This window comes from Lysinibacillus sp. UBA6686 (assembly GCF_002455205.1).
Lineage (GTDB): Bacteria > Bacillota > Bacilli > Bacillales_A > Planococcaceae > Lysinibacillus > Lysinibacillus pakistanensis.
Genome location: NZ_DKJS01000076.1, coordinates 1 through 85,670, shown reverse-complemented (window position 1 = coordinate 85,670; position 85,670 = coordinate 1). Strand labels below are relative to the sequence as shown.

General features: G+C 35.1%; 77 protein-coding genes and 1 pseudogene. 59 read left to right on the top strand and 19 right to left on the bottom strand.

Annotated elements, in window-relative coordinates:
- The 4 genes from B2R82_RS20725 to B2R82_RS20710 all read left to right on the top strand — a co-directional run.
- Positions 1–444: AAA family ATPase (locus tag B2R82_RS20725; protein ID WP_286926809.1), on the top strand; the 444-nt coding region annotated here is incomplete at its 5' end.
- Positions 441–1,664 carry a GNAT family N-acetyltransferase gene (locus B2R82_RS20720; protein WP_286926808.1) on the top strand — a complete coding sequence of 408 codons (1,224 nt, stop codon included), beginning with the start codon at positions 441–443 and terminating at the stop codon, positions 1,662–1,664. The genes B2R82_RS20725 and B2R82_RS20720, both read left to right, overlap by 4 nt.
- Positions 1,665–1,768: 104 nt before the next feature.
- On the top strand, positions 1,769–2,083 hold the full coding sequence (locus B2R82_RS20715) for a TIGR04104 family putative zinc finger protein (protein ID WP_286926807.1): 315 nt from the start codon (positions 1,769–1,771) through the stop codon (positions 2,081–2,083).
- 153 nt (positions 2,084–2,236) lie between these two features.
- The gene (locus B2R82_RS20710; RefSeq protein ID WP_286926806.1) at positions 2,237–2,557 is read left to right on the top strand and encodes a hypothetical protein; all 321 of its coding nucleotides are present in this window, start codon (positions 2,237–2,239) and stop codon (positions 2,555–2,557) included.
- A gap of 214 nt (positions 2,558–2,771) precedes the next feature.
- On the opposite strand, the gene B2R82_RS20705 is transcribed toward B2R82_RS20710, so the two are convergent.
- Positions 2,772–4,154: a PLP-dependent aminotransferase family protein gene (locus B2R82_RS20705; protein WP_286926804.1), complete on the bottom strand. Its 1,383-nt coding sequence runs from the start codon at positions 4,152–4,154 to the stop codon at positions 2,772–2,774.
- A 111-nt stretch (positions 4,155–4,265) separates the two neighbouring features.
- Between B2R82_RS20705 and B2R82_RS20700 the strand changes: the two genes are divergently transcribed.
- The 9 genes from B2R82_RS20700 to B2R82_RS20660 all read left to right on the top strand — a co-directional run bounded on the left by B2R82_RS20700 (position 4,266) and on the right by B2R82_RS20660 (position 9,436).
- Entirely contained in the window at positions 4,266–4,706 is a 441-nt protein-coding gene (locus B2R82_RS20700) for a GNAT family N-acetyltransferase (RefSeq protein ID WP_286926803.1), read from the top strand.
- A gap of 387 nt (positions 4,707–5,093) precedes the next feature.
- The gene (locus B2R82_RS20695; protein ID WP_286926802.1) at positions 5,094–5,702 is read left to right on the top strand and encodes a CPBP family intramembrane glutamic endopeptidase; all 609 of its coding nucleotides are present in this window, start codon (positions 5,094–5,096) and stop codon (positions 5,700–5,702) included.
- 207 nt (positions 5,703–5,909) lie between these two features.
- Positions 5,910–6,410 (top strand): GNAT family N-acetyltransferase, encoded by a 501-nt coding sequence (locus B2R82_RS20690; protein WP_286926800.1) that lies wholly within the window; start codon positions 5,910–5,912, stop codon positions 6,408–6,410.
- 332 nt (positions 6,411–6,742) lie between these two features.
- On the top strand, positions 6,743–6,952 hold the full coding sequence (locus B2R82_RS20685) for a hypothetical protein (RefSeq protein WP_286926799.1): 210 nt from the start codon (positions 6,743–6,745) through the stop codon (positions 6,950–6,952).
- Positions 6,953–7,138, top strand: a complete 186-nt coding sequence (locus B2R82_RS20680) for a hypothetical protein (RefSeq protein ID WP_286926797.1) — start codon at positions 6,953–6,955, stop codon at positions 7,136–7,138.
- Positions 7,131–7,298: a hypothetical protein gene (locus B2R82_RS20675; protein WP_286926795.1), complete on the top strand. Its 168-nt coding sequence runs from the start codon at positions 7,131–7,133 to the stop codon at positions 7,296–7,298. The genes B2R82_RS20680 and B2R82_RS20675 overlap by 8 nt, the downstream gene beginning before the upstream one ends.
- A gap of 9 nt (positions 7,299–7,307) precedes the next feature.
- Positions 7,308–7,931: a hypothetical protein gene (locus B2R82_RS20670; RefSeq protein ID WP_286926793.1), complete on the top strand. Its 624-nt coding sequence runs from the start codon at positions 7,308–7,310 to the stop codon at positions 7,929–7,931.
- Positions 7,932–8,091: 160 nt separating this feature from the next.
- Positions 8,092–8,610, top strand: coding sequence for an RNA polymerase sigma factor (locus tag B2R82_RS20665; protein ID WP_286926792.1), 519 nt, complete (start codon positions 8,092–8,094; stop codon positions 8,608–8,610).
- Positions 8,576–9,436, top strand: a complete 861-nt coding sequence (locus tag B2R82_RS20660; protein ID WP_286926791.1) for a hypothetical protein — start codon at positions 8,576–8,578, stop codon at positions 9,434–9,436. Before B2R82_RS20665 ends, B2R82_RS20660 begins: the two co-directional genes overlap by 35 nt.
- A 70-nt stretch (positions 9,437–9,506) precedes the next feature.
- On the opposite strand, the gene B2R82_RS20655 is transcribed toward B2R82_RS20660, so the two are convergent.
- Positions 9,507–10,004 (bottom strand): DUF1648 domain-containing protein, encoded by a 498-nt coding sequence (locus B2R82_RS20655; RefSeq protein WP_286926790.1) that lies wholly within the window; start codon positions 10,002–10,004, stop codon positions 9,507–9,509.
- 90 nt (positions 10,005–10,094) lie between these two features.
- On the opposite strand from B2R82_RS20655, the gene B2R82_RS20650 reads away from it, so the two are divergent.
- The 4 genes from B2R82_RS20650 to B2R82_RS20635 all read left to right on the top strand — a co-directional run bounded on the left by B2R82_RS20650 (position 10,095) and on the right by B2R82_RS20635 (position 13,616).
- Positions 10,095–10,835 carry a sulfite exporter TauE/SafE family protein gene (locus B2R82_RS20650; protein ID WP_286926789.1) on the top strand — a complete coding sequence of 247 codons (741 nt, stop codon included), beginning with the start codon at positions 10,095–10,097 and terminating at the stop codon, positions 10,833–10,835.
- 13 nt (positions 10,836–10,848) lie between these two features.
- On the top strand, positions 10,849–11,784 hold the full coding sequence (locus B2R82_RS20645) for a PD-(D/E)XK nuclease family protein (protein ID WP_286926788.1): 936 nt from the start codon (positions 10,849–10,851) through the stop codon (positions 11,782–11,784).
- Positions 11,785–12,534: 750 nt separating this feature from the next.
- Entirely contained in the window at positions 12,535–12,831 is a 297-nt protein-coding gene (locus B2R82_RS20640; RefSeq protein WP_283872140.1) for a CD3324 family protein, read from the top strand.
- Positions 12,832–13,076: 245 nt separating this feature from the next.
- Complete coding sequence (locus B2R82_RS20635; RefSeq protein WP_283872141.1) at positions 13,077–13,616, top strand: GNAT family N-acetyltransferase; 540 nt, start codon at positions 13,077–13,079, stop codon at positions 13,614–13,616.
- A gap of 268 nt (positions 13,617–13,884) precedes the next feature.
- On the opposite strand, the pseudogene B2R82_RS20630 reads toward B2R82_RS20635, so the two are convergent.
- Positions 13,885–14,326 (bottom strand): annotated as a pseudogene (locus tag B2R82_RS20630) (transposase); the annotation flags it as partial.
- A gap of 411 nt (positions 14,327–14,737) precedes the next feature.
- Here B2R82_RS20630 and B2R82_RS20625 point away from each other — a divergent pair.
- From B2R82_RS20625 to B2R82_RS20610, 4 genes are all read left to right on the top strand, one after another.
- Positions 14,738–15,157, top strand: coding sequence for a GNAT family N-acetyltransferase (locus B2R82_RS20625; RefSeq protein ID WP_286926787.1), 420 nt, complete (start codon positions 14,738–14,740; stop codon positions 15,155–15,157).
- 219 nt (positions 15,158–15,376) lie between these two features.
- The gene (locus B2R82_RS20620; RefSeq protein ID WP_286926786.1) at positions 15,377–16,156 is read left to right on the top strand and encodes a hypothetical protein; all 780 of its coding nucleotides are present in this window, start codon (positions 15,377–15,379) and stop codon (positions 16,154–16,156) included.
- Positions 16,157–16,677: 521 nt separating this feature from the next.
- Positions 16,678–16,821: a hypothetical protein gene (locus B2R82_RS20615; protein WP_286926785.1), complete on the top strand. Its 144-nt coding sequence runs from the start codon at positions 16,678–16,680 to the stop codon at positions 16,819–16,821.
- Positions 16,822–17,078: 257 nt separating this feature from the next.
- Positions 17,079–18,242: an MFS transporter gene (locus B2R82_RS20610; RefSeq protein WP_286926784.1), complete on the top strand. Its 1,164-nt coding sequence runs from the start codon at positions 17,079–17,081 to the stop codon at positions 18,240–18,242.
- An 89-nt stretch (positions 18,243–18,331) separates the two neighbouring features.
- On the opposite strand, the gene B2R82_RS20605 is transcribed toward B2R82_RS20610, so the two are convergent.
- The 6 genes from B2R82_RS20605 to B2R82_RS20580 all read right to left on the bottom strand — a co-directional run bounded on the left by B2R82_RS20605 (position 18,332) and on the right by B2R82_RS20580 (position 25,875).
- Positions 18,332–19,348, bottom strand: coding sequence for a linear amide C-N hydrolase (locus B2R82_RS20605; RefSeq protein ID WP_286926783.1), 1,017 nt, complete (start codon positions 19,346–19,348; stop codon positions 18,332–18,334).
- A gap of 269 nt (positions 19,349–19,617) precedes the next feature.
- Positions 19,618–21,369 (bottom strand): ABC transporter ATP-binding protein, encoded by a 1,752-nt coding sequence (locus tag B2R82_RS20600; RefSeq protein ID WP_286926782.1) that lies wholly within the window; start codon positions 21,367–21,369, stop codon positions 19,618–19,620.
- Complete coding sequence (locus tag B2R82_RS20595) at positions 21,362–23,155, bottom strand: ABC transporter ATP-binding protein (protein ID WP_286926781.1); 1,794 nt, start codon at positions 23,153–23,155, stop codon at positions 21,362–21,364. Before B2R82_RS20595 ends, B2R82_RS20600 begins: the two co-directional genes overlap by 8 nt.
- Positions 23,156–23,159: 4 nt before the next feature.
- Positions 23,160–24,584 carry an energy-coupling factor ABC transporter ATP-binding protein gene (locus B2R82_RS20590; protein WP_286926780.1) on the bottom strand — a complete coding sequence of 475 codons (1,425 nt, stop codon included), beginning with the start codon at positions 24,582–24,584 and terminating at the stop codon, positions 23,160–23,162.
- Positions 24,581–25,288: an energy-coupling factor transporter transmembrane component T gene (locus B2R82_RS20585; RefSeq protein WP_286926779.1), complete on the bottom strand. Its 708-nt coding sequence runs from the start codon at positions 25,286–25,288 to the stop codon at positions 24,581–24,583. The genes B2R82_RS20590 and B2R82_RS20585 overlap by 4 nt, the downstream gene beginning before the upstream one ends.
- Positions 25,288–25,875 carry an MptD family putative ECF transporter S component gene (locus B2R82_RS20580; RefSeq protein WP_286926778.1) on the bottom strand — a complete coding sequence of 196 codons (588 nt, stop codon included), beginning with the start codon at positions 25,873–25,875 and terminating at the stop codon, positions 25,288–25,290. The genes B2R82_RS20585 and B2R82_RS20580 overlap by 1 nt, the downstream gene beginning before the upstream one ends.
- 282 nt (positions 25,876–26,157) lie before the next feature.
- Here B2R82_RS20580 and B2R82_RS20575 point away from each other — a divergent pair, with 282 nt between their 5' ends.
- The 10 genes from B2R82_RS20575 to B2R82_RS20530 all read left to right on the top strand — a co-directional run bounded on the left by B2R82_RS20575 (position 26,158) and on the right by B2R82_RS20530 (position 48,654).
- Positions 26,158–26,856 carry a VOC family protein gene (locus B2R82_RS20575; protein WP_286926776.1) on the top strand — a complete coding sequence of 233 codons (699 nt, stop codon included), beginning with the start codon at positions 26,158–26,160 and terminating at the stop codon, positions 26,854–26,856.
- A gap of 39 nt (positions 26,857–26,895) precedes the next feature.
- Positions 26,896–31,209 carry an amino acid adenylation domain-containing protein gene (locus tag B2R82_RS20570; protein WP_286926775.1) on the top strand — a complete coding sequence of 1,438 codons (4,314 nt, stop codon included), beginning with the start codon at positions 26,896–26,898 and terminating at the stop codon, positions 31,207–31,209.
- Positions 31,202–32,284: a saccharopine dehydrogenase NADP-binding domain-containing protein gene (locus B2R82_RS20565; protein WP_286926773.1), complete on the top strand. Its 1,083-nt coding sequence runs from the start codon at positions 31,202–31,204 to the stop codon at positions 32,282–32,284. The genes B2R82_RS20570 and B2R82_RS20565 overlap by 8 nt, the downstream gene beginning before the upstream one ends.
- Before the next feature lies 1 nt (position 32,285).
- A complete protein-coding gene (locus B2R82_RS20560) occupies positions 32,286–33,341 on the top strand; it encodes a methyltransferase (protein WP_286926771.1) in 1,056 nt (351 codons plus the stop codon).
- Positions 33,289–34,908: a (2,3-dihydroxybenzoyl)adenylate synthase gene (locus B2R82_RS20555; protein ID WP_286926769.1), complete on the top strand. Its 1,620-nt coding sequence runs from the start codon at positions 33,289–33,291 to the stop codon at positions 34,906–34,908. The genes B2R82_RS20560 and B2R82_RS20555 overlap by 53 nt, the downstream gene beginning before the upstream one ends.
- 11 nt (positions 34,909–34,919) lie before the next feature.
- The gene (locus B2R82_RS20550) at positions 34,920–43,808 is read left to right on the top strand and encodes a non-ribosomal peptide synthetase (RefSeq protein ID WP_286926768.1); all 8,889 of its coding nucleotides are present in this window, start codon (positions 34,920–34,922) and stop codon (positions 43,806–43,808) included.
- Positions 43,809–43,952: 144 nt separating this feature from the next.
- The gene (locus B2R82_RS20545; protein ID WP_286926766.1) at positions 43,953–46,148 is read left to right on the top strand and encodes a bifunctional Gfo/Idh/MocA family oxidoreductase/class I SAM-dependent methyltransferase; all 2,196 of its coding nucleotides are present in this window, start codon (positions 43,953–43,955) and stop codon (positions 46,146–46,148) included.
- Position 46,149: 1 nt separating this feature from the next.
- Positions 46,150–46,902 (top strand): thioesterase II family protein, encoded by a 753-nt coding sequence (locus B2R82_RS20540; RefSeq protein WP_286926764.1) that lies wholly within the window; start codon positions 46,150–46,152, stop codon positions 46,900–46,902.
- A complete protein-coding gene (locus B2R82_RS20535; RefSeq protein WP_286926762.1) occupies positions 46,899–47,498 on the top strand; it encodes a 4'-phosphopantetheinyl transferase family protein in 600 nt (199 codons plus the stop codon). The genes B2R82_RS20540 and B2R82_RS20535 overlap by 4 nt, the downstream gene beginning before the upstream one ends.
- 13 nt (positions 47,499–47,511) lie before the next feature.
- Positions 47,512–48,654, top strand: coding sequence for an isochorismate synthase (locus B2R82_RS20530; RefSeq protein WP_286926760.1), 1,143 nt, complete (start codon positions 47,512–47,514; stop codon positions 48,652–48,654).
- 178 nt (positions 48,655–48,832) lie between these two features.
- Here the strand turns inward: B2R82_RS20530 and B2R82_RS20525 are convergent, their stop codons facing one another.
- From B2R82_RS20525 to B2R82_RS20515, 3 genes are all read right to left on the bottom strand, one after another.
- Positions 48,833–49,891, bottom strand: coding sequence for a hypothetical protein (locus B2R82_RS20525; protein ID WP_286926759.1), 1,059 nt, complete (start codon positions 49,889–49,891; stop codon positions 48,833–48,835).
- Positions 49,892–50,160: 269 nt separating this feature from the next.
- Positions 50,161–50,466: a hypothetical protein gene (locus B2R82_RS20520; protein ID WP_286926757.1), complete on the bottom strand. Its 306-nt coding sequence runs from the start codon at positions 50,464–50,466 to the stop codon at positions 50,161–50,163.
- Positions 50,467–50,531: 65 nt separating this feature from the next.
- Positions 50,532–51,686, bottom strand: coding sequence for a hypothetical protein (locus tag B2R82_RS20515; protein ID WP_286926755.1), 1,155 nt, complete (start codon positions 51,684–51,686; stop codon positions 50,532–50,534).
- A 183-nt stretch (positions 51,687–51,869) separates the two neighbouring features.
- Between B2R82_RS20515 and B2R82_RS20510 the strand changes: the two genes are divergently transcribed.
- Positions 51,870–52,058, top strand: coding sequence for a transmembrane Fragile-X-F protein (locus B2R82_RS20510; RefSeq protein ID WP_054772020.1), 189 nt, complete (start codon positions 51,870–51,872; stop codon positions 52,056–52,058).
- A 102-nt stretch (positions 52,059–52,160) separates the two neighbouring features.
- On the opposite strand, the gene B2R82_RS20505 is transcribed toward B2R82_RS20510, so the two are convergent.
- Complete coding sequence (locus tag B2R82_RS20505; protein ID WP_286926752.1) at positions 52,161–52,736, bottom strand: TIGR00730 family Rossman fold protein; 576 nt, start codon at positions 52,734–52,736, stop codon at positions 52,161–52,163.
- A 183-nt stretch (positions 52,737–52,919) separates the two neighbouring features.
- Here B2R82_RS20505 and B2R82_RS20500 point away from each other — a divergent pair, with 183 nt between their 5' ends.
- The 4 genes from B2R82_RS20500 (at position 52,920) to B2R82_RS20490 (ending at position 54,965) form a co-directional block, all read left to right on the top strand.
- Positions 52,920–53,237 (top strand): MazG-like family protein, encoded by a 318-nt coding sequence (locus B2R82_RS20500; RefSeq protein ID WP_286926750.1) that lies wholly within the window; start codon positions 52,920–52,922, stop codon positions 53,235–53,237.
- 13 nt (positions 53,238–53,250) lie between these two features.
- Positions 53,251–53,694, top strand: a complete 444-nt coding sequence (locus B2R82_RS20495) for a GNAT family N-acetyltransferase (protein ID WP_286926749.1) — start codon at positions 53,251–53,253, stop codon at positions 53,692–53,694.
- 89 nt (positions 53,695–53,783) lie between these two features.
- On the top strand, positions 53,784–54,362 hold the full coding sequence (locus tag B2R82_RS24120; protein WP_376781205.1) for a VanZ family protein: 579 nt from the start codon (positions 53,784–53,786) through the stop codon (positions 54,360–54,362).
- A 105-nt stretch (positions 54,363–54,467) separates the two neighbouring features.
- Positions 54,468–54,965, top strand: a complete 498-nt coding sequence (locus B2R82_RS20490; protein ID WP_286926747.1) for a hypothetical protein — start codon at positions 54,468–54,470, stop codon at positions 54,963–54,965.
- A 74-nt stretch (positions 54,966–55,039) separates the two neighbouring features.
- On the opposite strand, the gene B2R82_RS20485 is transcribed toward B2R82_RS20490, so the two are convergent.
- Entirely contained in the window at positions 55,040–56,212 is a 1,173-nt protein-coding gene (locus B2R82_RS20485; RefSeq protein WP_286926745.1) for a multidrug effflux MFS transporter, read from the bottom strand.
- 217 nt (positions 56,213–56,429) lie between these two features.
- Between B2R82_RS20485 and B2R82_RS20480 the strand changes: the two genes are divergently transcribed.
- From B2R82_RS20480 to B2R82_RS20470, 3 genes are all read left to right on the top strand, one after another.
- Positions 56,430–56,975: a GNAT family N-acetyltransferase gene (locus tag B2R82_RS20480; protein WP_286926743.1), complete on the top strand. Its 546-nt coding sequence runs from the start codon at positions 56,430–56,432 to the stop codon at positions 56,973–56,975.
- 126 nt (positions 56,976–57,101) lie between these two features.
- A complete protein-coding gene (locus tag B2R82_RS20475; RefSeq protein WP_286926741.1) occupies positions 57,102–57,323 on the top strand; it encodes a hypothetical protein in 222 nt (73 codons plus the stop codon).
- A 174-nt stretch (positions 57,324–57,497) separates the two neighbouring features.
- Positions 57,498–58,274 carry a class I SAM-dependent methyltransferase gene (locus B2R82_RS20470; protein ID WP_286926739.1) on the top strand — a complete coding sequence of 259 codons (777 nt, stop codon included), beginning with the start codon at positions 57,498–57,500 and terminating at the stop codon, positions 58,272–58,274.
- 115 nt (positions 58,275–58,389) lie between these two features.
- On the opposite strand, the gene B2R82_RS20465 is transcribed toward B2R82_RS20470, so the two are convergent.
- Positions 58,390–58,788 carry a glucosamine 6-phosphate synthetase gene (locus B2R82_RS20465; RefSeq protein ID WP_286926737.1) on the bottom strand — a complete coding sequence of 133 codons (399 nt, stop codon included), beginning with the start codon at positions 58,786–58,788 and terminating at the stop codon, positions 58,390–58,392.
- A 454-nt stretch (positions 58,789–59,242) separates the two neighbouring features.
- Here B2R82_RS20465 and B2R82_RS20460 point away from each other — a divergent pair, with 454 nt between their 5' ends.
- The 3 genes from B2R82_RS20460 (at position 59,243) to B2R82_RS20450 (ending at position 61,945) form a co-directional block, all read left to right on the top strand.
- The gene (locus B2R82_RS20460; RefSeq protein ID WP_286926735.1) at positions 59,243–59,566 is read left to right on the top strand and encodes a hypothetical protein; all 324 of its coding nucleotides are present in this window, start codon (positions 59,243–59,245) and stop codon (positions 59,564–59,566) included.
- A 182-nt stretch (positions 59,567–59,748) separates the two neighbouring features.
- Positions 59,749–60,870, top strand: coding sequence for a glycerol dehydrogenase (locus tag B2R82_RS20455; RefSeq protein ID WP_286926734.1), 1,122 nt, complete (start codon positions 59,749–59,751; stop codon positions 60,868–60,870).
- A 247-nt stretch (positions 60,871–61,117) separates the two neighbouring features.
- Positions 61,118–61,945: a hypothetical protein gene (locus B2R82_RS20450; RefSeq protein ID WP_286926732.1), complete on the top strand. Its 828-nt coding sequence runs from the start codon at positions 61,118–61,120 to the stop codon at positions 61,943–61,945.
- A 222-nt stretch (positions 61,946–62,167) separates the two neighbouring features.
- On the opposite strand, the gene B2R82_RS20445 is transcribed toward B2R82_RS20450, so the two are convergent.
- The gene (locus B2R82_RS20445; protein ID WP_286926730.1) at positions 62,168–62,386 is read right to left on the bottom strand and encodes a hypothetical protein; all 219 of its coding nucleotides are present in this window, start codon (positions 62,384–62,386) and stop codon (positions 62,168–62,170) included.
- A gap of 942 nt (positions 62,387–63,328) precedes the next feature.
- Here B2R82_RS20445 and B2R82_RS20440 point away from each other — a divergent pair.
- The gene (locus B2R82_RS20440; protein ID WP_286926728.1) at positions 63,329–63,811 is read left to right on the top strand and encodes a hypothetical protein; all 483 of its coding nucleotides are present in this window, start codon (positions 63,329–63,331) and stop codon (positions 63,809–63,811) included.
- Positions 63,812–64,032: 221 nt separating this feature from the next.
- On the opposite strand, the gene B2R82_RS20435 is transcribed toward B2R82_RS20440, so the two are convergent.
- Positions 64,033–64,191: a hypothetical protein gene (locus tag B2R82_RS20435; protein ID WP_286926727.1), complete on the bottom strand. Its 159-nt coding sequence runs from the start codon at positions 64,189–64,191 to the stop codon at positions 64,033–64,035.
- Between the two features lie 496 nt (positions 64,192–64,687).
- Between B2R82_RS20435 and B2R82_RS20430 the strand changes: the two genes are divergently transcribed.
- The 10 genes from B2R82_RS20430 to B2R82_RS20385 all read left to right on the top strand — a co-directional run bounded on the left by B2R82_RS20430 (position 64,688) and on the right by B2R82_RS20385 (position 75,092).
- The gene (locus B2R82_RS20430; protein ID WP_286926726.1) at positions 64,688–65,044 is read left to right on the top strand and encodes a hypothetical protein; all 357 of its coding nucleotides are present in this window, start codon (positions 64,688–64,690) and stop codon (positions 65,042–65,044) included.
- Between the two features lie 342 nt (positions 65,045–65,386).
- On the top strand, positions 65,387–65,548 hold the full coding sequence (gene comX / locus B2R82_RS20425; protein WP_286926725.1) for a competence pheromone ComX: 162 nt from the start codon (positions 65,387–65,389) through the stop codon (positions 65,546–65,548).
- Positions 65,521–67,887 carry a histidine kinase gene (locus B2R82_RS20420; RefSeq protein ID WP_286926724.1) on the top strand — a complete coding sequence of 789 codons (2,367 nt, stop codon included), beginning with the start codon at positions 65,521–65,523 and terminating at the stop codon, positions 67,885–67,887. Before comX ends, B2R82_RS20420 begins: the two co-directional genes overlap by 28 nt.
- Positions 67,888–68,462: 575 nt before the next feature.
- Positions 68,463–69,008, top strand: a complete 546-nt coding sequence (locus tag B2R82_RS20415) for a helix-turn-helix domain-containing protein (RefSeq protein ID WP_286926723.1) — start codon at positions 68,463–68,465, stop codon at positions 69,006–69,008.
- Between the two features lie 156 nt (positions 69,009–69,164).
- Positions 69,165–70,163 carry an ABC transporter ATP-binding protein gene (locus B2R82_RS20410; RefSeq protein WP_286926722.1) on the top strand — a complete coding sequence of 333 codons (999 nt, stop codon included), beginning with the start codon at positions 69,165–69,167 and terminating at the stop codon, positions 70,161–70,163.
- On the top strand, positions 70,150–71,154 hold the full coding sequence (locus B2R82_RS20405) for an ABC transporter ATP-binding protein (protein ID WP_286926721.1): 1,005 nt from the start codon (positions 70,150–70,152) through the stop codon (positions 71,152–71,154). Before B2R82_RS20410 ends, B2R82_RS20405 begins: the two co-directional genes overlap by 14 nt.
- Before the next feature lie 32 nt (positions 71,155–71,186).
- Positions 71,187–72,785, top strand: a complete 1,599-nt coding sequence (locus B2R82_RS20400) for an ABC transporter substrate-binding protein (RefSeq protein WP_286926720.1) — start codon at positions 71,187–71,189, stop codon at positions 72,783–72,785.
- 106 nt (positions 72,786–72,891) lie between these two features.
- The gene (locus tag B2R82_RS20395) at positions 72,892–73,905 is read left to right on the top strand and encodes an ABC transporter permease (protein ID WP_286926719.1); all 1,014 of its coding nucleotides are present in this window, start codon (positions 72,892–72,894) and stop codon (positions 73,903–73,905) included.
- Positions 73,905–74,738 (top strand): ABC transporter permease, encoded by an 834-nt coding sequence (locus tag B2R82_RS20390; RefSeq protein WP_054771727.1) that lies wholly within the window; start codon positions 73,905–73,907, stop codon positions 74,736–74,738. Before B2R82_RS20395 ends, B2R82_RS20390 begins: the two co-directional genes overlap by 1 nt.
- A gap of 12 nt (positions 74,739–74,750) precedes the next feature.
- On the top strand, positions 74,751–75,092 hold the full coding sequence (locus B2R82_RS20385; protein ID WP_286926718.1) for a cupin domain-containing protein: 342 nt from the start codon (positions 74,751–74,753) through the stop codon (positions 75,090–75,092).
- A gap of 138 nt (positions 75,093–75,230) precedes the next feature.
- Here the strand turns inward: B2R82_RS20385 and B2R82_RS20380 are convergent, their stop codons facing one another.
- Positions 75,231–77,405: a DNA topoisomerase III gene (locus B2R82_RS20380; protein WP_286926717.1), complete on the bottom strand. Its 2,175-nt coding sequence runs from the start codon at positions 77,403–77,405 to the stop codon at positions 75,231–75,233.
- Between the two features lie 347 nt (positions 77,406–77,752).
- Between B2R82_RS20380 and B2R82_RS20375 the strand changes: the two genes are divergently transcribed.
- The 6 genes from B2R82_RS20375 (at position 77,753) to B2R82_RS20350 (ending at position 85,219) form a co-directional block, all read left to right on the top strand.
- Positions 77,753–78,472: an ABC transporter ATP-binding protein gene (locus tag B2R82_RS20375; RefSeq protein WP_286926716.1), complete on the top strand. Its 720-nt coding sequence runs from the start codon at positions 77,753–77,755 to the stop codon at positions 78,470–78,472.
- Entirely contained in the window at positions 78,441–80,897 is a 2,457-nt protein-coding gene (locus tag B2R82_RS20370) for an ABC transporter permease (protein WP_286926715.1), read from the top strand. Before B2R82_RS20375 ends, B2R82_RS20370 begins: the two co-directional genes overlap by 32 nt.
- A 443-nt stretch (positions 80,898–81,340) precedes the next feature.
- Positions 81,341–81,730, top strand: a complete 390-nt coding sequence (locus B2R82_RS20365) for a MerR family transcriptional regulator (RefSeq protein WP_286926714.1) — start codon at positions 81,341–81,343, stop codon at positions 81,728–81,730.
- A complete protein-coding gene (locus B2R82_RS20360; RefSeq protein WP_286926713.1) occupies positions 81,727–82,896 on the top strand; it encodes an MFS transporter in 1,170 nt (389 codons plus the stop codon). Before B2R82_RS20365 ends, B2R82_RS20360 begins: the two co-directional genes overlap by 4 nt.
- A 473-nt stretch (positions 82,897–83,369) precedes the next feature.
- The gene (locus B2R82_RS20355; protein WP_286926712.1) at positions 83,370–83,591 is read left to right on the top strand and encodes a hypothetical protein; all 222 of its coding nucleotides are present in this window, start codon (positions 83,370–83,372) and stop codon (positions 83,589–83,591) included.
- 803 nt (positions 83,592–84,394) lie between these two features.
- A complete protein-coding gene (locus tag B2R82_RS20350) occupies positions 84,395–85,219 on the top strand; it encodes a DNA alkylation repair protein (protein ID WP_286926711.1) in 825 nt (274 codons plus the stop codon).
- 271 nt (positions 85,220–85,490) lie between these two features.
- Here B2R82_RS20350 and B2R82_RS20345 read toward each other — a convergent pair.
- The coding region (locus B2R82_RS20345) for a hypothetical protein (RefSeq protein ID WP_286926710.1) at positions 85,491–85,670 on the bottom strand (180 nt) is incomplete at its 5' end.

The following is an 85,670-nucleotide window of genomic DNA, read 5'->3' as shown; positions in this document are numbered from 1 at the left end:
AATGGCTTTTTCCTACGTTCTGAAACATTTTATCAATTTGCAAGTCATATTGATTTGTTAGAGCATCCATACAAATATGCAGCTTACGGTGGCAAATCATTACATCATCAATCACATGGAGAATCATTTTTATCATTATTTATACATCGCTTTAAAGGTAAAGCCATTTATTTATTGGATGAGCCTGAAGCAGCACTATCGCCAACAAGGCAACTCAGTCTCCTTAAGATTATGAAGGATTTAGAGCATGAGGCACAGTTTATTATCGCTACACATTCACCAATTTTACTTGGCTATCCAAATGCAACAATTTACAGTTTTGATGGTGAGGAAATAAAGTCTATTCGTTATGAGGAGACCATACATTACATTGTTACGAAGCGCTTTTTAAATGCACCAGAAACCATTTTTTCAGAGTTATTTGATGAGGAGAGGGAATCATGAATCAACGAAAAGGCTTAATCATGCGAGAAATTCGATTAGATGAAATGGCACAATCCATAGATTTACTCAATTACGTGTTTCAAATGTCCATGTCTATCCATAAGGATCGCCGCTTTGTCAATGCAAAGAGTAAGCAATTCGATGAAGGACATGCAATAGGATGGTTTGATGGTACACAGCTTGTCTCACAAATTTTAAGCCTACCTTTTGAGGTAAACGTACATGGTCGGATTTACGAAATGGGTGGTATAACGGCTGTGGGAACATATCCAGAATATTCAAGACATGGTTTAATGGAGAGCCTGATTATGGAATGTCTGCAGCGCATGCGAAATGAGGGGCAATATATATCCTATTTATTCCCATATTCGATCCCGTATTATCGAAAAAAGGGCTGGGAAATTATGAGTGATATTGTGGAATTTCAGGTCAAGGATACACAGCTACCCCATTATGCAGGACTAAATGGAAAGATACGTCGAGTTGATCCAAAGCATGAGGATGTTGTAGCGATTTATGCAAGCTATGCCCAAAAAACGCATGGTGTGATGGTACGCAATAGCATTGCCTGGAATGAGAAGTTTCAGGAAGACTTTTGGGAAGAAAAGTTTATTGATAGCGATGTTAATCTTCAGGCAGCTGTTTATTATGATGAGGATGATGTGCCACAGGGCTATATGTTTTATCGTATTATGGAGGAAAATTATTACATTGATGAAATTGTCTATCTACAGGAAGAGGCACGTAAAGGCTTATGGAATTTTGTCTCTGCTCACAGCTCAATGATTTATAATGCTTATGGCAAAACGACTGGCAATGAAGCAGTTGCCTTTTTACTGGAGGATAGTGAGATTATACAAAAGGTTTCTCCTTATTTTATGGCACGTATCGTGGATGTCAAAGAATTTTTATTACGTTATCCATTTGTGGGAAATGATTTTCAGTTACGACTGGCTGTTAGTGACCGTATTGTAGCGTGGAATAATGGCACATTTGTGATTACGGTAAAGGAAGAAAAGGTTAGTGTTGATAAGATTAGTGATACACTGTCCGAAAATGCTGTTCATCTAACAGTGCAAACATTAGCCACAATGCTATTAGGCTATAAACGACCAAGCTATTTGGAAAAAATCGAACGCTTACAGGGCAATGCCATTGAAATTGCATTACTTGAGACAGTGCTCCCTGTCGGTATTCCAACATTTATCGATTATTTTTAACCTTCTTAGGGAATTTGTACAGGGTTTAACTTGTGCAAATTCCTTTTTATATGTTTATGGAATGATAATTATGGCATAATTAGTGAATGGAGGGGATAGATGATATGCCAAAATGTATTACATGTAAGGAAAAATGGTCGTGGAAGCAGTCAATGCGATCAATAGTATCGTTTTCTCGCTTTATTGGCTGTCCATACTGTGGGAAAAAACAAATGCTAACTTCTATGACACGCATTTCCATTTTATTATTAGTCTTTGTACCATATGTAACAATGCCTTATGTGATTGATGAAGAGGTAAAAAGCTCTGCAGTAGCAATTGGTATCGCGATTTACTTATTTGCCTTAGTCTTAATGATGCCATTTTTAATGGACGTACGTGAAATCCCAAAGCATCTGCAAAAGTATGTCCCAAAATAATACATAGCAAGAGGATGACCTTCACCTTTTTTGAGTGTGAAGGTTTTATTTTGTAGAAAAGTACTAGGTTTTAAAGCTATATTTGCTCGGTGTGAGAAGAATAGTGCTCAGATTAATCTAAAATTTACTCAGGTTCAATAGAAAAGTGCTCCTGTGATCTTTAAAATTGCTCGGTTTGAGAAAAAAAGCGCTCGGTTCAACCCCAAAGTCGCTCGGGTTGAAAAGAAAAGCGCTCGGTTGAACCTCAAAGTCGCTCAGGTTGAAAAGAAAAGTGCTCGGTTCAACCGCAAAGTAGCTCGGGTTGAAAAGAAAAGTGCTCGGTTTAACCCAAAAATCGCTCGGGTTGAAAAGAAAAGTGCTCGGTTGAACCTCAAAGTCGCTCGGGTTGAAAAGGAAAGTGCTCGGTTCAACCTCAAAGTCGCTCGGGTTGAAAAGAAGAGCGCTCGGTTGAACCTCAAAGTCGCTCAGAGTTGAAAAGAAAAGCGCTCGGTTGAACCTCAAAGTCGCTCGGTTTGAAAAGGAAAGAGCTCAGTTCAACCCCAAAGTCGCTCGGTTTTATTAATAAATCGCTCCGTCCTAAAAACAATACTTTGTTTTTGAACAAACGCCACCTTTTTTGGATAATAAATTAAAACTAGGAAACAAATCCACCCTTATTTCGGTATTGTTTAAAATGGGGGGATATCTATTAAGTTAACCAAGCTTTTTTTAATAGTTGTACTCCTAAAACAATTTCATCTAGTTGCAATTTGCTAAAGCCTAGTTGAATGATAGGCTCAGTGCTTGTTTGCCTTAGGAAAAAGGGGCTGGTTGGATATACCTTAACGCCATACTGTGCAGCATTTTCTATGAGTTGCTGCTCAGAAAGCTGCATATGTACTTTCACTAAAATATAAAGACCTGATTGTGCTCCTAATACTGTAATCTTGTCTCCAAATTGTTGTTGTAGCTCCTGTACTAGACGATTGATCTTTAGTTTATAGGTAATCCGCATTCGTTTAATATGCCTTGTCCATTCGCCCTTTTCCATAAATGCTGCCATTGTTAATTGATGGAGAGAGGAAGCATTATGCTCAAAATATTGAAAGCGTTCTTTATATTTAGAGACAAATGTTTTGGGCAGTACTATATAGCTTAAGCGAACTGCTGGTAAAAAGGATTTAGAAAATGTGCCACTATAGATAACACGCGATTTATCAATAGAGGCAAGGGCAGGGAATGGCTGCTGTGTATAGCGGAATTCGCTATCATAGTCATCCTCTAGAATATAGCCATCCACTTGTTTAGCCCACTGAATCAAGGCTTGTCGTTGCTGGATGCTCATCGAAACGCCATAGGGAAAATGATGGGAAGGTGTAATATAAATTAAACGTGCATGTAAATGTGCTAAGTGATGAAGCTGTGCCCCGTTTTCCAAAACAGGCAATGACTCTATCTTGAAGTTATGTAATTTAAAGGCTTCACGCGCTCCATTATAACCTGGATCCTCCAAAATAATACTGTCAAAATCCTCTTTTAATAAAAAGCCTAAATAAATTAACTGTTGCTGTGTGCTGCTGCCAATAAAAATGTCCTCAGTATCAACATGAACACCGCGAGCTTGTAATAAATAACCCACAAGCTGTTCCTTTAAACGAGGTTCACCAAACGGGTCCCCATATGTATAGCATTCTTCCCCGTGTAATATTTGATTGGCCATTTGTCGCCAAATCTTTAACGGAAAATACTGTTGATCGACAGCACCTGCTCGAAAATCAATGGTGATATTTCCAGTGATTTGCTTTTTATTGGGAATGCTTGGTCCTGGCTCCTCATGTAAAAATACCTGCTCAAATTCATTGACAAAATATCCTTTTCTTCCTTCTCCACGTATATATCCCTCTGCGACAAGTTGCTCGTAGGCAGTTAAGGTCGTGTTGCGACTCACCTGTAGTGTATCTGCTAGCCTACGAATAGAGGGAAGCGTATCATTTGTTTTTAAGCTACCTTGCTCGATTAAAGTTCTGATTTGCTGATAAATTTGCTTATATTTTGCCTCTTTATCTGTAAAGAAAAAAATAAAATCATTCATAAGGCTCCTTTCTGACATGTTGAAATATTTATTTTTGTCACTTTTTATATGTCAGAATGTTTTTTATTATCATACAAGAAAGACTGATAAAAAGAAATGGAGAGATTTACAATGGAAATGAAAAAAGTAACACTTGCAACAGTAAAAGAGGTAGTCCCATTATTTAATGCCTATCGAGAGTTTTATAACCAACCTTCAGATTTAGAGCAAGCTGAGCAATTTTTAAAGGAGCGTTTGCAGAAGGAGGAATCCATTATTTTCCTTGCGTATTTAGATGCTCAGCCAGTAGGTTTTGTCCAGCTTTTCCCTATTTTTTCATCAGTTGCGATGAAAAAAGCCTTTCTATTAAATGATCTATTTGTGGCAGAACATGCGAGAAAGCAAGGTGTGGCAATGCGTTTAATTGAAGAATGTTATGCATACTGTAAAAATGAGGATGCACGATATATAACCTTAGAAACAGCGACTAATAATAAACAAGCTCAAAAGCTATATGAAAAGCTTGGAATGAAAATAGATCAGGATGTTTTTCATTTTATTAAATATTGGTAGTAGTTACATTAAATATGCATGTTAAAACCTCACACACTAAAATGGTAGTGTATTACATCAATACTGGAAAGAAGAGGTCTATCCATCGTTGATATGGCTGATAAAGTGGGTAGTGAGCGTCGTCAGATTATCTAGCAAGAAATGCAAAAATGGCGAGTTAAGGGTCCATGAACGAGCATCAGTATTTTACATGGGTTTATTAAAACCGAATAAACAAAGACAGCGACTAGTAGATTCTAGTCGCATTTTTTATGATTAACATTCATTATTTAATTATTTAAATTAATTATTTAATGTTTATCATTAAAATTATATTGATTTCCTCTCAATTGTTTTATATGCTTAACATGAAGAAATGACCAAGAAAACGAAGCAGGAGGAAAAATTATGATTATAAACAGTGCTATCAGTGCCATTATTCAAGTTATTTTATTTTCAGCAATACCATTTTGTTGGTGGTTTTTCACAGCAAGAAAGAAACAATCATTTTTATCATGGCTCGGTATTAAAAAGCCTGTTATCAAAAATAAAGGAAATTATACTGTATGGTTTTTACTCACGATTTTTTTATTATTTGTACCGTCTAGCCTAATCGTCTTTTTTTATATAGACAGCTCACTTTTAGCGTCAAATCGTTTTGCAGGACTTGGCTTTACTGCGATTATCCCCGTGCTTCTTTACGCAATTATTCAAACGGGCTTGTCAGAGGAACTGTTTTTTAGGGGCTTTTTATTAAAAAGAATTGCACATACATTTGGCTTTCAGATAGGAAATACTCTGCAAAGCTTACTTTTTGGTAGTATTCATGGATTGATGCTATTTTCTGCCATTCCTTTTGGAGTTGTAGTGTTAGTTGTGATTGTAACGGGATTAGCAGGTTATTTAATGGGGTGGATAAACGAAAAAAAATCCAATGGCTCCATAATCACGAGCTGGTGTATACACAGCTTTTGCAATCTGATTGTTTCCTTCTTCGCTATGATTAATGTTTTTTAATACAACAATGAAAAATAGTTCATACAAGATAGGTTTAAAAACATTCTAGTAAGAAATCCAGAAAGGTTATGAAGCAAAGATGTCGAACTAGAATTAATGAGGAGCAGTTTTGAAAACGACGTTAGGGTGGAAAAGTGTAACGTTTATTCTATGTTTAGCAAATTTAAAAAAATACATACAGGTGTAGAAAAATAGGGAGGGATATGTTTGTTTTTAAAATCTGACATTTTATCATTAAGAAAAACAGAATTAAGAGATTTAGATTTTGTTTGTAGCTTAGAATCAAATGAAGAAAATGCAAAATTTATTATCCCGTGGTCTAAAGAAAAGCATGAAAAGGCAATTGAAAACACAGATATATTGCATTTGATTGTAGAAGATAATCATCCAGTAGGATATATAATTATTGCTGGATTAGAGAATCCCAATTTAAGCCTTGAGTTGGTAAGGATTACAATTGGGGAAAAAGGAAAGGGCTATGGGAAGGAATCATTTAGGCTTATCAAAAATTGGGTATTTACGAAACATAATGCTAATCGTCTATGGTTAGATGTAAAGGTAAACAACATGCGTGCTTTTCATCTTTATAAAAAACAGGGATTTGTGGTTGAGGGAACATTAAGGGAATGCCTAAAAAATGAAAAAGGTTTCGAATCTTTACATATTATGTCTATATTAAGAAGTGAATATGAAAATCAAGACCATTAAATACAATCAAACTTTTCTATCAATATATTCAACCAAATCGTCTATATGCTTATACCATCCGGGAATGGCTGCATAGCAATAGCGCCCCCTAAAAAATGGTGAGGCGCTTTTAACTTTTTAAATTACATTTTAGGAAATGAAAAATCGCCTTTCTGTTCTTTTGAAATTTGGATATGATAAGAAAATAAAACATATACTCCTTTCATCTTTTTTAGCATTTACTGATAGTTACATCTCAATTGATTGATCTACTTTATAAAGCAAGCAAATAGCATATTGGCTAATTTGCATTTCATCCTTTTCAATTGCATAATAGCTTAGAGGTGTTAGAAGTGAAATTTATCGAACAACTAGTAAAGGCTTGCTTAATTATTGGTTTAGTTTTAATGGGAGGACGTATTCTTACGGTAATACTCCATTACTTTCAAATAGCGTTTACTTCTTTTTTTGTTGATTATCATGTTGCATCCATCGTTATACTATTGATAGGAATTATAGGTACAGAGATATTTAACAGTCGAAAAAGGAAGGGGCGAGCATAAATGACAGAATGGCCAAAGGGTGTAGCGAAGCCTGCTATACGAGCATTAAATGCAGCCGGATATACTCAATTAGAGCAATTGCAAAAGGTGGATTTATCAACGTTAAAGCATTTACATGGTATGGGTCCGAAAGCACTTGCGGCAATTGAAGCGGCATTGAAAGAGAGTAGGATGCAAAATGAATAAGTTGACTTTATTTTTGCTGGCGATGATCGTTTATTATATTTTGGTGGTTTTCATCATTAGCAAATTATTTATCATTCCAATCATGAAGTTTATGGCACTTGTATTCTTCATTGGAGCGGGCTATATTTTTTCTCGAAAAATGCGAAGGAAACTACAGTAGGAGGATTATATGAGGCTTGTAAAACTTACCCTTTTTTATTTGGTTATTATTATACTAGCAATGATGCTATCACTAGCAGGCGTTCGTCTATCAATCTCACTTGCTATATTTGCGCTTATTGTACTAGCAATAATATATAGACATATACATATTTTATTTCGAACAAATAATATGCAGTCGGTAGATAAGCTTGTGAAAGATCGCAAAAAAGAGCCATTTTTTGCTTATCTTTATGCAGTAGCTTATGAAACAAAGGAAGAACAGTTACAGTCATTAGATGTGGTTATTAAGAAGTATAAGCAGCCAGCAGTGAAGTACAATTATATATTTATAAAAGCTATCATGGAAGAGAATTTAGAGGAAGCAAAGGATGCAGCAGATAAAATAAATAAAGAGCCATTAGCAAGCTATGCAAAATGTTATATCGCTGCTCTTGAAGGACGAACAGCAGATATGCGGAGTGCTAAGCTTACACAGCCATGGATGCAGCCAGCGATTGAAGCGATTTATGCTTATACCATAAAAAATGAAGACGCATTTCAGCAGTATCAGACAGAAAGCATTAATCTGGCACGCGGTGTACAAAAATATGCATTAACCCATTCATTTAAAGAGATGCAAAAGAAAATGTAAAAAAGAATCTAAGCTACTTGACGCTAATTGGCATCAGGTAGCTTATTTTTCTTGCAATAAAAAAATTTATACAAATTATGCTGTCTGCTTCGTCTATTATAGTGAAGCTTAAAAAATGTAGTAGAAATCGCCAGTTGAACGGTGTAAGAGAGGTGAAAAGATGGAATTTGATGAATTATATGAACGATATTTTCAACGTATTTATCAATTTATTTATTATATGGTTTCAGATCCTAGTTTAGCAGAGGATTTAACACAGGAAACATTTCTAAGGGTTTATAAAGGACAATTTCGAAATGAGGCAGCTTTAGGTACTTATATCAGAAAAATCGCACGAAATATTGTCTATGATTCGTATAGAAAAAAAGCGTTAATTAAATGGCTGCCATTTCAAAAAAGTCATGAGGATCGAGAGACACATTATGTGCCACATGAATGGATTATCCAGTCTGAGGATCGTCGACTGCTCTATGAAGCCATCCAATTATTAAAGCCAGCGTATCGTGAAGTAGTGATATACAGAAAAATTGAAGAACTGACATTGGCTGAAACCTGTGAAATTTTAGGGTGGTCTACAGTAAAAGTAGCAAATACACAGCGAAATGCACTAAAAGCATTAGAGAAAATATTGGGAGGTGACGAATATGGATTTGCACAATCGACTAAAGAAACTCAATAAATTACCAGAGGATCAGGCTGTAAAGTCGCGTATTTATGAGCGTATTCAGCACAAGAAGAAAAAGGGGTTAACAATCTGGAAGGAAGGTGTTTTACTATTTACAACGGCTATGATTGCTTTATTTTTAATCCTATTACCACAAAATTCCACATTACCACAGAGCGCCAATCAATCTATTCAAACGATTTATAAATATTTTGGAGGAGAAGAAGGGAAATTCTTTGCACGAGGTTCAGACTTGTATACATCTGTGGAAAGGGTTAACGATAGAAAAATCTATAACTTTTTTCAAGACCTTACACATTATGTTGAAGAGGGAGATGGTAGGCTAGGTAATTATATTACAGATGTAGTCGTTGTAAGGGATAATCAAGAGGAGCACTACCAGATTTCTGATACAGGCATGCTAAATATTGATAGTGGGCAGTTTTTTGTGGGAACATCAGATATGTATGGCGAAGTATTTCAATTATTATATAGTGTAAATACAAAACCTTGGTTTTTAATCCTGCCTCTTATCGTGGTCGTAGCCAATTTATTTTCAGCCTCCTACTATAAACGGCGTAAATTAGATAATTATAAACCACCTAAATCAAAATGGTGGCTGCTACTATTATTCCTCTCAGTAACTTTCGGTATTTTTGCTTGGGCAACTTGGGTGGGGCCTTTATACAAGCCGTTGATGCTTACGCTCGCCGTTTTCTATGGTGTCATCATTTGGTATAATCTCAAACGAGACATCCAGCATTATGCTATCTATAAAGTAGAAACCATAAAAATCTATATTATTACTGTTGCACTTGTTTTTGTGATTATGAACTATTAATCCTAATAATATCAAAAACACCTTTTGTTGAGTACATCAACAATGAAGGTGTTTTTTCAATGGTAAACTGTTAAATTTTTTTTCCTAGTAAAACACCACGTATGATGCCTACGATGAAAATCACGCTTAATAAAACTAGAAAAAGATAGGCATGCCATTGCTGTAAAATACGATTATGGCCTAATGCAACTGTTAAGTCGTTGAAAAGTGAGTACGTAAAGTATAGTAAGATACTATTTTTAATGAGACAAAACGTTAAAATTCCATTTTGTCTTTGACCATGGGAAAGAGTCGGTTTATTTTTACGTAAAACGGGGTAGGCAGCCCTGACCTCTAAGTAATGTAGTAGCAAAAACAGCATAAGTGCAACAAAAGGTAAATAAAAAATAGCGATTTTTGGACCAAACTGTGCATGTTCACTTGTAAAGCTTTGTAAAACGGGTATTGAACCTGGCAGCTTATGATATTGAATAAGCGTTGCAGTAACACCCGCAAGAAATATAGTGCCGACAATCCATGTTAGTTGCATACAAAAACGTGGCGTAGGTGTTTTTTGTTGCCCGTGCATTGATTCACCTCGCTTTTCGTCATTCAAAATAGCATTCTGTTATACTGTATCATAGAATGACAACCTGTGTGGTACAGAAAGAAGGATTACATGGAATACTTATTATTTTTAAGCATTGGAATTGCTGGTAATGTTATTGGCACATTGGTCGGAGGTGGAGGATTGATAACCCTACCAACCATGATGCTAATGGGAGTGCCCGTCCATTCAGCGATTGGCGCTAATAAGGTGTCTAATATGGTAAGTGCTTTTTCCAGCTTTTATACAATTTATAGAAGAAAAGAATTGGCGTGGTCAGAAATGCGCTCCGTTTTACTGGTATCGCTGATTGGAGGGACACTTGGTGGCTTATTTGCATCATTAATGGACAGTCAGGCATTGACGCTTATCGCCATTATTTTATTAGGGTTTGCCTTAATTATGTCATTTATCGGCGGGGCTGACTTTGGCGATAGGGAGCACTTTATTATGAATCGTAAAAATGGTCCGATTCTACTGGGTGTTGGTTTTTATGATGGAATGTTTGGTCCAGGGAGTAGTACGCTGGCACTTTATACATATGCCCATGAGAAATTATCTTATATAAAAGCGGTAGGGCTATCACGTGTTGGCGTTTTTGCCATGTGCTCTGGTGCAGCGATAACGTATATTGCCACAGGAAAAATTGAATGGCCACTAACACTTATTTTAATGATCGGTTCAACGATTGGCGCCCAGATTGGTATTGTCCTTGCTCGAAAGGTCAATGCCAAACAAGTAAAGCTGTTGCTGCGTATTGTAACCATTGTATTAATATTACAGCTTGTCTATGATTTTATGAAACAGCTCTAAGGAGGCGATTCAAATGTTTGACATTACACCATACCCAACCTTTTCGTGGTCACTTTCTCGTCATAAAACGTTAACCAGTTGTGCACGAAAATATGGCTATGAATATTACTTTTCACATAATGGTTGGCTAAGCTACAATGTAGAGCCTTTTCATCAACATGTCTATCGCCTAAAAAAGCTACAATCCATGCCGATTTTATTTGGGCAAATTGTCCACCGGTATATCGAGCAGGCAATTAATGATTATTTACAAACAGGAAAAGCGCCAACTGTAGAGGAGCTGATACATTGGGCACGGGGCCAGCTTAATGCTGCTTTTGTTGACTCTACACGCCATTTTGAATTATGGAGACAAAAGCCCACAAAGTATTATATGATGCAGGAAATCTACTATACTGGGAAGCTTAAACCTGAACTTATTCAGGACTATAAAGAACGTTTAAGGCTTGTCTTTAACCATTTTCTGATGAGTGAAACATTCCGGCAAATTACGGCACAAAAGGGCTCTCTACGTATTGGTGAGCCTGAACAATTTCGCTCCATGAAAATAGACGATATCCAAGTATTTGTCGTAATGGATTTCCATTACTATGATGAGCTTACGGATAAGTGGGTGATTGTCGATTGGAAGACGGGGAGTGAGTCTGACGATGACCGTCAGCAATTAGCGCTCTATGCCTATTATGTACAGCAAAAATACCGTGTATCACTTGAGCAAATCGAGGTATATAACGAATACTTATTAACAGGAAAACGCAAGAAATATGTATTTACTAACATCGATATGGATAATATTTTGTATATATTTCAGCGTAGTGTCTTGGAAATGAAAAAGTACCAAGCTGATATTTTTTTAAATGAGCCTCTAGACATTGAAGACTTTGAACAAACGCTTGAAAAATGGCATTGTCGTGGGTGTAATTTTAGGGAATTATGTGAGCAGATATGAAATGAAAAATTGAGCAAGTGACTAATTAATTTAAATCATCGAAATGGTCGCTTGCATCATTTTTATCCTTTTGGTTAAATGACTATATGGTTGATTGTATTTTTATATCAGAGTGACCTAGTTGCTCCGGATGATCTTAAAATTTACATTCCGACTGACCATAAATTTGTAAAGATAAAATTTAAGGGAGTTCCATCATCATCTTTTATCGGATTTCAAGGTCAATCTGATAGTAAAGCTGTAAGGCGTACTAAATTGAAGCCTAGTAAAACATCACATTATAGAAGAAACACCATATAAAAACGTCAGTATCTTTCTATAACCGGTTAAAAGAAGGCATACACAATCAACAGTGTATGGTGAATCATCGTAAGATAATTGGCTGAATGGTTAATGAAATTTAATAAAGGTTAGCCATTAAAAAATAGAGAGAAATTTTTATATTTAATAGCATATTTTTGTAAATCTACTCTATATTAGGGTTAACACATAAAAATATCTAAAAGCTTACTATTTCATTCATAATGGTACATATTGTTATAATAGATAATTAAAAGGAGGAGTTTAGACATGAAAAATCATTTAAGATTATCTGGAACAAATTCTCACACTCATGCAAAGCTAATTATTAGAAGAGCGATACTTTGCATGGGGTTAAATATTTAGTTTTATCGCCATACAAACTAAACTGAACTAATATTTTGGCTTTGCACCTTATTTATTCTAATTTAAAATAGGGAGCGAGCAAGATTGAAATATGTAAATGCCTCAAAAGTTTTACCTGAGAAGTTATTACTAGAAATACAACAGTATGTCCAAGGAGAAAATCTGTACATACCTAAACAAGAAACAAACTATCAAAAATGGGGAACTGTAAGTGGTGGAAAGCAGCTCATTGACCACCGAAACAGTAATATCAAAGCGTCTTTTAACAATGGAATAAGTATTCAACAATTAGCTGTTGAATATTGTCTCTCAATTGAAACCATAAAAAAAATTGTTTACTCAAAAAAGATTGATCGAGGAAATGATGAAAATCTTGATTAAACTTACCCATCAAAATAAAAAATAATTCTTAATGGTCGTCAAGAATTGTCTTCCCTTCTGGAGCATTGTTACATCAATGTTCTAGTTTTTTTTTTCAGTTCAAGTTAAATGGCAACTAAATAGCGAATTTTTTTTAGTAGGTATAAAACATTTATTAATTGTTTTAGGCATATCGAAGCATTACAAGATTAATGTAATATGGAAGTAGGAATCAATACTAAATAATAATTTGAGGAGAATTTAATATGAACTTAGAAAGTAAAAGAATTTATTTGCGCACCCTTCAAGAATTAGATGCACCTGTTATACTTGGAATTACTACAGAAGAAGAAATTCGATATATGACAGGAACGAAACCTAACTTTACATTAGATCAGATTAAAGCCCATATTAAAAAGATAAATAATGATTCATCACGTTATGATTTTGCAATCTGTTTAAAAGAAAATGACCAGATGATAGGTGAACTATCTATTTTAGATATTGAAGAAGACAATAAAAAAGCAGGATTTAGAATTTCTATGAGCTCGATTGAGCTAACTGGCAAAGGATATGGATCAGAGGCTATTAAGATTGTATTACAATTTGTTTTTGAGGAACTACATTTAAATCGTCTTCAGTTAGAAGTATTTGACCATAATTTGCGAGGAATAAGAGCCTATGAGAAGGTTGGCTTTGTAAAAGAAGGCGTCTTGCGTGAATCGTTATATTACAATGGCAATTATTCGGATGAAATTATTATGGCAATACTTAAAACTAACTATAAAAATACATTATTGCAATAATATTGTTCTTTGAAATTCTGTGAAATGATTTCTAATAAAGATTGAACATTAAATAAACCCAACTAATAATTCCAGTGTACACCTTTGTTAATAACTCTTCAAACGTTGCTTAAATAATGTGTACTAATAAACTAAACCAGCTAATAGTTTGTCAATAATTTTCTGTTAAAAGTTTAATAGGAGAGTGCTATACTAAAAAGTGCTTGACAAATAACCTTCCTAAAGTTTGTTTTTGGAAGGTTTTGTTCGATTTAGCTGTACTTACTTATCAAGCTAAATCTTGGTACGCAGATTTGTTTTTTAATAAGGCAAAAATCCAATGTAATAGTTTATTAATACAAGCTAATCATTGCTACTTTGAAAGGTTTTCCTTCGTCACGTTTTTTATCGTAAAATTCACGTAATTTCTTGTTTCGAGGAATGATTGTATCGTCTGTTTTAGTTTTCCTGCAATCTTGTATTGCACAACGAACAACCATGAACAAGGCATGACGAAGTCTGCTTGAACCTCGTTTTGCAATTCGATTTTTGGTCGCTGAAAATTTACCTGATTCGAAAACACTTGGGTCAACTCCAGCGAAAGCCACAAGCTTTTTAGGGGTGTTAAATCAATCTATTTCACCAATCTCAGAAATAATCGTTGCAGCGATTTTTTCACCGATACCTGGGATAGATTTGATAATACTATATTCTTCAATTTCTTTAGCGAGGGGGGGCAAGCCCCACGTGCAGATACGTTCTACCCTGGCTACTGCTATAATAAAACTATATAAAAAATGGTCAACCAGAAATATCTGGCTGACCTTATAATACGAACGGTGCAGAATAGTTGTTTAAGAAATTTATTAAATCAAGTGTGATAAAAGAAAAAATGATTTAGAGGGGATAATTTACGAAAGGTAGAAGTAAGTTCGTACTATGAGAAATGGATTCCAATGTTTATGTAAGAGGTTGAAGAACTGAATCTTATTTTTGGGAATAAAATCATAGATATATATCATTTAGGTAGTACCTCTGTTCCAAGGTTTAGTGAAAGAAATAAAATTCTGATTTCAATTTTAAAAAAATAGGTTGATAGATGGAGTTTATGTTATATTTTAATAGAATTGGAGGATTATATGATGAATATTAGAGAAGCAAGTGAATTAGATTATCCTGATTTAAGGCGCATTTATCTGGAATCACGCCGCAAAAACTTCCATTGGGAAAATGCAGAGGAATTGACATTAGAAGATTTTGATAATGATACAACTGAAGATTATGTAATTTTAGTTGAGGAAGACGGTAAAATTCTAGGGTTTGCGGCACTATACTTAGCAGATAACTTTATACATTGTCTTTTTGTTGACCCTACTTGCTCTGGTAAGGGTGTTGGTGGTTTATTATTGAATGCCTCCATCAATAAAATGAATACACCATTAAGTTTGAAATGTGTGTCAGAAAATTATAAGGCACTCAAATTCTATGAAAATAAGGGTTGGAGGAAAGTTGTTGAAGAAGGGAAACCTGGAGAAAAGTATTGGGTTTTGGAATACAAATAATTAATGAATACTTGATTTATTAATTGATTCAAAACTAATAGATACTATAAAGAACGAGTGGTTAGTTGTATTTGTTTTAGCTTGGTGAGGACAAGAAGTGAGGGAAAATTATATTAAATACTCTGAAATTATTGATTTACATCGCTATATGTCCATTAAAATCAGTAGTATATTCAGAAATTAATTTTTCTAAAATTAAACCTGAGTAGGGGGAGGATAATGAAAAAATCATTTATTGTGTTACTAGCAGCATTTTTATTTGCAGTAGTAAGTCCAACAAATTCAGAAGCAAAAGTGATGTATGATGGAGCAGAAGTTGTGAAAGGTCAAACCGGAAAAATGACCTTTAAAAAAGACATCAAGGTATACAAGAAAAATCCAGATGGCACATTTGATTCGTTGATGGTTAAGCGCAATAATTTCTTTAAAACGTATGATATTGAGAAATATGATGGCAAAACATTTTATCAAATGGGGCAATATCGGGTACAAGCAACGGATTTGGTAGTTTTCAAAGAAGTACCAATCGATATTCGTACATCTTTCTATAACAATCCGGCATTGGTCATGATTAATCATCTTGGTGTTGAAAATCCTGGATATCCATATTCCTACATCAAATATGGTGAGTATTTAAAAGTTGGAAAACGTGAAGAGGTTTGTATTCCAGCATCATTACTAGTTTCTATTGAGAAGGGCAAATTATATCGCCATTATTGTGCAGGAGATATTGAAGGAGGACCTGTAATTAATACCGGTATTCTTGATAGCACTGATATTCGAATTTTTGAAAAGATAACAAGAAATGAAGGCTCCTATATATTAACAGAAGATACAGAGCTATATAATGGTCCAATGATTACAAGATACTCTAGAAAAGAGTTGAAGGGAGCTGTCTTTTATTCATCAGGAATTGAAATCAATGGTTATTTGATGGTGGGAGATAAGAATTTTGATTTTATTCCAGCAAATCTATTAAAGCCAGTTGTAGATAAGTGATAGATTATGAAATATATATAGCTCTCTTATTTTTGATAAGGGGGCTATTTTTATGTTTGGTTGACATACAGATAGGATAAATGCTTATTGGAGTACCCTGGTTATATAAATCGTAATAATGGCATTTCTTCTTTATTTAACTTCTTTCAGCAGAAGTCTCCCACCTCTATAGGTGGTGAGATGAATGCGAATTTAAGCTACTTTTCGGAGGGTGTCCAAACACCCGCTGAAAGAAGTTAAAGCCTCCGGCGGATGTCACGGAATCGGAAAGGAGTTCTTTGTATAAGCTCAAAGCCGATTCCGGACGCAATTATGCCAAGGCATAATTGATCTTGAAACAATGTGAAAGTATTTTTTAGTATTAATTCATTCCAATGAGTCAACAAACTTGGAATACTTTAAAACCTCGAAAATGACATGTAGAGGCAATAAATATTGAAAGAAGAATTTGCTTTTTTCATCAACTTGTATTAAATTATACTAATACTATTAATTGATAATGAGAGAGGAGGCAAAAAGTCATGGAAACTGTTTTCAGAAGAATTGCAACAGAAGTAAAAACATATTTACAACTTGATGATTTACTGTCAAAGGGACCAGTCTGTACTTTTTTAAGTAAACTTCATATAGAAAATAGCCGGAAGCTTTTTGCCTTTGTAGTATAAAAATTAGAACTTTTATTGTTTGTGCAGGATACAAAGCAATTATTAGACGCCGGATTTAATGGCGTCTTTTTTGTATTTTACAGAAAAAATCAATGATGAGTCGCTTGTCAAAATAGTCAAAGATTATTGTAATCCCTCAATATAACAGTGTTAGAAAGGGTGAGACTTGTTGTTTAAAAAACTTAGACAATTTAGGAATGTTTCAGTGTGCGATATGCTTCTAATTTAGAAAATAATTAGAAGCGAGGACACAAACTATGAAAAAGCAAAAAATTTTTACACCATCATTTCTTTTTTTATTTATAAGTAATTTTTTAATCTTTATAGGCTTTGAAATGTTATTACCAATTTTACCAGCCTATTTATTAAGCATAAATGCCTCTTCTATTCAAGTAGGCTTGGTAACAACTATATTTACGATAGGTGCAATTTTAATCAGACCTTTTGTAGGTTACTATTTGATTGATAATAAAGGAAAAAGTCTTGCAATCGGAGCAGGTATGACTTTATTGATCGTTACTATGCTGTATCCTTTTCTTAACATTATTTGGCTTTTCCTATTGTTACGGTTTTTCCATGGAGCGGCATGGGGGGTATCAACTACAGCCAATAGTACAATGGCTGTCGATTTAATTCCTAAAGCTAGATTAGGAGAGGGAATGGGGTATTTCTCTATTTCAACAACAGTTGGCGCTATTATTGCACCGAGTATAGGTATTCTTATCTATAATACCTTTTCCTTCCAAATATTAATTTATTCATCAGTAATACTTAGTCTGTTAGCGATAGTAGCACTTCAATTTGTCTCTTCATCTACTCCTGTTAAATATGAGAAGCAGCCATTTCGATTTGTAGAAGCGATTTTTGAAAAGGATGTAAGGTTCCAAGCATTATTGACCGTTATTACGACACTTGGCTTTGGAGCGATTATAACCTTCTTAGTACTTTATGGGGAACAAAAGGATATAAAACATATTTTCTTATTCTTTCTTATCAATGCGACTGTTTCCACTTTATTACGACCATTTACAGGAAAATGGTTTGATAAAAATGGACCATGGTCTATTATCATTGTGTCAGCCATATTAGGATTTTTATCACTTGTCGTGTTATCCTATACCACAAATAATTTAATGCTGATCATTGCAGCGATTTTATTCGGAGCAGGTTATGGAACAATGATGCCATGCCTACAAACATGGACTGTTCAAAAAGTAGATGAAGCAAAAAGTGGGGCAGCCAATGCAACTTTCCTTTCTAGTTTTGATGTAGGTGTTGGCATTAGCGCCTTTGTATTAGGAATTTTAGCAGAATGGATGAGCTTAGAGATGATTTTCCGTCTTGTTAGCCTAAGCTTTATAATAGTTGGTATTCTAGTTTTCACCGATTTTATAAGTAATAAGAAAAACAAATTTGAATAAGTTTACAGTAACTAATCCAATCAAAAGGACCAGGTACTCCATTCAGATGGAGTCTGGTCCTTTACCTGTTTTATAGAACGAAAGAGTAATTAGCTTTTAACATTAACTTTGTTGAGTTGCTTTATATCCTGTGCACGTTCCCATTCAAAGGTAATTAATGTTGAGCTATCTAAATTCTCATCCATTAAAGAAACAGAAGAAATTCTACTATTATCATAGAGCTTAAAGTAATAGTTTTTACTTTGTGAGCACATTGCTGACGTATAAATTGTATAATCCGTATTTCCTTCCTTTGTGAGCACAACACCCTTTGGAATATTAACAGAAGAAAGGATATGGAATAGGTTTGTTACGCCCTCCACTTCATTTTTCGCTTCTTCCGTATACTTCTTCCAGTAAGCAACACGTAGGAAACGAGCTGATGGGGTGAAATCGCCTGGAAGACCTAATGCACCTGCACCTTGTCCAAATGGTGTTAGCTCTAAATCACTCATCGTAATATCATTTGGTGGGTAAGGATTAACACCAATATAAGCCCGCAGATTCGTTTGATGCCATTCATAGCCAGGGCTATTTGTCATTACACCAATTGTCTTACGGTGGACGGTAATTCCTGTTTTATCTGGCTCAATTACAATTGTTTCACCTGAGGCATCTGTGAAAGTAAAGTGCAGAGGAGGAGCGAATCCAAGAATGGCATTGGCTTCATTAATAAGTGTAAATGCCTCTAATCTTGTCAGCACATCATCAATGGTTACACAGTTACCTAAAATTTGTGATACTACATAAACCGGATTTATGCCTCTTTTACCTTCCTCAAGCTCCTCTGCATACGTTGCAAATGTTGCATAGTATAGCATTGCTCCCATTAAGCCCTTTTCATTAACACCATCGTATAGAACAGGGGATGAAATATCAGTGCTACCCATCCCAATGAATGCATATTGATTATTTAGAACAACATCTTCCTTTTCAAGCAGTCGTATTCCATAATTACGTGGCACAATGATAACTTTACTATCTGGTTCCATTGTGAAATCCATTGTTCGAGCAAATAGATTTTTCTGATCTGTTGTGTGAATCGCTAAACTACTACAACCTAACATGAACACCACTCCTTTGAAATTATCCCTCAAGGCTTTCATTAATGAAAATCCTTTTATAGGAATTTTTGTAGGTTTTACCCTATTTATAGAGTAGCATAATTTATTGGTAATTCAAACACAAATGTTAAAACTTAACAATATTTACAAACTTGTTAATAGAAGAATAAAATATTTGCTAGAAAATAAGGGGAGGGCCAATAGTAGATTTTAAAAAAGTAGTACAACCATTTATTCATAGTCTGTACTACTTTTTGTTTTTTGGTATTTTTTCAAGTAGTAAGATTCCAGTTTTCTGCGTCCTGTCGAATTTCAATAAAGCGACGATATACACCTTTTTCTTTCATTAATGAGTGATGTGTTCCCTGTTGAATTATTTGACCATCTTCTAAAACAATAATTTGATTGGCATTCTGTATTGTTGCTAATCGATGGGCAATGATGATGGTTGTTTTTCCCTGAATTAATTTTTCTAATGCAGCCTGAATAAGTGTTTCGTTTTCTGGGTCAAGACTTGCAGTTGCTTCATCTAATATAATAATGGGTGCATTTTTCAAAATAGCGCGGGCAATCGAGATTCGTTGCTTTTCCCCGCCAGATAAAGAGGAACCACCATCACTAAGAACCGTATCATAGCCATATTCCAGCGACATAATAAAGTCATGGCATTGTGCCTTTTTTGCTGCTTCTATAACATCATCTCTAGAAGCGTTCGGATTCCCAAAAAGAATATTATTATAAATGGTTTCATTAAATAAATAGACGTTTTGAAATACCATACTAATCGATGATAATAAACTGTTTAACTGCATAGAGCGAATGTTAGTGCCACCAATAGAGATTGCTCCAGAATCAACATCATAGAATCGGGCAATCAAATTGCAAAGGGTTGTTTTTCCAGAGCCAGATGGTCCAACAATCGCTGTAGTTGTACCTTCCTTAACGGTAAAGGATACATCCTGAATGATAGGTCTTTCATCATAGGCAAAGGAAACCTGGTCAAAGTGGATCGCATATTGCGTTAGCTCGGTATCTTGACCCTCTTCGTCAATAAATGTGGTATTTTCAACGGCTTCAAGTTTATTGAGCGTATGATTAATCGTTTCCAACACATGTGTTGCATCGCTAATGGGCTCTATACTATCAAACATGACAAATGAAAATAACGTAATAAGGAACATATCCGCAAGTGTCATTTCTCCATTCATCACTAAATAACAAGCAACAAATACAAGTAATATAGAAGCCAACTTTAAGGCTAGTCGATGTCCGACATTGAAAACACCGAAACCTTTCTGAATAGTTATATTAACTTGCTTGCTATTGCAAAAGGCATCCTGTATATTACGGGAAGCAATACCTTCCTGATTAAAGTTCTTAATAACAGACATGCCACGTAAGTACTCTAAAGTAGCACTAACAAGCTGGTGCTGACTTTGCTGATGGAAGGTAGCATTTCTACGACTATGTCTTTGTAATAGTCGTAGGAACATAGACGATACAACAATACCACTAATTGCTACGAGAGCCATAATTGGCTGATAGAGTGATAAAAATAAAATCATTGTACCTGTTAGAATATAGCCATTGATAACGACATCAATCATTTTTATCCCCATCATTTCAAAGAAGGACAAATCTGTGGTAACAGTACTATTAATATCACCTATCCGATGCTGCTGAAAAAATCCAAGTGAGACCCTTTTCAAGGTATGTCCCATTTTGATCCGATGATCTGCTGTTATTTCATAGCCAATGCTCTCCTGATAACGTGCCTTTAAATAGGCAAAGATAAAACGACCGAAAATGGTGAGCAATAATAACAGTAACAGCAACCAGATTACATCTATCTCTAAAGCGTTTTTTCCATAATAGTCATCAAGCATCATTTGCAAACCATGTGCAGTTATAACAATCGGAAGGGCAATACAAATAGACTGCAAAAACGACAGTATAAATCCAAGGTATAAACGTTTTTTGTATGGGCCAATCCACTGGATAATTCTCATTATTATTTTAATCATTTAAAGATACCTCCTGAGATGGATTCGTATCAGAGAGGAGTCCATGTTCTTTTGAACCAATATGAGCCTTCCATAATGTTTGATAAAGTTCATTCGTTGCGAGCAATTCATTATGGGTGCCAATTTTATGAATACTGCCATCCTTTAACACGACAATTTGATCAGCATGTTTAATCGTGGATAATCTATGAGCAATGACAATGAGCGTTTTATCTTTTGCTAGCTCGTTAAAAGCTTTTTGTATTTCTGCTTCATTCTCTGGATCAGTAAACGCTGTTGCTTCATCCAGTATTATAATTGGAGCGTTTTTTAAGATAGCACGTGCTATGGCGATACGTTGCTTTTCCCCACCAGATAGCTTGTTGCCTGCTTCACCAGAATCAGTATCATAGCCGTTCTCTAGTCGGGCAATAAACGGATCACATCTTGCTAAACGTGCGGCACGATAGACTTCCTCATCACTAGCGTGTGGATTTCCCATTCTAATGTTTTCAATAAGACTAGTTTTAAATAAAAAATTATCCTGTGCTACATAGCTAATCTTTTTTGCCAGCTCATTAGGATGAATATCTTGAATATTGGTATGTCCAATCGTAATGGAGCCGTCAGTAACATCCCAAAAACGTGCTAATAGCTTCGCAATTGTTGATTTTCCACTTCCAGAAGGGCCAACAAGTGCTGTATAGCTTTTTTCAGGAATGGTTAAAGAAAGTTGGTGAAGTACATTCTGCTCATCATTGTAGCTAAACGAAATATCATTTAAGACAATATCATAATGCTCCAAAGCTATTATTTCTTCTGTAATAGGAAGTGATTCCAAATTTAAGTATGCTTTTGTATCAGCAATGGCATATTCAATCGCCTTGAAATCATTGACAAAAACAGTAAATTTCATAAGTGGATAAATAAGCCCCATGGATAAAATAAGGCAAATAATTAATTGTGCAGGATTAATAGCACCCTGATAATATAGCCATAAACCGATGGGCAGAGTACCGACAAGGGTAGATGGTAAAATAGCATTGCCTAATGTCATCCATGGCCATGTGCCACGAAACCATTGCATTGTATAATTTTTAAAATCTGTAATAGCATTTGTGAATTTTTCATAGGAAGCATTTGTTTGATTAAAGGTTTTAATGACCTCAATACCCTCCACATATTCTACGATAACACTATTTACATGATTGCTTGCCTCCATATAGTGTTGATACTGGGTGTTGAAATTTCTCATCATAAAGGCATACACAATCAGTGCAACTGGAACTGTAATAAGAGAGGCAAGAGCTAGTCGATAGTCAATCGTCAGCATATAGATAAAAACACCTATAGGAAGAAAGAGATTGGAGATACCTTCTGGAATAATATGTGCTAATGGCAATTCTAAAGTTTCCACGCGATCAATGAGGACATTTTTAATCGTACCAACTGGTTGATTTAAAACATGACCTAGAGGTGCTCTTATTAATCGTTCAGCTAGTTGCAGACGAATTTCCTCCAAAATATGATAGGCAGCACGGTGAGAGAAATAACTAGAAATTGCATGAAATACTGTTAAAGCAATGTACCCAGCTGCTGCTATAGCAATCCAAAAAAGAAGACGCTGCATTGTTTGGGTTCCTTCAATTAAAAGCAGTAGTATTTGATAAACAGCCACATATGGAACTAGTCCCCCTATGACACTCATAATGGCTAAGAGGACGGATAAGGCTAGCGGTACTTTAGAGCTCCCTGTAAATTGGAGGATAGACTTTATCCAATGTTCTTTTTTTTCAATCTGTTCCACCATTTCACACCCTTTGTTTGTTAAATAATGTAATGTCCTTCATCATGCCCTGCGATAATTCAATGGTTCCGTCACAGCAAAGTGCAATCATCTCAGGATCATGTGTGATAATGAACACAAGCTTATTTTGGTTACGCAAAATATTCATGCAATTTGCAAATTTTCTCATATGATGATAATCAAGTCCGCTCGTTGGTTCATCCATAATCATCACTTGTTTATCTGCGGCAATTGCAGAAAGAATGGCTACACGCTGTTTCTCCCCACCTGATAAAGCCAGTGGATGTGCGTCTTTTAATTCAGAGGCACCCAGTAAAGCCAGTAGATCTAATGCTAGCTCTTCATTTGGCTCTGGCATAGAGAGTAAGATTTCTGCTAGCACGCTTTCTGTAAAAAGCTGGTGATGTACGTCCTGCATAACCATGCTACTAGCCTGAAGGCATTGCTTTTTTCTAAATTTCACATTATTGATGTGAAAGGTAGGGGAGGCTTTTCGGTTGAGACCTGTCAGGGATTTAGCGAATGTCGATTTCCCAGCACCATTGTGACCAGTAATAGCCATGATAGCAGGGAATGGAAGGACAAACCCTTCAATTTTTAGCTGAAAATCATGATTGAAATAAGAGAGTGTCTCCAATTTAAAACGTGCTCCTTGATCCAACAAACGATCATGTTGAGGCATCAATTCCTCAAGATGAATCGCTCGAAGCCCTAATTGATAAAGTGCTTCATTTGACATAGTGAGCATCTCCTTCTGGGTAAAAATATGCTTAATTTCCCCGTCCTCCAAATAAACAAATCGATCAGCAAGATTCTGTAAGTAATGAAGTCGATGTTCAGAAATAACGATCGTTTTCCCCTGACTTTTCCAAAAAGCAATCATTTCCCCAAGCTGAGCTGTTGCCTCATTATCTAAATTTGCGGTTGGTTCATCTAGAATAATGATGGGAGGATTATGTATGGCAACTGATGCACAGGCTATTCGTTGTTTTTCTCCACCTGAAAGATGGAATAAATTTCTTTGTAAAAGTGGCTGTAGTTCAAACTGTTCTACCATCATAGCTTTTCTATTTAGTATTTCATCAGAGGGCAAGCCAAAGTTTTCTACTGTAAAAACTAGCTCACTGTCAGTATCGATATTGTAAAATTGGGTTTTAGGATTTTGAAAAACCGAGCCTGTAAGCTTTGAAATTTCGTGAATTTCCATTGCTTGAATATCTTGATTGGCTACCCGAATAGTCCCTTGTAATTCGCCATTAATGTAATAGGGGATAAGGCCATTTAATAATCGAGTAATCGTAGTTTTTCCACAGCCCGACTTTCCACAGAGCACAATAACCTCTCCAGCTGAAATCTCTAGATCAATAGCGTTTAGCGCTTTTTTCGATTGATATTGATATTGAAAGGAAACATTTTGAAGCTGAATCATAAAAACACCTCCCAAATAAAAATAAGCCAAACGACAATACAAGTGGTGATTAATAGAAAATCCTGCAGATAAAATTGAAGCTGACTGACATTTGTTCTTTTGTTAGGAGCAGATAAACCGCGAGTTAAGGATGCCATTGTTAATTCATTACCAATCTTTGAGGCTGATACCATAAGTGGAATAAGACGATACTCCATAGCTTTTACTGGGTGCAGTAGCATTGAAAATCCTGTTAAGCCTCGGAATGCCATAGCTTGTTGTATATAAATATATTCATAACTTAGTGTTGGGAAAAAACGGAACATAACTGAGAGTGAAATAATGAATCCCCTTGGCATATGTAGTTTTTCCAAAGCTGCAACAAGTTCACTGATAGATGTTGTAGATAGAAGAAAATAGCCCATCATAATACCTGGAAGTAGCCTTAGGGAAATGGAGAAAATCCCTAATGACAGAAAGAACAATACACCGTGTATATAAGGGGCTACCGTGTACTGAAAAGTTGTAACGGATACTAGTAAAATCAAATAATAGAAGGCTATTTTGTATTTCTGATATAGCAATAGCAAAATAGCCGGAATTCCCCATAGAATCGGTAATATGTACAGAAACCAGCCATTTTGTGGAGCACTTACAGTAATGATATTTATTGTAACTGTCAACAGCAGCTTAGTACGTGGATCTATTTGTATCCATTGTTTCATTAAACAATCCCCGATTTCTTGAAGTGCTTTGTTAATAATTTAGTACCAATCAAGCCTCCTATTAGACTTGTAGCAAATGTCATGACAATGAATAGAAATAGTGTCCAATCAGGAATATAGCTGTTTAATTTATTGGCGTATTCAGCACCATATTGAACAGTAATATTAGAAAAATAAGCAGTTCGATGAAGATAAATAGGGAGATATAAACCAATTGTCCATAAACTAAACACAGCAAAGGATAATATCATGGAAAATGTACTTGATTTTAGCTTTATAAAAAGTATGTCTGCTATGAAGCCGCAAATTAGACCTGTTAGAAGAGGATAAAAGCCATTACCGCCCATTAACATCATGATTAATCCACAAATAATACCACTCATCGTAATCATGCCGAATTTCTCAGTTTTTGCTAAAAATAAAATAAAGGGAACACCTCCAAAAATACCAATTAGAGCTGGTAAGATAGCATTGAAAATGGGGATATACCCTAATAGCGAGATGGTAAATAATAGGGCAAAATAGATGCTTGTATAAATGCCTACAGTCATAAAGTCTTCTGTGCGTAATGCGAGATTTTTTATCATGTGAATAGCTCCTTTCGAAATGAAGAAATAATCATCACAGGTTATTTCCTTTTTTTTTGGAATATTTAGGGTTATACTCATGTCGAGTATATTTGAAAATGAGAATCATTGTCAATTGTTATTTTAGGTAAAATATTTTTTCAAAAATAACCAATAAAGACTATTGTATTTATTTTTACAATATTTTAGAATCTATGTTAGTGGTCGATAATGATAATCATTATCAATTAAGTGGACTGAACTTTCAAGGATTTGAAATAACTTATAAGGTGTTGAATTTATGTGTTAAAAATTAGTCATATTCAGTGCAGGGTACATGATATTAAAAAGGCTGTCCATGATTATGAAAAAGCTGGATTTCAGGTTGAATGGGGAAGAGACCCTAAAAACTCCCTAAATGCATTTATCTGGTTCAATCAAGGGCCATTTATCGAACTATTTGAAATGAAGCGATTTATGTCTCCGATACAATTTCCATTAGGGATTCTCTATGGTAGATCGATGAGAGAGCGCTGGGTGAAATGGATGATTCAGCGTGAAGGGCTTATAGATTTTGCATTAGAAGGCTATGAAGAGGATATTGCAAAGCAAGAAAATTTACATTTAGTGAGAAATGAACTCAATCATTTAGGTATTAGTACATCAAAGGTGTTAAATGGACGACGAAAGAAACCGACAGGAGAAATTGTTACCTATGGCTTCTTTTCGCTGTCCCCTTGCGATTTACCTTTTGTTGTATCAGCCTATAATACACCTCAGAGGCCAAAGCAGATTGAGCATTCAAACGGCTCTCAATATATTCATTCCTTGACGATTAGTTGTCCAGATGAAATGGCAGAAATATTAAATACCCTGCTAGTTGATAAGGCAATGCTAACAATTAAGGAATCTAAAAAATTTAACATAGATGGTATTACCATTGAAGGACTGACAGACAAAGTTGATACTAAATTACTACATGGAGCAAATTTAATACACTGAGGGTACATAGTTACAAAAAAGGTGAGGAGTGAAAATAGGATGCAAGTAAAAAAAGAAATAATCCAGTTAAAGGCACAGGGAATTGAGTTATGGACGAATCAGGGAAAGCTTCATTTTAAAGCAGGTAAGAATCAGATGACTGAAGAAGTGATGGGATTTCTAAAAATGAATAAAGAGGCGTTAATTACTGCTTTGGAGCAAGAAGCGCAAGCTAACACATTCCCATTAACCCCTATTCAATCTGCTTATCTACTGGGCAGCATGAACAGCTTTGAATATGGTGGTGTTTCCAGCCATATTTACATGGAGCTTGAATATAACCAACTAGATTGTGAGAAGGTTAAACAAGTATGGACGACGTTAATAGAGCGGCATGAAATGCTACGAACGACCATTCATCGGAATGGCTATCAAAGTGTCATGGATGACATACCGAACATTGAAATTGCATTTGAAGATTTAATGAGGAATGGTGCCGAAGATAAGGAGCGACTACAGGAAATTAGGCAACATTTGGGCCATAAAATCTATACACCTGAAAGCTGGCCGCTTTTTGATATTTCATTGAGTCAACGATTACATGGCACGACTATGCATATTTCCTTTGATTTTTTAATTGTGGATTGGGCAAGTATTTGGATTTTATTAAAAGAATTTGAAGAGCTTTATTTTCATGAGGATGTTATATTACCAGCAATTGATTTCACCTTTAAAGAGTATGTAAAGATAGAGGAGAAGATGAGGTACCAGAAGAACTATCAAGAGGATAAAGACTATTGGTATAACCGAATTCAAACGCTTCCGCCTTCACCGACATTACCTAAATTGTCATTAGTACAGGATGAAAAATGCTTTGAACGCTATTTTATTCAATTAGATAAAGCCGCTTGGGATAAATTTAAATCTTCCATTTCCAATAAAGGTAAAACCGCTACTAGTGTTTTGCTCGCTTTATATAGCCAATGTCTGGCGAAATGGAGCATAAACAAGCATTTTACCATCAATTTAATTCTTTTAAATAGATTACCTGTCCACCCAAATGTTCACCGAATTGTTGGCGATTTCACATCTATTAATTTAACAGAGGTTGATTGTAGAAGAGCTGAAATGGCTTTTATAGATCATGTTCGTCAGATTCAACAGCAAATGTTTCGAGATTTAGACCATAGCAGCTTTTCGGGTGTAGAGGTACTGAGAGAAATAACAAGACAAAAAGGACAAGCATATGCTTTAATGCCTTTTGTCTTCACCAGTGCTATTAATCTTATCGATTCCAATGGATTAATCGGAAAAATGAATGAGTATGGTATTAGTCAAACACCACAAGTATTTATTGATTGTCAGGTCATGGATGATGACAATGGCTTGCGTGTGAACTGGGACGTGAGGAAGGGTATATTTCCAGCCAACGTAATAGCTGATATGTTTTCCGCATTCGAAATCGCCTTATTAAAATTAGTCCATGAAGATCAAGCCTGGGAATCAGCAGCTTTGGTAAACTTGCCAAATGAACAAACAAGACAAAGAGCTAGTGTCAATAATACCTATTTGAACCAAGCAAAATGTTTGTTACATCAAGGCTTTTTCGAACAAGCAAGTCAGCAGCCTACACAAATCGCAGTCATCGAGGGGGAGCAGGAATACTCTTATGCTGAACTAAGAGATAGTGTGTTTACAGTAGGTAATCTACTTCAAAAACATCAGCTAAAACAAGGGGATAAGGTGGCCATCATTTCTGAAAAATCCATTTATCAAGTGACAAGTGTGCTGGCTATTCTATCGCTAGGAGCAGTCTATGTGCCGATAGATAAGGCTCAGCCGATTAGTCGAATCAAGAAAATAATCGATCAAAGTCAAGTAAAGGCTATCCTTGTGGATGAACATCAGCCAATCTATGAAAGCCTAGAGGTACAATGCATTGCCGCTCATTTACTAGAACAAAGAGAAAGCATTTCCTATGACGTTTATAAGGGTTATCCCGATGAACTAGCCTACATTATTTTTACATCTGGTTCAACAGGAGAGCCAAAGGGTGTTGCCATGTCTCATGCTGCAGCCATGAATACGATTATAGATATTAATAGGCGATTTAATATTACTAGCCATGATCGTGTTCTTGCCCTATCTAAGCTTAACTTTGATCTATCAGTTTATGATATCTTTGGTTTGCTTACTGCTGGTGGTACGATTGTCTATCCAGAACAAGGTCATTTGTATGATGCAAACTATTGGTTATCATGTCTGCAAACTAAAAAGATAACGTTATGGAATACAGTGCCAGCATTAATGAAAATGCTACTAGCTGTTGATGAAACGGAGCAATTCGTAATAGATGCCATGAAAACGATACTGTTATCAGGAGATTGGGTACCACCAAAAATGGTTAAGCAATGTGCAACTGCATTTCCAAAGAGTACCATAATTGCCCTAGGCGGTGCTACAGAAGCGGGTATTTGGTCCAATTATCATATTTGCAGTGAAGAAGACTTTGAGAGAGAGTCTATACCTTATGGCTACCCGTTAGCGAACCAATGCTTTTATATTTTAGATGAACATAATGAGGACTGCCCGAATTGGGTTCGTGGAGAGCTGTATATTGCGGGAGATAGTCTTGCACAAGGCTACTATCAGAATACTGAAATGACAAATGAACGATTTATTACAACGATTAAACAGCAGCGGCTCTATAGAACTGGTGACTATGGAAGATATTTGGACAATGGAGAAATTGAATTTATCGGACGTCTTGATAATCAAGTGAAGTTACGTGGAAATCTTATTAACCTAGGGGAAATTGAATCATTATTAAATAAACATGAGCAAGTAGACGCTTCCTGTGCAGTCGTACTAGATAATAAGCATCTTTATGCTGTCGTTCAACTAGCAGAGTATGCTCCAAACAATGTACTATGTAATGATTTCATTGATTATCTTGAACAGCTATTACCGTCTTATATGGTTCCCGTCAAATTATTTATTTTATCGAAGCTTACACTAAATGCAAATGATAAATTAGATCGCCAATTGATCAAGAAACAGGTGCAGCAGCTAGTACAGGAGGTTCAAGCTGAAGAGAACCTACAACAGGCAGAAGTAATCACTCAATTAGAGGGAACACTACTCCATTTTGCACAAGATATTCTTCAGATCGAACATATTCAGGTGGATAAAAATTTATATGACTATGGAGCAGATTCCTTATCCTTATCACAATTAGCGGGGAAAATAAAAAAGTCAATTGAGAATGAAAATCAATATCAGAAAATTACTTTTGACTTTATTCTTCGTCAATTGTTAAATGAGCCAGTTATTAAATTACTTGCACAAAAAATAATGCAACATACGGTGACAGAGACGCAGGAAAATCAACTTATAAATAAACGAAATCATACCCAAGCAATAGGTTTATTAAAGAAGGAATCCTCCTCTCATGGTGAACCATACCGAATTGTCGTTCATGCAGGATTAGGCACAATGAACGCCTTTAAATATTTAAACAAGCATTTAGCAAAACAAGATTTAGGAACAGTGATCAGTATTTCTATTCAAGATATTGACCAGTATTTAGCCCTAGATAGTGCCATGTTAATTGATCATTTAGCAGATGATTATGTACAACAAATTATGGCAAAACAAGTGAAGCAAGTTCAATTAATTGGCTATTGCATGGGTGGGTTGATTGCTCTTGAAATGGCTAGAAGACTGATGGAAAGAGGTGTGGAAATAATTGATTTTACGTTAATTGATAGTGCGCCGGTTTTATATGATATCGAGGATTCTATAGCACTAGAATTAATCTTTATTACGAATTTCTATATTACTGTTGAGGATGTTTATAAAGGTGCATCCAATCAACATTTGATGGAAGCTATTATGCATATTTTCTATCAACATAATAAGAGTTTAAGCGCATCAAGTCTTGAAGAGCTTAAACATGTAGAAGAGTTTAAAGAAATTTACCGCTTTATCAAGAATTTATCACAACGAAGCAGAAAACAGCGCTTTCAGGATTATCGAGCTGCTATAGAGAAAAAAACGGCTGAAATCATTCCAGATGAGATGCTAGAGGGATACTATAACATTTATTTACACAGCTTTAAAGGATCCAATGTGCGACCAATGGCATACTTCGGCGATATTCGCTATTTAGTGGCAGAAGAGGATATGGATTTTATTTTTACTGATAGGCAGGACACATTAAAGTTTTGGAAAGACCTGTGCATTGGTCATTTTGAGGAAATAGCGATTGCTGGCAATCACATTACATGTATTGAAGATGATGACAATGCATCTCGTGTGGCTGACATCCTGCTAGCACCAATTCAAGTGGGGAGTATCAGTCAATATGAATAAAAAATACTTAGGAATCATTGGCGCAACAGGTCAGGTTGGTGTGGGAGCTGTTAAAACTTTATTGAACAATTATTCAGCTTCATTATTACTAGGAGGTCGGAAGATAGCAAAGCTTATGGAACAGTTTGGGGAAGAGTCCGAGACCATGAAATACCAAGCAGTAGATGTCTTTAATGAAGCTAGTATTCAAGCCTTCTGTGAGAATTGCTACTTGGTTATAAATACGGCTGGACCCTCTTCCCTCATACTTGCACGAGTTGCTGAAGCTTGTCTAGTAACGAATACTACCTATATTGATGTATCTGGTGATAAAGCAATGAAATTGGCAATAGAGGATGCTCTTGCAAAACACAATAATCCTATAACATGTGCCATATCTGGCGGTGTCTATCCTGGCTTGACAGAAATGTTTGTAGCATATTTATTACGCCAAAAATGGGTCGAACGTATTAGCTGCTATTTTGCTGGTAAAGGTAGCTTTTCTGAAACAGGAGCCTATGATATTATCTCCAGCCTAGAAAAAGAGGAGGGCTATGGAATGTCCTATTACAGGAATGGGGATATAAAGAAATTAACTTCAGGAATAGGGAGCCAAATGCTTTTACCTGCTCCATTTCATCAAGTATACACACTCCCCTTGATGAACGAAGAGTTTATAGCCTGTATAAAAGAATATAGAGCTGCCAATGCCTATTTTTATAATACCTTCGCTACATCTAAAATACTGAGTGATTTTATTATGATAAAGGCTATGCAGCTATATAAAACTGAGGAGGAAAAGCGCGCCTCTGCTTATCGTTTAATTGAGACCTACCATACTCAAGATAAACATGAGGGTTTTATTATATATGTTGAAACAGAAGAAAATGGTAAAACACAAACAAGTTACTTACAAAGTAATGTGAATTGGAACTATGGCTCTGGAGTTGTAGCTGCTTGTGTGGCGATGCAAATGCAAGAAAGGAATGGTACAAATAAAAAAGGGTGTTACTTTGCGCAATCAATAGTTGATGTGGAAGAGTTGATGCAGCAACTCCTAAAAATGGAATGTATTTCAATTATAGGGGAGAAGTAATGTGGATGTAGAAAAAATGAAAATCATTAACATGATACAGGGCTATTCTCACTCATATATCGTATATAGCGCGGTTGAACTTGGCATTTTTAATGCTTTGTTTTCCAAAAGCATGACAAATCAACAATTGGCCACAGAGCTTCATCTTTCTCCTTTATTATTAGAGCGATTTATGAAGGTTCTGATAGCAATGGATTTCGTCTATCAAGAAAATGATCAATACTCGTTAACATCTCTAGGTGAAAAATTATCAAATGATAGTGAAGATTCCATGACTGCAATGATTTTATTTAACGGACGTATATGCATGAAAGCATGGGGCTATTTTTATGAAGGATTAAAAAATAATATTTCTCCTATTGAATTGATGGAGGGAGAGGCGTTTTTTGAAATCAATGAAATGAGCCAAAATCGCTTAGGTACATTTAATGACATGATGCGTCAATCAAGTTCACAGCTAAATTTAGAGCTATTATTTCAGACAAGAAAAGTGGCTGATATTAAGAGAATTATTGATATAGGAGGTGGTGCTGGTGATGTAATAACACAGCTTTTACAGGGATTTCCATTAGCGGAGGGGATCATCCTTGATAAAGACTATATCAAAGCAGAAGCAGAGGAAACGATTCGTATATCCTGCCTACAGAAGAGATGCCAATTCATCGAAGGAGATTTCTTTTTACCTCTTGAGCATAAGGCGGATATGTATGTCTTATCAAGAATTCTCCATGATTGGGACGATCGTCAGGCTACAGTCATACTCAGCAATATTGCAGCGGTAATGGCTAACGATAATGTATTGTTGATTATTGAAAAAATACTTCCTGAAAAAGTGTCAAGACAAGCACTTCCCGCTTTTTTAGGGGATATGCATATTTGGACATTGTGTAATGGCCAGGAAAGAACTGAAAGTGAGTTCGAGCAACTGCTCCAACCGGTCAACTTATATATTGCTAGGAAACATTTTACGGATTCAGATATTGTCATACTGGAGGTTAAAAAGGATGAACAGCATACAGATAGAGGAAAAGATTACGAAATTTTTGGTGCATTATGAGAAAGAGGGCTATTTGGAACCATTGTCACTTGCAGATGCCTTAAAAAATTGGGCAACTCTTTACAAGAATAAGGTAGCCCTTGTTGATCAAACAGGATCATTAACTTATGAGGAGCTGTATCAATCAGCTAACTTCTTAGGACAGGGATTACTAGCAAAAGGTATTAAGAGGGGGGACAATGTACTTCTACAATTACCAAATAATATATTCTTTGTAAAGGCTTGTTTTGCACTATTTATTATAGGGGCAAGACCTATATTATTATTGCCGACACACCGAGAAAAAGATATTACCAATATTGCTAACCTAACAGAGCCTGTGGCAATCATTATACCATCCACATTCCATGGCTATGACTATCAATCTATGGCTAAAAAGGTAGCAATGAAACAGCCAAGTATTTCCTTAATCATTACAGATGAACCGAACGGTATATGTATTTCATTGGGAGATTTAGAAAACCAGTTCTCTGCACAGAAGGATGACCTCATGGAGCATCAATCCTCTTATCAAGACATTGCTTTATTTTTACTATCAGGAGGTACTACAGGAACGCCAAAGGTCATTCCCAAATTACATACTGCTTACTTATGTAATGCAAAAGCAGCAGCAGACCGTTGTCAGGTGACAGAAAATAGTACTTATCTTGCGGTACTATCCATTGCACATGATTATCCGCTTTGTTCACCAGGAGTTCTAGGGACTTTAAGTAAAGGTGGTAAGGTTGTATTAAGCTCAACGAGTACATTTGATGAAGCACTAGAATGGATTGAAAAAGAGCGAGTTACCTTTACCTCTATCGTACCTGTTATAGCAAATTTATGGGTAGAGTCTCTCGCTTTGGAGGAGCATGCTGATGTATCTTCCCTTGACTATATTTTATTAGGAGCTGCTAAGCTAGAGAAGCAATTGGCTCTCCAATTGATGACACAATTTCAATGTCAGCTAATTCAGGGTTATGGTCTAGGAGAAGGCATTACTTGCTTCACTTCACCAGATGATGATATTGACACGATTATTTCATGTCAAGGTAAGCCGATCTCAAAAGGGGATGAATTTAAAATTGTTGATGAGAACGGCACTGAGGTTGTCCAGGGGGAAGCAGGGGAGCTGATTCAAAAAGGCCCCTACACTTTCTTTGGTTATTATAAGTTACCAGAAATAAATCAGTTAAGCTTTACGTCAGATGGTTTTTTTAAAACAGGAGATAAAGCACGTATAACAGAGGAGGGGAATATTCAAATTCTTGGAAGAGTGAAGGAGCAGATTAATCGAGCTGGGGAAAACGTAATCCCGAGTGAAATTGAAAGCTATCTTCTTGAGCATGATGATATCGTGGATGCTTCCGTTGTAGGTGTTGCTGATCAGGAATTAGGGGAACGAATCTGTGCATTTGTTGTAAAAAAAGATAAGGAGCTTTCGTTAACGGAGCTTTGCCAATTTATGATAGAGAACGGTGTAGCAAATACTAAACTTCCTGATCAATTAGTATATGTAGAGTCTATTCCTTATATTAATGTAGGTAAATCCGATAAGAAAAAATTAGTCGCACAATATCTAGCTTAGGAGGAATTTCAATGGAGACAGAGGTTTTATTAAAATGGCAAGCATTTAGAGATGAAGTATGCAATATGTTGAATCCTGGTGAGCAAATAACGGACGATGCAAACCTACTACATATGGGCCTTTCATCTATTGAAATGATGAAGCTTATTAACGTAAGTAAAAAACTTGGTTATCGATTGACTTTTGAGCAGTTGGTAAAAAACCCCTATTTAAAGGATTGGCAACGATTATTGTTAGAGGAGGCAATTTCTGAGGAACAGTTACCTCATATGCAGAACCAAAAGTATGTGGATATGTATAAGCCCTTCCCGTTAACCGAAGTTCAGCATGCCTATTGGGTTGGTAGATACGATGGACAGTATCTAGGCAATGTAGGCTGTCATGGCTATTTAGAAATTAATGTGGAACAGATTGATACAGACAGATTAGCAGCTTCTTGGAAGAGGCTACAGGAGCATCATCCAATGCTGAGATCCTGTTTTACAGCAGATGGGCAACAATTTATTGTTAAGCAAACACAGGTAAAGCCCTTAATCGTTCATGATTATCGAATGGCGGATGAGCAGCAAATCAAACACCATTTAGAGGAAATACGAACGCAAACTTCTCATAGACTACTAAAGATTGACGAGGGGCAAGTGGCTGAATTACAAATCACTTTATTACCAGAAAATAAAGGCCGTATGTTTTTCGATATAGACCTATTAGTAGCAGATGTCCAAAGCTATCAAATACTATTAAGGGATTTAGCTGCATTGTATAATCGCAATGCGGAGCCCCAAGCGCCTCTCGAATGGAATTTTGCTACATATTTGGCGGAAAAAAACGAAGAAAATCAACAGGAGAGACAAGAGGCAATGGCCTATTGGACAAACAGGCTTGAAACGCTACCCACAAAGCCTCAATTACCAGTCTCGAATAAGTCTGAAATAGATGCAACATTTTATCGACGCTCTTATTTTTTACGAGCGGAGCTATGGGAAAAACTAAAATATACATCAGCAAGATCAGGTGTCACTCCTGCTATGACGCTACTAACCATCTATAGTCTAATTCTTAATAAATGGAGCGAAAATAATCATTTTCTGATCAATCTCCCATTATTTAATCGGCAATCAACAACAAATCATACGATTGAAGAAGTGGTGGCTGATTTTACAACAATTCTTTTAGTGGAGGTTGATTTACAGGAACAACGAACATTTTTACAGGATATGCAAACCATTCAAAACCAATTTCATACAGATATGAAATATACAGCCTACTCTGGTGTGGATGTGCAAAGGGATTATGTGCGTCTGCATAACAGTGAACAACAAATTGCCCCTGTTGTTTTTTCCTGTAATATCGGATCGCCTTTATTGAATGAAGAGTTTAAATCAGTATTTGGCGATATCCATTATATGATTTCCCAAACACCACAGGTTTGGTTGGATTTCCAAGTGTTTGAGCAGGATGGTGGCTTACTGTTAATTTGGGATAGTATTGATGATGTATTTAAGCCACAGGTCCTTGATGAAATGTTTACAAGCTTTAAACAAACAGTGGATAGTGTTGCTAATAGGGATGATTGGTCGATGCCACTCCATATTCCGATAACAGAGCAATTAGCGATTAGAAAAAATGTTCAGTCGGAAATGACAGTAGTGCCAACTTGCCTACATGCGCCATTTTTTACACAAGCTCAACAAATCCCTAATGAGCAAGCATTGATATTTCCTGCGCTACAGACATCCATCACTTATGGTGCTTTACAGGAAAAGGCACGACGCATTGCTCAATATTTACACCTAAACGGTATCCGAAAAGGGGAGGCAATTGGACTATTAATGGAACGAGGCATTTCTCAGATTGCGACAATTTTAGGGATTTTAGCCGCAGGAGGAGTGTATGTACCAATTGGTCTAAAGCAGCCATTGTCTCGAAGAAGAAAAATTTATGAAGCAGCGGATATCCGGTTTATTGTAACAGACCAACCTCACCTAGATGATGACAGTGGCGTTTCGTATTTATCTGTTGAAGATGCAGAACGATGCGAGCAATGTTCTGAAATCATCTATGATGCAGCCTCTCTTGCTTACATTATTTTCACCTCTGGCTCAACGGGTGTGCCAAAAGGTGTAGAGATGACGCATGAAGCTGCATGGAATACCATTTATGCTGTCAATCAGCTTAATCAAATCAATGGTGAAGATTGTGTATTAGCTGTATCTGCAACTGAATTTGATTTATCAGTCTATGATATGTTTGGCTTGTTGGCTGTTGGTGGCAAGCTCATATTACTAAGTGAAGAGGAAGTGCGACGTGCAGATAAATGGGTACACTACATTAAAGAATTTGGTGTTACATTATGGAATTCTGTACCTATTTTATTTGAGATGTTATGTGCAGAGCTAGAGCATGAGGAGAAAAGCCTCCCATCAATTAGGCATATTTATTTATCTGGAGATTGGATTAAACCAGATTTAGTACAGCAGATACCATTAAAAACGCCTCATGGTACCTTGATAGCCATGGGTGGAGCCACTGAAGGTGGGATATGGTCTAATTATTTTAAAGTAACGGATGATACTGTTCATAAATATCCGAGTATTCCATATGGGTTCCCGTTACCAAATCAGCAGTATCGTGTCGTCAATGAAAGAGGCGAGGATTGTCCAAACCAAGTTGCAGGTGAACTATGGATTGGCGGTAACAGTATTGCTGAGGGCTATAAGGGAAATAGCCAGCAAACGAATAACCAGTTTATCTCTATTGATGGACAAAGATGGTATCGAACAGGGGATTATGGCAAGTATGTAGATGATGGCGTTTTATTATTTTTAGGTCGAAAAGATGAACAGGTCAAGGTTAACCGACATCGGATTGAATTAGGTGAGATTGAAAGAAGCCTGAAAAATAAATCGTGTATTAAAGATGCGGTAGTTCTCGCCACTAAACAAAAAAACGGAAATCAACTTCATGCTTTTATCACAGCTGAGGATGTTGGTGATCTTTTTGATTTTCAGACGACATCTTCCAACATTCCTAGACTTATTAGAAGCGTGTTAGAATTAGTTTCTCAAAATTCAGACGCTAGTGACTTTGATTATTCAGAAGCAATGCAGAAATTTATGCAAGAAATCGATCAATTAACTTGCTATGGGATAACATCGATTCTACAGCAAATGGACTTTCCTATGAATAAAGGAGAAAGCTACAATATTAAACAACTAATAGAAGAAAAGCAGGTAGATACGAGATATTATGAGCTTATTTTCCAATGGTTTAGTTTACTACATCAGCTACATGTAGTAGCGACTATAGATCATATCACCTATACAAATAAGATGGATTTAGCAACCTGTCAGCTACCTCCTCTCGCACATTACCCGAATATGATGAAATTCAGTACTTCCTTTATTGAGAATGGGCAAGCACTACTAACAGGAAAAATATCACCAGCTTCTTTATTATTTTCTGAAAATGCATTATCACCGATGGAGGTGATATGTGAAGAACCAGGGGCTATAGAAAGTCATCGTCTAGTAGCAACCATTATTAATAGGATTAGTACAGCTAAGAAAAAGCCAATACACATTTTAGAGCTTGGAGCGAGAAGTAGCACATTTACAGAAGCTATCATTCAGCAATTGGCAGGTGTTGATTATCATTATACAATCACGGATGCTTCTATGTATTTTAAAGATAAATTCGATTCCATTCTTTCAGACCAGATAGAATTTGCTACTTTAGATATAGAAATTGACCCTATTTTACAAGGCTATACATGCCATAAATATGACCTGATAATTGCCAATAATTCACTACACAGAATAAAAAATTTACTAGAAACGATGCCTTTTATTGAGCAGCTTTTAGATGTGGATGGCTTGATGATCACTACTGAAAACACGATGAATAGTAGTCTGCAGCTCATTACAACAGGCTTTGAGGAACAAGGATTTACACAATTTGAAGATGAAAGAAAAGAAATTTGTCAGCCATTATTAGCGGATACTCAATGGCTAGAGGTCTTTAAAAAAGCTGGTTTTTCAAATGTAAATGTGGTGAATCATCCACACCTATATGCGCACCATATTTTTATTGCTCAGTCATCTCCTGTGAAAAAACAAATGAATCAGAGAAAGCTAGAGGACTATGCTAGAGAGCAATTGCCAGATTATATGATTCCTAGACATATAACCTTACTTCGCAAAATGCCTTTAACGAATAATGGGAAACTAAATCGTAAGCTATTACTTGCCAGCATTGATATAGAGGCTCGGGAGCAGGCAGAACCAACACGTTCAATGACGACTATGGAGCAAAAAATTGCAAATGTTTGGAAAGAGGTATTAGAGAAATCGCATATTTCCCTAGACGATAATTTCTATCAACTTGGTGGAGATTCATTAATTGCCACACAACTTAATAGTCAATTACAGAAAAAATTGAATGTACCCACTTCCTTAGAGGCAATTTTTAAATATCCAAAGTTTAGTGATTTTACTCATTATATTGCTGAGCAAACAATGGCTGAAACAGAGGGAAAAATGGCTACATCTTTTGCAAATATAGAAAGTGATACAACCCATCTATATGAGCCATTCCCATTAACGGATATTCAACAATCCTATTGGCTCGGAAGAAATAGTGTATATGACTTAAGTGATGTGTCAGCTCATTGTTATTTTGAGCTTGAATGTGGCGAACTGGATATGGAGGCAGTAAATGCGGCTTGGAATCAATTAATTCAGCGTCATGATGTCATGCGAGTGGTTGTATTGAATAATGGATTGTCTCAGCAAATTTTGAAGGATGTATCAGCTTATAAAATTCACATTAATGATTACAGGAATGAGGATCATTTAGCTTTTACTAATGGAGTACAAGCAACTAGAAGTCAAATGTCCCAGCGTAGGTTTGATGTTAGCAAATGGCCATTATTTGATATTGAGGCAAGCTTAAGTCCAGATCAGACAACACGATTACATGTTAGCTTTGACAATACCGTATTTGATGGCTATAGCATTTTTCTGCTATTTGATGAGTGGTATAAATTATCTTATACGCCGACTCAAAATTTACCTACCATCAATATCAGCTTTAGAGATTATGCTATTGCACTGGCGGATTTAAAAAATTCCACTCAGTATAAAAATGATATGAATTATTGGGAAGACCGTGTTCAAAAGCTACCGCCTGCCCCAGAGCTACCGCTAGCGAAGCAGCCAAATGAAATCAAAGAACAAAGATTTACACGCTATCAGGCAATTTTAACGAAGGATAAATGGGGTGCTATGAAACAAATGGCTCATCAACTTCATTTGACGCCTTCTACAATTATTATGGCAGCCTATGCAGAGGTATTAGGCAGATATAGCCGTCATCAGCATTTTACATTAAATTTAACGCATTTTAACCGTCTACCTTTACACGAAGATGTTCATAAGTTAGTAGGAGATTTTACTTCTTTAGTATTGATTGAAATAGATCATCGTCACAATAGTAATTTCATTATGCGCTGTCAGGATGTGCAAAAGCAATTATTGCAGGATCTTGAACATACGCTTGTGAGTGGTGTGGAAGTCGAGCGAATGCTGCGAAAGGACAAGAACCATTTTAACAATATTGTGATGCCGATCGTCTTTACTAGTGGCATTGGCGTGAATAAGGATCATTTAGAGGATATTTCTTATTTAGGAAAAATTATTTATGGAGCATCACAAACACCACAAGTTTGGTTGGATCATCAAGTATTCGAGCAAGATGGTGAGCTCATCCTATCCTGGGATGGTGTAGAGGAATTATTCCCTTCAGGTTTATTGGCTGAAATGTTTGATGTGTATCTACAGCTTTTAGATCAACTAAGTCAGGGGATGACAGCGTGGCAACAGATATCTACTGTTATTCGCCTACCAGATGCAAAACAACGGGAGATCATTCATGAGGCCGCCATAATACCAACATCGGAAGAAACGCTTGTCAGTCTAATAGAAAAACAATGGCATACATTTGCAGCGAATCCAGCAATTATTGATGCAACGAAGACAGTTACCTATAAAGAATTAGGTGAAATGTCAAAAAATTTAGCATCAGCTATTCGTACAGAGCCACCTCAGACTATCGTTATATTAATGGAAAAGGGATGGCAGCAAATTGTTACAGCACTAGGAATTATGAGAGCAGGTTCAGCATATTTGCCCGTAGATGTGGATACACCTTTAGAACGACTACAGCAGATTATCCAGCAAGCACATATCCAAACAATTATTACTACACAGTCTTTATATAGTCGATTCAGCCATTTAAGTTTAAACATTTATACAGTTGAGTCACTTATTGAAACTCGGTCAGAGAAAATGACAACCCTTCGCACAGTATTACCTGATGATTTAGCTTATATTATTTTCACATCAGGCTCTACAGGCAAGCCTAAGGGGGTTGAAATTACTCATCGTAGTGTGGTGAATACCATTTTAGATATAAACAAGCGTTTTGAAGTAACATCTTCTGACCGTAGTATAGCTTTATCGAATTTTACTTTTGATTTATCAGTGTACGATGCATTTGGCTTACTCGCTGCAGGTGGGGCAGTGGTCATACCTGAAGTGCAGAGGCAAAAGGACCCTGAGCATTGGTTAGAGGTAATGCATAAACATCACATTACGATCTGGAACACAGTACCAACCTTTATGGAAATGTTTGTGAATTACCATCAAACAGCTACGACTATTGCAGAGCAGGGTCATTCTTTAAGATGGGTGCTATTAAGTGGTGATTGGATACCATTAACCCTTCCAAAAAAAATAAAAACTATTTTCAAAGATACGCAAGTTGTCAGTCTAGGGGGAGCAACAGAATGCTCCATTTGGTCCAACTATTTTATGGTAGAAATGATAGAAGATTCATGGAAGAGCATTCCATATGGGAAATCACTTTCACATCAGCAGTTGTATGTATTGAATGCCAATTATGAGGATAGTCCTGTTTGGGTAAAAGGTGATTTGTATATTGGTGGTATCGGTTTATCAACAGGATATTGTAATGATCAGGAGAGAACGAATGCCCATTTTATATACCATCCAATAACAGGAGCTAGGATTTACAAAACGGGAGATCTAGCCAGATATCTTCCTGATGGTAATATTGAATTTTTAGGTCGTGAAGATCAGCAAATTAAAATGAATGGTCACAGAGTAGAATTAGGGGATATTGAAGCCAATTTATGCAAGCTTCCGATTGTACAGCAGGCTGCTGTCATCATGCAGGATAATAAGTTAATCGGCCATCTAAAGCTTCATAAGGGCATTCAGCATAATCTAGTTGAAACAATGACAACAGATACGAAGCTTTCTATCAGTCTTGAGACAATAAAAAATGAATTAGAGCACATGAAGCCAACCCTTCATATGGCTGAACTTTCCGATTATACAGCAGCAATTGAGTGGCTTAGTGTCGGTATGATGTTTTTAGATTTATCTGTATTGAACATCTTTAAAAATCAGGGTCAAGTATTGATGAAAGCAGAAATAATAGGAGCTGTTGCGAATACGTATGAATCGTTAATCGGGCATTGGCTAGATTATCTAGTCGAATATGGTTTTATAGAGATGAAACAGGCTAGTTATATCATTAATTTCAGTAAAGAAGACGCTTTACAATATATGAATAATAAATTAAATGATTGTCATCTTGGTGAAACACAGCCGATATTCCAGCAATTAAAGGAGCAGCTAATCGCTTCTCAAGAGGCCAGACTTGCCATTCTAAAAGGCGAGCAGCTAGCAAAGAATTATTTAGTAGATTCTCAGGGATTCTTAACACCTGAACAATTAGGTCACTATAATTTATGGAGTCAATATACACAGGATTTAGTGAATAATATGATAAGTATATTATCAAAATCTAATGAAGAACAAGGACTAAATGTCTTGGAGCTTGGCACAAGAACAGGTCAGGGTAGTCATCAATTTGCACAGCATTTTAGAAGCTTTGGTCAATATACCTATGCCGATGAATCATCTGATTTTCTACATCGTAAAAAGGCGGCGACAACTCATGAGCATATTAAATTTAAGCAATATGATGTTAATCTCCCACCTGATAATCAGGATATGGATCTTCATACCTATGATCTAATCATTGCTGAAAATACACTGCATAGAAGTCGTCATTTAAATAATACGATGACCTATTTAAAGCGACTCTTAAAGCCAGATGGTCTTATTATACTAACTGAGAATGTAAAGAATAATGCACTATTACTAATTACCGTGGCATTTTATGAAGAAGGCTATCAACAACTTGCTGATGCTAGAAAGGTAGAGAAATTACCGTTACTTCATTGCGAGACTTGGCAACAATTATGGAAAGATGAAGGCTTTAACTATTTATTGGAGTGGCCGCGAGATGATGTTAAATGGTTTGGTGAACATATCATGATGGTAGAAGGACCTTCTAAGATTCAAAGATTAGACCTTGTTCAATTTAAAGAAGAGGTAAAGCATACTCTTCCTAAATATATGTGTCCAGATGATTATTTCGTTCATGAATCCTTCCCAATAACAGCAAACGGAAAAATTAACCGCAAGCAGCTAGCACACTATAAAATTTCTTACCAAACTGAGCTTGTAGAACTGGGGAGACAAGCAGTAACTCCAGAAGAGCAAACTATTGTTCAAGCTTGGAAAGAAATTTTGGAAACAGCGTATAGCAGTGTGAATGATAACTTCTTTGAGCATGGTGGTGACTCGCTTAAAGCAATTAGATTTATTAATCGTCTTAGTGAACTAGGGTATACCTTAACGTTAGAGAAATTATTTTTACATCCTACCATTGAAGGAATGGCTGCACATCTCGTTGCACAGAAGAATGATCAGAATAAGGAAGAAGCACATGTTATTGGTACATTATAAAATGTTGCATAGAGAAGAAGGTATTTTTTATTTGAATATTTACTAGCTCTAAACAAAATGTGCAGTGGTGCCATTTTTGCAGTGGCACCACCGTGTCATCTATTCGATTAATAAAAACTAGATAAATGAGAGAGTGATACAGTAGTGACCCAAAAGTTACGTGTACTTGTATGCGGCACAAGATTTGGCCAATTTTATTTAGAGGCTATCCAACATTCGGCGCTTTTTGAACTAGCAGGCATTCTTGCACAAGGCAGTCAAAGGTCAAAACAGTGTGCCAGTGTATATAAGACAAATTTATATACGAATATAGAGGACATACCGCATGACATTGATATTGCTTGCATTGTTGTTCCTACAAGCGTTATGGGAGGTTCGGGCACAGAGCTTGCAATAGCATTCTTGAAAAGAGGCATTCATGTCATATTAGAACAGCCTGTACATTATCAAAATTTAATAGACTGTTACCGGATGGCCAAACAACAGCGTGTTAAGTTCATGGTTGGAGATTTATACGGTCATTTACCCTTCGTCAAGAAATTTATAGAAGCGGCTCAAACGATAATACAGCAAGAAAAGCCTTTATATTTGAATATCGATATGGCAACCCAGGTTTCATTTCCACTAGCTCATATTTTAACAAAACTGCTTGGGAATATTCAGCCCTGGGAGGTAAAGGATACGATTACTGGCAATATGCCGTTTCAATTGCTTTCCGCCATGCTAAAAGATATACCAACAACGATACGAGCACAAAATCAAGTAGATGTTGCTGTCTCTGATAGTTATATGCACTTAATGCATCATATTACATTAGGGTTCGATAGTGGAAAATTGACTCTTTTTGATACGAATGGACCCGTAATATGGACACCTAGAATGCAAATCCCTCCTATTTCGCTAGTTCCAAAAGGTTTGAAACAGAAGGCTTCTCTTCCGCTCACTAGCCCTGTGATAGAGGATTTTGCGTCCAACAATAATGCTACCTATCATGACATTCTGACAAAAACTTGGCCTTCTGCTATTTTACAGGATATTGAAAGATTAGCGAATTGGATTACCCATGATATACATTCGATCGAGATGACAAAAGAGGGGCAGCAGATGATTCAAGCTGCACAGCTATGGAGCGGACTCACGAGTGCCTTAGGTTATCCAAATGATTGTGAGCGAATCCCTCAGCCATTTTTAAATATTGAAAACATAAAATTACAGCTTCGGAAAGAAGAATCGATGGAAGCACGCTATGAGATGCTAACAATGGATGGTGTTCAACAGGCTGTAACAAAATTTAATGAGGTTTGTTTAAAAACGATTCTACTTGAGCTTCAAAAAAACAATATCTTCACTTCAAAGGACAAGATATATCGTGTTGAAGAAATTTCTCAGGCTCTCCAAATCGATGATAGATTTCAATTTATAGTTAAAAGATGGTTAACGGCACTTACGAATCATGGTTATATTTTTTGTCTAAATACAGGCTTTGTTTTAAATTATCCAGTGTTGACTTCAGAAGAGCTAGAGATGGCGTGGCAAGAGCTTAAATCAGTATGGGCGAATCAATTGATGCCTGCCAAAGTCATGAATTACTTTTATAAACACGCTGAACTACTAGGAGATTTAATAAAGGGTAAACAATCTGCTGTCCAGCTGCTTTTTCAAGAGGGTGAGATGGATGTAGCTACATCCTTATATAAGGATACAATGATTGCTTATTTTCTGAATAAAGAAGTCGCCAGCATTGTCACGGCACAGATTGCAATAAAAGATAAGGTAAATATCTTAGAAATTGGGGCAGGAACTGGTGCAACCACAACAGTAGTTATTGAAAGTATTCTAAACAATCAGCTACAAAATAACATGAACTGCTATTTATTTAGTGATATTTCAAATTATTTTATTCATGAAGCAAAGAAAACATTGCAGCACATCAGTTGGCTCGAATTTATGAAAATAGATGTAGAAGATAGAAAGGATCTGTTTTTAGTTGAGAGTAATTCTCAGGATATAATTCTAGCCGCTGGTGTGTTAAACAATGTAAAAAATACAAAGGAAATATTATTGATGCTTCAATCGCTATTAAAAAAAGATGGTTTAGTCATTTTAACAGAAGCAGATGGTGAGTCTATACAAATGTTAATTTCGCAAGTATTTATGATGGAGCCCGCGAATGATAAAAGAATGGAAACAGCCTCTACTTTTTTAACGACTGCACAATGGCTGGAAATTTTTAATGAGGTGGGCTTCAGATGTATTTCGATACAACCTGATAAGGGTCATAAACTATACCCACTAGGACAGCGAATATTTGTTTTAGAAAATACGGAAGGAGAAAGCTGAAATGGATTTGAAAATATGGTTTCCATTCTCATGTGATAATCATAGTGATATCAATGTTTTTTGTTTTCATCATGCCGGTGGATCAGCCTCAAATTATAAAGAGTGGGTAAGTAAATGTACGCAAGTAAATATGTATAGTGTAGAACTGCCGGGGAAGGCAACAAGAAGAAGTGAAGAGCCGATTTTGAACATAAAAGAGGTAAGTGTCAAAATAGCCCAGGCAATTTCACAGATTTCAATAAATAAAAAGGTAGTATTATTTGGTCATAGTATGGGCGCTGCCATTGCATTTGAAGTGGCACACTATCTTGAAACAAATACTCATACACAACTACAACTTTTAGTCGCTGCGAGTCGGCAAGCACCTCACTGTCAGGGTAAGGATAAATATCATTCTGCCATGCCTGATCAGAATTTAATAGAGGAGTTATATCGACTTGGTGGTACACCGCCGTTGCTTTTAGAAAATCAGGAATTTCTAAATTTTGTTATACCATCCATTAAAAACGACTATATCTTGCATGAATCTCATTGCTACAAGGGACAAAAATTGACTACGCCTATTATTGCTCATTTTGGAGAAGAGGATCCAGATCTTTCTACCGCAGACTTACGAAGATGGCAAGAGGTGACGCATCATAACTTTATCCTTCAAAAATTTCAGGGAGGGCACTTTTTCCTTTATGAAATAGAGGATTCTTATTTGCAAAGCTTAGAGGATACTATTATACAAGGCAGTGAAAGCGTAAGATGATCAAGTGCAATCCAATAAATGTTTATTTATATAGAGCAAAACAAGTTCATAAACATAATTCCGACCTTTTTAAACGCTTTCTTCTATTAAAAGAAGCAGGATTAACTGACATTCATTTTCAATATGGTCCATATGGTAAGCCATTTGTCCATGTGCCAGATGTTCATTTTAATATATCTCACTCTGGACAATATCTAGCTGGGGCCGTATCAACTTGTAGCTTTATTGGCATCGATATTGAACAGATTAAACCGATAGATTTTGATTGTATTGATTTTTTTATGAGTGAAAAAGAAATTGCTCATTTTAAGGGAATTCAATTACTGGAAGAAAAGCTAGATTATTTTTATATAATATGGACTCTAAAGGAAGCGTATTCCAAAATGTTGGGTATGGGATTACATATGAAATTAACAGAAATCAGTCTGGATAATCAGCAAATAAAGTCAACATGCAAGGATGTATTTTGTCATTCCATAATGGTTGATAACCTTTATCGGCTATCTCTTATTTGTAGTCAAGAGATGAATATAAATATTGTACACATCACAGAAGATATAATCATACAGGAATTAAAGCATAATCAACTTATCTAAGTAAGGGGAGACTATGGAAAATATTAAACTATCTGACATCCTTAATCATTTTAGCAACAATGATACCTTTTTGAAGACGCCTGAAAGATTATTAGTATTCAATGGGGAGCAAACAAGGTTTCAATTGGCTATGAATGATTCTATAACACTTATAGAAGAAATTAGGGCAATTCAAAAGGAATTTAAAGCACCGATGATTATTGGAGCAATCCCATTTGATCAACGTAGTAAAGCAACGATTATTATTCCAGATACCTTTGTAAATTACCATCACTCCAATTTGATCGATGATTTACAAACTGCAAACCAACCCTTGTCAATAGAGGACAGCATTGATTTACCTAGCAGACTTCAATTTAACGAAATGATTCAAGAAGCAATACATTCCATTCGTAAGCAACAATTTAGCAAAGTTGTGCTTGCAAGATCATTAAAATTTCGTTTACAAGAGGAGCCACCCATCACAGCATGGTTAACGAATTTACTACACAAAAATAAACAAGGCTATATTTTTTCTATTGCCTTGGATAACGCTCAAAATCTGATTGGTGCTAGCCCAGAGCTACTTGTGAAAAAGGAAGGAAATATTGTAACGATTAATCCTTTAGCGGGTTCACGTAAAAAAACCTATGATTTGGTAAAAGATAAGGCTATAGAGAACGAGCTACTCCATGCAGAAAAAGATTTACATGAGCATAAAATTGTTGTGGATTATATTTGTGAGAAATTGGAACCTCATTTAGAAGAAATAGAGTACAATGAAAAACCAGCTATTCTTTATACAGATACAATGATGCATTTATCGACTGTCATAAAGGGAAAAATAAAAAATGATACGACGACTGTTTTGGATGTAGCACAGCTATTACATCCTACACCGGCCATATGTGGGGCACCACAAAAGCCTTCATTAGAGTTTATACAGAAAACGGAGCCCTTTAATAGACGCTATTATACTGGAATTGTTGGCTATATGGATCATTATGGCGATGGGGAATGGGTAATTACGATACGTTGTGCTGAAATTAATCATAGGGATATTACATTATTTGCAGGGGCAGGCATTGTCAATAGCTCTGAGCAGGATAGTGAATATAATGAAATCTCTGCGAAATTTACAACGATGTTACAGGCTATGGGGCTAGCACAGGAATAGTCTGCTTTTAATAAAAGGAGGCTGAGACAAACGTGTTTCAGCCCACAAAAATACCGAACTATCCAATGAAATGCTCATGAAGTGTTTCGGATTAGTTCGGTTTCTCTATTTATCGTTTTTTAGAGATTATTTGGCTTTATGAAGGAACCATTTAGTTATGTCCCAGCACTTCATTTATCTATTGCGGAAGATATGTTTGGCCTTTAAAAGTAAGCTTAGAAGCGGAGATTAAAATTTCTTTATTTTCTAGGAAGTAGGGATCTAGTATTTTGTATAAAGCATCCCATTTAGCTTCAGCCTGCTCCTGTTTTCCATCTTTATCAAGAGTTATAGCTTCTTCATATAATAATTGTATTTGTTTTTTATCTGCTGCACGAATTTCAAAATCAAAGTCAGCGATAAACTCCTCAAACGGAATTGGTTTAAAATACGGGTTGATTACTTCATAAAATTCTCCCCATAGCTGATCGGAAAGCTCAATACTGTTGTCTTTATCTGCTTTTTGAGCTTTTTCATAAATTGTTTTTAGTTTTACGACAACGTCAGCAGGAATGTCTAATTCCATACTCGCCATGTACTCATCAAAGGGAGTAGGTGGATATAGCTCATCTAAATATGGTTGCAAGATTTTATAAAATTCATCAAACTTTTCTTGAGCTTTGACTTCTTTACCTGCTTTCTCAAACTTTACCCACTCTTCATAGATGCTTTTTAGTTGCTTTTTCTCACTATCCTTAATCACAATATTTTTCTCACCGAACCCATATTCATCTATATATTGCTCAAAGGATATTGGCTGCCAACTGGCTAATACATAAGGCTTTGTGATTTTATCCATTGCAGCATACATCTTTTCTACTTCTTCATACTTCTCTTCTTTTTCTAATTTTTTGATTTCAGTAAACATGCTTTCCAATTTCTTTAGATCTTCAGTTGGTATCTCTTTAGGTAATCCTTTTTTATACACATCAAATGTGTAGAATTCAGCATAATCCTTTAATACACTTCCTTCTACAGTAATTTCCTGTCCCTCAACTAAGTTCATTTTTTCAATTTGCTCATCAGAAAATTTGTGAAAACCAATAAAGTAGTTTTTACCGTCTTTGCCTTTTACATCGATCCCATCTCCTACAATATTTTTTATAGTTCCCTTAATTTGTTGTTCGATTTGGATCGTCACATCTTTTGTTGTTTCCTGTGAGGTTGCTCCAGCTTGAAGCGGTGTAAAAACAGCCATTCCTAATGTTAGTGCAGAAGCAATCATCCAAGTTTTTCTAAGTGGTTTTCTCATCAACATGTCTCCTTTTATTCAACTGGTGTTACCAATTATTAGACGTATTGCCATTGCAAAAAGTTTATCTTGTGAACAAAATTAGGAAATACTTTCCCAAAAGCTTTTAATAGAAATGAATCAAGCAGGGGTGAAGAAAATTTACAGGGGAAAAGAAAAAATCCCTAGCTATTTATGAAAACAAATAGCTAGGAATTTTTTTAAATACCTGTATGTTAAATATAATGAGTTGGTTTTTTATTTCCTCTTTCATAATTATCTCTTAGCATTTCTGTAAAGTCCTGAGTTAATTTGGCTAATGATTTAGCATCGACTGAAGGGAAGGAGGGGAGTATTTCAAACAATTCAGGATCAAAGGATATTTTTTTTCCTTTATACGACCCCATTATAATTATTTTTATTAACCCTATTTCGCCTAATCTTTTATAATGCTTACTCGTTACGATTATATCATTTTCAGCATGTAAGTTTAGCCATCTTCTTACTCGAAATTTATTAATGCAACTCACTCCCTTTCCCACAGGAACATAACACTACCAGATTAGAAAAACCCACAATTCGAAAGAAACGTTAAGGTGATTTTCAATTATTGAGGAAGGTAAACCTGACCGTTAAGTGTTAGCTTAGAAGCAGAAATTAGAATTTCTTTGTTTGCTTTAAAATACGGATCTAAAATAGTATAAAAAGCGTCCCATTTTGCATCAATTTTTTCTTGCTCTACTTTTTTATCAAAAGCTAAGATTTCTTCATAAAGCGCTTTTAATTGCTTTTTATCAGCCTCACTCACTTCGAAAGCAAAGTCAGCCATGTACTCTTCAAATGTTTGGGGTGTATAGAAATCATCCATCATACTATAAAATTCAGTCCATAGCTTTTCAGAAAGTTCATCATTTTTATCTTTTTCTGCCCTTTGAGCATCGTCATAGATTGTTTTTAGCTTGGCTAACGTTTCGGCAGGAATAGATAATTCCATGTCTGCCATATATTCTTCAAATGTTTGTGGAGGATAAAGTTTATCTAAATAAGGTTGAAGAATTGTATAAAAAGCTTCATATTTTTCATCTGCCTTGTCTTCTTCAATACCAGCTTTTGCAAGTTTCACCCATTCATCATAAATTACCTTAAGCTGTTTTTTGTCCTCGGCATCAATGACGATATTATTTTCACTAAATCCAAAATCTTGTAAATACTCATCAAAGGATTGAGGCTCCCAGCTAGCTAAGATGTAAGGCTTTGTGATTTTATACATATCCTCATAGATTTTAGCAATCTCATCGTATTTTTTTTCTGCCGCTTCTATAGAGGTATCTTCAAGCACACTAGCTTCTTTTTCAAGTCTTTTAATCTCATTAAATAACTTTTCTAATTTTGCTAGTTCCTCTGCTGTCACTTCTTTTGGTAGATCTCTTTTATAAACTTCGAATGTGTAGAAATCAGAATAACTGTTAACAATGGATCCTTCCACAGAGATTTCCTGTCCCTCTGTTAAATTTAATTTTTCTAATTGTTCCTTAGAAAATTTATAGAAGCTAATAAAGTAATTTTTCCCGTCTTTTCCTTTAAGATTGATCCCATCTCCGTAATTATCTGTAATTGTCCCAGTAATTTGCTGTTCCATTTGAACTGTAGCATTGTTGGGTGTTTGCACGGAAGTAGCTCCTGCCTGAAGTGGTGTCAAAACAGCTAATCCTAATGTTAATGCTGAAGCCATCATCCAAGTTTTTTTAAACGGTTTTTTCATCTTTGGTTGTCTCCTTTATGACTGAAATTGTGTTTCCATTATCTATACGATTTACCAGTCAAAAGGTTCCGTTTTTTTCAAAAAGTTAACATAGTAAGGTATGTTTTAATCGTTGTATTATAGTAATACTAATGGTAGCTTTCTTTTGTAGGGAAAAATTTAAAGTCGATTGGTGGGGACGTTGTGGGGATTGCAGAAGTCTTAACAGTTGTTTTTATAGTATTAAAGCTTACAGATGTTATTTCTTGGTCTTGGTGGCTAGTATTATTGCCAGCCATTATATCGTTTAGCATTTACATAATTATATTGGTGGTGAAGCTAATCATGGTTATTATTGCAGTAGTAGCTGTGAAAAATCGTAAAGAAGTATAGGAGAAAAGCTTATGTAGAAATTTAGTGATACGGGGAAATGCTTATGCTGACTTTTTGATGGGTGAACTGCATGGTAAAAAATAATACCATGCAGTGATAGTTTTATTTTGAAAGCTGGTATGTTTTAACTGCGGGTGGCACATAGGTAGCGCATTTATCTAAGAGTGCCGCAATATTTTCGTCAACTAGCAATGTATCACGATTATGTGCTTGTAAAAATTGCTCATTCTGCATATGGTCAAAGAATGAAATGAGTAAATCATAATAATGATTGATATTCAAAATACCACATGGCTTTTGATGAAGACCAATTTGATTCCATGTATATACTTCGAATAACTCTTCCAATGTACCTGGGCCACCAGGTAATGCGATAAAGCCATCAGCTAGCTCCATCATTTTACTTTTTCGTTCGTGCATCGTATTGACCACGATCAGCTCTGTTAAATGCTGATGGGAGATTTCTCGTTCCTCCAGTAATGTAGGAATAACGCCAATGACCTTACCACCTTCCTGCAGAACTGTATCTGCAACTGTACCCATGATTCCAACACTAGCTCCTCCATAAATTAAGGTAATTTGACGCTTGGCTAATTCCTTGCCAAGTTGAATAGCCCCTTCACGATAGGCCTCTGAAGCTCCAATGCTTGATCCACAAAATACTGCAATACTATTCATATATAGCTCCTCCAAATCAAATCTGATTGTTTCCTCCGATTAACAGGGAATAACACAAATAAATGAAAATCTACCTGTACCTCTCAATTCCATACACCAATCAGTGATAAAAATGTCCACTGATAGAAGTTTCATAGTATAGTATAATTTAATTTTGAGAGGAATGAAATGGAGGACTGAAAATTGAAAATAAATGAATTCCAGCAATGGATAAAGGAATACTATGATACGCGTGGATGGTCTGAATTGAATATTTTTACTCGTATTGGTTTTCTTGCTGAAGAAACAGGAGAAGTGGCAAGAGCTATTCGAGCTTTAGAAATTGGCAGAGACAGACCAGATGAAAAGGTTCAATCGTATGAAGAAAATAAGCAAGAGTTAATAGAGGAGCTTGGCGATGTTTTAGGGAATATTATTGTAATCGCTAATAAGTATGATATTTCCTTAGAAGAAATTTTCAACGCTCATCAAGCTAAGCTAATGAAGCGTTATCAGGATTGAAAGGAGAAATTAGATGGACTATCAAGTTGAAATTTTACAAGAGAAGCACGATGATTTCACTAATTTTTTAAATGCTAAAATTCGTGACTATAATGATGAACATTCACAATACCATCAGGAAAGCAGACAAAAGGGTTCGATACGTCCCTTAAATCTCATCGTCACTGATAATGAGCAACAATGGATTGGCGGCATCACGGCAGAGGTTTATTGGGGATGGGTTGAAATTAATAAGTTTTGGTTTAGTAAAGATTACCGTGGAAAAGGCATCGGTGGACAGTTATTAGACACAGCAGAAAAAACAGCCAAGGAAATGGGCGCAACAAGAGCATTGTTAACTACATATGAGTTTCAAGCACGTACATTTTATGAGCAGAGAGGCTATCAGGTCGTTGGAGAAATTAAAGATTATCCACCTGGTAGTAGTTATTATACAATGGTGAAATTACTTAATTAACACAAATTGTAACTGATTCATAAGGTATATTGATAGAAAGCAATTCTGATTCCGCAACTTTTCTGGACTAAGTGCTTCTACCAAATTCTATGTTAAGTTCCCAGTTGCTACAAATGGCTAAACTTATTCATTTGATGGATATATTTCTTAAAATTGTTAAAAAAAGAACATTATTCAATGTTCTTTTTTTAACTTTATGGAGGTCTTTAAGAGTGTTGTTTAATAAAACTATTTGGAAAAGTATATTTGTAATATACATATTATTGTTACTTAATTTTGTGGTGATTAAGTTCGATGGAAACATTAACCATCTTATCGATACAATACGGACTAATTATAACCGCGGACCAGGTATAAATTTTGTTCCTTTTAGAACAATTGAAACTTATATCAGTGATATGGATTATAGTGTAGCTTTTAAAAATATCCTTGGAAATATCATTCCTTTTATACCTTTGGGATTTTTAATACCCATAGTCTTTCCTTCTCAAAGAAATATAATTAAAACCATGACTAACTGTTTATTAATGATATGTAGTATCGAGATTCTCCAATTAATTTTCTTTTTAGGTAGTTGTGATATAGACGACGTAATACTAAACCAAATAAGTTGTGTTATAGGCTTTATACTATTTATAATTTACAGAAATGTCTTTAAAGAAGTCTAATCCACTCTAATACATAAGAGCTATAAAAATATATAGCTAAAAGATGACTAAAAAACACTCCCAAATGTCAAACTTATAAAAAAGGGGAGATTTCGTGTGTATTCGATGTCGAATTTTAAATTACTTGTTGAAAAGCAAGCAGAGATTGATACTATTTATCAGAATTGTGATGACTTAATACAATCAACGGTAACGCCTAAAATGGACGAGGAAGTTAATAAATTATTAGATGCTATGGATAAAAAATTAACAGACCAAGGCTTTACCATTACTAAGACATCCACAGGATTTATTGCCAAGTATCAAGAGGCTGTTATCAATATTGATAAGCATTCGAAGAATTTGGAGGAATGCTTTTTCGTTAATTTAAATAATTATGCAGAAGATCAAGTTTCCATAGTTTTAGATATGACAGATTCGATGATACCGAAGATATCCAATAATCTTGATGGCTACTCAGAAATTATCGAGCAGATGACGGATAAATTAAAGAAAGCTAAAAGTCTTGAAAAAGCCTGTATGTCACCGAAATTTATTTATAAGACACAGAGCAATATGGTTTTTCATTCTGCTGAGGAAGTTGTTGATCACTATTTTCAATAACAGGAAAGCCACCCCGAAAAAATAGGGTGGCTTATAGTGGAAGTTCTAATGCTTAAATATGCCCGCTACTATATTTAAACTATAAATTTTCTTCCGAAGAATAACATAATCATTGTTAAAATCACGAAATATAGAGGCATTGTGAGTAAGGAGCCATTATGCAAGAGGCTCATGCCAGAAGTTATAAGACTCACTAGCAGGTAATAGCCTAAGCTGAAAATAGCACCTGCTGTACCAATCACATCTTGAAAGCTGACAAGAGCTAAGCTTAAGCAATTGGGCAAAGCAATACCTGCCCCTAATAACATCATAAATATAGTACCTATTATGCTAGTAAATAGTACATAATTAGAAAACGGTAATATACTAACGATTAATTGTAAAATAGCGCCAGCAATCATCACATAGCAGCCTAAATGGATTACTTTTTCAGGCTTAAAATTGATGACGAGTCTTTTAGAAATCATTGCTCCAATAATAGAAGCAAGTGCCACAAAGATGCCAAGAAACCCATAGAGACCTGGAGATATATGAAAGTGCTCAATAAAAATAAATGGTGCCTCAGCATAGTAACTGAATAACAAACCATTTATGCCACCAATCAACAAGCCAAAAACAAGGACTTTAGGAGATGAAAGAATGCGCTTTACAACTGGAATAATAGCGATTCTTTTTCTCGTTGATCTATCTGTTGTTTCAGGAAGCCTCAAATAGGTGTAGATAAAAAGCAACATACTCATTGCAACGAGAACAAAGAAAACGGCTCTAAAGCCAAGTGCTTGATCGACCCAGCCGCCAATGAGTGGTCCCACTGCAGGGGTAAAGGCAATGACGGCAGAAATTTGTGCAAACATCGCATGTCTTCTACTACCAGAAACACTTTCCCGTAAAATTGTTTGCGTAATGATGGAGCCTGTTGCTGCTCCAAAAGCTTGAATAAATCGACTAACCAATAGAAAAGATATTGTTTCAGCGTAAAAACACATGAAACAGCCAATTCCATAAAAAAATAAACCGCCTAACATTGCAGGTCTACGTCCAATAAAATCAGAAAGCCATCCCCAACAAAATACACCTATGGCAAATCCTATAAAATAAATACTTAAAGTGAGCTGTACGGCACTATTTGAAGTATTCAATGCATGCGAAATATCAGGAAGAGACGGAGAATAGATTGTCTCACTAATCTGTGGAAATGCCACAAGTACAATCATTAATAGTAAAGATGGTGCTACATGTTTTTTCAACTTATTGCCCTCCTACAAGCAAAATCTACTTTTTAATGAAAGAGTAGATTAGAGTAGCTAGGGAAAAGGCGGGACCATTATTAGTATACGTTCATAGGATGTCATGTTATCACCTTAATATGCTTGAAGTAGGAGTGCATAGTCATATATAGTATAATTTAACTTTAAATATATAGCAATAATTACTATGAATAGAATAGATTGAAGGAGGGGTTATATGTTTCCGATTTTAGAGACAGAAAGACTTATTTTACGTGAGCTGACACTGGAGGATACAAGAAGCATTTTTCATTGTTTTTCTCATAAGGAAGTGACACGATATTATGGGCAAGAACCATTTACAGAATTTAAGCAAGCAGAAAAATTAATAACGCTTTTTTCAAAAAACTTCACTGAAAAAAGAGGGATACGTTGGGGTATCGAACGAAAAGGAACAAAGGGAATTATCGGTACTGTTGGTTTCAATGTTTGGTCTCCAACACATAAACGAGCCGAAATTGGCTATGAAATTCATCCAGATTATTGGCGAAAGGGCTATACATTGGAAGCGGTAACTAAAGTAATTTCTTATGGCTTTAATGACATGGGGCTAACGCGAATAGGAGCTGTTGTATTTTTAGAAAATGAGGCTTCTAATCAATTGCTTATGAAAATAGGGTTTCAACAGGAAGGAATTCTTAGAGACTATATGTACCAAAACGGTGAGGCATACGTTACATTGATTTATTCCATTTTAAAGGCTGAAGCTCATCATCTTATTTAACGCCATTTATTGGTTATTAAATAGTGATATTGTAGTAGTTTTGTAGATTCATTTTTCGGTTATAGTGCTAATAAGAAGCTAGGTGTTAGGAAAGAAAAATAGGAATAGGTTAGGGGCTTTATACCGATGGAATTACAATATAGTACAGCTTATTTTCAAAAGTTAGATTTGCTAGAAGGGTTATACTTAGGTCAGGCGTCATTAAGAGAAAAGATGCAGACCAAAAATGGAAGCGCTCGTTATGGGGAACGCTTTGAACAAATAGAAAAGGCTATTGTGAAACTAAATAAAGAAATTAGAATATTAGAACGTCACATCATTCAGTCTGTAGATTCGGTTATAGTTTGATCATTATAAAAACAACTCATGCTAATATTTATGAATGGCATGAGTTGTTTATTGTGATTTTGATAAGTTTAGCTTATCGAAAATGATAATTAACATTAATTTTTTTTATGTTCAGAAGAGGTTTACAATAAGAATACAAGATTATCCATATAAATTTTGAAAAGAGTGATGAAGATGGGCATTGATTTCCACAATATGAACAATCAATCAACGTATACAACTCGGTATGCAGATTTCTCATGGATGGAAACGATTAAAAAGCTTGTTCCGTTAGTAAATATTTCTAGAGCTGCTGATATTGGATGTGGTGGAGGAATTTACTCTAAGGCATTAGTAGAATTGGGCGTAACTTCTGTCATTGGTGTAGATTTTTCTAAGGCTATGTTGGTGGGAGCGAGGGAAAATTGTAAGGATTATCATCATATTACATTTAAGCAGGGAAATGCATTGGATACAGGCTTAGACAACAGTAGCTTTCAGGTAATTCTCGAACGAGCATTAATTCATCATATTCAAGATTTAAAGGCATGTTTTCAAGAGGCGTATCGAATATTGGAGGATGATGGAATCTATATTATCCAGGATCGTACACCAGAAGACTGTCTTTTAAAAGGCGATGCCAGTCATATACGAGGTTATTTCTTCGAGTACTTCCCTAAATTAAAGGAGCATGAAATAACGCGTAGACATAGTAGTGAAAAAGTAATGGAAACACTAAAGGAAATTGGGTTTAAGGAGATACAGGAAGTCAAGCTGTGGGAAACAAGAAAAGTCTATGAGGAAAAAGCACAATTACTCCAAGAAATTAGGAATAGAACAGGTAGAAGTATTTTACATGAATTAGAAGAGGAAGAGGTGCAACAATTAGTAAAGCATATAGATGATTCACTGGACACAGACAGTACGATAGTTGAAAAGGATAGATGGACCATTTGGAAAGCAGTGAAATAAAGATAGTTTTTAGGTTTTTTTATCATCGAGGGATAATCCAATCCGTATTTACGATTGATTAACCCTATAATTTTAAATTAGCTCTCGTTTTGCTTTTAAACGAGAGCTTTCACTATTAGTCACCAGCTAGAGTAAGGAGGTAATTGTCTCGATCCTTTTCGTCCTGCATTTTATTATCAACGAGCATCGCACCGTACCATACCTTTGTTCTATCATTATCCACTAAAAATTGAATATTCACTTTCTTTTCTTTATGACTTATTAGACAATCTCCTTTAAACTCTACAACCTTTTGCCCTTTTTGCGTTTCAAAATATACCCAGTATGGATTTTTACAAGCACTTGCCAAACCAGATTCTAACGATTTTTGATTGTTTTCAAAGGAATAATTTTTAACGTATGTAATATATTCATTATCTGTAATGTCCTTTTGTGGACCGTAAAAGTACCAAAATACCCCTAAAATCCCAATTGGCACAATCCATAATATATTCCTCTTGCTTAATTTCCCCATGTTTGCATCCCCCTTTATTAAGCTATTTTATCACCTTTATACCGATTTTTGCTAGTTTACAATAATATTTTCTATTTTTTGTTTTGTTGTAATAGTGAGTCTAAGGGATGATGTGTTTCAATTATATAATACGAGGGTGATTGTTCTACTTTATGAAGGTATTTATGTAATCAATATAATGGCATTGTTTTTCATTCTGCTGTTGCTTGTTTAGAAATTGTTCAGAACAATATGTTATTTTATTAATGTAACATGATAAATGTTATTCATTGCGCAAAAAGATTGGACTCAAATGATGTGAGATTTGAGTCTAATTTTTTTATTTTTAGGAATTTTAACAAGAGCTTCCATTCAATTTTGAGGCAAAATTTATAAAGCTGTTTGAGGTAATTTAGCTATTTAACAACGGAATTCCAAGCATTCAAATGAGACTAAGCTGGTGGAGGGAACTAAAATGGCTATAATCTATCAATTTTCAAAAAGAACATTTCGGGATATAACAAATGAAGGTGTCGTTGACGTAGATAAAGTTACAGCTGATTTTATTGGAAGCGTTATAAAAGTCTACGAACGCAAAGGGACAATAATTGTACATATTAAAGATAAAAAGGTGAATCATGCGAGCATTTCTAATACTAATGGTCAGGTTAAGGAATGGGAAATTAAATATGCAATAGAACAGGTTTTAAAAAGTGAAATTAAAGATGTGTTTGTACATGTCAGTAGAACTGGAGTAATTCATGTATGTACAAAAGAAGACAATACTTTTATCAAATAGGTGCACTCATTTTGCTGTAATCAAAATCTTACATACATATTTGACTATTCTAAAAGATATCGAGAGTAGTTTCCTCGATGTTTGGAGATAGTCTAAAACAATTTAGAAGTTCTTTTTATTTTTCTTATATTTTTTTGCTAACAGNNTACAAAAGAAATCTAATTATAAGGGGAATATTCTAAATGTTAAAAAAGCCGAAGTCCATTACATCACCTAAAAAATTCATAGTGGGTCAAAATTTATTAGAAGTATTACCTAATTACACAAAGATTTATGGTGACCATGCTTATGTAATATGCGATGAGTTTATACTTGAACGAGCAAAGGAAGAAGCTGGTAGGTCTTTTGAAAATGAGGGATTTAAAAGTGAATTTGTGAAATTCAATTATGAAATTACACAAGAAGAAATTGAAAAACACCGAGAGGCGGTAAGACAATCAGGTGCAAATATCATTGTGGGTATTGGAGGGGAAAAAACATTAGATACAGCTAAAGCTACTGCTTATTATGAGCAATTACCTGTTGTAATTTTTCCAACTATAGCTTCAACTGATGCACCATGTACAGCACTCGCTGTTATTTATCATTCTGATGGTTCATTTGATCGTTATTTGTTCTTACCCTCAAACCCAGATATTGTGTTAGCAGATACAATGATATTAGCAGCTGCACCAACACGTTTTTTTGTAGCTGGTATTGGTGATGCTCTTGCTACTTATTTTGAAGCACGAGCATGCTACCGTAAAAATGGTGATAATTTGGTGAATTTAAAGCCAACACTATCGGGACTTGGAATTGCTAAAATGTGTTATGACACTATTTTAGAATATGGTCTACAAGCTAAAATTGCCGTGGATCAAGGAATTACTACGCTTGCAGTTGAAAATACAATTGAAGCGACCATATATTTAAGTGGTGTTGGTGCTGAAGCTGGTGGCTTAGCTGCTGCACATGCAATTCACAATGGAATGACCGCCGTTCCATCCCTTCACCGTGCACAACATGGTGAAAAAGTAGTATTTGGTTTATTAACACAGCTTGTTTTAGAAAGTGCACCGAAAGAGGAAATTGCAACTGTTATTCAATTTATTAAAGAAATTGGTTTACCATTAACCTTAAATGATCTTGGTATGGATGAATTCCGAGAAGATGAATGGAGAAATGTAGCAGAAACTGCATGTGCAAAAGAGGATACCATGAAGAATATGCCACATCCAGTTACTCCTGATGATGTGTATCAAGCAATTATTGCTGCAAATGCATTAGCAGAACATTATAAAAATGAAGTGAACTCCCAAAGTTGATTTTGATGGATATGAAATACAAAAATAAACAAAAAGCATATCTTAGGAGTTCTAAAATATGCCTTTTTGATTTATTTTTTATGCTTGGATTAAGATAAAATTCAAAGGAAAAAGTCCCGTTGAATATGTAGAGATTTTAAAAAAGTCCAACAACAAAGTAAATATATGCTTATAATTCTCGATGAATACAAGAGAAGCTTTTTTTTGAAAGCAGACAATCAAAAAGGGAAACAAGGGGGCGCTTACTTTGCTTGAATGGACTATCGATACATGGGGGAAGCTAATGGGACCTTATGGATCTGGAGAGAACGTACCAATGCTGCTACAGCAGTTGATGCAGGAGTATAACCAAGAAACGGCTGATGAGCTCTTTCAGGAATACTTGTTTCATCAGAACACGATTTATACGGTCACATATGCGGCTGTTCCTTATTTAGCAAAGATGGCTCGTTTGACGAAAGATCCTGAAGTGCAGCGCCATCTTTTTATTACATGCGGCATCATAGAAGCAAGCCGTGACAAGAACGACTCAATGCCGTATCCTACAGCTTGGGCGGAACTCGCTGAGGATGTGGGAGCATCAATCTGTGAGGACATCTACAGTGGATATATTGAGGCCATACGTGATATAGCTTCTTTAAGTGAAGAGGTGGTTACCCACACTGCTCTTGCTCCAATTGATGATATGGAGAAACGTTATATTCTTATCGCAGATTCAGCCTTTCGGGGATCAAACAAAGTGGCGAATATGCTGTTAACATTTACGGCAGGGGATGAGTACATTGCAGTGTGTCAAGAGTGCAACCAGGAAGTATATTTGTGGCCGAATGAAGAGGATGGGCACATACAGGCATTTGCGCAAGACCCTGTGTTTGAAGAAGAACAACAGGCTCAAATAGTTATACCTGCATCTCAGTATTTGGATGCAGATCAAGCGATGTTAGCGGATCAAGTGATGGCGATCGGCGAACAAGGTCTCGCTCGCCATTTGCCATATCTGGCTGGTGAGACAAACTGTCCTTCATGTGGAGTGAACATACCAATTTGGCAAGCACTGCTCTCGATATTTGACTAGTTAGTTAGTTTGCTAGCGTAATGGAAGCGCTGAATTTCTATGGAGGAGTTAGATGAAATGGCAATCCAAGGAAATTTGTAATTTACCGTTTATAAAGCGTTACTGAAGCGGTAATAAGGTAGTATCATAGTTTCTAAAAATCAAATTTAAAAAGAGAAAGATGGAATAAATAGTTAATCTTTCTCTTTTAAAAACTCTAGTAGAATAAACCCACTATGTGAATTATTTTGATTCATCTTTTTCAACAGGATCTATATACTTTGTCTGTTCTTGTAAATCTTTATCACTGTTTGTATTGTTAGTTCCTCTAGTTAAATCGTCAAATGGTGTATACATATTGATGATTTTCTTTTTCTTTATAACAATATTGAATACCCCGAAAATGATTAATCCGATGGACATAACTCCAATTACAACAACAATAGCAGTAATTATTTTCAAAACCCCCTTTGTTGTATTAATTATATATTAACAATATTTTTTGTAGAATAAAAAATAATAACACGCCAAATACCGCCAATGCCAATGGCGGTATTTGGCGTGTTTTATTGTATAGAGCGCCAAAAAAATGGCGGTAATATTTAGTTGAATTACCAAAATAAGTAATGGTAAGATTAGCTTAACAAGCTAGTGAAACCATCTAGATTAAATTTTATATTATAAAAGGTAATGAATATGAAAAAGTTCTATGTGCTTTACTATTAGTAATCTTAATGGGAGTTACCACAAACGCAGGCTTTGCTAAAACAATTGAGCCCGAAAAGAATGATGGTAATTATGAAATAACTGATGAAAAAGTTATTGATCAATAGGAAATTAATGGGAGATTGAAGGTTGTCTTTGATTATCTTAATGAATATGCCAATGACGTAGATTTTAATGGACAAAGTCATTTAATATTTGAGATACCTATTGAAGAGAATATTGTAGTATATGCTAAAATCTNNAATCTCCAATCAAGAAGCATTAAAAGCAAGAGCAATTGGTAGTAGTTCTTATTCTGTAAGTGCAAATACAACATACAATTATACACTTACATTAAATAATATAGTAGGTACTGGAGACACTACAGTATATACTGTAAATTATACTACTGGAGACCCTGTATCTTCAGGGAAAGACGCGTATAGGCTAACTGTTAATAAGGTTTCCATTAAAGGGACTGCCCCTTCAGGTTATAGTTTAGGAAATAATGATACTTGTATTGGTAATACAAACGGTAACCTAATAGTAGATACAGGTGGTTATATAAAATATACACGTGTACTTTGGGCAGATAAAACTGTTAATTTTAATAAAGTTAGTCTTGGTAGTGTTGTAGGAAGCAAAGTGGTAGTAGACTATTCATATGATGTTAACTAAAAATGGATGAAAGTGATGTACATGAAAAATAAAACTATATTAATACTAATCTTATTACTATCCTTAGCTGGTATGATCTATTTTCTTATTGAAAAACAAGCTGTAGCAGGTTCTAACACTCCAAATGTTAAGGTAGAGATGCGCGAAGAATTACCAAATGGAGAGAGTAAGGTTGTAAAGCCCATTTACGAAATTGATGAGCAAATGCAAAATTGGCTCAATAAAAAAGGAGAAGAATTAACGACCAATATTGCGAATCAATTAAAGGTAGATCGTAAGAATGTTAAGTTGGTATTAGCACCTATTGCTACTGGGGAAAATAAAATGTTAGATGTATCTTGTTCGGTTGTCCTGCTTAAGTCAAAACTAGCATTAGGCGATGAAAGGATTCAAAAAGTAGTTGAGGGGATAATCGATGCAATTACTAACCAAACAGATGCACGGGTAACAATTCGTACAGAGAATATTGTTATTACAAATAGTAATAACGAAGTTCTTCATTAAAATTAATCAATAAAGAAGACAGAAAGCCGTTTGAATTGAACCTTGATAATGGACACTTTAAAAAGTGAAATTACTCAGGGTTTTTTTTATTTAGATTAAATCCTACCAAACTATATTTCACCTACATTATTCTTTAATATTTACATTCGAACTTTTAAAAGCTTATGCTAAAATTCGACTTTGACAGAGTTTAACTCAATTCTATAAAGGGTCTTTTACCTTCACAAAATCTCAAGTACGCTAGGCTTCTTCAAACTAGATTGATCGTCCGCTGGAGAAGGACGATCTAATTTTCGCAGAGAATTTAAATACTGCTGCTTCACTCTATGAATCGGGTCCTTTCCCTCATTAGCCTTTCGTATTCCTCCGTTTTTTTCCATCGATTCTCTCACCACATTAATCAAATTTGTTTTATGTTGTCAGGAACATGGACAATCTTTTTCTAATCTGTTCGATTTGTAATAATCTGAGGGTCATTGGCAGGCTCCTCAAAAATTAGGGTCATATTGTTGTGAGTGAATCGATTTATTCTTTCATTTGGGCAAATTCAGTTGTAATAAAGTAAAATTAATTTTTATTTACTGGCTCCTTTCATTTTAAAAAATGTAAAATCGTCTGTTTATTTTAATTGTTTCATTTTCTTTATGCTATCTATCGTTTATATAAGCTCTGTTAAAAAGAAATGTTAAAATTTAAAACAGAAATCCTAGTATAACAGCTTTAAGAACGGATGTTTGGTGTGCGGTGGGTGAGAAGTATTCAGAATTTATTACAACATATAAAAAGAATGGGTGTTTTATTTTCTGGAAATGACAAAAAAATGTCTACCAGAGTTTAATATTTAGAACGACAGTAAAACAAAAAGGGTGGTGCATTGTGAGAAGTAAAGGCTATTTCATAGACAAATACAAAAATCAGATTTATAACGATCAAGCATTAGTTTCAAGTAAACTTTACCCTGATACGCCTACGTTACAGCAACTTGAAGAAATGATTTTTAATAGCATAGTGGAACAGGTATTTATCTGTAACTATCAAACAGAACAGAAAGGCAAGTTAGAGCAATTATCGAAAAATGATGTTAGGTCTGAATGGTATTCGAAGTTTAAAAATAATATTTGCCTTGATGATGAAGCGTATTTAGATGATTTCCCTAATGGATACTGCTTTTTTGTTGAGCTTTGGGAAAGCGAAAAAGGTGCTCCCATTTTGGTGTTATTCCAATGTCATTAAGAGTCCAAAAAGATTAATGAAATAGGTAGTTAGTATTTGAAAAGATTTCAGTATGATTATGAAATTAATATTCAAATCATTTAATTCCTTATAAGGGCAAAAAAATTAGAATTTGAGCTAGTTTATATCGACACCTAAAATTTAAATTGTCCAAAAATGAAGGAGATAAAGCTTGTTTTTAGCAAAATCAACTCCTAATATATTAAATTTTAGCATTTTTTAGAAAATTACGTTGAAAAATTGGATAATAAAAGTATAATATAGGTATAGATACATTTATGGATTATTAATCCATAATATTAGAAAATGTAACTATAAAAACTAATGAAATGAGGAGATTTTATGATTAACGTGATTCAGTATTTGGAAAAAAACCCGTCGTTACTTACATTGTTAAAAGAAAATAAGGCTTCTCTAGTTGGTGTTACAGAGCTTGAGCAGAAGGCAATCATAACATCCTTTGATGAGGATGAGACATGTTTAGAAAATGGCGTTTGGCACTAAACTTTTTAAAAAATAATTGGCTATGGCTTACTATAAGTACATATCTTATATTAGGAAGCTATTTGCTTTATGTTACTTATAGTACGCCCTATTTGGGCATTCAATTGAAAGAAGAGAATGGACAATGGCTAATAATTGAACCATATTCTAAGGAATGGGCAAATAAGCAAAGGATTTCAGCAGGGGATATTATTTTAGAAGTTGATGGTAACAATATTAAGGAATTAAATATTATTAATTATGATCCTGTAATTAGAGTAGCTAAAGAGTTAACGTTGGAGAAGCAAGAAAATGGACAGTTAATTCATTTACAACTAGCACCATCGGATATTCCTGAACAACTTTTGTATTTATTTTTTTTACCAGCATGTTATTTTTTATTAAGTTTAATTGTTTCTCTCTACTTATATAAGAAACAAAAGAATTCGAGTTTAATAAATTTACTTATTCTGTTTATTCTTACAGTATCGTTGGCTTATGTTAGTATTGGTGCATCAGCAAGGTTAGATAATGTTGGGACAGTTGTGAATCGAAGTAGTATGATACTTTGTCTTGTTCTTTTGATTCACTTTTTAAGAAATTATTTTTTATTTTTGAATTTAAAATGGTTATTTATCTACAATATTAAAATAATATATATACTTCCTTTAATTATAGTTTCTTCTTTTAGTATTTTTAGCATCATCTACCCATTTACAAATACTTTATTCTCTATTTTTACCTTGTGGTTATTTTTTATTTTATTAATCATAATTTTTGGTATTTTAGGGATAGGCTACTCAAAATATAAAACCCCTCAATTGAAAATTTTTTTATTAGGTATTATTAGCCCTTTCTTACCATTTCTTTTTTTGTTTGCCATACCGCAAATTATTTTTCATAAATATATACTTTCTGCTGATATATGCTCCTTATTTTTAATGCTTATACCATACAGTTTTATATTTACACAGCTCACTGAACGTATATTTGATATGGAGTACTATATAACTCGTTTTCGTCATTATTTTAATTTCTCATTTGCTTTTACAGTTTGGCTATTAATAGGTCTCTACTGGATAACTGATATAGCTATTTCAAGAATGTCGGAAATTTTCTTTTTTTCCTTCCTCTCATTAATAGCCCTGTTCTATTTTAAAGAAAAAATAGATTATCATAAGCGAAAAATCCTTTTTTCAACAAAAGGAGATTATATTCATAGAATGTATACGACCATTGATAGTATTGGAAGAGTCGTAAAAATTGAAGACTTATTGGAGAGATTTGTTCATGAAGTTGCTTTACATCTTGAGATTAATCATATAGACGTACTAACTTATGATTTACAAACACAACAAATTACTTTTTTAAGCAAATCAAAAGAATATACACAAAATCAAATTGATGAAGTATTACTAGACAAACTATGCTTGGGTGATATTAAGAAAACAGAGCATTTTTATATTGCTTTTATACACCAAGATGTAAATTATAAAAGAATATTAGTCGTAGATCATAATAAATCTATCTATCTAAAGGATGAGGAATTATTATGGCTTGAATTATTGCTTCTATATTTAAATAATTTTATAGAAAATACGAAAATGGTTGAAGATCTTTTAGAACAATTAAAGCATATGAAGGAAGCCGATAATAATCAGTTACCGTGGCTCAATAAGCTACTTTGGCTACGATTTGAAGAAGAAAAGTATCAATTAGCACAAGAGTTACACGATACGATTTTACAAGAGCAGCTACATATTGCAAGGGAAATGGATGTAGTTATTCATGCAAATAAAACAATAAATATACAAACGAAACTTTCAAAAGTTCATGACCATATGATTGCATCGTTAAATGATTTAAGAGGATATTGTGAAAATTTAAAACCACCACTATTAGATACATTAGGTTTAAATGCAGCGCTTGAGAAACTTATTCAAAAAGTTCATAAACGTGCAGAATTTGTTTTAATTTACACCATTGATCGTCTTTATTTAGAGGATGAACGTTTAAACTTAATGATTTATCGTCTTTTCCAAGAGCTATTGAATAATGCCTTGAAACATTCGCATGCTAACATTGTTGAAATTCATCTCTTAGAAGCCAAAGAGGGTTTTGAAGTCAATTATTTTGACGATGGTATAGGATGTAAAATGGATGAAATCATTCTTGCCGATTCAATGGGGATTAGAGGGATGCAAGAGAGGGTACGGGCCTTTAATGGCAAGTTTTCTATCAATACCAATATAGGAGATGGAATGTCCATTCGAATTAAGGTAAATGAAAGCGAACAAAGCAATTCCGATGGTTACAATACTTATCATAGGTGGCCAACCCCTAGCAAACAACTTAGTTGAGGACGCAATTATTGAAGTTCAGAAATATCAAACTTAATACTTCATAAAGAAAGAATCGAATTTGATTAATTTTTTCAAACAGATTCTTTTTTTATTGTAAAAAATGATTTTTTGAAGATCTTTTAGATAATTACTGCAAATAAGTTATCATTTATATAAGCTTCATAATGGAGCAGCCTATTTACCATTTTACAGTTTCATTAAAACCCACCTGCTATTCTAAATCCTTTTAACGACCATAAAATTACAATTTTTTTAAAATGTTCTTTTCCACTTTCTGTTTCCACTATAATTTCTTATCGCCTACTTTATTAGTTGATTATACACTAATATATCCATCCTTTATTTCTACCCACTCGTTTAAAGACAGCATTCCAGTACGTATTATTGAGTTAAAATCAACGAATCTTTTATGATATTCCTGCTATCTATCAAAGGTATCTTAAGAAAATATTGTATTATGAATATAAAGAATATTTTAAATATTAATTTACATTTAAAAAAAATATGATAATATTGTAATAAATTACGGTTATACAGTAATTATTCTTCTTTTATGAGAAAGGAGTTAAGTTATGGAAGAAATTTTTCAAAAAATAAAGCAATTAAGATTTGAACAAGGTATGACTTTAAAGGAATTGAGTGAAAAGACGGAATTATCGGTCAGTTTCTTATCCCAAATTGAGAGAGGGACATCATCATTAGCTATTACCTCTTTAAAAAAAATTGCTGACGCATTTGGTGTGAAGATGATTCATTTCTTCGAGGAGACGGAAGATCTAAATTACGCAGTGAAAAAGCAAAATCAAAAACCTTTTAAAATAGAAAGTTCTGATTCTACTTATGTAAGGTTGAGTAATAACTTTCCAGATAGAAAAATAGAGCCATTTCTCGTAACAATAAAACCTTTACAAAAAGAAAACGAACCATTTAAGCATCCGGGTGAAGAGTTTTATTACGTTCTAAAGGGGGCTGTATTATTCACTGTTGATCAGACGGAATACTATTTGCGTGAAGGAGAAGCCATCCATTTCCCTTCAAATCTAACTCATATATGGGAAAATCCTTTAAACCAAGAAACTGTATTACTTTCCGTAATCACGCCAGTAATTTTTAATTAAACGAGTAAGGTTTCCCTGAACAAAAAGGGAATTTTAGAATGGATTTATATAGTGAATGAAATGTTCCTCAAGCAAACTTCTGTTTAATTTTCTGAATTATCAGTCTATTAATTCGTCGTTATTTTAAACAATATATTTTTGAAAGAGGTGAAACTGATGACATTACTAAAAGTGGAGGATTTGACGATTAAATTCAAGTCACGCCAAGGTGTTGTCAAAGCAGTAGATAATTTAAACTTTGAATTAGCCCAAGGGCGTTCATTAGGAATCGTTGGTGAAAGTGGTAGTGGCAAAAGTGTTACATCCCTTACGATAATGGGACTTTTACAAAATGCTAATACTGAAATCACAGGAAGTATTGATTTTGATGGTTTAGATTTGTTAAAACTCTCACCTCGTGAAATGAGGAAGATTAGAGGAAATTCTATATCAATGATATTTCAAGAGCCGATGACCTCACTTAATCCTTTACATACTTGTGGTAAGCAAATTATGGAGCCAATCTTGATTCATCAAAAAGATGTAAGTAAACAAGAGGCAAAAAAACAAGCAATTGAATTACTAAGAATGGTAGGAATCCCTTCTCCAGAGCAGCGATTCCATGAATATCCACATCAAATGTCTGGTGGTATGCGACAAAGAATTATGATAGCTATTGCTTTAGCCTGTAATACCAAACTATTAATTGCTGATGAGCCTACTACTGCATTAGATGTTACTATTCAAGCGCAAATTCTAGATTTAATGAACAGTCTAAAGAAAAAGAGGAATATGAGTATTATTATGATCACTCATGATTTGGGTGTTGTGAAAGAAATGTGTGAGGAAGTAGTAGTTATGTATACGGGACAAATTGTTGAAAAAAGTCCAACTGAGTTAGTATTTGCTGATCCTCTTCATCCGTATACAAAAGGATTGCTTAATGCCATACCTAAAATTTCTAGTAAAGTGGAAAGACTTGAGGCGATTGAAGGTAGTGTCCCTGATGCGCTGAATATGCCAAGAGGTTGCAGTTTTCATCCTCGCTGTAAGTTCGCAACAGAGAGATGCATATTGGAATCCCCACCATTATTTCAACTAGAGGATGGTCGTGAAGTAAAATGCTTCATTTATGACGGATCTGAAAGGGGCGATGATGTGAATGGTACAAAATAATTCCAATCATATAGCAGCGGGATTGAACAGCAATGGGACAGAAAATATTTTAGAGGTTTCACACTTGAAAAAGACCTTTCATATCAAAAGCCCAGATGGAAAAAAAGGCTTACTTAGAGCAGTAGACGATGTTTCTTTTACGATAAAAAAGGGTGAAACTTTTAGTCTTGTCGGTGAAAGTGGTTGCGGTAAAAGTACATTAGGCAGGACATTGCTTGGTCTATATACACCTGACCAGGGATCTGAAATTTTATTTAATGGTGAAGATATTACAAAGTTTTCAAAATCAAAACGGAAAAATTTTGCTAAAAAGGCACAGCTGATTTTTCAAGATCCATCTGCTTGCTTAAATCCACGTAGAACCATTAAGCAAATTTTATTAGAACCTTTCAAAATTCATAAAATACAAAATGGTGAAGCAAAAATTAAAGAGCTAATGGATATGGTGGGACTAGCAAATCGTTTCCTTGATAGATTCCCCCATGAAATGTCTGGAGGGCAGAAACAAAGGGTGGGAATTGCTCGTGCATTGGCACTAGATCCAGAACTTATAGTGTGTGACGAGCCTGTCTCAGCTTTAGATGTGTCGATTCAAGCTCAGGTCATTAACTTGTTAGAGGATTTACAGAAACAATTGAACCTTACTTATCTATTTATTTCGCATGATCTAAGTGTTGTTCACCATATTAGTGACCGAGTCGCTGTAATGTATTTAGGTAAAATTGTTGAATTGTCTACTCGCGATCAACTATATGAAAAAACGCAACATCCTTACACAAAATCGCTCCTGTCCTCTGTTCCAGATATCACTGATGAGCATCGAGAAAAGATTATTCTTACAGGGGATGTTCCAAGTCCATCTAATCCGCCTGCCGGATGTCGGTTTCATACAAGATGTCCTGTAGCAATGGATATTTGCAAAACACAGGAGCCTAACTTTATCGAAACAGATAGTAAGCACTTTGCAGCATGTCATTTGCAAACAAAGTAAAACTATAAATTTTTTATAAAAGGAGAACTTAGATGATGAAAAAAATTTCTTTACTTTCAATCCTATTGGTATTAGTTCTATCGCTTTTCGCCTGTAGCAAAGATGAAGGAAAAACAAATGAATCTGGGGGCACATCTAACACGGATACAATTGTTATTGGGGTTGCTTCCGACTGGAAAACATTAGATCCAGCTCGTGCTTATGAAGTGTTTGGGAATTTCTATTTCTATGCAACATATGAGAATTTATACACGCTGGAAGGGTCAGATCTAACTCCAAAGCCAGCACTTGCAAAAGAATATACAGTAGATGATTCTGGCCTTGTGTATACATTTAAGCTGGACGAGGGTCGTAAATTTTCTAGCGGGAATGCTGTAACTTCAGAGGATGTTGTATTTAGTTTTAATCGCACAATAAATTTAAAAGACAATGCTTCTGCTCTTGCAGAGGGAGTTGCCAGCGTGGAAGCGCCAGATGACAAGACTGTAGTAGTTAATCTAAAGGAAAAGGATGCATCATTCCTATCAAAACTTACAAGTAATGCCTTTGCAGTTGTAGATAGCAAAGTGGTAAAGGAACAAGGTGGTTCAGATGCAGCAGATGCCAGTACAACGGATGCAGCAACTGCTTACCTTGATGGGGCATCAGCAGGCAGTGGTCCTTATGTATTGAAGAAGTGGACTCCGAATACAGAGATGGTTCTTGAAAAGAATCCGAATTATACGGGTACTGTAAATGCGAGTAAGGTTATCATCAAAGAAATTCCAGATCCAAATACACAAATTAAAGCACTTGAAAAAGGTGAAATTGATGTAGCATTAAGTGTTGGACCTGACCAGGTGAAAAGCATTAAAGAGGGTGGAAATGCGAAGGTTGTATCTTCACCAACTTCAACAATTTCATTCTTATTAATGAATAATAGTACTGAAATAGGAAAAGAAATGGCGAATCCACTTGTTCAGCAAGCTGTTCGTTACGCACTTGACTATAAAGGCTTCCAGCTATTAGCGGGTGATGGCGCATTATTACCAATGTCATTTGTGCAAGATGGTTTTATTGGTGCAAAATCTAGACCAGATAATTATCAAGATTTAGATAAAGCAAAGGATTTGATGAAGCAGGCAGGATATGAAAAGGGCTTTACAGTCCCTTTAACAGCTGCTAATTACGATTCAGAAGGACTTTCATGGGTAACGATTGCTGAAAAAGTAAAAGAAGATCTTGCAAAAATTAATATTAATGTGGAAATTCAAACTGGAGATGTTGGGGTTGTTATCGAAGACTATCGAAATGGAAAAACGCCGTTCCTAGTAATGCATTGGTCACCTGACTACTATGATTTAAGCAACCAATTAGCATTTATTCCAGGAGATATTGTAGGAAAACGTGCGAACTGGGAAGCTTCAGCTAATGCTGAGTTAGTAAACTTAGCTGAACAAGCGAAGGTGGAAATTGATGTGACAAAACGTGCAGAAATTTCTGAGAAAATGCAGGAAATAATTGCTGAAAATAGTCCATATGCATTCCTAGTACAGCACCCTAAATCATTTGCTGTAGGTGCCAACCTTGAGGGCGTTACTTATAACGACCTTTATAAATTACGATTAAATGAACTAAAGCTGTCAAAATAATTTTTTACAAATAAGCAGCTACTCGTAGGTAGGAAACTATATACGGTAGCTACTTACCTGAGATGATTTACTGGAAGTTGTATTCTAGTTGGGAGTGTGATCCGAATTGCTTAGATTTATTGCTAGGCGTCTATTGTTTCTGCTTTTCTTATTATTTGGTGTGGCACTTTTCGTTTTTATTCTTTCGCATTTAGTGCCAAGTGATCCGGTAGCTGCGAATTTGAGCCAAAGTGCATTGAATAATCCTGAAATTGTTGCTGCTTTTAAAGAGAAGTGGGGACTAGATCAGTCGCTTTTTAGTCAATTACTTCTGTACTTCCAACACTTATTGACTGGTGATTTGGGTACATCAATACGAACAGGTAGACCTGTATTTGAAGATTTAATGCAGTTCTTCCCAGCAACATTGGAATTATCGATAGTGGCGATGGTGATTGCCTTAGTATTAGGTATTTTATTTGGTACAATTTCAGCTATTTTCAGAAATAAGGCTATTGACCATATCATTCGTACTGTTTCAATTAGTGGGGTATCTGTACCAAGCTTTTGGTTTGCTTTAATTATGCTTAATATTTTTTCTTCCGTTTTAGGCATTACGCCTGGACCTGGTCGAATTGATGCAAGGGCAGCAACTCCTGAGGGGGGAACAGGATTACTTCTACTAGATTCGATGATGAGTGGGAATTTTCAATTATTCGGTGATGTAGCTATGCATTTGATTTTGCCAGGGACGGTGTTAGGATTCTTTACTATGGGATTAATTGCTCGTCAAACAAGATCTAATTTACTTGAAGTGTTGTCAATGGATTACATACGTACAGCTCGTTCTAAGGGTCTAAAGGAATCTGGGATTATCGTTAAACATGCGATTTCCAATGCAATGATACCGGTCATTACAGTTGCTGGAATAGGATTTTGTAATTTACTAGGTGGAATGGTGCTAGTTGAGAATATTTTTGCATGGCCAGGAATTGGACAATATGCCTACCTATCTGCCGTTTCACTCGATTTCCCAGCTATATGCGGTGTTTCATTATTAATTGCTTTTATTTATGTTGTTATTAATCTACTAATTGATATCCTTTATGGGATTATTGATCCGAGGGTGAGGTATAAATAATGAGAAAATTTAGCTCTTTTATCACTCAAAAAGGATTTCTTTTTAAACTGGGATTATTCATTTGTGCATTTTGGATAATCGTTGTCATTTGTGCGCCATTAATCGCTACACATAGTACAACTGTACAAGATTTAACCATTCGATACCAGCCACCGAGCTTTTCACATTTCTTTGGTACTGATGAGCTAGGGCGTGATGTATTCTCACGTGTTATGTACGGTTCTAGAATTTCTTTATCAGCTGGTGTTATTACCGTGATCATTGCCTTTTCTTTTGGAATTTTCTATGGGGGAATAGCAGGATATAAAGGCGGGAAAGTGGACGAGGTGATGATGCGTTTCTCAGAGCTTATTATGGCATTTCCACCACTAATTTTAGCGATGGTCATTGCAGCAGCACTTGGTCCAAGTATCATAAACTCTGTAATTGCAATGGCCATTATATGGTGGCCAAATTATGCAAGATTAATGCGTTCAATGGTTATCTCCTTAAAAGAAAGCGAGTATGTTACCGCTTCTCGTGTGATGGGTGCCTCACATGTTCGAGTTCTATTTTTAGAAATTTTACCGAATAGCTTTGGTCCATTACTGGTTATGGCAACACTTGATCTAGGGAATGCAATCTTGATGTTTTCAGGATTAAGCTTCCTTGGACTAGGAACACAGCCGCCTACACCTGAGTGGGGTTCAATGGTATCAGATGGGGCAAAAGTTATTCAAAATTGGTGGGTATCAACCTTCCCAGGGTTAGCTATATTCTCAATTTCGATTGGTGCTAACTTTGTAGGGGATGGTCTACGAGACTTCCTAGATCCAAAACTTCAAAAAGAATAGGTGGTAAATAAAATGGAAAAAATTAATATTAATCAAGTCGAGCCCATTGGCATGCCAATGTATGAAATGAAAAAATTTTTTACAAAACAGGGGAATTTTCAAGAAGTGAGCATGAGTGTTATTTCTCTGCTACCAGGCGAACGTGTTCCTACTGTGGGTATGAGCCGCCATGATGAAGATGAATATTCTTATATTTTCAGTGGAGAAATAGAAACATACAGTAATGGTGAATACAGTGTGGAAAAGGCAGGAGATGCAACACTAATCCCTGCTGGTGAGGAGCATTGGTGCGTTAATAATAGCAATGAACCATGTATGCTTGTGTGCTTTATGGTGAAAAAAGCTGAATACTAATTGGCGCTTTTATTAAACTCCAATCATAACAGTATTAAAAAGAACTCATTTTGATTAATTTTTTCAAAATGAGTTCTTTTTGAGATTAATATTAAAAGAGATACAGATAATTGTTTATAAAAAATTCAAACAATGTAGTTACTGAGGAAATTTAAAATTAATCTTATGCATTTTTATATCCCAAGTTAGGTGAGCATTAAAAGTCTTTTCACCTTTTTTAAACCCTTTTATTAAGTCCGTTTCACCAGTAGCCAATAGCTTTTTCAAATTAGCTTGTGAAATGGTTTTACTGAGTATTTTTTTTGAAACCGTGAATTTACAGTTTACAGTTTTATAATTTGAGCAACCGTAAAAGGTACCATGATCTAGTATTGACCCACCACAGAGCATACATTTTCCAACAACTTTTTTTACTTTTTTATATTTTTTATTATAAGGATTATTTTCAGTAATTTTATCTACTTCATTTTGATCGAATGCCCATTCCTTTTCACGTTCATTGGCATCTGTAATCAATTTGTATGCTAGCTTTTTTACTTGTTCCATAAATACTTTAGGGGAAGCATTACCTTCGCCTATTTCAGATAGTCGTTGCTCCCATTTGGCTGTCATTAAAGGAGAAGTAAGTATGCTTTCACCTAATGCCTCTATTAATAACATACCTTTAGTTGTTACAAAGACTTGATTTTTCTTAATTTCGATATAGTTTCGATCCTTAAGGGTACCAATTATTCCTGCGCGTGTGGCCTCAGTACCTAAACCTTCAGTTTTAGATAGAATCTTTTCTAATTTGTCATCTTCTAAATGTTTACCAGCTGTTTTCATCAATGTAATTAAATTACCCTCAGAATATCTAGTAGGTGGCTGTGTTTCACCTTTTTTTACTTGAGTATTAGCAACTATCCCAAGTTCATTTTCTGAAAGAAGGGGAAGCAATTCATCTTCGTCTGTAGAAGAGTTGTCTTTAGTATGATAAATGACTTTACGCCAACCTTCTTCAATTTGCACTTTACCCTTAGAAATAAACTCTGCTCGTTTATCTACAAGTGAATGAATCGTTGTATAAGAAAAAACTGCATGGTTATAATGAGCCGCAATGACTTGTCTAACCACTAAATCATAAATTTTTTCTTCTTCCGAATTAAGCTTTGAAAAATTAGGGAACTGCTCTGTAATAATAATCGCATGGTGATCGGTAACTTTTTTTTCATTCACGTATCTTTTATTATTCATAATTGAATTTGTTGGGGGTGGAAGAAGGTTTTTATACTTATCAATTTTACTCAAATTTTCTAATATATTTGGTAGTGTTTTTGCTTCTTCATTCGTCAAATATTGTGAATCAGATCTTGGGTATGAAACTAAGCCCTTCAAATACAGTTTTTGCAGAATATCAAGTGTGTATTGTGGTGAAAATTTGTAGGCCTTATTTGCTGTTGCTTGTAATGCAGATAGGTTGAACAACAAGGGTGGAGCATATTCCTTTGTTTCTTTTTTTATACTTGAAATTTCTACGCTTTTATTGTTACAGAAATGAGCGATAGCAATAGCCTGTCTTTCCTCTTGGACTCTTGAAATATTATTTTTATGCCATTTTGCCTTTAAAATTTTGCCTTCAAAATTAAAGTCTGCCTCAACTTCCCAAAAAGGTTCAGGTTTAAAATTTGCAATTTCATGCTCTCTTTTAACGATTAGTGCAAGTGTAGGTGTTTGCACCCGACCTATTGAAAAAACATCTTTTATACCATTTTTTTTGAGTAAGACGGTATATAATCTCGATGTATTTATTCCAATTAACCAATCTGCACATGAACGGCTTAATGCTTCGAAATAAATATCTCTAGTTTTCTCTTCAGGTAGTAGGTTTGAAAAGCCTTTTTTTACAGCATTTTCAGTTAAGGACGATATCCATAAGCGTTTCATCGGCTTTTTTACACCACATACTCTTAAAATTGTCCGAATAATTAATTCACCTTCACGACCCGCATCCCCACCAATAATGATTTCTTGTATATCAGGTCTTTTTACGAGACCTTTGATTACATTGAATTGCTTATATTTTGATTTCGTAACTTTATATTCGAATCGATCTGGAATAATTGGTAATGTTTCTAATGTCCATTTTTTCCACGTTGAATTATATTCCTCAGGGGCTTTCAATTCACATAAATGTCCTATTGCCCAAGTTATTAATGCACCGTTTGGAAAGTAAATGTTTGGCTTAACCTCAAGATAACCTGTTTTTTTGGTATAAGAAAATGGAGCAGCTAATTTTACTGCTTGGTCAGGTTTTTCTGCAATTACTATCTTCATATATCATTCTCCTATTACAACTACATATAAAATAATTATAAATTAATATTGAGTATAACTGCTAGAACAATAATTTTATGTCTAACTTTGGATATATAAATGGATAATAAAGTAAAAGGTATAGTAACAGATTAAAAGATAAGCAAGTTCACTTTCAACTAACTTAAAATTTTTACGGCTTGAAAGTGACCTTACGTCATTTTATATAATTGGCGTAAGGAGGTTTATTTGTAAATTTGTTGTTAGTATTTAATCGTTCTTGCAGGGTGTTCTTTCTCATGCTTTTTAATCCAGAAATTAAAAAAATGAATATTTTTATTATTTGAGCTCGAAGGAGAGATACAATTATGATTTCAATAAATCAATTATTTAAATCTTTTGAACAAGGAAATTTAAAGATAGAGGTGCTAAAAGGCATTGATCTCACTATAAAGGAAGGTGAGTTTATAGCAATCATGGGACCTAGTGGTTCGGGTAAAAGTACGCTATTACAACTATTAGGTGGTTTAGATACACCATCATCTGGACAGGTAAAAATACAAGGAAAAGATTTTTCTGGATTAACTGAAAAGCAAAGAACTATCGTAAGGAGAAAAAGTATAGGATTCATTTTTCAAAATTATCAATTATTACCTACATTAACTGTAGAAGAAAATATCGGTTTTCCACTTTATGCAGATGGCAGAAAAGACAAAAACATGAAAGAGAAAATAAGGAACATGATAAAAGAAGTTGGTTTAGAAGGTTTTGAAAAGAAAGCCCCTAATCTTTTAAGCGGAGGGCAGCAGCAAAGGGTATCTATAGCAAGAGCTTTGATCCACGAGCCGAAAATACTATTAGCTGATGAACCAACGGGAAACCTAGATAGGCAACGAGCCAAAGAAATACTGGATTTATTAGCTAAATTCAACAAACAAAGAAAACAGTCTATTATTATGGTAACTCATGATATCTTCGCAGCTGGTTATGCGGATAAAATTATTTTGTTCAAAGATGGAATAATTGAAACGGAAGTAACTAGGGAGGATCGTGGCTATGCTGAATATTTGGCTAGTTTCTTGGCGTAACTTAACAAAAAATAAAAAAAGGTTTTTCTTTACACTCATTGCAGTAATACTTGGTATCCTCTTAACAACTAGTATGTTGGTTGCTAATAACACGATTAAAGATACATTTAGGTATTATCAAGAAATTTATGCAGGGGATGCTGATTATTGGATATTAAGCAAAAATTATTCTTTCTCAGAGGATGAGGTTAAAGAAATAAAGCAGCAGGATAGCGTATCAGAAAGCTTAAGTGTTCTTGATAAACAAGTATTGGTGGAGATAGATCAACCAAAGGCTCCGACTGAAACTTCAGTTAGAATAACCGGGGTCAGTGATATAGAAAGTAACCTTTTAAAGCTGCCTTTAATAAAGGGGAGCTTAAAAGGTAATGGTATAATTATACCTGAGAATGCAGCTAAACTATGGGGTAAAGATATAGGAGATACTTTAACATTTAAAGGGTTAGGTGAAATAGAAGTAACCGGGATTGTTGGCTTTACATCATGGCTTGCTAGTCCTACTAATTGGAATGATGCTAAAGGTAGATCCTTTAGAGTTATGATGGATTTAGGCACTCTTCAAGATTGGACTAACCAAGATAATCAAATAAGTTATATACGATTACAGCATAAAGATCGCGATAATGAAAAGTGGTTATCGAATTATCAGGAATTATTACGAGGGACATCATTATATGTTCAGCCTGTTGTTATTGATGATTTAAGAAATAATGACGTAGAAGGTCTATACTCTGTCTTTTATCTAGTATGTATTCTCTCCCTTTTTATAAGTGGCTTCATCATATTTAATATGATTTATTCAAGTGTAATTGAACGAAAAAAAGAATTTTCAGTTATGAAGAGTCTTGGATACACAAATTTTGACGTATTTAAACTTGTTTTGATGGAAGTCTTTTTACTTGCTCTTTTAGGTACTGCTATTGCATTACCAATTGGTGTAACATTCGCAGATTTGTTTGTAGGGATGCTTTTAGGAATCTTTCAAGATACTATGGTTTACACTTTAAATTGGAAAAGTGCAACGATTTTATCAGGATTAATTGGCATTGTATTTCCAATCGTAATTTCTGGAATACCTATGTATATTGCTTTTAAAACGCCTATCGTAAACGCAATGCGAAATACTAATAAAACGCCTAGCTTTAGAGTAGAAATTCTTAGGTATTTTTTAGGTATTATTCTCATATTACTTAGCTTTGTTGACAGTTATTTGGGGTATATTTCCTTATTGTTTGGGGTGGTATTCATCTATCCATTGGTGATGAGGATCCTTGCAAAAATTCTTGCACCAATGTTAGAAAAAATACTTAGCTATCCAGGGAAATTATCTGTCAGTAACATAAAAATTAATACAAATCGAAACGCTAATACATCAGCTATGTTAGCAATAAGTATTGCTGTAGTCATTTTTTTAGGTTCAGCTTTAGAATCAATCCCTTCTGGCTTTGAAAAGGAAATTCGCCAAACTTTTGGAGGAGATATTCAAGTTCAGTTTGAAGAACCAGTGAATGAAGAAATTATTAATAAGATAAGTAGTTACGCTGACGTAGAGGGTGTTGAATGGTTTAGAGAAACAATGGTAACCTGGAAAACAGTTGGAGATGAGTATAGAGAATTCTATGTGATGAGCTTGCCATCTGAAAATACTGAAAGATATCAACTTTTCGAAGACCCAGGCGGCATTAATCTCCCATCCAACTCTATCCTATTAGGTGAACGAGCGTTTGATGAATGGGGTGGGAAAATGAATGACACCATTACTATTAATTCCCCTTCAGGTACAAGAGAATATCAGGTAATAGGCAAAGTTAATACTTCTCAAGATGGAGGATATGTTGGATTTATATCAGAAAATGAGTTTAAAGAAGGTTTTAACTGGGATGTAATTTATACAATTATGATAAATATCAGTGATTCAGGGAATCCTTATACATTGCGTGAAAAATTAAACGCTGATTTTACAACCTCTATTTCTACCGTTACATTAGTAGAAGATCAAATTAAATCTTCTCAAAGTTCTTTTGATGGAATGAATGAAGTTATGCAATTTTTATTGATCATTGTGATTGCCCTTTCCAGTATAGGTATAGGTAATACATTACTGATGAACACAATGGAAAGAGTCGGGGAAATTGGTACAATTCGTGCGATTGGATTTACCACTAAACAAGTCAGAACAATGATTATAGGAGAAGGTTTAGTTGTAGGTGTTGCAGGAATAATAATTGGGGTTTTACTGGGCATATTTGTAGTATTTTTAAACTCTATATCAAACACATCTGCAATGCATATGCCATTTATTATTCCGTGGGGCAATGTAGTTTTGGCAATTACTGCAGGAATTTTCCTCTCTTTAATTGCTTCAATTATACCATCTTATTTTGCAGCAAAGGTTAATCTTCTAAGTGCATTAAAAGAAACTTAAATAATGATATGGTTTCCCTATGGAAGACAGAAAAGAAAGTAAATTAATCTGTCTACTATAGGGGATTATTTATGGCACATTTTGAACAGGAACTTAAAGACTATATTCACTATTACAATCAAAAAAATGTATCTGGTACTAACTTAAAAGGTCAGATGCAATTTTTTTATTGGTGTTCTTCTTGAGCCAACATGTGCAATTTTTGAAGATACAATGAACTGTTCCGGCAGTTGTAGCTTTAGAAGGGGGTACCGCCAACATTTTGGAAATTTTGTAGGCTAAGCATATTTCCAACCTGAAAAAGTCAATTATCTATTCGATAAGGAATCGATTTTTAAAATTTTGTTTTACAATCATGGGCGTTGAATAGAGCTTGCTTTAACATTTCCTCTTTACATTGACATCGTGTCATACTTTATATTGATAAGGAAGGAGGCGTTAAGATGAAAATCAGTGAGTTATCAGACCACACAGGTGTCAGTACCCGTTCCATTCGCTATTATGAGAAAAAAAGTTTAATTAAACCATCACGAACAGAAAATGGTTATCGGGTTTATGACGAACAAGATATAGAACGAATAAAGGCCATTCAATTTTTTCTAGATATCGGGCTTAAAACTGATGAAATACAGCCTGTTATAGCTTGTGGCTCCATCGAACCCATGGATGGCGATTGGAACTGTGCAGGTGCAGCAATAACGTTATATGAAGAGCAATTGCTCAAAACTAGGCAACAGATTGAGCAATTGGAAAATGCCCAAAGACATTTAAAAGAGTTAATTGAATTCTGGCGTACGGTTCAAAATCGCCAGAATAAGAGTAATGGACAATGAATTATCGACTTTTAATATTGGTGTTAGGAACTTTTAGTATTGGAACAGACGATTTTGTTATTGCTGGTTTACTACCGAGCATTGCAAACGATATGAATGTCACGATTGCAGCAGCCGGTCAATTAGTAACAGCCTTTGCCATTGCCTATGCAATTGGAGCCCCTATTTTAGGAACATTAACGTTTAATATGCCCGTTAAAACTTTATTAGTAGTATCTATGTTTGTGTTCACCATTGCTAATGGTCTTTCTGCAATTATCCCTTCATTTGAATTATTGTTTGTCACAAGAGTAATTGCTGCGTTAGCAGCAGCTGTGTTTACCCCTTTGGCTATGGCTGCTTCGACAGGTTTGGTTCCTAATATAATGCGTGGGAGAGCTTTGTCTTTTGTCATAGCTGGTATAACCATTGGGCTAATTTTAGGTGCCCCTATTGGCACATGGATTGGAAATTCTATAACCTGGCGTTATTCTTTTGTTTTCGTAGCGGCGGTATCTTTAGTAACTGCAATTGGAGTTTTAATATTCTTACCAAAAATTGAACGAGAAGTTTCTGTGAGTATAAAAGAGAGACTAAAAGGTTTTAACAAAAATATAGTATTAACATTAAGTGTTAGCATTATCGGGACTACAGGGGGATTTATGACTTATACCTATATAGCTCCAATTATTACGGAGATCACGAATGTTGAGAATATAAGTATTTACTTGCTATTACTTGGTATTGGGGCTTTATTCGGCAACCTAGTTGGTGGTTATTTAACAGACCGTATGGGCGCTTCAAAAACACTTAAATTATCACTTTTGGGTTTCGCTATTTTATTAGCTACGTTCTCAATACTAACCTTTTTAAATCCATCTACATTGGCAATTATTCTTGTTGGTCTTATTTCAGTATTATGGGGTATCCCAGGTTTTGGAATGAATCCTGCGTTGAATGCATACCTTATTTCGTTAAATCCTAAGCAGTCATCAATGATACTATCCTTTAGTGCATCTGCGCTATACATGGGGATAGGTTTAGGAGCATTTTTAGGCGGTGGAGTCATTAGTTTGAGTTCGATAAACTACGTAGGAATTAGCAGTGGGATATTAGTATTTGTTGCTTTAATGATCTTTATCTCAGTTCATAAGGCAGCAAAAAAAGTCACTGAAAACAAGTACTAACTAAAAATAAAGGTGCCATCGTATTCACTTAATTACTCTCTCCCATGACTTAACTGACCACGCCATATTTACCCGAAATATCGTTCATACAAAGTGAGGGAACTATTACTGTTGTCTAGGAAAATTGAAAGACGGTTATCAAACCAAAAAGTGCCATTGAATTGCCACTAGACTCTTTTTTGCTATCGATTGGATCGGATGGGGAGTTACATTAAATCTGAATCTCAAGGAAGAAAAAGAAAGAGTGATTCAATTCAATACGCTACGATACGTAACATTGTAGATCAGAGATCGGATATTATTTTTGATAATGATGGGCCAGGAGAAATTGCAGATATCGTTTCGGTCAAAATCGATATGGAAAGTCGAAAAGTCAGATTTCATCTATACCATTGTAAATACTCAGGCGGCGCTCGTCCCGGTGCACGTGTTTCAGATCTATATAGGTATGTCATCAAGCTGAAGAATCAATTATGTGGAATGATAAGGTCCTAGAGATTGTTCAAAGCATAATTGAACGAGAAAAAATTAGAAAGAGAAACTATGATGAAACAAGGTTTGAGAAAGGAGATTCACAAACATTGCATATGTTGAAAAAGATGGTGAAATCTGGTTTCGAAACAGAATTTGAAATATCAACCGTTCAGCCTGGAGAATCAATATTGGAGATTACAAATTCAATGAAACAAAAGTGAAAAAATGAATGCAAATACCTCTATCAATTTTTTGACGCTTTTAGCAAATGACAAAGAATATTTAAGTATACAGATTAGAACGATGACATTGTAATCAAAGATTAATTAAAAAGCTTATGAATAATTGAAGTATAGTTAGAAAGGTTGTACGATTCGGTGATTAAATACTTAAAAACAGAATGGTATTGTATTGATGAAAATGTATGCTATGGACCGAGCGCCCATTTCATCAGTTTTAAGTTTAAACGGAAATGATAATTAAGACTTTTGATTGAGGAGGTAGTGATTGTATTCTTTGATAAAGTGTATGATGAATAATAGTTTTCAGACTAACCCGCTCTTCTGAATAAGATACATAGTGAAAATAATTAGGTGCTGAAAAAAAGAGGCTTTTTGAAAAGGATGCCAAAGCGTTGATTTGACAGAGTTTTGGCATTAAATTTATGGTGTTTATGAGAAAGCCCTCATCGATGTGGAACGATACTATTACCTTAGCTGAATAATTTGCTTTATTGATTCAGGCTGCACGGATAAAACAAAATGACCATAATTCATAAAATAGCTTGCAATAAATTTATCTTCTCTGGGATTGTAGAAGCCTTATATGAAAGTTTGATGACAGATGAAAAAGTGCTAATCATCGTACCTTTAACCCAATAATGTGTTTAGTAAAGCGTTCGGCATTCAAATATCGTTAATGTTTGATGATAAATTACGATAAACCAGAAGGAAATAGTGGAAATAATTCCAAATGAAAAATAATATAAATAGTATAATATTCAGCAATTTCAGGAGGTTATTGAATGAAAGTACTAGCAGATGTTTTAAATAGAAAGGGCGCTAGAAAAGCTAGTGATATCCCTAATGAAGTTTTAATGCTGCTGAACGAAGGAAAAATAGAGAGTGTTAACTTAACAGAATGGCAAACGGTTCACCATATGACCTTATTAAAGAATGTTCTACCATCCATAGGACTAGAAGAAAAATTGGAATTTGTTCTAAGTGAAATGGAAAAACAAAAAGTAGAAACAGGAATGAAGGCAATACGTTTAATTGGAAGTTTATTAGACACAATCCTGAAAGATGAAAGTGCTACTAATAAAGAGAATATCATCAAAAAATGCTCTCATCATGTATCGGATAGTGTACGATGTTGGGCAGCTTTTATGAATAAAAGTAATGATTATTCTTTAGAAGAAAAATTGTTGTATATCAAGCCTTTTGCTGCAGATTGCCATTTTGGTGTTCGGGAAATTGCCTGGATGTCAATTAGAGAGGACCTTTCAGTAAATATAGAGAATAGTGTAGATTTGCTAATTGAGTGGGCGAAAAGCGAAGATGAAAACATTCGAAGATTCAGCTTAGAATCAATTCGTCCTCGCGGGGTATGGACGAAGCATATTGAAATTTTAAAAGAAAAGCCACACATTGCGCTCCCTATTTTAAATTTATTAAAATCAGATTCGTCCAAGTACGTGCAAGATTCAGTTGGGAATTGGTTAAATGATGCTAGTAAATCGCAACCAGATTGGGTTAAAAACCTTTGTGACGAGTGGCAAAAAGATTCTCCATCAAAGGCAACAGAGAGAATTATCAAAAAGGCTCAAAGAACGATTGTGAAAAGCTAGTGAACTACACCTCTATTGTTTGGCTCGCCATCTTAAAGTTGTACTAGTTAACAATGCAAATGTTTCTAAAAAGATTGTCAACATGGAGATGGCTAAGTGAAATAAAATTAAGGACTTTAACCAAAATGGCTGTATCATAGGCATGAAATATGTTATTCCCGAAATGCAAAAAGTAGGAGGGAGCTGTCTTAAATTGGTAACACATAGGGTTTAACGTTACACCAATGATGCTCATCGATAGTGGTTGAACTGCTATTTAAAAATAATAGAATTAGAATACTAGGTTCACAAATTGTGAACCTAGTTTTTTATATGTGGGAATAGATTGAATGATCTCTGAGAAAAACCATTTGTGAAGGCCAAAGAATCGCTCAGGTCCCCTGGAAAGCCGCTCGGGAAGGTCAAAGAATCGCTCAGATCTCAGAGAAAGTCGCTCGGGAAGGCCAAAAAA

Coding starts and splice junctions, on each gene's coding strand:
- B2R82_RS20720 (WP_286926808.1), top strand. CDS start 441: ATGAATCAACGAAAAGGCTTAATCATGCGAGAAATTCGATTAGATGAA.
- B2R82_RS20715 (WP_286926807.1), top strand. CDS start 1,769: ATGCCAAAATGTATTACATGTAAGGAAAAATGGTCGTGGAAGCAGTCA.
- B2R82_RS20705 (WP_286926804.1), bottom strand. CDS start 4,154: ATGAATGATTTTATTTTTTTCTTTACAGATAAAGAGGCAAAATATAAG.
- B2R82_RS20700 (WP_286926803.1), top strand. CDS start 4,266: ATGGAAATGAAAAAAGTAACACTTGCAACAGTAAAAGAGGTAGTCCCA.
- B2R82_RS20695 (WP_286926802.1), top strand. CDS start 5,094: ATGATTATAAACAGTGCTATCAGTGCCATTATTCAAGTTATTTTATTT.
- B2R82_RS20680 (WP_286926797.1), top strand. CDS start 6,953: ATGACAGAATGGCCAAAGGGTGTAGCGAAGCCTGCTATACGAGCATTA.
- B2R82_RS20675 (WP_286926795.1), top strand. CDS start 7,131: ATGAATAAGTTGACTTTATTTTTGCTGGCGATGATCGTTTATTATATT.
- B2R82_RS20670 (WP_286926793.1), top strand. CDS start 7,308: ATGAGGCTTGTAAAACTTACCCTTTTTTATTTGGTTATTATTATACTA.
- B2R82_RS20665 (WP_286926792.1), top strand. CDS start 8,092: ATGGAATTTGATGAATTATATGAACGATATTTTCAACGTATTTATCAA.
- B2R82_RS20660 (WP_286926791.1), top strand. CDS start 8,576: ATGGATTTGCACAATCGACTAAAGAAACTCAATAAATTACCAGAGGAT.
- B2R82_RS20655 (WP_286926790.1), bottom strand. CDS start 10,004: ATGCACGGGCAACAAAAAACACCTACGCCACGTTTTTGTATGCAACTA.
- B2R82_RS20650 (WP_286926789.1), top strand. CDS start 10,095: ATGGAATACTTATTATTTTTAAGCATTGGAATTGCTGGTAATGTTATT.
- B2R82_RS20645 (WP_286926788.1), top strand. CDS start 10,849: ATGTTTGACATTACACCATACCCAACCTTTTCGTGGTCACTTTCTCGT.
- B2R82_RS20635 (WP_283872141.1), top strand. CDS start 13,077: ATGAACTTAGAAAGTAAAAGAATTTATTTGCGCACCCTTCAAGAATTA.
- B2R82_RS20625 (WP_286926787.1), top strand. CDS start 14,738: ATGAATATTAGAGAAGCAAGTGAATTAGATTATCCTGATTTAAGGCGC.
- B2R82_RS20620 (WP_286926786.1), top strand. CDS start 15,377: ATGAAAAAATCATTTATTGTGTTACTAGCAGCATTTTTATTTGCAGTA.
- B2R82_RS20615 (WP_286926785.1), top strand. CDS start 16,678: ATGGAAACTGTTTTCAGAAGAATTGCAACAGAAGTAAAAACATATTTA.
- B2R82_RS20610 (WP_286926784.1), top strand. CDS start 17,079: ATGAAAAAGCAAAAAATTTTTACACCATCATTTCTTTTTTTATTTATA.
- B2R82_RS20605 (WP_286926783.1), bottom strand. CDS start 19,348: ATGTTAGGTTGTAGTAGTTTAGCGATTCACACAACAGATCAGAAAAAT.
- B2R82_RS20600 (WP_286926782.1), bottom strand. CDS start 21,369: ATGATTAAAATAATAATGAGAATTATCCAGTGGATTGGCCCATACAAA.
- B2R82_RS20590 (WP_286926780.1), bottom strand. CDS start 24,584: ATGATTCAGCTTCAAAATGTTTCCTTTCAATATCAATATCAATCGAAA.
- B2R82_RS20585 (WP_286926779.1), bottom strand. CDS start 25,288: ATGAAACAATGGATACAAATAGATCCACGTACTAAGCTGCTGTTGACA.
- B2R82_RS20580 (WP_286926778.1), bottom strand. CDS start 25,875: ATGATAAAAAATCTCGCATTACGCACAGAAGACTTTATGACTGTAGGC.
- B2R82_RS20570 (WP_286926775.1), top strand. CDS start 26,896: ATGCAAGTAAAAAAAGAAATAATCCAGTTAAAGGCACAGGGAATTGAG.
- B2R82_RS20565 (WP_286926773.1), top strand. CDS start 31,202: ATGAATAAAAAATACTTAGGAATCATTGGCGCAACAGGTCAGGTTGGT.
- B2R82_RS20555 (WP_286926769.1), top strand. CDS start 33,289: ATGAACAGCATACAGATAGAGGAAAAGATTACGAAATTTTTGGTGCAT.
- B2R82_RS20550 (WP_286926768.1), top strand. CDS start 34,920: ATGGAGACAGAGGTTTTATTAAAATGGCAAGCATTTAGAGATGAAGTA.
- B2R82_RS20540 (WP_286926764.1), top strand. CDS start 46,150: ATGGATTTGAAAATATGGTTTCCATTCTCATGTGATAATCATAGTGAT.
- B2R82_RS20535 (WP_286926762.1), top strand. CDS start 46,899: ATGATCAAGTGCAATCCAATAAATGTTTATTTATATAGAGCAAAACAA.
- B2R82_RS20530 (WP_286926760.1), top strand. CDS start 47,512: ATGGAAAATATTAAACTATCTGACATCCTTAATCATTTTAGCAACAAT.
- B2R82_RS20525 (WP_286926759.1), bottom strand. CDS start 49,891: ATGGCTGTTTTTACACCGCTTCAAGCTGGAGCAACCTCACAGGAAACA.
- B2R82_RS20515 (WP_286926755.1), bottom strand. CDS start 51,686: ATGAAAAAACCGTTTAAAAAAACTTGGATGATGGCTTCAGCATTAACA.
- B2R82_RS20505 (WP_286926752.1), bottom strand. CDS start 52,736: ATGAATAGTATTGCAGTATTTTGTGGATCAAGCATTGGAGCTTCAGAG.
- B2R82_RS20495 (WP_286926749.1), top strand. CDS start 53,251: ATGGACTATCAAGTTGAAATTTTACAAGAGAAGCACGATGATTTCACT.
- B2R82_RS24120 (WP_376781205.1), top strand. CDS start 53,784: ATGTTAAGTTCCCAGTTGCTACAAATGGCTAAACTTATTCATTTGATG.
- B2R82_RS20490 (WP_286926747.1), top strand. CDS start 54,468: ATGTCGAATTTTAAATTACTTGTTGAAAAGCAAGCAGAGATTGATACT.
- B2R82_RS20480 (WP_286926743.1), top strand. CDS start 56,430: ATGTTTCCGATTTTAGAGACAGAAAGACTTATTTTACGTGAGCTGACA.
- B2R82_RS20475 (WP_286926741.1), top strand. CDS start 57,102: ATGGAATTACAATATAGTACAGCTTATTTTCAAAAGTTAGATTTGCTA.
- B2R82_RS20470 (WP_286926739.1), top strand. CDS start 57,498: ATGGGCATTGATTTCCACAATATGAACAATCAATCAACGTATACAACT.
- B2R82_RS20465 (WP_286926737.1), bottom strand. CDS start 58,788: ATGGGGAAATTAAGCAAGAGGAATATATTATGGATTGTGCCAATTGGG.
- B2R82_RS20460 (WP_286926735.1), top strand. CDS start 59,243: ATGGCTATAATCTATCAATTTTCAAAAAGAACATTTCGGGATATAACA.
- B2R82_RS20455 (WP_286926734.1), top strand. CDS start 59,749: ATGTTAAAAAAGCCGAAGTCCATTACATCACCTAAAAAATTCATAGTG.
- B2R82_RS20440 (WP_286926728.1), top strand. CDS start 63,329: ATGAAAAATAAAACTATATTAATACTAATCTTATTACTATCCTTAGCT.
- B2R82_RS20435 (WP_286926727.1), bottom strand. CDS start 64,191: ATGGAAAAAAACGGAGGAATACGAAAGGCTAATGAGGGAAAGGACCCG.
- comX (WP_286926725.1), top strand. CDS start 65,387: ATGATTAACGTGATTCAGTATTTGGAAAAAAACCCGTCGTTACTTACA.
- B2R82_RS20420 (WP_286926724.1), top strand. CDS start 65,521: ATGTTTAGAAAATGGCGTTTGGCACTAAACTTTTTAAAAAATAATTGG.
- B2R82_RS20415 (WP_286926723.1), top strand. CDS start 68,463: ATGGAAGAAATTTTTCAAAAAATAAAGCAATTAAGATTTGAACAAGGT.
- B2R82_RS20410 (WP_286926722.1), top strand. CDS start 69,165: ATGACATTACTAAAAGTGGAGGATTTGACGATTAAATTCAAGTCACGC.
- B2R82_RS20405 (WP_286926721.1), top strand. CDS start 70,150: ATGGTACAAAATAATTCCAATCATATAGCAGCGGGATTGAACAGCAAT.
- B2R82_RS20400 (WP_286926720.1), top strand. CDS start 71,187: ATGATGAAAAAAATTTCTTTACTTTCAATCCTATTGGTATTAGTTCTA.
- B2R82_RS20390 (WP_054771727.1), top strand. CDS start 73,905: ATGAGAAAATTTAGCTCTTTTATCACTCAAAAAGGATTTCTTTTTAAA.
- B2R82_RS20385 (WP_286926718.1), top strand. CDS start 74,751: ATGGAAAAAATTAATATTAATCAAGTCGAGCCCATTGGCATGCCAATG.
- B2R82_RS20380 (WP_286926717.1), bottom strand. CDS start 77,405: ATGAAGATAGTAATTGCAGAAAAACCTGACCAAGCAGTAAAATTAGCT.
- B2R82_RS20375 (WP_286926716.1), top strand. CDS start 77,753: ATGATTTCAATAAATCAATTATTTAAATCTTTTGAACAAGGAAATTTA.
- B2R82_RS20370 (WP_286926715.1), top strand. CDS start 78,441: ATGCTGAATATTTGGCTAGTTTCTTGGCGTAACTTAACAAAAAATAAA.
- B2R82_RS20365 (WP_286926714.1), top strand. CDS start 81,341: ATGAAAATCAGTGAGTTATCAGACCACACAGGTGTCAGTACCCGTTCC.
- B2R82_RS20360 (WP_286926713.1), top strand. CDS start 81,727: ATGAATTATCGACTTTTAATATTGGTGTTAGGAACTTTTAGTATTGGA.
- B2R82_RS20355 (WP_286926712.1), top strand. CDS start 83,370: ATGTGGAATGATAAGGTCCTAGAGATTGTTCAAAGCATAATTGAACGA.
- B2R82_RS20350 (WP_286926711.1), top strand. CDS start 84,395: ATGAAAGTACTAGCAGATGTTTTAAATAGAAAGGGCGCTAGAAAAGCT.